Source organism: Rhizobium sp. P1_E6, assembly GCF_056405875.1.
On record NZ_JBFUBG010000020.1, the window covers coordinates 1 to 84,153 of the forward strand.

Below are 84,153 nucleotides of genomic sequence, written 5' to 3' on the forward strand. Positions count from 1 at the left end.
GTTCCGGACCGCCGATATGCACGATCCGACCACGGCCAAGTGACAGCAGATATTGTGTGGCTTCAATGGCTGCCTTTTTATTATCTATGCCGACGAAGGCGATCCCAGGGTTTTCTACCGGCCTGGAGATCGCAACGATTCTGCGATTGTAGTGCGACAGCTCTCCCAATTCTGTCGGCAGGTGGCCGTTAAGCAGGATGAGTCCGTCGGCTGTACCTGTGATCAATTGCCGGGCGAGGGCGATCTCCCTTTCTTTGCTTCCTTTGGTGCTGCCGACGATGACGCCAATATTGTGCTCTTCGAGAGCCTCCTCGATGCCTAATATGACATCGGGATGGGAGAAGGCGGCTATGTTGGGGACGATGACCAGGATCTGGCCGGCTTTGCGCGAGCGCAGCATGCGGGCATTATGATTTGCGACATAGCCGTTTTCCCTGGCAATGTCTGCGATCCGCGCGCGCGTCTGCGCCGTCACGGCCGATGACCCCGAAAGGGCTCGACTGACTGTCGACGGATTGACGCCTGCGAGCCTGGCAATATCGACGATCGTGACGTTCAAAGTCGATCGCGCTGCCTGTCCTGTCGACTTTTCTCTCGTCACGAGCAGCCAGCGCTGCCGTTTGAAAGAAAACGAGCGCTTTCCTGACGACCTCGCGAACTCATTCGGGCTCCTCCTGAACCACATCGACATAAGGTGCGATGATCAAGTCAGCCACGACAGCGGCGTATTTTGCCCTCTCGTCGGCATTCAGACCCTCATCGGTAATGATGCGATTGATCCTTTCGATCGGCGTCGTTCGGTAGATTGCCCGGCTGCCAAATCGACTGCTGTCGATCATGAGGGTTGTTTCGACTGACGCGTCGATCATGGCGCGCTGCAGTTGGACCAACTCCAGCGACGTGTCGCTGGCACATTCCGTATCCACTGCCTGCGAAGACAGGAACAGATGGTCGCAGCGCAACTCGCGAACGAAATTGATCGCGGTTTCCCCAAGCAGGGAATAGGCGCCCGGACGACAGATCCCGCCCGGCACTACAAGTTTGATATGGTCTTTATTGACGAGAACATCGGCCACATGCACGTCGTTCGTCACGACGGTCAGCGGCGTCGTCAGTTCTGCGATCACATAGGCGAATTGGTGAAGCGTCGAGCGGGAATCGATGAAGATGCTCTGCTCAGGTTGAAGTAGTTTTGCGGCCGCGACTGCGATCGCCCTTTTCTCCTCGACAGCCGTCTGGCGCGCTTCGTCGACCAGCTGTTCGAATGTCGTATTGCGACGAACGCGCACGGCACCGCCATGGGTCCTTCTCACGACACCCTGGGATGCGAGGAAATCGAGATCGCGACGGATCGTCGAGATGGAGGTGTTGAGACGCTTGGCGAGATCCTGGCTCGATGCGACCTGATTGGACGAAAACCATTCCATGATTTTCTCGCGCCGCTCGGCGGGCAAGAAGTCTTCTGATTGCGGTGTTTCCGTCTCAGCCAAGAGCAGACCCTCTTTCTTTCTCAATGGAGCGCGACCTTACAGAAACAGCAGCAAAACTGAAAGCAGAGGCAATGCCTCGCCGCGTGTGATCGGCCGCCCGGTCGTACCGGGCGGCCGGGATAGTTTCTAGAGGCTGACGTTGATATATTCCGAGCCAGCCGCGCCTACGCCCTTATACGCAGTCACCTCGATCTCGACACGGAAATCCGGGCCACCGAGCGGCGGGCACGTCACCGTGCTGCAGGGATCGACGCCGCGGAATTTTTCCCCGACATAGGCCATGACCGCCGGAGCGTCAGCAACGTTCGGTATGACGACGCGCGAACGCACGACATCTGCAAGCGTTGCGCCAACGGCTGCGAGAGCGCCTTCGATATTGTGAAAGCACTGCTTGGCCTGCTCGACTGGATCGGTCGACATTTCGCGGGTCTTGTAGTTGCGTCCGGCGGTATTTGACACGAACACCCAGTTGTCGACCGCGACCACGCGCGAATAGCTTTCCTTTTCCTCGTAGAGGCTGCCGGATTTGACTTTCGTTACCTTTACCACGGACAATATCCTTCCTTTGATGTGGGTTTGAGCGATCAGGCGGTTGCCGCCAGATTCGATTGTGTGGCGCCGAGGCCGTAGACTCGTTCGGCGAATTCGGCCGTGATACGCTCCTCCTTGACGTCTCGGCGGATGGCTTCCAGAGAGCGGCCGGAAGGCAAGCCGTAGCCGCCGCCGCCCGGTGTCACGAGCTCGACCACCTGCCCCGCCTTCAACTGCACGGTTCCCGGCAAGTTGTGCTCGCCGTTGCCGAAATCGAAATGTGACCCGCTCGCCTGCAGACCGCCCTCGAGCCCCCAGGGGTAGACCGACAGCCTTCCGCCCTCGACGCTGAAGCGGCAATCGGCCTCGATCCGATAGACGCGCCTCAAGCCCATGCCGCCGCGCCAGGTGCCGGCGCCGGCCGAGCCGTTGACGAGTTCATAGCGCAGGAKCGTCAGAGGATATTCGAGCTCGAGCGCTTCGACCGGAAGGTTGGACGTATTCGTCATGTGGACGTGCACGCCGCTGAGGCCGTCAGCCGTCGGGCGCGCACCGCCCCCGCCGCCAATGGTCTCGAGATAGACCCAGAGCGAACCGTCCTCGCGCGTGCCGGTAAACAGGGCACCGGTGCACGCACCGTTGCCAGCAGCCGTCACCCGGCCCGGTAGCGCCTTTGCGAGTGCGCCCTGGACAAGGTCGGCAACGCGCTGGCAGGCGGCGATGCGCCCGTCGACGGCGGCAGGATGCTTGCAATTGAGCAGCGATCCGTACGGTGCTTCGACGCTGATGGGGCGCGACAGGCCGGCGTTCGGTAGGATCGTCGGATCGATGACGGCCTTGACTGCGTAGTAGCAGGTCGCCAGAAGCGCGGTATAGATGACGTTCAGCCCGGCAGGCACCTGCGGCGGCGCATCGAAGGCGATGTGCATGGCATCGCCGTTGATGGTGATGTCGACGTTCAATTTCATCACATCGGCGAACTGGTTGCTGTCGAAATAGTCCGTAAAGCTGTAGACGCCATCCGGGATTGCGGCGATCCCAGCGCGCATCTTGCGCTCCGCATAGTCCTGCAGGGCATCGCCGGCGGCAAGGACGAGGTCTGCGCCGTATTTCGTGCACAAATCCTGCATGCGTTGGACGCAGAGCCGGTTTGCCGACATCTGGGCGCGAAGATCCGAAAGCCGCTCGTGCGGAACCTGGCAGTTCAGCAGGAACATGTCCTGCAGATCCTGTTGCAGCTGTCCCTGTCGATAGAGTCGTACCGGCGGGATGCGCAGGCCTTCCTGGTAAATATGGGCGTGGCCGCGATCGGCAAAGTCGGCGTGGTGGGCCGTATTGACGGCCCAGCCGACCATGATTTCGTCATGGTAAATAGGTTCGGCCAATACGATGTCCGGCAGATGCGTTGCACCTCCCTCATAGGCATCGTTGCCCATGAATACGTCGCCTGGTTTGATATCCTCAGCGGCGTAGCGCTTGTTAATGTGCGGGATGATACCGATGAAACTGCCGAGATGCATGGGAATATGCTCGGCCTGGCAAAGCGTGTTTCCGTGTCTGTCGAAGAGCGCAGTCGAGCAATCGCGTCGCTCCTTGATATTGGTGGAATAACTGGCACGCACCAGCGCTTCGCCCATCTCTTCGACGATCGACGTCAACGCGCTGCCGATAACTTCCACGGTGATCGGGTCGATCTTGCTCATGCCCGTGTCTCCAGAATGAGGTTGAGATAAGGGTCGACTGTCGCCTGCATGTCGGGGAGGATAACGGTGGTTGTGTCCATCTGCTCGACGATGGCCGGACCGGCGATGCGGTTGCCGGGCTTCAATTTTTCGCGGGCATAGACCGGGCAGGAGAGGAAGTCCTTTGCCTCATCCATATAGACCTGACGCGAGCCGATGACGGCCTCCTCACAGGTGGGGCCAGCATCCGGCAATGAGGCGAGTTCAGCCTTGTTGACGACGCCGGCCGCCTCAAGCCGCAGGGTCACGATCTGGATTGCCTCACCCTCGGCGACGAAGCCGAAGCGCTGCAGGTGAGCCTGTTCGAAGCCCTGCACCAAGGCAGCAAGGCTGTCCGGTCCCAGCGGACCCGCAGGCGCCTGGACCTGCAGTTCGTAATTCTGACCGACATAACGCATGTCAGCAGTACGATTGACGACACGCCGATCCGTCTCGATTGCCTCCTGATCGAACCACGCCACAGCTTGCGCTTCGAGCGTCTGGAAACCGTTGACCATTGGCTCGACGGCGCCTTCGTCGACCTTCATCAATCGGGATATGGCGAAGTCGGAGCGAAGGTCGGTCAAAAGCAGGCCGAGCGCGCAGAGCGTGCCGGGTGTGAGCGGCACGATGATGCGGCTCATATCAAGTTCCTTGGCGAGCCGGGCAGCGTGGAGGGGTCCTGCACCGCCGAATGCCATCAGCGCGTAGTCGCGCGGATCGTGTCCGCGTTGAACGCTGATCAGGCGGATGGCCTTTGCCATGTTTGCGGTTACGACCGAAATGATGCCCTGGGCCGTTTCCATCAGGCCGAGGCCGAGCTGATCGGCAAGGCGCTGGACGGCTTCGATTGCGAGGTCGCGGCGCACCTTCATGCGTCCGCCGAGGATTTCGACCGGGTTGAGTGTCTGCAGGACGATGTTGGCGTCGGTGACCGTCGCCTCCGTATTGCCACGCCCATAGCAGACCGGGCCGGGATCAGCGCCCGCCGAACGTGGACCGACCTTCAGGAGACCACCGCTGTCGACGAAGGCGATCGAGCCGCCGCCGGCGCCGACCGTATGAATGTCGAGCATCGGCGCCTTGATCGGATAACCGTGGACATTGGCTTCTCCGGTCAGCTTGCAGATGCCGCCCTGCAGCAGCGCCACGTCGCTCGAGGTGCCGCCGACATCGAAGGTGATGATATTGTCGAAGCCGGCCAGTCGTCCGACCGCCTGGGCCGCAACGACCCCGGTGCTCGGACCGGATAGCACGGTGCGAACCGGAAGCTGTGCGGCCATGTCAAAGCCAATCACGCCGCCATTCGACTGCGTCAGTTGCGGGGCGACCGGCACGCCGAGTTCGCTCAGGCGCAGCTTGAGCCGGTCGATATACCGCTGCATGACCGGACCGAGATAGGCATTGACGACGGTCGTCGACATGCGCTCATATTCGCGAAATTCCGGCGCCACCAGATGCGAGGCGCTGACGAAGACATCGGGCATTTCTTCACGAAGGATCTCGATCACGCGCTGTTCGTGGGCGCTGTTTAAAAACCCATAGAGGAAGCAAACGGCAATTGCCTTGACGTCTTCCTCTGCAAGCTTGCGCACGGCCTCTCGCAGCTTCTCCTCGTCGAGCCCGCGATCCGCCGACCCATCGCATTTGAGGCGTTCGGGAACTTCCTGGCGCCGGTCTCGGCTGACCAGCGTTTCCGGCTTTTCGGCATTCATGTCATAGAGGCTTGGGCGCTTCTGGCGGCCGATTTCCAGGAGGTCGCGGAAGCCGTCGGTTGTGATTAAGCCTGTCGCGACACCCTTCAGCTCGATGAGCGCATTGGTGGCGACCGTCGTTCCATGGCCAAGGAAGACGACATGGGCCGAGGTGCTGCCGACGGTGGCAAGTCCTTCGGAAACACCGTCCGAAATGCCACGCGAAGGGTCGTCGGGGGTCGACGGCACCTTCCAGATGTCGAGCTTGCCGGTTTCTTCGTCGAACAGGCAGACGTCGGTGAACGTGCCGCCGGAATCTACGCCAATTCTCAATGCCATGTCTTCACCCTCTTTGGCCAAGGTTTACGCGGGCGGATCAGGCCGCCTTGGTCTTCTTGAAACGATCGAAGCGGAATGGTGCCGGATCCACGCTCGGCTGCGCGCCGGTTACGAGATCGGCCATCAGCTTTCCAGCGCCGGGACCGATGCCGAAGCCATGGCCGGAAAAGCCGCTGGCAATGAAGAAACCGGGAATGCCGCCGGCCGCACCGATGACGGGAACTGCGTCCGGCGTCACGTCGATCAGGCCGGCCCAGCTTTGCGTGATGCGGCTTTCTGCAAAGGCAGGAAAGGCCTTGACGAGATGCGCAAGGCCCTCGCGGTTGAAGCGTTCAAAGGGGACGGGATCGAGAATGCGCACCTGCTCGAACGGAGAGATGGCATCTGCTGCCCAGGAGCTCGGCGTTCGCCATTCCTGGATGAAGCGGTTGCCGACCCGCAATTTCAGTTCGCGCCAGCTTTTGATGAAGGTCGGAACGAAATCGGCAAAGAGGCGGAAGCTGTCTGGCACGATGGGCGCAATATTGGCATTGCGCATGGCGATCGAGAAACTGCCGTCCAGCCGTCGCCGGAATGAGAAATTGTCCGCACCGACCGGTAGCTCGGGCACGCCGTTGACCGATGTCGCGCGCGCCACGGAACCGAGGATCTTCAGCTGKGGAAAATCAACGCCGATGTTTCCGCTGAAGAGACGCGACCAGGCGCCGCCGGCAAGCACGACGGAGGAGCAGGCAATGCGCCCGCGTTCGGTGATCACGCCGCTGACGGCACCTGCGGAGCGTTCAATAGACCGAACCGCACATCCCGTTATTACGTGGGCTCCGGCGCGGATGGCGCCACGGGCAATTGCCGGGGCGGCCTTGAACGGTTCGGCACGGCCGTCGGTGGACGTGTGCAGGGCGGCCGTAAACCCACCGGTCATGCCCGGAAGGTGCTGGCGCAATTCCTCGCTTCGCAGCAGCCGGGAATCGAGGCCGAATTCGCGGGCGTGCACCAGCCAGGCCTCATATTCGGCCTCCTGGCGTGCATTGCGGCACAGATAGGCGATACCGGTCTGTCGAAAACCGGTTTCCTCGCCAATACGCGTGTTCATGCCCTTCCAGAGTGACAGGCTTTCCATCGCGAGCGGCAGTTCCGAGGGGTCGCGGCCCATCTGCCGCACCCAGCCCCAGTTTCGGCCTGACTGCTCGCCAGCGATCAGTCCCTTTTCGCAAACCGCAACCGAGATGCCGCGTTCGGCAAGCTCCAGTGCTGTCGATATGCCGACGATTCCGCCGCCGATGACGACGACATCCACCTTTGCCGGCAGGGCCTGCGTGGAAGGGACGGCGTCGGGAATGATACGTGACATGGTTCTATCTCGCCGGCATTGATCAGAGCGTGTCTTCGAGCCGGCAATTTACCAGCATCTCGGCCATGGCCGCATTGTTGGGAAGTTCGATGGCGGTGCGCACGAGAGATGCAAGCGTCTCCGGCTGGATCATGTCCTCGGGCTTGACCTTGTTGGTGTAGGAGCTCATCTCCGTGCGCACGAAGCTCGGACATATGGCCGTTGCACGAACGCCCTTTTCCCAAGCGACATGACGGGTCGTGTGGGTCAGCCCCATCACCGCAAACTTGGTCATGTTGTAGCCGACGAAGGCGTTCCTGACCCGTTTTCCCGACAGCGAGGCTATGTTGACGATGCGCCCCGCGCCTGTCTGTTCGAGATGAGGCATGCAAAGGCGCGTGAGGCGCAAGGGAGCCTTCACATTGACGGCCCAGAGCCGGTCAAGGGCCTCGTCATTGTCGTCCATCAGCGAGACATGCTCGCCGAGGCCGGCATTGTTCACGAGAGCATCGATCCTCTGGAACTTTTCGGCAGCTGCAGCCACCCATCGCTCCGATGTGGCCGGTTCAAAAGCGTCGAAATGCGCATAATGTAACCTGCCGCTCTCAGGGCCGAGCTCGGCTTCGAGCGCCTGGATGTTGCGCGCGCCGAGGCTGAGACGGTAGCCGTGCCCGATGAGTTCGCGGGCGATCGCCAGACCAATGCCGCGGCTTGCGCCCGAAATCAGCACCACGCGTGAATGTTGTTGCGTTGTCATTGTCCATTCCCCTGTCGCGACTGCGTGGTCACGCATTCGTTTGCATGAACGGTATGCGCGCTTTCGGTTTCTGACAAGCCGGTATTTGATAGAAATTCCAAAAAAAGCTTCAAAAACTATCATCAATAGAAAGTTTCTACCAAAATACAAACGTGTGCTTGACGGAGTTTGGCGCTTTGTGCCTTAATACTCCAAAATATGCGCATAAGCGCTCAAAAACTACGGGAACGGGTCCGCCGATAACGGTGGGCAGAAATCGCAGATCGGATGTGCGGTATGCCGGGTAGGGAAATTCTGAAAATCGACAATCTTTCCGTCGCCTTCCAGACGGGCGAGGGCCTGCGCGCTGCGGTCAATGGCGTGTCGCTTTCGCTGGTCGCGGGTGAGATCCTGGGTCTTGTCGGCGAAAGCGGTAGCGGGAAAACCATTCTGTCGCTTGCGGCAATGGGGCTTCTGCCGCCCAATGCCGTCGTCACAGGCGGACGCGTCGAGTTCGACGGCGAAAACCTACTGACGGCTCGTCCGGACATCCTGCGAAAGCTGCGCGGCAAGCGCATCTCGATGATCTTTCAGGATCCGATGGCCTCGCTGGATCCGGTCTTTTCATGCGGAAGTCAGATCATCGAGGCGATCCTTTTGCATGAGCGGATGAGCCGTCGCCAGGCTGGCGAGTGCGCCGCCGATCTGCTCGCAAGGGTCGGGATCGTCGATCCAGCGCGCTGCATGCGCTCCTATCCACACGAGCTTTCCGGCGGTCAATGCCAGCGCGTCATGATCGCCATGGCGGTGGCCTGCAAACCGGACGTTATCATCGCTGACGAGCCGACGACAGCACTTGACGTTACTGTCCAAAAGCAGGTGCTCGGTCTGTTGCGCGACCTCAACAGGGAGATCGGCGCCGCTGTCCTGCTCATCACGCATGATCTAGGCGTCATCTACGAGGTCGCCGACCGCGTTGCCGTTATCTATCGCGGCGATCTCATGGAGGAAGCCGTCACCGGCAACCTCTTTGCAGCACCCGGCAGTCCTTATACCAAGGCGCTGATAGCCTCGATGCCGTCGGTTTCCGCGCCGAAGAGCCGGCTACCGGTCATCGGAAGAGACGCAAGCGGTGCGATCGCGAGCGTTGTGGCAGCGCGACCTGCCGAACGCAAGCTGCGGGCGCCGGGACCGGAAAACGGCATACTCCTCAATATCCGCAATCTGACGAAGACATTCTGGACACGCGAGAGCGCGCTGTCGCCGCCCCAACCCTTCCGGGCCGTCGATGCTGTCAGCCTTGTTATTCCGGCGCGCTCCACGCTCGGACTTGTCGGCGAATCCGGTTGCGGGAAATCGACGCTCTCCCGGCTGGTCATGCGCTTGATGCAGCCCGACAGCGGTGCGATCGAATTCGATGGACGCGATCTCGCCTCGCTCGACCGCGACCGGCTACGCGCTGCACGGCGCGACTTTGCGCTCGTCTTCCAGAACCCATATGGCTCGCTTAATCCGCGCCAGACTGTCATGGACCTTGTCGCCGCGCCGATCGACATCCACGAGAAGGGGCGCAATCGCCAGGCGACGGTCGCAAGGCTGCTGGATGCCGTGGGGCTGCCGCGCGATGCCATGCGTCGCTATCCGCACGAGTTTTCGGGGGGACAGCGCCAGCGTATCGTCATTGCCCGGGCTCTTGCCCTCAATCCGAAACTTCTCATCTGCGACGAGGCGGTCTCCGCGCTCGACGTGTCCGTTCAGGCACAGGTCCTCAACTTGCTTCAGGATCTTCAGGAAGAATTCGATCTGACCTATCTGTTCATTTCCCACGACATGTCGGTCGTGCGCCATGTCAGCGATACGATTGCCGTGATGCAGAAAGGCAGGATCGTCGAGACAGGCCCTGCCGCAGATGTCTTCGACAATCCCAGGGCCGACTATACCCGCACGCTTCTCAATGCCGTGCCCAAGATCGGCGCGACCCTACCAAATGCTCTGGAGGCGCGCTGATGGAAACCCTGTCGACATTCGTCATCACGCTCGGATCGAGGCTCGTCACGGCGCTGATCCAGCTCTGGGTCATCGCGACGCTCGTCTTCTCCATCATGTACATCATGCCGGGGGACCCGGTCTTGCTGCTGCTCGGGCCGGAGAGCAATCCTTCGCCTGAAACTGTTGCCGCCATGCGCCATCAGCTCGGTCTCGACCAGCCAGTCCTGTCCCAATATTTCAAATGGCTCGGCAATGCGGCAACCGGCGATCTCGGCAATTCTCTCGACGGCGTTTCCGTCATGGAATATGTGTCCTCCAGTCTTCCAAAGACTATGGAACTTGCGAGCGCTGCAATCGTCCTTGCCGCCATCATCGGAGTGCCCGTCGGCATCGCTGCCGCCCTGCGGCGCGGCCGATTCCTCGACGGTCTTCTGACATCGCTTTCGACTCTCGGCATTTCGGTGCCGGTCTATATTCTCGGGTCGCTTCTCATTTTGCTGCTGAGCCTCAAGCTCGGTTGGCTTCCCTCGAGCGGCTATACGGACATTTCGCGCAACGCCTTCCTGCATTTCCAGAAACTGATCCTACCGGCGCTCACACTCGGCCTCGGTCTCGCTGCCTCAATCGCCCGCATGACGCGCTCGTCCATGCTGGAAATCCTGGGGCGCGATTTCGTGCGGTCGCTTCGGGCGAGAGGCATGCGCGAACGGCGCGTCATCTGGCTCCATGTTCTGCGCAATGCAGCGATCCCGATCGTGACGATCATCGGCCTGCAGCTTGGCAATCTGATGGGCGGCACGGTGCTCGTCGAAGCTCTCTACAATTGGCCCGGGCTGAGTACCCTTCTCGTCACAGCCGTCTCCAACCGCAACTATCCCCTGGTGCAGGGCAGCATCCTGACCATCGCGGCCCTGTTCATCCTGATCAATCTGTGTGTCGACATCCTCTACAGCCTGCTCGATCCACGAATCCGCCGGAAGCGCGCCTGATGACGAACATCCTCTTTCGCCGACCGCTGGTCGCATCCAGTCTCATTGTCGTGGTGGCGGTGCTCGCGATAGCAGCGGCCGGTCCTCTGCTCGCCCCCCACGATCCCCTCGCCATCAACCAGAATGCGGTCAACCAGGCGAGTTCGACGCAATATCTGCTCGGCACCGACGAGTTCGGTCGCGATATCCTATCGCGTCTTCTGGTCGGCATCCGCCCGACCATCCTGGTAGCCGTCATTTCAACCATAATCGCCGCCATCGGCGGCACGGCTTGCGGCATCGTCGGCGCCTACAGTCGGCCGGTGTTGGCCTTTTTCGTCATGCGCGGCGTCGATATCATGCTGAGCTTTCCGGCAATCCTGCTGGCCTTGCTTGCCGTCGGTTTCTGGCGCAGCGGCGTCGTCAGCCTCAGTGTCGTCATCGGCATCATTTTCATCCCGCAATTTGCCCGCGTTGCGCAATCGGCCGCCCTTCAGGTGATCAGACAAGAGTTCGTCGAAGCCGAACACGCAATGGGAGCGCGCTATCTTCGGGTCGTCTTGCGGGCGATCCTGCCCAACATTCTCTCGCCATTGGTCGTTCAGGCCACATTGACGATCGCAGCGGCGATCCTGCTCGAATCCGGCCTGAGTTTTCTCGGTCTCGGCATCGTGCCACCCGAACCCTCATGGGGCCAGATGATCGGCACGGCGCGTGGTTATCTCAGCCAGAATCCGATGTATGTCGTCTGGCCCTCCCTCTGCCTTGCGGTCACCGTCCTCGCCATCAACGTCCTCGGCGACGCGCTTCGTGACCATCTCGATCCGAGACTTCGCGAAAACTGACAGTCATCAACAAAGAAAGGGAACATCATGAAGAGAATTCTCCAAATGGCTCTCGTTGCAGGCCTTCTGGGCTTGACCGCGACAAGTGCCCTCGCCGGCGGCACCCTCTATTTCGGGCTTTCGGGAGAGCCTTCGACCCTCGATACGGTCATTCAGCCCGGTACATCCGGCCGCACCGTCAAGCTCGCCATCCATCGCGGACTTGTTAATTATGGCGTCGATGGAAAGATCACGCCGGAGCTTGCCGAAAGCTACGACATCAGCCCCGACGCGAAGGAGTTCACTTTCCATCTCCGTCAGGCCAAGTTTCACGATGGTTCGCCGGTGACAGCTACAGATGTGAAGGCATCGCTGGAAAGAATTCTCGATCCAAAGGGAAAGGCGGCGTTCCGCAATGAGCTTTCGATCATATCGAAGATTGAAACCCCAGATGAAAAGACCGTAAAACTGACCCTGTCGAGCCCATCGGTTGCGCTTGTCGACTATCTGGCGCTGCCGGAATCCGTCATTGTGCCGGCGGCCTGGCTTGCCAAGAATGCCGACAATCCGACCGCCTCGCCGATCGGCGCCGGTCCCTTCAAATTCGCAGGTTGGACGCGCGGACGGGAGATCGTCGTCAAGAAATTCGACGACTACTACAAGCCAGGAAAGCCGGATCTCGACGAAGTCCACTACGTCTTCTACAGCGACGAAAATACCCGTGTGAACGCCCTGAAATCGGGTGACGTCGACATTATCGACTATGTTCCGGCTAAGGATGCAGCGGATCTCGAAAAAGGCCCCGATACTGAGCTTTTGAGAAACACGGGTCCCTTCATGGGGCTTCAGTTCAATACAAAATTTGAACCGTTTTCAAAACCAGAAGTTCGTCAGGCCATCGCCTATGCCGTGGACCGCAACGTGATCATCAATACTGCCTTCAACGGCCTCGGTAGCCCGATTTACGGCATCGCCATTCCAAAGGGCTATATGGGCTATTCCGAATCCAAGGCGAACTATTTTTCACACGATATCGAGAAAGCAAAAGCACTGCTCGCCAAGGCTGGATATCCGAATGGCTTCGAGGCGCGATTGCTCGCATCCTCTCAATATAGTTTCCACCAAAATACAGCGATCGCCATTCAGTCGGAGCTCGCCAAAATCGGCATCAAGGTCAAGCTCGATTTGCCGGACTGGGCTAGCCGCATGTCCAAGGCAACCTCTGCCGATTACGATTTTACGGTGCTCGGCAGCCTCGGCGAGATCACTGACGCCGATTGGCTGAGCAACTACTACTATGGTGGCGACAAGCTCGTTCGGACCAACAATTCTCCATATTTCAACGATCCGCAAATCAATGAGCTGCTCGACAAGGGCAGGGCGACCGTCGACAAGGACGAAAGAGCGAAGGTCTATGACGCCTTCGTCGACAGAGCGCTTGAACTGTCGCCGCTCGTCTATTTCATGTGGCGCGAACAGAACTACGCAGTGAAGAAAGGCGTGACCGGCTTTACGAATATGCCGGGCTTCCTGACGTTCCAGTCGGGCCTCAGCATCGAGAACACCAAAGTGGAATAAGACAACAGCTACCGGACGCTTTGGCGTCCGGTAGCATCAATCTTTGCCGTTCTTCATGGTCCATCATTTTAATCGGGGCTGGACGTTCGCCGCGGAGCAAGGACGAGCTTTCGCGGATGACGAGTGCGCCCGGAAGGAGCGTCAGGGTCGGAGGGGGCAAGGGACCGTGCGTCTCCATGAGTGTGATCAGCGTTCGACAGCCGCTTTGGCCAACGTTGCGCCGTTGTTGCGAACGCTGGTGAGAGTCGTATCAGAGAACTCTCCGAACTCGATGTTGTCACAGCCCACGATGGACAGCTCTTCGGGAACGGACACGCCATTGACCTTCGCCCAACGCGAGCTGCTGCACTCGGCCACGACACGGTATCGGCATTTTCCTAAGGTTTCTCGGCGCTTGCCATCGCGCTTGCGGTTACGATAGCCTGCATCGGCTAAGACCGAAGCATGTTCATCGATCCTTGCCCTGCACCGTACGCGGGACTTTCTTGTCCAACGGCGAACCCAGATCGGCAACGAGCTCGCGCTCAGGCTGCGACGACGCGTTCGAACATCTCATACAGATCCTCAGCAAAGCTGCGCAGCACCGTGAGCTCGAAGCGCATCGCCTGCGTGCGCGTCAGCTGGACGGAGACATGTCCGAAAAGTGTGACGGCCGATTGGCCGACGGGGAAGGCGGCGCGATCGAGATCGACTGCCGTTCCCCGAGCGAGCACGTCCGCAGCGCGGGGACCGGAAAGAGCGATGCGGATGCGGCCATGGCTCTGGTCGCAGACAAAGCCTCTGCCTCTCAAATGATCGGCAAGGAGCGTGATATGCGAGGGTGGCAGGCTTTCCTCGCCCGTTATGTACCATTGCTGATAACCGGCCTGCCGCACAGCGCTCGTTGCCAGTCCAGCGGCAGAGAGCGCGTTGATGAGGCTATCGCCATCGATTGCGCCCATGACATGCAGGAGGTGGCCCTCCGGCAGCGGCTCCAGCCGAATGCCGGAGCCTTCAACTGTCTCCTTGCCCGTGAGGGCCGGCTTGTGTTCGGGACGTTCAGGCATGGAGCTTCTCGTTATCGGGATCGATGAAAACGGGACTGCAGAGCACCGCCTCGGTGAATTCGTTTCTCAGGCCATTCCAGATTAAGACCTTTTCGCCTATTCGCTCCGGCCCGTGCTTGACGAGCGCAAGGCCGATCGTATGGCCAAGACTCGGCGAAAAAGCACTCGAGGTCACATAGCCCTGGTCGTTTTCAAGAGTGGCGGCGGCATGTTCGGCAAGGATGTGAGAACCGGTGCGGAAGCTCGTCGCGGGATCAAGCGGCTTGACGCCGACGAGGCGGGGGCGGTCCTCGGCCTGCAAACCTTCGCGGGCGAGCATCGCCCTGCCGATGAAGTCGGGCTTGGTGGCCGAAACCATGCGGGCGAAGCCGAGATCGCCTGGCGTCACCGTTCCGTTGATCTCGGCATGGGTGACATGGCCCTTCTCGATGCGCATGACCCCGAGCGCCTCGGTACCATACGGGCAGATGCTGTGCGTCTTACCTGCCCGCATGATCTGGTCGGCGACCCATTCGCCGTAGCCGGCGGGCACGGCAAGTTCATAGGCGAGTTCGCCGGAGAAGGAGATCCGGAAGAGTCGTCCTTCGAGCGAGCCGCCGAGGAGCGAGACCACGCGAGCACTCATGAAGGGGAAGGCGGCATCGGAAATATCCTCGTCGACGATCTTGGAAAGGATCGCGCGCGATTTCGGGCCGGCGACCGCCATCTGCGCCCATTGGTCGGTCGAGGAGGCAAAACGGACGTCGAGCTCCGGCCAGAGCGTCTGCGCGCAGAATTCGAGATGGGTCAGCACGCCGGCGGCAAGCGCCGTCGTCGTCGTCATGAAGAAATGGTCCTCGGCGAAGCGGCTCGTCGTGCCGTCGTCGTAGATCATGCCGTCCTCGCGCAGCATGATGCCGTAGCGCGCCCGGCCGACCGGCAGCTTGGCAAAGCCGTTGCAGTAGACGCGATCGAGGAAGGCAGCGGCATCCCTGCCGAAGACCTCGATCTTGCCGAGGGTGGAGACGTCGCAAATGCCGGCATTCTGCCGGATGTTCAGAACCTCGCGATCGACGCTCTCTCGCCAGCTCGTCTCTCCCGCACGTGGAAACCAGGAGGAGCGGTACCACAGCCCGGTCTCGACGAAGACGGCGCCATTCTTCTTGGCCCAGCCATGTAGTGGTGACCTGCGCACCGGCTGGAAATGACGACCGCGCGAGCCGCCCGTCAGCGCGCCGAAGGAGACCGGCGTATAGAAGGGACGGAATGTGGTGGTGCCGACTTCGGCAGGCGACATGCCGCGGGCCTCGGCCAGGATGCCGATGGCATTGATATTGGAAAGCTTGCCCTGGTCGGTTGCCATGCCGCTGGTCGTATAGCGTTTGGCGAGTTCGACATGCCCATATCCCTCGCGAACGGCAAGGCCAAGATCTTTGAGGTGTACGTCGTTCTGATAATCGACGAAGGCCTTGCCCTTTCCGCCCTTGACGGACCAGAGCGGCTTCGATGATGCCGCGGTTTCCTCGACAGGCGCGAAGGCGGCCACGACCTTTGCGAAGCCGATCGCCTGCAGTGCCTCGACGGCCTTGGCCGCACCATCGCCGAGGCAGGCCTCCGTCGAGCCGAGCCCGGCCGCGGAGCCGGCGATCGACAGGCCCTGCTGGCGTTCCGGCGCCAGGAAGGCTGCCCTTTCCTCCGACCAGACCGGCCTGGCGCGGCGATGGCAGGCAAGGTGGATGATCGGGCTCCAGCCGCCGGACATGGCAAGCGCGTCCGCCTCGATGCGCTGTGTTGCCGAAGCGGTCTCGATCGTGACATGGCGCAGGCGTTTGCCACCATGCGCGTCGCGCACCCGGCTGCCGTTCAGCACGCGGGCGCGTCCGGACCAGGTATTGTCGGCCGCATCACGGCTGTCGACGATGGCGGCGACATCGACACCGGCGGCTTCGAGCGCGCCCGCCGTGCGATAGCCGGACGCACTACTGGTGAAGATCACGGTGCGGGCGCCGGGCGTCACCGCCTGGCGGCCGAGATAGCTGTGCATAGCACCAGCCATCATCACGCCTGGAATATCGTTGCCGCCGAAGACGAGCGGCCGCTCTTCGGCGCCCGAGGCGAGGATCGCCTGTTTGGCGATGATGCGCCAGAGGCGCTCGATGGGCCGATGCGGATCGGGTAGTGCCACATGTTTTTGCACGCGCTCGACAGCGCCGAAGACATTGTCGTCGTACCAGCCGACGGCCGTGGTACGTGGCAGGAGACGGACGTTCGGCAGACCCTCGAGTTCATTGAGCATGTCCTGCAGCGCGGTGCCGCTTTCGAGGAGCAGGCTGCCGCCGAGCGCGAAACCTTCGTCGGCGACGATGACGCGGGCACCAGCGCGTCCAGCCGTCAGCGCCGCTGCAAGGCCGGCAGGCCCCGCGCCGATGACGAGCAGGTCGCAGTGAGCCCAGCATTTCTCGTAGGAATCCGGATCGGGCTCGTAGGACGCCTTGCCGAGACCGGCGGCTTTGCGGATCAGCGGCTCGTAGAGCTTTTCCCAGAGGGCGGCCGGCCACATGAAGGTCTTGTAGTAGAAGCCGGCGCTCAGGAAGGGCGACAGCAAGCCGTTGATGGCGCCAATGTCGAAGCCGAGCGAGGGCCAGCGGTTCTGGCTGCGGGCGATGAGCCCGTCATGGAGTTCGATCATCGTGGCACGTGTATTGGCCTCCGTGCGGCCGCCAGTGCCCGTCGTGACGAGCGCGTTGGGCTCAGCCGCGCCCGCCGTCAGGATGCCGCGCGGCCGGTGATACTTGAAGCTGCGGCCGACGAGCTGGATGCCGTTGGCAAGAAGGGCGGAAGCGAGCGTATCGCCGGGATGGCCGGCCAGTTGTCTGCCATCGAAGGTAAAGTTCAGCGTGCTCGATCGGTCGATCCGCCCACCGCCGGGAAGCCGCGAACTCGTCATGCCGCACCTCCGAGCTTGGCAATCGCGGCATCGCTGACGGTGTGAACGGCGTGGGTGACAGTGTCGCGTTCGACAACCAGCCAGCGCCGGCAGCCGGAGGAATGGTGCCAGTACTCCTTGTGCCGTCCCCTCGGATTGTCCCGCAGATAGACGTAGTCGTACCAGGCGTCAGCGCCGGCATCGGCTGCCGGCCGGGTGAGGCTTGCATCGCCACGGATGGTGAATTCCTCCTTGGGACGGATGCCGCAATGCGGGCAGGAAATCAGGCTTGCCATGGCGTCATGTCCTCAATGCAGGTTGGGCTGGGCGCCAACGCCCTTTTCGTCGATCTGGTAGCCGCGCCGGAAGCGGTCGAGGCGCAGTTCCCGCGCCGTCTCGTGCGGCTCGTTGCGGGCGATCAGATGGGCGTAGCAATAGCCGGAGGCAGGTGTGGCCTTGAAGCCGCCGTAACACCAGCCGGCATTCAGGTAGAGATTGTCGATATGGGTGCGGTCGATGATCGGCGAGCCGTCCATGCTCATGTCCATGACGCCGCCCCAGCTGCGCAGATATCTGACCCGCGTCAGCGATGGGATCATTGCCACGCCGGCTTCGGCGACGTGCTCGACAGTGGCGAGATTGCCGCGCTGGGCATAGGAATTGTAGCCGTCGATATCGCCGCCGAAAACGAGGCCGCCCTTGTCCGACTGTGAAACGTAGAAATGGCCGGCGCCAAATGTGACGACGGTGTCGATGAAAGGTTTCAGCCCCTCGGTGACGAAGGCCTGCAGCACATGGCTCTCGATCGGCAGACGCAGGCCCGCCATGTCGGCGACCACGGTGGAATTGCCGGCGGCAGCGAGCGCCAGCTTGCCGCAACCGATGAAGCCCCTGGTGGTCTCGACGCCTGTCACACTGCCATTCTCGCCGCGAATGCCGGTGACCTCGCAATTTGTGATGATGTCGATGCCGCGGCTGTCGGCGCCGCGGGCATAGCCCCAGGCGACCGCATCGTGGCGCACCGTGCCGCCGCGCGGCTGGCGGAGGCCGCCCATGACGGGGAAGCGGGCATTGTCGAAATCGAGGAAGGGCAGCATCTTGCGGACCGCGGCCCGGTCGAGGAGCTCTGCGTCGACGCCGTGCAGGCGCATGGCATTGCCGCGCCTTGTATAGGCATCGCGCTGCGCATCGGAATGAAAGAGGTTCAGCACGCCGCGCTGCGAAACCATGGCGTTGAAGTTGAAATCCTGTTCCAGCCCTTCCCAGAGCTTCATCGACAACTCGTAGAAGGGGTTGTTGCCGGGCAGCAGGTAGTTGGAGCGGATGATCGTCGTGTTTCGGCCGATATTGCCGGAGCCGAGATAGCCCTTCTCCAGCACGGCGACGTTGGTGATACCGAACGTCTTGGCGAGATAATAGGCCGTCGAAAGACCATGGCCGCCGCCACCCACGATGATGACGTCATAATGCGGCTTCGGCGAAGGCTGGCGCCAGGCAGGTGCCCAGCTGTTGTTGCCGCGAAGCCCGTTTAAGAAGATGGAGAGAGCGGAATAGCGCATGGATAGATCCGGTGGGAGCTGGTGCCATGATGCCAGAAAGGCGAGGTGTGACTTGCCTGTTTAGGACATTTATCGATAAGAAAGGGACATGGCGTCTATCGAAACAAAAAACCTGCATTCCATCGGCTTCATTCTTCTGCCGGGATTTGCCCTGATGTCCTATGCCTCGGCGAGCGAGCCGCTGCGCGCGGCCAACCTGCTTGCCGGGCGGGAAATCTACCGCATCTCATGCTTTTCGCCGGAAGGCGGGGCGGTGTTGTCTTCCGGCGGCGTACCCGTCCCGGCCGCGCCGCTTCCCGGTCGCGGTTTCGGGCTCGGCACTGTCTTCGTCTGCGCCGGCGGTTCTCCGCGCGACTGGCACTATCCGGCCGTGCTTTCCTGCATACGGCAGCTCGCGCGCGAAGGCGTACGCATCGGCGGCATTTCGGGCGGTCCCTATCTGCTGGCCGCGGCCGGGCTGCTGACAGGCCGTGACTTTACAATCCATTGGGAGCATGCGCCGGCGCTTCTCGAAGCCTTTCCCGACCTGTCGCCGCGCCAGGCGCGTTTCGTCGTCGACGGCAACCGCATTACCTGCGGCGGCGGCATTGCGCCGCTCGACATGATGCATGCGCTGATCGCCGAGCGTATGGGGCCGGATTTCGCCCGCCGGGTCAGCGACTGGTTCCTGCATGCCGAGGTCGCTCAGCCGACAGCGCCGCAGCGCGCTTCCCTTGCCGAGCGCTACGGCGTGCACCATCCGGGCTTGCTGAGCGTCGTAGAGAAGATGGAGGAAACCATCGAGATGCCGCTCAACCGTGCAGCCATGGCCCGCATTGCCGGGGTGACGCCGCGCCATCTCGACCGCCTGTTCGCCGCTCACCTCGATACGACCTTCCTCGAGCTATACAGACGCATCCGGCTGCAGCACGCCCGAAGGCTCCTTGAGCAGAGCCCGCTGTCGATCTCCGAGATCGCCATTGCGACAGGTTTTTCCGGCGCTGCGCATTTTTCGCGCCTCTTTCGCGGCCTCTACGGCACCAGTCCGAGTTCAGTCCGCAGGCTCTGACTTTCTTCAGGGTTGAGAAGATTTCACTCTGGCGATAGGGTGCTTGCAAAGAGCGAGTGCGCGAAGGACCGTGAATGAAGATCAAGCTGGATGAAACGTCGAGCCAGGAGCATGCCCATGCGGTTCGTCAGGCCCTGTCCCAGAATCCGCATGCGGTGCGCGAGCCGAAGGAAAACAATCTCGAAATGGCGATCGGCCATGAGGTTCGCGCCTATCGCAAGAAGCTCGGCATTACCGTAACCGACCTTGCTGCCGCGACCGGCATTTCGCTCGGCATGCTGTCGAAGATCGAGAACGGCAATATCTCGGCATCGCTGACGACATTGCAATCGCTCTCGCGCGCCCTCGGCGTGCCGTTGACGGCCTTCTTCCGCCGGTACGAGGAGCCGCGCAACGCCGTCTTCGTCAAGGCGGGGCAGGGCATCGAGCTTGAGCGCCGCGGCACACGCGCCGGCCATCAGTATAATTTGCTCGGCCATATCGACAACAACAGCAGCGGCGTGATCGTCGAGCCCTATCTCATCACGCTGACCACGGATTCGGATGTCTTTCCGACCTTCCAGCATGAGGGCATGGAGCTGATCTACATGCTGGACGGAGAGGTCGTCTATCGCCATGGCGACCAGCTTTTCCCGATGCAGCCGGGCGACAGCCTGTTCTTTGATGCTGATGCGCCGCACGGGCCGGAAAAACTTGTGAAATTGCCGAGCCGATATCTCTCCATCATCAGCTATCCGCAACGCGGCAAGAATGACTGACTTGCCTTAAAAGAAAAAAATATTCCTGCAGGTTGAAAACCCAAAACAGACCTGATAGTCATTTTGCAGACGCGAAATGGAGGTTCTGTCATGTGCGGAATTGTGGGTCTCTTCCTGAAGGATAAAAGCCTGGAGCCGGCGCTCGGCGCGATGCTGTCATCCATGCTGGTGACGATGACGGACCGCGGACCTGATAGCGCCGGCATTGCGATCTATGGCGCAAGCAGCGGCGACAGCGCCAAGATCACCGTCCAGTCCGCCAAGCCGAAGAAGGATTTCTCGGGCCTTGAGGCTGAGCTGGAGAAGGAACTCGGCACGGAGGTCTCAATCGACATCAAGAGCACCCATGCCGTCGTCACCCTGCCGAAGGACATGCTCGAAGAGGGCCGCGCCGCTATCGCCGAGCTGCGCCCCGACATCCGCATTATGAGCAGCGGCGACGCGATCGAGATCTACAAGGAAACCGGCCTGCCGAAGGACGTCGTTTCGCGTTTCGCCGTCAATTCCATGGCTGGAACACATGGCATCGGCCATACCCGCATGGCGACGGAATCGGCAGTCACCACGCTCGGTGCCCATCCCTTTTCCACCGGCTCCGACCAGTGCCTCGTCCACAACGGCTCGCTCTCCAATCACAACAACCTGCGCCGCGAACTCAAGCGCGAAGGCATGACCTTCGAGACTGAGAACGACACCGAGGTTGCAGCCGCCTACCTGACCGCAGAAATGGCCAAGGGCAAGAATCTCGGCGAGGCTCTGGAAGGCGCCGTCGACGATCTCGACGGCTTCTTCACCTTCGTCGTCGGCACCAAGTCCGGCTTCGGCGTCGTGCGCGATGCGATCGCCTGCAAGCCCGCCGTCATGGCCGAGACCGACCGGTACGTCGCCTTCGGCTCCGAATACCGCGCGCTCGTCAACCTGCCCGGCATCGAGGCCGCGCGCGTCTGGGAGCCGGAGCCTGCGACCGTCTATTTCTGGGAACGCTGAGGGCTGCTGCGGCCGCCCTCATCCCATCGGCTCGATTTCATTTCAGGACGATTTCATGCCCACATTCGATCTTGCGGTGACCCCGCTTCGTGACCTCAATCAAGCCCTGCATGACGTGGCGTCAGGCGATAACGACCTGCAGTTCGACGTCGTCAATCCGCGCGGCCACCATGCCGTCGCCGCCGGCGTGCATGCGCCCGTCAGCATCGATATCCACGGCAGCGTCGGCTATTACTGCGGTGGCATGAACGAGGAGGCGGTCATCACCGTGCACGGCTCGGCCGGTCCGGGTGTCGCCGAAAACATGATGTCCGGCCGCATCACCATCAAGGGTGACGCCAGCCAGTATGCGGGCGCCACCGGCTGCGGCGGCCTGCTCGTCATCGAGGGCAATGCCTCTTCGCGCTGCGGCATCTCGATGAAGGGCATCGATATCGTCGTGCGTGGCAATATCGGCCACATGTCCGCCTTCATGGCGCAGGCTGGCAACCTCGTTGTGCTCGGCGACGCCGGCGATGCGCTCGGAGATTCCCTATACGAGGCCCGCATCTTCGTGCGTGGCAAGGTCGAGAGCCTCGGCGCGGACTGTATCGAGAAGGAAATGCGGGCAGAACATATCGAGCTTCTCTCCGCTCTGCTCGCAAAGGCGGGCATTACCGATGCGCTGCCGGAGGAGTTCAGCCGCTATGGTTCTTCCCGCAAGCTCTACAATTTCAACGTCGACAATGCCGACGCCTATTGAGTTTATCGAGGTTTTCCATGAGCTATCAGAACCCGCCCACAAAGCCTCGCCTTTCGGCAACCTTCGATGAATACACGATGTCGGAAATCCGCCGCGCTGCGGCGACCGGCATCTATGATATCCGCGGTGGCGGCGCCAAGCGCAAGCTGCCGCATTTCGACGATCTCTTGTTCCTCGGCGCCTCGATCTCCCGCTATCCGCTCGAAGGTTACCGCGAGAAGTGCGGCACCAATGTCGTGCTCGGCTCGCGTTACGCCAAAAAGCCGATCGAACTCAAGATCCCGATCACGATCGCCGGCATGAGCTTCGGTTCGCTCTCCGGTCCGGCGAAGGAGGCGCTCGGCCGTGGTGCCACGATCGCCGGCACCTCGACGACAACGGGCGATGGTGGCATGACGGAGGAAGAGCGCGGCCATTCTGAGACGCTCGTCTACCAGTACCTGCCGTCGCGCTATGGCATGAACCCGCGAGATCTGCGCCGCTGCGACGCGATCGAGATCGTCGTTGGCCAGGGTGCCAAGCCCGGCGGCGGTGGCATGCTGCTCGGTCAGAAGATTTCCGACCGCGTCGCCGAAATGCGCACGCTGCCGAAGGGTATCGATCAGCGTTCGGCAAGCCGTCATCCCGACTGGACCGGGCCCGACGACCTTGAGATCAAGATCCTTGAACTGCGCGAGATCACCAACTGGGAAAAACCGATCTATGTGAAGGTCGGCGGTGCGCGCCCCTATTACGACACGGCCCTTGCGGTGAAGGCCGGTGCTGATGTCGTCGTGCTCGACGGCATGCAGGGCGGTACTGCGGCAACGCAGGAAGTCTTCATCGAGCATGTCGGCATGCCGACGCTCGCCTGCATCCGCCCGGCCGTGCAGGCGCTGCAGGATCTCGGCATGCACCGCAAGGTGCAGCTCATCGTTTCTGGTGGCATCAGGAATGGCGCCGATGTGGCGAAGGCTCTGGCGCTCGGCGCCGACGCCGTCTCCATCGGCACGGCCGCCCTCATCGCCATCGGTGAGAATGATCCGCGCTGGGCGGCCGAATACGAGGCGCTGCACACGACGGCGGCCGCCTATGACGACTGGCATGAAGGCAAGGACCCGGCCGGCATCACCACGCAGGATCCGGAACTGATGAAGCGCGTCGATCCGATCACCGCCGGTCGTCGCCTCGCCAATTACCTCAAGGTCATGGCGCTGGAGGCGCAGACGATCGCGCGCGCCTGCGGCAAGAATCATGTCCACAATCTGGAACCGGAAGACCTCTGCGCATTGACGATCGAGGCTTCCGCAATGGCGCAGGTGCCGCTCGCGGGAACGAGCTGGATACCGGGCAAGGGAGGCTACTGATTTCTACCGGCCGGGCAAAAAGTCCGGCCGCTTCGCATCCATAACCAAAGTGTCTCTGAGAAATCCAAAGGGGAACGAGAATGACACTGGACCTTGCTGCTTTTGCGAAAGACAAAGGCATCAAATATTTCATGATCAGCTATACTGACCTTTTCTCCGGCCAGCGCGCCAAGCTGGTGCCGGCGCAGGCGATTGCCGGCATGCAGGAAGAGGGTGCGGGTTTTGCCGGGTTCGCTACCTGGCTCGACATGACGCCCGCCCATCCCGATCTCTTTGCCGTTCCCGATGCCACCTCCGTCATCCAGCTTCCCTGGAAGAAGGACGTCGCCTGGGTAGCGGCCGATTGCATGATGGAGGGCACTCTCGTGGCGCAGGCGCCGCGCAATGTGCTGAAGAAGCTCGTCAATAAAGCCGAAGCGGCGGGCAAGCGGGTCAAGACCGGCGTCGAGGCCGAATTCTTCCTGATCACCGCGGACGGCGAACAGATTTCCGATGGCCGCGACACGGCTGAAAAGCCCTGCTACGACCAGCAGGCCGTCATGCGCCGCTACGACGTCATCGCCGAGATTTGCGACTATATGCTGGAGCTCGGCTGGGGCGCCTATCAGAACGACCACGAGGATGCCAACGGCCAGTTCGAGATGAACTGGGAATTCGACGATGCGCTGAAGACGGCCGACAAGCATTCCTTCTTCAAGTTCATGGTCAAGTCGATCGCCGAAAAGCACGGGCTTCGCGCCACCTTCATGCCGAAGCCCTTCAAGGGCCTGACCGGCAATGGCTGCCATTGCCATATCTCGGTCTGGGACAATGATGGCGAGGTCAACGTCTTCGCCGACAGGACAGCCGAATTCGGCTTGTCGGCGGAAGGCAGGCACTTCCTCGGCGGCATCATGAAACACGCTTCGGCGCTTGCCGCGATCACCAACCCGACCGTCRATTCCTATAAGCGCATCAACGCGCCACGCACGACCTCGGGCGCCACATGGTCGCCGAATACGGTAACCTGGACCGGCAACAACCGCACCCACATGGTGCGCGTGCCAGGCCCCGGCCGCTTCGAGCTGCGCCTGCCTGATGGTGCGGTCAACCCCTACCTGCTGCAGGCAATCATCATTGCGGCCGGTCTTGACGGGCTGAACAGCAAGGCAGATCCCGGTCCGCATCACAATATCGACATGTATGCGGAAGGGCATCTGGTGAAGGACGCGCCGCGTCTGCCGCTGAACCTGCTCGATGCGCTGCGTGCCTATGACGCCGACGAGGGTCTGAAGGCTGCGATCGGAACCGAGTTCTCCGCCGCCTATCTCAAGCTCAAGCACCAGGAATGGAATGCCTTCTGCTCGCATTTCACCCAGTGGGAACGCGATAGCACGCTCGATATCTGAGCCGACCGGTTGAGGTTTTGACATCAAGCGCCTGCGGGCCGGAGCATCAACGCGCCGGCCCGGCTGGTGGCCTATGCTTCAAGTGACGAAGGAAGAGATGGCATGAAGAGCTACGTACTGACGGTATCCTGCAAGTCGACGCGCGGCATCGTTGCAGCGATCTCGGGTTATCTCGCCGAACAGGGCTGCAACATCGTCGACAGCTCGCAATTCGACGATCTGGACACTGGCCAGTTCTTCATGCGCGTCTCCTTCATTTCCGAAGAAGGCCTCTCCGAGGCCGATATCCGCGCCGGCTTCACCAGCATCGCCACGCGCTTCGGCATGACTTACGATTTCCACGACAGCGAGAAGCGCATGAAGGTGCTGCTCATGGTGTCGCGCTTCGGCCATTGTCTCAACGACCTGCTCTACCGCTGGAAGATCGGCGCGCTGCCGATCGATATCGTCGGCGTCGTCTCCAACCATTTCGATTACCAGAAGGTCGTCGTCAACCATGACATTCCCTTCCACCATATTCCCGTTACCAAGGCCAACAAGGTGCAGGCGGAAGCCCATATCATGGAAGTGGCTGAGCAGACCGGCACGGAACTGATCGTGCTCGCTCGCTACATGCAGATCCTGTCAGACGAGATGTGCCAGAAAATGTCGGGCCAGATCATCAACATCCACCATTCCTTCCTGCCGAGCTTCAAGGGCGCCAATCCCTATAAACAAGCCTATGAGCGCGGCGTGAAGCTGATCGGCGCCACGGCGCATTATGTGACGGCCGATCTCGACGAAGGCCCGATCATCGAGCAGGATACGGCGCGCATCACCCATGCGCAGAGTGCCGAAGACTACGTTTCGATCGGCCGCGATGTCGAAAGCCAGGTGCTGGCGCGCGCCATCCACGCCCATATCCACCACCGTACCTTCATCAACGGCAATCGTACCGTCGTCTTCCCGGCAAGCCCGGGCAGCTACGCCTCCGAGCGCATGGGCTGAGCCATGGTCAAGGTCATCGACGGCAAAGAAGTCGCGGCATCGGTCATCGAAGCCGTGAAATCGGCAAATGCTGCGCTTGAAGCCGCCAAAGGCATCAAGGCCGGGCTTGCAGTCATCATCGTCGGCGACGATCCGGCGAGCCACACCTATGTCAGCTCGAARAGCCGMATGGCCAAGGAATGCGGGTTCAAATCCATCCAGCACACGTTGCCGGTGGAGACAAAGCAGGAAGAACTTGCAACGCTCGTCGCCTCGCTCAACGCCGATCCCTCGATCCATGGCATTCTCGTGCAACTGCCATTGCCGAAACATCTCGACAGCGAGCCGATCATCCAGTCGATCCTGCCGGAAAAGGATGTCGACGGCTTGAGCGTCGTCAATGCCGGCAAGCTCGCGACCGGCGACCTGAAGACGGGCCTCGTCTCCTGCACGCCGGCCGGCGCCATGGTTTTCGTTCGTCGCACCCACGGTGAGGATCTTTCGGGCCTTAACGCGGTCGTCATCGGCCGYTCCAACCTGTTCGGCAAGCCGATGGCACAGCTYCTGCTSAAYGCCAAYGCGACRGTYACCATCGSYCATTCGCGCACGAAGAACCTCGCCGAGATCTGCCGCAACGCCGATATTCTGGTGGCCGCCGTCGGCCGTCCGGAAATGGTCAAGGCCGACTGGGTGAAACCCGGCGCCACYGTCGTCGAYGTCGGCATCAATCGCATCGCGGCACCCGAGCGRGGCGAGGGCAAGACCCGCCTTGTCGGCGACGTCGCCTTTGCGGAGGTCGCGCCGGTTGCCGCAGTCATCACGCCGGTKCCGGGTGGCGTCGGCCCGATGACGATCGCCATGCTGATGGCCAATACGGTGATTGCCGCCCATCGCTCGGCAGGGCTGACGCCGCCGATATTCTAACGAAAGTGCCGTTGGGACAGCCGACAAAAATCACCGGGATCGGCTTGCCACAGCGTGAAAGACGAATATAGTCAGGAAATAAATATTCCGTAGAGGAAATAAGAGGGAACGGAAATGGCATTATCTTGGCGTTTCTCCGCCTTGGCGGATCGGCATCGCGCTCTGGGATCGAAGCTCGAGGACTGGAGCGGTATGGGAACCGCCTGGACCTACGACAAGAACATGTCAGACGAGCATGTCGCGGTCCGCACCAAGGCCGGCATCATGGATGTCTCGGGCCTGAAGAAGGTGCATCTGGTCGGCCCGCATGCGATCGCCGTGCTCGACTATATCACCACCCGCGATATGACGAAGATCTATCCCGGCCGCTCGGTCTACGCGACCATGCTGAACGACCGCGGCCACTTCACCGACGATTGCATCGCCTACCGCACCGGCCCGAATTCCTGGATGCTGGTACACGGCTCCGGCTCCGGCCATGAGGAACTCATCAAGCAGGCAGCGGGCCGAAACTGCGCCGTGCTCTTCGACGACGACCTGCACGACCTGTCGCTGCAGGGCCCGATCGCGGTCGATTACCTCGCCAAATATGTGCCCGGCATCCGCGACCTCAAATATTTCCATCACATGCAGACGACGCTGTTCGGCGCTCCTGTCATGATCTCGCGCACCGGCTATACCGGCGAGCGCGGCTACGAGATTTTCGTGCGCGGCCAGGACGCCGTCATGGTCTGGGACCGGATCGTCGAGGAAGGCAAGGAGATGGGCATTATTCCCTGCTGCTTCTCCGTGCTCGACATGCTGCGTGTCGAAAGCTACCTGCTGTTCTACCCCTACGACAATTCGCAGATGTATCCCTTTGCCGACCAGCCGCCCGGCGACAGCCTGTGGGAGCTCGGCCTCGATTTCACGGTCAGCCCCGGCAAGACCGGCTTCCGTGGCGYGGAGGAACATGCACGGCTGAAGGGCAAGGAACGCTTCAAGATCTTCGGCATGCTGATCGATGCCGACGGCCCGGCCGATCTCGGTGATGAAGTCTATGCCGACGGAAAGAAAGTTGGCGTCATCACCTGCCCGAGCTATTCTGCGTTGACGAAGAAGTCGATGGCAATCGCCCGCCTCGACGTCGACAAGGCTGTGCACGGCACGAAGCTTGAGGTGCGCGGCAAGACCCTGAAGACCAGCGCGACCGCCCATACACTGCCCTTCGACGATCCGGAAAAGAAGAAGAGGATTGCCGTAGGTTAAGGAGCTTGCGAATGCTCGTTGCAGGCATCAAGAGCCGACCAGTCTACAAGGGCTTGACCATCCAGCCGAACGCCCGGCGGCACATTTTCGCGCTCGAAGGGGAGGGTGCCAAGGCTCTCCTCGATCAACGGGCAGCACTTGACGACGCGGCCCTTTCCCGCAGCGAGGTCCTCTATGTCGCCCGCGGCTCTAAAGCGTCCGGCCTGGACGAGGCACTCCGCCATCTCGGCTCCGACATGTTCTTCACCGCGCCGACAATCGCAACGCTGCTCTTCCGATTAAAGGGTTCGCTCGCCACCGCCCATATGGGCACGCGGCTCTATATCGCGGGCACGGAAGGCTTCATCGGCCAGGCGATGCTCGTGGCGCTCGACTGCGGCATGGACCATGCCTCTGTCATTACTGAGCATCGCGGCTCGCTGGCCCGGCGCGTGCAATGCGTCCATTGCAAGGGCATCACCGACGACGTCACCAGCAGCCCGTTTGCCTGCAGCCATTGCGGGCTGACGCTTCTGGTGCGCGACCATTATTCGCGCCGGCTCGCCGCCTTCCAGGGCGTCAATATCGATGCGGAAGAGCCTGGCAGCGCGCCCGATCCGGAGGAGTTGTTCCTTTGAGCGGTGGTACAGAAATTCCCGTCCGCGTGGAGCGGATCACACCGATCGCCGAACGCGTCAAACGTTTCCGCTTTGAGCGCCTGGATGGCAAGCCGATGCCCTATTTTTCCGGCGGCGCCCATATCATCGTCTCGATGAACGATGGCGGCCATATGCGCCGCAACGCCTATTCGCTGATGTCACCGCCGCATGATTGCGCGGCCTACGAGATCAGCGTGCTGCATGTCGAGGATTCACGCGGCGGCTCCACCTTCATGCATGAGAAGGTCAGCGAAGGTGATGAGCTGAAGGTCAGCTATCCCGTCAACCTGTTCCAGCCGGACTGGCGCGGGCGCAAGCACCTTCTGATCGCCGGCGGCATCGGCATTACGCCCTTCATCGCGATGATGGAGCAGTTTTCCCGCGAAGGCGCCAATTTCGAACTGCATTATGCCATACGCACGCGCGACCGCGGCGCCTACTGGCGGGAACTCCAGGAGCGCTACGGCGGACATCGCATCAAGATCCATTGCGATGCCGAAGGCGGCGCCATCCCCCTGACGCGTCTGCTCGACAGCCAACCGCTCGGCACGCATCTCTATGTCTGCGGACCCTCGGGCATGATCGACGGTGTGCTGAAAACCGGGCTCAACGCCGGCTGGCCGGAGCAGAACCTGCATTCGGAACGGTTCCTGTCATCGCTGCCCGGCAAACCCTTCGCGATCGAGTTGCTGCGGTCCGGCAAGACCGTGAAGGTCGGCCATCACGAAAGCATGCTGGAGGCGATCGAGGCGGCGGGGGTCGATGCGCCCTTCCTCTGTCGCGGCGGGGCCTGCGGTCAATGCGAAACCGCAGTCGTCACCTGCGACGGCAAGCTGCTGCACAATGACATCTATCTGACGAGCGAAGAAAAAGCATCCGGCCGCAAGGTGATGATCTGCGTTTCCCGTTTCGAGGGAAACACGCTGCATCTTGATCTCTGACGGCATTGGGAAAGCGGAACAAGGAGACCGGACATGGCAATCGTCTTCAAGCAGGAAACCTTCCGGAACGATTTCAGCTATCGGAACAGCCCGGAAAACATCCGGCGTTTTCCGTTTCCCTTCGACCGCGACGAATACATGTATTCGGTCAATATGGAACCGCATGTGCACGGCCGGGCGGGAACCGTCTACGAAAGCCTGATCGACGTCGACGAGCATTACGTCGCCGAGATGCACGACCGGGCGCTGGTGTTGAAGGAAGATCCGCTGCGCTACCAGGCGCTGCCGCATATGATGAGCGCGCAGTGGGATACGCTCGAACTTTTGATGGAAGAGCAGGCGGCAGGTTATCCCGATCACTTCACGCTAATCCGCAACGGCGACCAGTGGCGCTGGATCAACCGCCCGCTCGGCATCGACGACAGCTTCACCTTCGGCGATGCTTCGACGCTGCCCTATGAGCCCTTCGAATATATCACCCGCCAGGCCCAGGGCGATTTCTGCATCGTCGACCAGCGCGACGGTAATCTCTGGATGGATGCCGGCATGGTGACGACGCAAGCCGACTGGTCGCTCGATTTCGATATCGGCATGAACTTCATGGAATGGCATGGGCCGGTGCCGCTCGCTCACCAGATCGGCGTCTTCGACCGGGCTTTGAAATTTCTCCTGAATCTGCAACAGGGCAAGCCGACGCGGCGCTTCAACTGGACGATGACGATCAATCCGCGGCTCGACACCAGCCCGGAGAATTATCACAAATGGGGTCCCGACCGCATGACGGTGACGCCTGACAATGTCGGCGAGAAGGTGCATCTGCGCGTCGAGTTGCAGAGCCTGTGGCGCCTGCCGCGCTCGAACGCCATCCTCTTCGTCATCCGCTGCTACCTGATGAATATGGAAGAGCTCGTTACCGTGCCGAAATGGGCGCGGCGCTTCCCGCGCGTGCTGAAGACGTTGCCGCCGGAGCTCATCGACTACAAGGGCCTCACCCGCTTCCGCGAGACGACGATCGACTGGCTTTCCAAATACGACGATGGGGCGCCAACCAGCCCCGGCATCTATCCGGACTGAGGCGCAGCGATGCGCACCAACGCCGTGCGTCTTCTCAGACGCGCAAAATAGGCAATGACATATAATCAAGAGGGGAATGCTTCATGACAAGAGTTGCCGTCATCGGCGCCGGTCCTTCCGGGCTCGCCCAGTTGCGGGCCTTCCAGTCGGCCGCGCAAAAGGGTGCGGAGATCCCGGAGATCGTCTGCTTCGAAAAGCAGTCCGACTGGGGCGGGCTCTGGAACTATACCTGGCGCACCGGCCTCGACGAATATGGCGAGCCGGTCCATGGCAGCATGTATCGCTACCTCTGGTCGAACGGGCCGAAGGAATGCCTGGAATTCGCCGATTATTCCTTTGAGGCGCATTTCGGCAAGCCGATCGCTTCCTATCCGCCGCGCGCCGTGCTCTGGGACTATATCAAGGGCCGCGTCGAGAAGGCGAATGTCCGCCATTGGGTGCGCTTCAATACGCCGGTGCGCATGGTGCGTTTCGATGAGGACACGAAGAAATTCGCGGTCACTGCGCACAACCGCCTCGAAGATCGCATGTACGACGAGGAATTCGACTATGTCGTGGTGGCGAGCGGCCACTTCTCGACACCGAACGTGCCTTATTTCGAGGGCGTGAAGACTTTCAACGGCCGTGTACTGCACGCCCACGACTTCCGCGATGCGCTGGAATTCAAAGGCAAAGATATCCTCATCGTCGGTCGCAGCTATTCGGCCGAGGACATCGGCTCGCAATGCTGGAAATACGGCGCGAAATCGGTGACGACGAGTTACCGCTCGAAGCCGATGGGCTTCAAATGGCCGGAGAATTTCGAGGAGCGGCCGCTGCTGACCAGGCTCGAAAACCGCACGGCGCATTTCCTCGACGGCTCGACCAAGGAGGTCGATGCGGTGATCCTCTGCACCGGATATCAGCACCATTTCCCCTTCCTGCCCGACGATCTCCGATTGAAAACCGCCAACCGCCTCTGGGCCGACCATCTCTACAAAGGCGTGGTCTTCGACAGGAACCCGCAGCTATTCTATATCGGCATGCAGGATCAGTTCTATACCTTCAACATGTTCGACGTGCAGGCCTGGTGGGCCCGCGATGTCATGATGGGCCGCATCACCCTGCCGCCGGAAGAGGAGCTTAAGGCCAATTTCGACGCATGGCGCGCCCGCGAGGAGACGCTTGAAGATGCCGAGCAGATGATCTGGTATCAGGGCGACTATGTGAAGGAACTGCTCGCCGAGACCGATTATCCCTCTTTCGACATCGAGGGGACGAACAAAACCTTCATGGAGTGGGAACACCACAAGGCCCACAACATCATGGGCTTCCGTGACCATGCCTACCGGTCGCTGATGACCGGCAACATGTCGCCGACGCATCACACACGCTGGGTCGAGGCGCTCGACGATTCCATGGAGGAATATCTGCGCAACTGATCTTTCCCAGGCTCCCGCGTAACCGAGAAAGGGTCGTCCGTCACGGCCCTGTCCGGCGTGTTTGAAATGAGACGAAGCAAACCCGATCTGCAACTCATTTTCTCAAGGCGTGGTCTTCATGGATTTTCAGAGCAGTGTTCTCGGCCGCATGAGCGGTTTTCTTTATCGCTGCCGTGCGGATGAAAACTACACGATGCTGGAGATGACCGATGGCATCGAACGCATCTTCGGCTATCCGGCCGAAGAGATCATCGGCAACAGCACACGCACCTTCACCTCGATCATGTGCGAGGAGGACGTGCCGCTAATGGATGAGGTCGTCGGCAGCGCGCTGGAAAGCCGCACCGACTGGACGATGGAATATCGTATCCGCCACCGCGAGGGACATCATGTCTGGGTGACGGAGACGGGCGGAGGCGTCTGGGACGAAAACAGCGAGCTGCTCTATCTCGAGGGCAGCATTATCAACATCGAGTCGCTCTACCAGCGCATTGACGAGCAGACTGCGGGTATGCGCATCACTGCCTCAAAGACCAACGAGATCCTGCACTCGCTGCGCTATCTGAAGCTGCTCGCCGTCAATGCCGGTATTGAGGCGGCAAGGGCAGGGACGGCGGGATCCGGCTTCGCCGTGCTCGCCGCTGAGATGCGTCAGCTCGCCAATTCCTCCGAAGAGGCCGCAAGGGCAATTACCAGTGCCCAGCGCAGGGCGGAATAAAGGTTTTTACGAACGCGGCCGGGTCTTCTGCGGGTCGTAGTGCGACAGCGGCACCACGGTCGCCGGCAGGCGTTTCTGCTGGCCATCGAGCTTGCCGATCTCAACCTCGGTGCCGATGGCGGCATGGGTGACGTTGATACGGGCAAGTGCGATCGTCTTGCCGAGGATCGGAGAGCGCGTGGCGCTGGTGATAACGCCGATTTGGGCGCGGCCAACATGAACGCAATCGCCATGGCCGACCGCATCGTTCGCCTGTATGTCGAGACCGACCATCAGGTGGCGCGGATGCTCCTTGCGGGCTATCAGCGCCTCGCGGCCGATGAAATCGTCCTGCTTGGACTTGAGCGGCACGGTGAAGCCGATGCCGGCCTCGAAGGGATCGGTCTGATCGTCGAATTCGTGATGGGCGAAGATGAGACCTGCCTCGATGCGGACCATGTCGAGCGCTTCCAGTCCCATCGGCTTCAGCCCGTAAGGCTCGCCGGCCTTCCAGACGGCATCGAAGACGGTCAGCGCATCCTTCGGATGACAGAAGATCTCGTAGCCGAGTTCGCCGGTATAGCCGGTACGCGAGACGACCACAGGGGCGCCTTCAAAGCCGCTGATCCGGCCGACCGTGAAGCGGAACCATTCGAGCTCGCCGATATCAGGCTGGCGTGGTGCCGTCCAGATGATCTCCTTGAGGATGTCGCGGCTCTTCGGTCCCTGCAGGGCGATATTGTGCATCTGGTCTGTCGAGGAGCGGACCCAGGCCTTGAAGCCCTTCTTCTCGGCCTGTTCGCGCAGCCATATGCCGCTGTAGTCGTCGCCGCCGATCCAGCGGAAATTCTTGTCGCCGAGGCGGAAGAGTGTGCCGTCGTCGATCATGCCGCCGTGCTCGTAGCACATGGCGGAATAGACGACCTGTCCGGTCGACAGCTTGCGCACGTCGCGCGTCAGGCAGTATTGCAGCAGTTCCTCGGCATCCGGGCCCGTGACTTCGAATTTGCGCAACGGCGACAGGTCGATGACGGCGGCCTTCTCACGGCAGGCCCAATATTCCTCGACGGGACCTGCGGAGGAAAACCGGTTTGGCAGCCAGTAGCCGCGATATTCGGAGTAATCCCGCGTCAGTGCCGAGAGGCGGGGGTGGAAGGCGGTTTCCCGCGTCAGTTCTGCGTCGGCGTCAGGGGTCATGCGATAGGCTACCGCTCTTGAGAATTTTTCTTTTCCGGAGAAGGTGCGCACGTGGATATCGGTCGGATCCCAGCCGTTGGCGGCGTCGATATCGTCGGGGCAGGAGGAGGAGACGCAGACGAGATCGGTCAGCGCCCGCATCAGCACATAATCGCCCGGCCGCGACCATGGCTCGTCGAGATAAAGCTGGTTGTTGTGGTCGATATTCGTATTGTAGAAATAATTGAGCGCCTCCCAGCCCTTCCGGCCGGGTATGCCGTAGGGCGCCAGCACCGCATTGAAATTGTCGGTGCAATTGACATGGCCGGGATAGCCCATGTCGTCATAGTAGCGCGAATTGCAGGCGGTCGCGAAGGCATCATGGCGGCCGACCGTATCCTGGACGATCTCCACCAGTGGCTCGAAATCGCGGTCGAAAGCCTTGGACGGCAGGCCGGGGGCGGGATAGCTGCGGCCAAGCAGGGTGCGGGTGACAGTGGAATCGAGCGCAAGATCAAGGCCCTTGTCGACTTTGCGGGCGGAAAAGGCCTGGAAATCGGTGCATTGCCGGCCGTAGACATCGATGATCTGGATGAACTCTCCGGCACGGACGAAATAGGCCGATGCTGTCGCCGCCCTGATGCGGATGTCCTCGATCGGATCGGCCATCGGCTCGGGGAGGGCCGCGGCATAGTCGCGGATCAGCGTGCTGCGCCTGATGCGGATCTCGATCGGCGTTGCCGTATCCTGCGCGTCAGGCGACATCGCTGCTGCCGGTGCGGCGGCAATCAGCAGACCCTTTATCGTGACCGCAAACTCCGCCTTGCTGCCAGGAGTGGAGGCTTCGCTGAAAATGCGGATCGCACCTGCCGTGGCGAGATCGGCACAGCGTCGCTCAAGCGCCGTGCGGGTCCGGGCGGCGCCCTCATGACCTGAAGAGAGAATGGCCTTTAGTCCTTCGGCCGAACCGGTGAAGGCTGCGCCGAGGCCGGCCGATTGAAACTGGCCATTTTCGTCGAGGAAGGAAAGCTCGCAGGCCTGTCCACCTTCGCTGTCGATCAGGGTGACGTGGTCGCCTGCCTCGACGCGAACAACAAGGGATCCACCGCCCTTGCAGCGGTAACGCTCGACACCTTCGGGGAGCGCGGGGATACCGGGATAGCGAATGATGCTTGCCGACACGGGTCGCACCCCTGATATCCCGGGATGGAGATCTCGCATGTGGTCCTCATGAGATTGATGTGCCCTCCGGCACGGAAATCATGCTGACAAAATGCCGCCCGAAAGTAAAGGGATGTTGACTAAAAAGAAAATATCTTCACTATGCATAAAGGGTCGAGACTCGGAAATCCGCTCGGGAGCGCGGATCGAGAAAATGCCGGGCAGCCCATGCATGCCACGGGAGGCACGTTCAGGGAGACGTACGCAAAGTTACGTCCCGAACAAATAGAATGGGGAATTTCATCGATGACGGATATCGTGGACGCCGGCGTTGCCGCCGGCACCGAAGGTAAACTTATACGCGCGCTTGACTGGAAGGGCGCGTTCTGGGTGGCAGCCGGCGTGCCACCACTTGTTCTCTTCTCCATCGGCGGTATTGCAGGCACGACCGGCAAGCTCGCCTTTGTGGTCTGGATCATCTCGATGATCATGGGCTTCCTGCAATCCTTCACCTATGCCGAAATCGCCGGCATGTTCGGCAACAAGTCGGGCGGCGCATCGGTCTATGGCGCCACGGCCTGGCTGCGCTATTCGAAATTCATCGCGCCGCTGTCCGTCTGGTGCAATTGGTTTGCATGGTCGCCGGTGCTTTCGCTCGGCTGCGCCATTGCGGCCGGATATATCCTCAATGCCTTCTTCCCGATCCCGGCAGCGGATTCGCAGGCGGTCCTCGCCTGGATCAGCGCGCATGCCGCTTCAATTACGGCCGATAGCCCCCGCGTTGCCGAATATATTGCTGCCCATGCCGGCACTTCGCCTGAGGATGCGGTCAAGGCGTTGCTGAGCGCTGACGGTATCGCCGCGCTGACGCCGGCAGTCCGCAGCTGGTCACTCGTCAGCTTCAGCATTCCCTTCCTCGCCACCGCCAATATCAACGCCACCTTCTTCATCGGCGGCATCCTGATGCTGATCATCTTTGCGATCCAGCATCGCGGCATCTCCGAGACGGCGAGCGTCCAGAAATGGCTGGCGATCATCGTGCTTGTGCCGCTGCTCATCATCGGTCTCTATCCGATCATCAGTGGCCAGATCGTCAGTGCCAACGTCACCGGGCTGGTTCCGCCGACGGCGGCCTATGCCGGCACCGACGGTACCTGGAGCAATGGCGGCTGGACGCTCTTCCTCGGCGGTCTCTATATCGCCGCCTGGTCGACCTACGGTTTTGAGACTGCGGTCTGCTATACACGCGAACTGAAGAACCCGAAAACGGATACCTTCAAGGCGATCTTCTATTCGGGCCTTGCCTGCTGCCTGTTCTTCTTCCTCGTACCTTTCGCCTTCCAGGGCGTGCTCGGTCATGCGGGCATGCTTGCGCCGGGGATCATTGACGGGACGGGTGTCGCCGAGGCGCTCGGTGGACTGATCGGCGCCGGCCGTGTCGTCACCCAGCTTCTCGTCGTGCTGATGATCATGGCGCTTTTCCTCGCCATCATGACGGCGATGGCGGGCTCCTCGCGCACGCTCTACCAGGGCTCGAAGGATGGCTGGCTGCCGAAATATCTCGACCATGTCAACGAACACGGCGCCCCGACCCGGGCGATGTGGACGGACTTTGCCTTCAACCTTTTCCTGCTGGCGATCGCGTCCGATGCTGGCGGCTATTTCTTCGTGCTCGCCGTCTCCAATGTCGGTTACATCATCTTCAACTTCCTGAACCTTAATTCCGGCTGGATCCATCGCATGGATTCCGGTCATGTCGAGCGCCCCTGGAAGGCCCCCACCTGGCTGATCGGCCTCAATACCGTGCTTGCCTTCGTCAACGCGCTCTTCCTCGGCGCCGGCGCCAAGGTCTGGGGCTATGCCAACGCGCTCTGGGTCGGCTTCATCTTCGCCGCGCTTATCCTGCCGGTTTTCGCCTATCGCCACTATGTGCGCGATGGAGGCAAATTCCCGCCCGGTGCCATGGACGACCTCGGGCTCGTGGGCCAGGATCTCGGCGTCAAGAAGGCCGGCATGTTGCCATACCTCGCTCTTGCCGCTGGGCTCGCCATCGTCCTGATCGCGAACTGGATCTTCCAATTGCCCGTCTAGGGACTGTCCGGCCGGTATTCTGAAGGATTTCTCTGATGCGTGGCCTCGCACCAGAGAAATCTACGACGTTCGATACCAGCAAGCGGTACTCTCTTCGTCGACGGGATGCAGCACATGTTGACACGAGAGCGAGAAGATCGAAGCTATACGGGTCCCTGATCAATTCCTGGGCGAATTCGGACTGCGGCGCAGGCAGCGTTCGAGAGAAATTTGACAGTGCCCTTCCCTGTCGTCGATGAAGTCCGCTTCGAGGCGAAAGCCCTTCCATTTCGCGCAATCGCGTCGCAGGTCCGCTGCCGGTCGATCGATCACGCGAGATCCCCATCCTTCACTGGCTGGTGGGCGAGGATGTCGCGGGTGCAGCATCTGGTCCATATACCGGTCCACATGCAATCCTGGCCGGGCTGGGACCGGCGTTCGCGCATCGTCTTCATCGTCGATGGCATTGCACCGGCGGCGATCGAGCGATCGTTCAACGCCTTCAACGGGCTCGGTGCGGCACAACGCGCGCCGGAGCGGGTCGAGGAGATGCAGCCATGAGAAAAATGCCGACGCCGAAGAGTTTCCCAATACAGGGGGCCGGATCAAGCTGCGCATCCTGGGCACGGCGATCTCGCTGCTGGAAGAACTTCGGCTCGGTGTCGAGCGCGATCTCGGCATGGATATTAAATTCGACAACCAGGACTTCATGACCGCCCAGCACAAGGCGGCGCTGGAGCCGATGGCCTGCGACATCTACGACCAGTGCTTCCACAACCTCGACATCGTCTGGCACTGGCGCGCCGTACAGCCGATCGACATCGAGCGGATTACTCTCTGGAACGAGATCACTGATCTGACCAAGACGGGCCGCATCGGGCCGAATGCCCGGATCGGGCAGGGCGATCTACGAATTTGCCTTCTTCGGTGCATGCATTAAGTTACGTGGCGCGACGGACACACCGATGCGACCAGTGGCGATGCCACTGACCTGAGCGCAGAGGCCGGATGGTGACATGCGGATGGAAGTGAAATTGATGATCGTGAGCCGGCAGTGGGAACCGTGATAACAGCACCACTGTTCAAATCCATTCAGGGCCACCAATTCGGTAAGGCAGCTTACCGTCCGAGGCAGGCAATGTGGCCGCCGGTCTGCTCGCGAGCGTCAGAGGCGGGTGTTTCCAACAGACGTGACCTCGCGATGTGAGGGTGGTGTTGTGATAACGCGGAGGCGGTGCGGTGCTATCGCCTAATGTTGTCTAATCGTGCCAAGCCGAACTAAAGCATAGCCCGCACCGCCAATTTGAATCAAAAGGTCTGCTCTCATTTCCCTCTCGGTGACGACCTTGATTTTGGTCCATTTGTCTATCTTGGTATCGAGCGGAACAGGCAAGCCCTCTCGTAACAAGAGGGTGAACTCGGGCGCTCTCTCCGACTTATAGATGCAAATCCTCATCGCACGGCACCCCAACTGCACAGATTTATGACAGTTATATTGCAGTGCGCTATCTACTATTGCAATGCCGCAGAATCTTCTTCGCAAACATGCCCAGCTAGATTGCCGTCCTACCGGCAACATGCCGCCGCATCTTTTGGCTCTGGGCCTGAGTCCGACTTGACGGTCGGCCGATCAGCTTTCGCAAAGCTAGCAAGAGCACACCTCGCGTGACGATATAGTCGAGATCGGGTGATCGCTCGTGCGGCCGAGCAGGTAAGGAATAGTACACCTCGATCCGCAGTGACGAATGGCTAGCGGTGGCTAACAAGTCACGTGTTCGACCGGTACAGACCGCTTCGACGATCGTCGGAGACACTGCCGCGGCTGCGACATGAAATCATGCAGCGATGCGATCCCCAAAGTCGGAATCGTCGAATTCATGTTGTCTCGTCTTCCAGTATTTTGACAGGCCGGTCCCACTGGATGAGCACGACACAGCCGGTATCGCTCCAGACCGAATGCTCAGTGCCCGGCGCATTGACGATGTAGCAGCCGCGGCCGTAATCGCCCGCTTCGTCGGATTGGACCCCATCCAGAACGAGAATTGTCTCCAGACCCTCGTGCCGATGACGGGGAACCGAGGCGCCAGCCCCGTATTTCAACAGTGCCACGCCGGGCTGATCGCCTTCGAAGGGGCGTATCCAGTGGATCGTCACCTCCTCGCGGAACGGACCGAATTCCAGCTCCTTCCAGCCACCGGCTGTGACCAGTTCGCGGGTCGTTTCAGGCATAAGCGATGCTCTCCAGGATGTCGTCGACATGGGCCGTCCAGCCGACGATCGCACCCTGGGCGCGGATCATGGCGATGGCGGCCGCCTTGAATTCGGGGAAATAGCTTTCCGTCGCTTCTTCGGCGAGCAGACATTCGTAGCCGCGGTCGTTTGCCTCTCGCATCGTCGTCTGCACGCAGACTTCGGTTGTCACGCCTGCGAACACTAACTGTTTGATACCCTTCTGCTGCAGGACGTCGCAGAGCTCAGTGGCGTAGAAGGCACCCTTACCGGGCTTTTCGATGACGATTTCGCTCTTGAGAGGGGCGAGCTCCGGCAGGATTTCGGTTCCAGGCTCGCCGGTTATCAGGATGCGGCCCATGGGACCCTCGTCACCGATGCGGAGCGCTGGGTTGCCGCGGTTGCGTTTTGCCGGCGGCAGGTCCGATAGGTCGGGTTTGTGGCATTCCATCGTATGGATGACCGGCAGGCCGGCATCGCGGAAGCCCTGGATGAGACGTTTGACATCGGGCACGATCCTGGTGATGCGGCTGACATCGTTGCCGAGACTTGCGCCGAAGCCGCCGGGCTCGGCAAAATCGCGCTGCATGTCGATGACGATGAGGGCAAGCCTGTCGTGTTTCACCGGAAAGGGGAAGGGTTCTGCCTTGATCTCCGCCATCAGTGATGTCCCGCCATGTGGGCGCCGATGACGCCGATATCGGCGGATAGGGCCGGCGTCTCGTAAACCAGCTTGCCGTCGGATATCACCATGATGCGGTCGGACATTTCGAGCAGTTCATCAAGGTCCTCGGAAAGCAGCAAGACAGCGGTGCCCGAATTGCGGGCTTTCATGATGCGGGCCCGGATTTCGGCGACAGCCGAAAAATCGAGGCCGAAACAGGGGTTCGAGACGATGAGCAGATCCACCTCGCCGGTCAGCTCGCGAGCAAGCACGGCGCGCTGCACATTGCCGCCCGAAAGGGCCGCGATCGGCGAGGAAGAGGAGGCCGTCTTCACTTTGAAATCCGAAATCAGGTCCGTGGCGCGCTTCTTCATCTTGCCCTTGTTCAGCCAGATCGCGTCCTTGCCGTCGGCTTTCAGGTCGAAGGTGCGGAAGGCGAGGTTTTCGCTGACCGTCATGCGCGGGGCACAGGCGTTCTGCAACGGTTCCTCGGGGATGAAGCGGACATTGTTCTTGCGGGTCTCGGGCCGGGTCGCTCCGTAGGTCTCGCCGTTGACGCTGACACGGCCGGTATCTGTCGGCCTTTGGCCGGCAAGGATTTCCGTCAGTTCCTTCTGGCCATTGCCGGATATGCCGGCAATGCCGACGATCTCGCCAGAGCGGACCGTGAGATTGTCGATCTCGATGGTCTTGAGTCCCGATCGGTCTGGCGCCTTGATCTGCTCGACCGTCAGCACGTATCTGGCACTTTCAGTAACGGGAATGCGGGTGTCCAGTTCGGCCAGCTTGWCGTCGCCAATCATCATCGCCGCCATGTCGGCGGTGGAAAGCTCACCTACCTCGCCAGTGCCGACGAGCTTGCCGCGCCGCAGGACCGAAACGGCGTCGGCAAATTTCGTGACCTCGTGGAACTTGTGGGAGATCATCAGCACGGTCAGCTCGCCGCGCTTCGTCATGGCGCGCACGAGGCCGAGCATCTCGTCGGCCTCGGCGGGTGTCAGCACCGAGGTCGGCTCGTCGAGCACCAGGAAGGATCGGCCGAGATAGAGCTGCTTGACGATTTCGAGCTTCTGCTTCTCGCCGGCGGCAAGCTCGCTCACCGGGCGCTCGAGCGGGATCTTGAAAGGCATACGCTCCATGAAGGCGGCAAGATCCTTGCGCTCCTTCGCCCAATTGATGATGGCGGGCACTTCGGCGCGACTGATGACGAGGTTTTCGGCACCCGTCAGTGACGGGACCAGTGTGAAGTGCTGGTAGACCATACCGAGGCCATAAGTTGCCGCATCCTTCGGCGAAGCGATCGCTACTTCGCGGCCATCGACGGAAAGTGAACCCGATGTTGCGTGGTAGAAGCCCATGATGCATTTGACGAGCGTCGATTTGCCAGCGCCATTTTCGCCGAGCAGCGCGTGGAAGCTGCCTGGGGGCACCTTGATCGACACGTGGTCGAGCGCGGTGAAACTGCCGAAGCGCATCGTCATGTCGATAGTGTCGATGCCGACTGCCTTGCCGGATTGCGGAAGGGGGGTGTCGCGGACTGTGCTCATGGCAGCTGGCTCACGAGCGTTTGCGAATTGGAGACGGAGCCGAAGACCCCGCCCTGCATTTTGACCATCTTGATTGCGGCCAGATGATTGCCGTAATCGGTCGCGCCGCAGCAGTCTTCCAGAAGCAGGCATTCGTAGCCGCGGTCGTTCGCCTCGCGCATGGTGGTGGAAACGCAGACATCTGTGGTGATGCCGGTCAGGATGATGTTCTCGATGCGCTTCTGGTTGAGGATCAGTTCCAGATCGGTAGCACAGAAGGAGCCTTTGCCCGGCTTGTCGATGATCGTCTCGCCCTCGATCGGATAGAGTTCCGGAATGATGTCCCAGCCGGGTTCGCCGCGTGTGAGGATGCGCCCGCACGGACCGGGGTCGCCGATGCCTGCACCGATGCGCTGCGAGCGCCAGCGCTTGTTGGCCGGCAGGTCGGCAAGATCGGGGCGATGGCCCTCTCGTGTGTGGATGATATGGTAGCCCTTCGCCCGCATCGCGGCCAGCGTCTTCTTGATGGGATCGATGGGCGCTTGGACCAGCGAGAGGTCATAGCCCATGTGATCGACATAACCGCCCTTACCGCAGAAATCCGTCTGCATGTCGATGATGATGAGTGCCGTATTATCAGGCCGCAGGGCGCCGTTATAGGGCCAGGCATAGGGATCGGCGTCGATATAATGTCCTTTGGTCCTGACCGTGGCGTCCATCGTCTCTTCTCCTATTCACCCGCGAGTTTGAATGTTTCGCCGTAGGCGCGCGCTGGCTTGCCGAAGCCGCAGGACGTGCCATCCGTGACCTTGACTTGGTCCTCCCAGGGGAGGCGGTATTTGCCGGCGATGAGGTCGTGCATGTAGGTGTAGGGCGCGTCGCCTGCGCCGCCGGCAACGGCGACATAGCCGCGATGGCCGAACTGGTAGATGTTGTTTTCAACGCCCCAGCCGAGGCGGGCTTCGCGCACGAGGTCGGGGCGCACTTCGGCGGTGATGATCTCGTTGACGCGTCCCGATATCCCGTGAGCGATGATCGAGCCATCGAAATTGCAGATCATGCCTTCGCCCATACTGTCGAAGGTGCCGTCGGAGCCGCACATGCAGACGTTCGCCGTGACCATGAGATTGCAGAAGGCGTTCGACTGGTTGGTAAAGCGCCAGCTGTCGCGGATGGGTGCCGTATAACCGGCAGTGCGAATCATGATTTCCGCACCCCTGTAAGCGCATTCGCGGGCCATTTCCGGGAACATGCCGTCATGGCAGATGATGAGCGCGAGCTTTGCGCCCTTTGGCCCGTCGATGACGGGAATGCCGAAATTGCCGGGCTCCCAAGGCTCGACCGGCACCCATGGGTGCATCTTGCGGTAATAGAGTTTCAGGTCACCCTTATCGTCGATGATGATACCGGAATTGTAAGGCATACCATCCGGGTTCAGCTCCATGATGGAGAAGCATCCCCAGATCGCATTCTCCCTGCAGGCCTTCTTGAAGGCTGCGACTTCCGGTCCGTCGAGCGTGCACATGATCTCGGGGTTGATATCCATCGACAGGCCGTGCAGCGCATATTCAGGGAAGACGACCAGATCCATGCCCGGCTGGTTGCGGCGCGCCTTGCCGACGAGATCGACGATCAGCTGTGTCTGGCGGGCAAGATCTTCCCTCGTCACGGTGAGGGGGAGCTGCAACTGCACGAGACCGATGCCGACGCCGTGTTCCGATTTGTTCAGTCCGCCGAGGCCGTTCATGGCTTGGTTCCTTTCATGCTTATTTCGTCAGGGAAAGCGCCCCGGGTGCACCGGCGAGCGAACGTGTCGGCGAGGAGGTGGCGATCATGATGACCAGGGTCAGCACGTAAGGAGCGGCGTAGAAGAGATAGTAGCCTTGGGTGACGCCGACCGATTGCAGCGCCGGGCCAAGCGCACCAGCGCCACCGAAAAGAAGGGCGGCGAGGAAGCAACCGATCGGGTTCCAGCGGGCGAAGATGACGAGCGCCACGGCCATCAGACCCTGACCCGATGAAATGCCCTCGTTCCAGGATCCCGGATAATAGAGCGAGAGGTAGGCGCCGCCGATGGCTGCCAGTGAACCGCCGACGGCGGTTGCGAGCAGACGTACACGATCAGGATTGATGCCCATGGCGCGTGCGGCATCGGTGCTATCGCCAACGACGCGCAGGATCAGGCCGATCCGGGTATTCTTGAAGGCCCACCAAAGGATGAAGGCGAGAGCTGCGCCAAGCAGGAAGAGCACGTTGATGTTCAACGCCGCCTGGATCTGCGGCATGGTCGACCAGAAGCCGAGTGGTATCGCCGGCAGATGCGGGGCGGCAGGCTGGATGAAGGACTTGCCGAGGAAGAAGGCAAGCCCAAGACCGAACTGCATCATGGCAATGCCGATGGCGATATCGTTGACCTTCGGCCATTTGCAGATCCAGCCATGCACGAGGCCGAACGCCGCGCCCGTCGCCATGGCCGAGAGCACTCCGAGCCAGGGCGAATTGGTCATCACGGCGACGGCGTAAGCCGTCATGGCGCCGAAGACCAGCGTACCTTCAAGTCCAAGATTGATGCGGCCGGAACGCTCGGTGACAGTTTCGCCGAGGCTGACGAAAATGAAGGGCGTGGACACGCGGATGGCGCCTGCAAGGATGGCAAGGGGCACGCCCCATAGGCCGATGCCTGTCTCTTCCATCAGAGGCTCCTTTTCCAGAGGTCGGGATTGAACATCTTGAAGCGGCCGTAGAAGGTCTCGCAGAACAGGATGACGATGAAGAGCGTGCCCTGCAGTACCAGCACGGTGGCGTCGGGCAGGCCCATGCGGCGCTGAATAAGACCGCCGGAGGCATCAATGCCGCCGAGCAGGATCGCAACGGGGATGATCGCCAGCGGATTGTGACGGGCGAGGAAGGCGACGAGGATGCCGGTATAGCCGTAACCGGCGGCAAGCGATGCATTGGCACTGCCCTGGACGGCTACGACCTCGATCATCCCGGCAAGTCCCGCGAAACTGCCAGCGATTGCGGTGAAGCCGGTAATCAGCCTGCCGACCGGCAGGCCCTGGATCTGAGCAGCGCGCACATTGCCGCCGGCGATGCGGGCGGCAAAGCCGAAACTCGTCACTTCTATCAAAATCCAGGAGAGGATGCAGGCGATGATGCCGATGACGAGGCCCCAATGCACGTCCATGCCGGGGATGTTGCCGAGCATATATTCCGGCGGCAACGGCTTGGTCGATGGCTTGTTGAGGCTGGCGGGATCGCGCAGTGGCCCCTCGACGAACTGGTTCATCAGGGCGATGGCGATATAGGACAGCAGCAGCGAGGAGATCGTCTCGTTGACGCCGCGATAATGGCGCAGGAAACCGGCAAGGCCGATCCAGATGCCGCCGACCACCATGGCGGCGATGCCCATCACGATGAGGGTCAGGAGGACAGGTGCCGAGCCGGCCAGCGGCATGGCCATGGCTGCAGCGGCAACGCCGCCCAGCACGACCGCTCCTTCCCCGCCGATGATGACGAGGCCGAGGCGGGCCGGCAGGGCGACGCAAAGTGCCGTCAGGAGAAGGGGTGCGGCACGACTTAAGGTGTTCTGCACCGAAAACCAGCTGCCGAAGCCGCCGGTATACATGAGCTGGAAGAGCATCGCCGGCGATTTGCCGATCGCCAGTATGAACAGGGAAAAGAGCGCAAGACCGATCAGGATGGCTGCAAGGCCGATCATAGCAGGTTCGGCGTGTCGCGCGATCCATTCGAGGACGGGGCGCAGCGACGCCGGCTTTTCGGAAGCGACTGATAGTGCGGGATCATTGGCCTGAACGGTCATGGCGCTTCTCCCCTGACGGTTTACGCTGTTGACCCGACGACGCCCTCGACCAGGTAGTTCATGCTTTCGAGCTCGATCGCATCTTCGGCGTAGCCCTTGTCGGCCGCGACGACGGTCTCGCCCTTATTGTCCYTCAGTGGCCCCTTAAACACCGAGAAGCTCCCCTTCATCATCTCCACCTGGGTCGCTTCGAATGCCTTGCGACCCGCCTCGGAAACGCCAGGACCGAGCGCGCTCATCTTCACGAAGCCGTCCTTCAGGCCGCCGCGCACGAAGTTGCCGAGCTTCTCGCCCGCCTGTGCCTTCTTGACGAAGTCACTATAGACATTGCCCCAGGCCCATTCGGCGCCCGTGAGGTATTTCTCGGGCGCAAGCGGGCTCTGATTGGCGTGATAGCCGCAGACGAAGGCGCCTCGGCCGGCGGCCGTTTCCACGACCACCTTCGGGCTGTCGACATGGCAGGTGATGACGTCGGCGCCTTGGTCGATCAACACATTGGTGGCTTCGGCTTCCTTGACAGCGAGCGACCATTCGCCGGTGAAGATCACCTGGCAGGTGATCGTCGGATCAACGGAGCGGGCGCCGAGCAGGAAGGCGTTGATGTTCTGAAGAACCTGCGGGATCGGCTTGGCGGCAACAAAACCGATCTTCTTGCTCTTCGTCGCATGACCGGCCGCGATGCCGTTCAGATACTGCCCCTGGAAAATATAGCCGAAATAGGAGCCGGTATTGGCCGGGTTCTTGCCCTCCTGCCACAGTCCGCCGCAATGGCGGAACTGGATATCAGGATATTTGGCGGCCATGGCCAGCATATGCGGGTCGAAATAGCCGAAGGAGGTTGGGAACAGCAGGGTGGCGCCGTCGAGATTGATCATCGATTCCATCGTCTTCTGAACGTCTACCGTCTCGGGAACGTTCTCTTCTTCAACGACGGTGACGCCGGCCAGCGCCTTGACGGCGGCAGCACCCTCGGCATGCGCCTGGTTGTAGCCATTGTCATCCTTGGGGCCGACATAGATGAACCCGACCGTGAGAGCCGTCTGGGCAAGTGCGCGCGAGGAGAGGAAACCAGGTGCTGCGCCGACGAAAGCGGCGGCAGCAGAAGCCTGAAGGAAATGGCGTCGTTTCATGGAAAGGAGTCTGGTCATCGGAATGCTCCCCTTACGGCGGTCTTTGCCGTTTCGATTGGTTACTCAAAAGTGTATGCAACGGATGTGCCAGATTCTAATACTATGATTTTACGAGGAAATTTTTCGGCGTCCGGTGGATGAAATTGAAAGTGCATGCAATTTGATCGCCGAATAAGATCGAAAATTATGCATCGCATAAAAAATCATCCATCGTCATCGTTGGCGACGGATACCCCGCCAGCCCGAGCGACAGTCTCAGAATATAATGCTGCATTATCAACATGATACATCTGCATTGACTTTAAACAACCGAGCGGGCATGTGTATGCAGCCACAACAAGGTAGAATCGTTTCTTGAAGCAAGTCAGGCGCAGAGAGATCATCCGGGCTGGAACGACCGTCGAGCAGATGGTCCGGGCGATTGCCGACTTGATCGTCACAGGGCAGATGCTGCCGGGCGAGAAGCTTGATGAAGTCTCACTCGCTGTTCGTTTCGAGGTGTCGCGGACCCCGGTACGGGAGGCGTTGCGCGAACTCGGAGCGATGGGGCTTGTCGGTCGGGAGCCGAACCGCAGCGCAGTCGTCACCAACGTGACCGAGGCCTATCTGCATTCGATGTTTGAGGCGATGGCGGAACTCGAAGCGATCTGCGCCAGGCTCTCGGCCGAGCGCATGACAGTTGACGAGCGGCGCACCCTGGAACTGGACCACAAGGCATCGATGAGGCTGGTGCATGCCGGCGCGGAGGAAGAATATTCCGCCCACAATACCGAATTTCACACCCGCCTCTACCGAGGCGCGCATAATGATCATATTTTCGAGACAGTGACACAGACACGTGCGCGGCTCGCACCCTTTCGGCGAGCTCAATTCCGGCTGCCCGGGCGCTTGGCAAGATCCTACGAGGAGCACGGCCGGATCGTAACTGCCATCATGCGAGCAGATGGCCCCGTTGCTGCGCAGGCGGCATATTCCCATGTGGAAATTGTCAGCGATGCCAGCGTGGTGTTTGCAACGGCCGGGGAGGCGTGAGCGCGCGACGCCTGACCAGGTGCGTCGCATTGGCGAGAGTGCAAAGGCCACGAAGCACATGATCGCCATGGCCGCTCGCGGGATCTACTCTGCGGCTTCGATAAAGCGGTGCCGTTCATGGAGGAACTTCAAAACCGCTTCGCGACATTTGAGATATGTCCGGTCGGAAGCGAGTTCGATGCGATTGCGAGGGCGGGAGATGACCACGTCGAGCACTTCGCCGATGCGAGCCGCCGGACCGTTGGTCATCATCACGATGCGGTCGGACAGCAGCACCGCTTCGTCCACATCGTGGGTGATCATCACCATCGTGTTGCCTAGGCGAGCGTGGATTTCCATCACCGCGTCCTGAAGATGGGCGCGGGTCAGTGCGTCGAGCGCGCCGAAGGGCTCGTCGAGCAGCAGGATCTTTGGCTCCATGGAAAGCGCACGCGCAATGCCGACGCGCTGTTTCATACCCCCTGATATTTCCGAGGGTCGCTTATCTTTGGCATGCGCCATCTGCACGAGATCGAGATTGGCCATGACCCATTCATGCCGCTCGCTCTTGGTCTTCGTTCTGCTGAAGACCTTGGAGACGGCGAGATTGACGTTGTCGTAGACTGTCAGCCACGGCAGGAGCGAGTGGTTCTGGAAGACGACGGCGCGTTCTGGACCTGGCTGGTTGACCTCGCGGTTTTCAAGCAGCACGGCGCCCGCAGAAACCGGCGTCAGACCGGCAATGAGATTGAGCAGGGTGGACTTGCCGCAGCCAGAATGGCCAATGATCGAGACGAACTCGCCCTCGCAAATCGTCAGGTTGATGTCTTTCAGGACCTCGGCGCGCACGCCGCCCCGATCGACTCCTATCGACATCATCGTCAGACATGGAAGCATTCTATGGCGAATGCGGTACCCCTCGGTCCCGCCTCGTCACCTGATCCTGCGGCGACCGAACCGCCTCGAGGCACTTCGTGCCTCGAGGCCGGCGAGCATCGCCAGCAAGAATCTTTTGAGATGATACTTCACGCTCATTTCATTTCGGTATCCGTTGATCTGTCACGTAGGCGCGCCAGCCCCCCAATTCGGTGATTTCGCGCGCGCCATCGATTGCATGAGCCTCGCAGAGAAAACCTGAAATCTGGGAACCGTCATCGAGCGTTACCTTGCCTATGCCGAGCGGGGCCGGGATATTCTGGACAAAAAGCCCGAAAGCTTCCGCGGTGACTTTCCAAACCTCAACTTCGAGGCCCTTGCCATCAAAGCCGGGTTCGCGGATGAGGCCCGGCTTCGGCGGGATGGTATCGGGCAGAACGAAGAGGCGGTAGTCCGGTGCAGTCCGGCAGGATTTGACGCGCCTGCCACCTGGTCGGGTCAATTCGTGGTTGAGAGGCATGCCGGTGAGATGCGCCCCGACGACGACGATCGGCACCAAGCCGTCATCGGCCTGCGGCAGGCGGCTTTGCTCGGGGATCACCGCAAGACGATCCTTTCCCATTCCCGCGTTCGAAGTCCGATGCATGGCGTCTGCGAAGGGGGCGAGGGCGTCATCGCTAAAGGCAGGCCCGATCAAAGTCACGCCAGCAGGGAGATGACCGTTGGCGTCGAAGCCGGCTGGGACGGCGATCGCTGCGCAATCGAGCAGATTGACGAAGTTGGTGTACCGGCCGAAATGGCCGTTTTTCACGATCGGATCCGCCATCATGTCTTCGACCGTATAGGTGGTCGGCGATGTTGGCAGCATCAGGATATCGGCCTTCTCCCATTGCCTTTCGGTCTTCTGGCGCAGCGCTTCCAGCTTGTACCGGCCTTCGAAAGCGGCGACCGCGTCATAGGCTTTCGCGCCCTCGATAATGCTGAGAACCGTCGGGTCGAAATCGGCGGCATTCGTGGCAAGAAAATCCTTCACCGCCGCAAGCCGCTCGGCGACCCAGGGACCGTTGTAGAGCAGTTCAGCTGCCTGCCGGAACGGCGCGTAGTCGAAGGGAACGATGGTGGCGCCGAGTGCGCGCGCTCTTTCGATTGCGGCATCATAGAGAGCCTCGACGTGGCTGTTGCCGAAGAATTCCCGTTCCGCTCCGTCGAGCACACCGATCCGCAAACCGGAAGCGGGCAGGCCGGACGGGACCGCTTTGCGCGAGAACGGATCGGCGGCATCATATCCCTCCATCACCTTGCGGATCGCGACGCCGTCGCCGACCGTTGCAGCAAAGACGGTGACGACGTCGACGCTGCGGCAGGCAGGCACGACGCCGACATTCGGTACCAGTCCCGGTGTCGGCTTTATGCCGACGAGATTGTTGAAGGCAGCCGGTACGCGCCCGGAGCCTGCCGTGTCGGTGCCGAGCGCGAAGCTCGCCAGGCCCGAGGCGACGGCAACAGCCGAGCCGGAGCTAGAGCCGCCCGACACATAGTTTCTGTCGAAGACTGAGCGCGGCGCGCCGTAAGGCGAACGCGTGCCGTTGAGGCCGGTCGCAAACTGATCGAGATTGGCCTTGCCGACGACGATCGCGCCCGCAGCCCTTAGCCTCGCGACGACGGTTGCGTCTCTCTCGGGATCGTAGGAAAATGCGGGGCACGCGGCCGTTGTCGGCAGACCTTCCACATCAATATTGTCCTTCACCACGAAAGGAATACCCCAGAGCGGCAGGCTGTTCGGCTGAGGCGCGCGCTCCATCAGGGCGCGTGCCTCAGCTCGCATCGTATCGTCTGGCGTCGGCGTGATGAAGATTGCCGGATCCATCGAAGCCGCGCGACGGACAATGACGGTCTCGATGACCTCCAGCGGCGTTGTGCCTGCCTCATAGGCTGTGCGAAGGCTGGTCAGATCAAGAATGGTCGGCAGCATGGTTCAGCATTCCTCCAGAACAACAATGATATCGCCCGCTTTGACATTGCGTCCGGGGCCGGCGCGCAGGTCGCGGACGCGGCCTGGCGCATGTGCGGTGACGTTGATTTCCATTTTCATGGATTCGATGATGGCAAGCGTATCGCCCGCCGCAACCGGTGCGCCCGGCGCGACCAGCAGTTTCCAGATATTGCCGGGCACGGCGCTAGCCACGCCGAAACAGCCTTCGGGAATATCGCCATCGGGGCTTTCGCCGACACCTTCGTCAGTGACGAAGGTGTCGAGGCCCGCCTCCTTCCAGCGCTGGCGCTCGGCTTCGAAGGCGGCCTGCTGGCTTGCCTTGAAGATTCCAATCGAGGAGGCATTCGCCTGCAGTTCTTTCTCGTATGCAGGGTAGGAGAATTCCGTCTCTTCGATGCGGACGGGATAGCCCCCGTGCGGGAAGGCGCTGCGCGCCTCCTTCAGCTCCTGGTGGCTGACAGGAAAGAAGCGGATCTGATCGAAGAAGTTTAGCAGCCAGGGCTTGCCCTCGGCAAAGACCGGTGTCTGCCGCCAGGTGTTCCACACCTGGATGGTGCGGCCGAAAAGCTGGTATCCGCCGGGCCCTTCCATGCCATAGATGCACATATAGGCACCGCCGATGCCGACGGCATTCTCCGGCGTCCAGGTGCGGGCCGGGTTGTATTTCGTGGTCACCAACCTGTGGCGCGGGTCGACCGGGGTGGCGACCGGTGCCCCAAGATAGACGTCGCCGAGGCCGAGCACGAGATAGCTGGCGTCGAAGACGACGTTGCGAACGGCCTGTTCATCCGCCAGCCCGTTGATGCGCCGGATGAACTCGATATTGGAGGGGCACCAGGGCGCATTCGGCCGCACGAGCTCCTGATATTTGCGCATGGCAAGTTCGGCATCCGGGTCATTCCAGGAGAGCGGCAGATGCACGATGCGGCTTGGCACCTTGACGTCCTCCGCCGTCGGCAGACTCGCTTCGATATCGGCCAGCAGGCCGAGCAGGCGTTTGCGGGTCAGCGTCGTGCCGTCATAATGGATCTGCAGCGAGCGGATTCCGGGCGTGAGATCGATAATGCCGGGCAGGCGGGCCTGCGATACGGCCTGCATCAGAAGATGCACTCTCAGCCGCAAGGCAATATCGAGCGTCATCGGCCCGTATTCGACCAGCAGATTGTCATCGCCCTGACGGCGGTAGACGACCGAGACCGGTCCGTCGTCGCGCTTGCCGATGATGGGCGAGCCGGCATCCTCCTTCGCCCGATGCACCGCTGGACCGGCGATGGGGTCTTCGGGACGAGAGACGGGGTGAAAGCAAATGCGATCACCAGGCTTGAACTGGCCCATTTTCCACTGTTCGTCGCGAGCGATCACCGCCGGGCAGACGAAGCCGCCAAGCGATGGCCCGTCCGGTCCGAGAATGATCGGCATGTCGCCGGTGAAATCGATCGCGCCGATCGCATAGGCATTGTCATGCAGGTTGGACGGATGAAGGCCGGCTTCGCCGCCATCGCTGCGCGCCCATTTCGGCGCGGGGCCGATCAGGCGCACGCCGGTGCGAGCGCTGTTGAAATGCACCTCGTAGCTCGTCGAAAACAGGGCCTCGATATCGCCATCCTCAAAGAAATCCGGTGCGCCATGCGGACCGTAGACAACACCGACATCCCATTCCCGCGTCAACTCTGCCGCCTCGGTCGCCGGCTTCGGTGCATCGGCGGCCGCCTGACGGGCAAGGTGCAGCACATGACCTGTCTTCAGTGTGCCGGTGGCGTTGCCGCCGAACTGGCCGAGCCCGAAGGTAGCGCGCGAGCCGAGCACGACAGGGGCGGCAAAACCGCCCGCCACGGCGAGGTAAGCCCGCTGCCCGGGGCCATCTATGGTGCCGATCGACAGGATCTGGCCGGCGCGGATGGTAACCGCTTCGTCATGCGGCAGTTTTTCGCCATCAGTGCTCATCGCCATCCTTGCGCCGGCAAGGGCGACCACCGTATCGGTGTGAAATTTGAGGACCGGGCCCGACACCGTCAGTTCCAGTGCCGCGACTGTATCGTCGTTGCCGACGAGACGGTTGGCGTGACGGAAGGAGCGCTCGTCCATCGGCCCGCTTGGGGGCACGCCGACATGCCAGAGGCCAAGCCGTCCCGGCAGTTCCTGGATGCTCGACTGCGCGCCGGGCGCAATCACCTCGATGACATCGGGCACGAAGGAAAAATCGCGCAGCGCCGTCGTCCCCACCTTGCCGCTCGCCAGAAGCTCGGAGCTGGCGATGGCCCTGAGATAGTCGAGATTGGTCTCGATGCCCGATATTGACATGTGGGCAAGGGCCGCCTTCAGTTTTTCGATCGCCGCCGGGCGGTCCTCGGCCGACACGATCACCTTGGCGAGCATCGGATCGTAAAAGGGTGTGACCTCCGTGCCGGTCTCGATCCAGCCGTCGATGCGCGCGTCTTTAGGAAAAACGACCTCCGTCAGCAGGCCGGCACTCGGGCGGAAATCCGCATGCGGCATCTCGGCATAGACGCGAACTTCGATCGCGGCCCCTTTCGGCTGCAGAGCCTCCGCACTGGACATTACATCCTCGCCTGCGGCCTGCCGGATCATCCATTCCACTAGGTCGATGCCGAACACGGCTTCGGTGACGGGATGTTCGACCTGTAGGCGGGTATTGACCTCAAGGAAGTAAAATTCCTCCCGCAGGGGATCGTAAATGAATTCGACGGTGCCGGCGGATTCGTATGAGACCGCCTCGCCGAGGTCGACGGCTGCCTTGTACAGGCGGGCGCGGGTTGCCGCCGAAAGGCCGGGGGCAGGGGTTTCTTCCACCACCTTCTGGTTCCGCCGCTGCAGCGAGCAATCACGCTCGCCGAGCGCGATCACCTGGCCTTTTCCATCGCCGAAGATCTGCACTTCGACATGGCGTGCCTCAGCCACAAAACGCTCGATATAAACGCGCGCATCGCCGAAGCTTGCCCGCGCGGTGCGCTGCACGCTTTCGAAGGACGCCTTCAGGCTTTCGGCATCGGCGCAGAGCTGCATGCCGATGCCGCCGCCGCCAGCCGTGCTTTTCAGCATGACGGGATAGCCTATCGTTTCTGCGGCGGAGAGTGCATCATCGACGTTCGACAGCAGACTGGTGCCGGGCAATAGCGGCACACCGCTCGCCTTAGCGAGTTCGCGCGCCGTATGCTTTAGACCAAAGGCTGAGAGGTGCTCAGGCCTGGGACCGACGAAGGCGATGCCTTCTGCGGCAAGCCGCTCGCCAAAGCCAATATTTTCCGACAGAAAGCCGTAGCCGGGATGCACCGCCTCGGCCCCTGTTGCCTTGCAGGCGGCAATGACCGCATCGACATTGAGATAGCTTTCGCTGGCCGGCGCCGGCCCGAGACGGATGGCCTCATCCGCCATCATCGCGGGCTTGGTGAAGCGGTCGGCATCGGAATAGACGGCGACGGAGGCAATGCCCATCCGTCGCAGCGTCTTGATGACCCGGATGGCGATTTCGCCCCGGTTGGCGATCAGGACTTTCTTGAACATGCTCAGTCCTCGCCATTCCAGATCAGCACCCGGATCGGCGTCGGATCGAAGCCGTTGCAGGGATTGTTGATCTGCGGGCAGTTGGAGATGACGCAGAGCACGTCCATTTCAGCGACGAGTTCGACATAGTCCCCAGGCGCGGAAATGCCGTCGACGATCGTCATTTCGCCATTCGGCTTAATGGGCACGTTCATGAAGAAGTTGATGTTGGGCACGATATCGCGCTTGCCCAAGCCGTGTTTGCTGACCTCAAGGACGAAGTTATCGCGGCAGGCATGCAGGTATTTCGTTCCATGGCCGAAACGCACCGTATTGCTTTCGCAAGAGCAGGCGCCGGCGGACGTGTCGTGGCGACCGCAACTGTCGGCCGTCATGGTCAGCATGACATTGCCTTCATTCGACATGATCTTCGTGCCGATGCCGATATAGGCAGCACCCTGCATGCGCATCGTATCCTGGTTGGAATAGCGCTCGGAGAAATCATCGGCACGATAGAAAAGCGTGTCGATCGCCTGTTGGCCGTAGCTGTCCTCGATGCGGATCGTCTGGCCCTTGTGTACGATGCCGGACCAAGGGGCCTCGGCCGAGATGACATGATCCTCGACGGCGGTTTGCGGGCTGCGGGCAGGCGAGGTCTGAATGAAATCGGTCATCGTCGTCTCCTCAGGCCTGCATAAGGGCGTTGTTTTCGAAGCCACGCACGGCTTCGGTCGTTGCCGTGCGGCAAAGATCATCCGCAGCCGGAGCCGCCGCCTTGTAGCGGGTGATGACAACAGGCTTCGGTTGGTAGGCCGGATCCGGATCGAGCGGATGCGGGCAATTGGAAAAGCCGACCAGCATGTCCATTTCGGCACGCAACTCGACGTAATCGCCGCTGTTGGAGCGTTTGCCCTGCCAGCCAAAGCCGCCGGCCTCGGCAATGCGCACTGGCGCGAAGAGATTGAGGATGCCTGGAATATCGCGACGGTCGAGGCCGAGCTTGACCGCGACGAGGACGAGGTTGTCGCGGGTGTTTCGGGTCTTCTGGCCGGCATATTTCGCTGCGTTCGAGGCAGCCGTCGAGCCGCCCATCAGGCAGTCATGGGCGCCGGAACTATCCTCGATCATCGAGAACATGACGCGGCCCATATCGGAGAAGATCACCCGCCCCTTGCCGAGCGCCGTCGTCCACTGAACCTTGGCGGTATCGACGAGATTGATCCGCTCGCTCGTATCCTCAGCATTCCAGGCGACGAGCGCTACCGTGGAATTGCCCTCGGCCTGATCGACGCGGATCGCCTCGCCACGCAAAAGCTTCGTCGACCAGTACCAACCACCGGGGATGGTCTCCTGGTGGATGACGGTGTTCGCATCGATGGTCGGCGCCGGCAGCAGGCTTGGGCCAGGCAGGGCCTTGGGCGCGAATTCCAGACCCTTTTTCTGGTGCTCCTCGTAGCGTGCGCGATTGGCGGCGATTTCTTCGGACGAGCGTCTTATATGCATCATAGCATCTCTCCTGACGGTGCCAGGTCGTCCCGGCTGTGCCCCAGGGAAGAGACCGGGCCGTCCCGGTCGGGGCTGAAGATCGTTGACTGGCCGGCAAGGCGCGGCGGCCAGATGGAAATGTCCTTGGTAATGGTGGCGCCGTAGCGTTCCTTCTCTTCCGGCCGGTCTCGACGGCGTTCGAAAGCGACGACGCGGCTGGCGAGTGTGAAGGCCTCGCGCATGTCATGGGTAACCATGACGACCGTCATCTGCGTTTCGTGCCAGAGCCGCTTCATCAGCGTGTGGATTTCGGCACGGATGCCGGGATCGAGCGCGCCGAAGGGTTCGTCGAGCAGCAGCACTTTCGGCTTCATGATGAGTGCTTGGGCGAGCGCAAGGCGCTGCTGCATGCCGCCGGAAAGCTGGGCCGGATATTTGCTCTCCGAACCGGCGATTCCGACTTCCGCAATCAGCTGGCGTGCTTCCGCGATGGCGTCGCGGCGTGCCGGGCCGAAGAGTTTGGCCCTGTAGCGCGCGGCGGTCAGTTCCTTGCCGAGCAGCACATTGCCGAGCACCGTCAGATGCGGAAAGACGGAATAGCGCTGGAAGACGACGCCGCGATCCGGTCCCGGCTCCGGCGGCAGGGGCTCGCCGTCGAGCAGGATCTTGCCCCTCGTCGGCTGTTCCTGGCCAAGCAGCATGCGCAGGAATGTGCTCTTGCCGCAGCCGGAAGGCCCGACAAGGGCGACGAAGGCGCGCGAGGCGACGGTCAGTGACACATCCTCGAGCACAATCTGGTCGCCGTATTCCTTCCAGACCCTTTCGATCTTCAGCTCGCTCATGCCTGCTTCTCCAGTTCCGACCAAGGGAAGACGGCGATGCGCAGACGGTCGAGCAAAGTGTTCATCACCACGGCAAGCAGGGTGATCCAGACGACATAGGGAAAGATGATGTCCATCGAGAGATAGCGGCGGACGAGGAAGATGCGGTAGCCGAGGCCTGAATCCGACGAGATTGCCTCGGCCGCAATCAAGAACAGCCAGGCCGGGCCGAGCTGCAGCCTCAGACAGGTGATCAGCCGCGGCAGGATCTGCGGTAGCACGACACGCAGGCCGATCTGCCAGGAGGAGCCGCCGAGCGTCTCGGCCTTGACGATCTGCTCACGCGGCAATTCCAGCGCCTTCAGCGCCAGGTCACGGATCATCGTCGGCGCAACACCGATGACGATGAGGGCGATCTTCGATGTTTCGCCGAGACCCATGAGGATGAAGAGAATCGGCAGAAGCGCCAACGGCGGAACCATGGAGATCACGGCGACAAAGGGGGAAAGCAGCGCCCTCAGATAGGGCAGCATGCCGATCAGCATGCCCACAATCAGCGCAATTGCCGTCGAGATACCGAGGCCGGACAGTAGGCGGATCAGGCTCGCGACCGTATCCGACCAGAGCAGAAATTCGCCGGTACGCTGGTCGGCGACGAAGGCCAGACGGTTGATCGCATCGCCAAAGCCGGCAAGGCTCGGCAGAAGCTTGTCATTGGCATTTTCCGCCAGTCGCGCGGCCGAGCCGAAGGCATAGGCAAGGGCGAGCAGCACGAAGGGCAGCAGCATCAAGGCGAACTGCGCGCCTCGGCTCGGCCTCGTGTTGATCCAACGCATGGGAATGCTCCGCTGATGAAGGGGAGAGGCGCGGGCAAGCCGCGCCTCCATTACGGTCAGAGCGAACCGTCGGCGGCTGCCTTCATGTAGGTTTCGGTGAAGCGCAGCTTCACGTTGCCGGCGTCGCCCAGTACCTTGCCATCAGGCATTTCGATGCCGATGACGTCGGCAGACGGCGCACCATTGCCGAGCAGGCCCTTTTCGAAGAGGAAGTTGCGCACCAGATCCATGGTCTTCGGCAGATTGGGTGAGGCGACGAAAGCAACGGCATCAGCCGGCTTGTCAAAGAGCTTGGTAGCTGCGAGCTGGGCTTCGAAGCCGGCGAGATCGGTGCCCGAAGCCGAGCCCATGGCCTCGCGGGCTGCCTTGCCTTCGGCGGTGTCTGCCCGCAGCAGGGCAGCGGTCTCATACCAGATGCCGGCGAGCGCCTTGCCGAAGTTCGGATTGTCTTTCAGCACGCCGCTATTGGCGACCATCAGGTCGATAATTTCGCCTGGCACCTGCGAGCTGTCGAAAACCTTCTTCGCCGAGGGATCCTCGATGATGGTGGAGACCAGCGGGTTCCAGGTGACGACGGCGGTGACATCGGGCGTCTTGTAGGCGGCAACCATGTCGGCATCAGATGTGTTGACGACCTTCACGTCCCGCTCCGTCAGCTTGATGCTTTCGAGCGCGCGGGCGAGCAGATAGTGCGAGACGGAGAATTCGACGAGATTGACGTTCTGGCCCTTGATATCGGCAAGGCTCGCCTTGTCCTTCAGGATAACGGCGTCATTGCCGTTCGAGAAGTCGCCGACGATCACGGCGGTCGTATCGACGCCGCCGGCGGCCGGGATCGACAGCCCGTCCATATTGGTCAGCGTCACGGCGTCGAAGGCGCCGGCCGTGTATTGGTTCATCGACTCCACATAGTCGTTGAACTGCGTGACATCGATCTTGAGGTCGTATTTGTCAGCCCATTTCTTGACGATGCCGTGATCGGCTGCATAACCCCAAGGCATCCAGCCCACATAGATGGACCAGGCCACCTTGAATTCGGTCTTCTGTTCCGCCTCTGCGACGGAAGCCAGCCCAAGCATCAGCGATACCGCCAGCACTGGGATGGAAACAATCTTTGAAAAAGTCTGCATTGAAATTCCCCTTCTGCTTTTCTTCAAAAGGGATCGGCAATGACCATCGTGCCACCAATCCCTTGGCTTACGAGGTCTCCCGGGCTTTTGTCCCGCCGTGCACCCAACGGGATTTCTCCCCCGCCGGTGGTGGCTCTCGGACCAGCCGCGCTCTATAAAGCGCCGGAACCCTAGCCACCAACTCAACTCATCTCACGCAAGAGGCGTGCCAGCTTATAACTATTTGATTTTTCTTGGCTCAGCCGCTTTGGCACTTTGATATTGTGCACACTTGCAGCATTTTGCTCAATATTTGAGCGCCGATGGAGGTAGACCTTGCAGGCGATCACGTTAAGGTCGTAGTTGCGCCGACACACTGGCTATTGCGCATCCTGTGTGCAAATGGCGGCAACAGGTTCAAGGTCGGACATTAATCACCCGTCATTGTATGACGCCCGCCTTGCGGAGCCCCTCCGTGACGAGCTCGAAATCGGCGGGATTCTTGAAGGGCAAGACTTTGCGACGGTATTCCAAGGAGTAGCCGGGATTGACGCGCAGCACCTCTTGCCACCTCGCGCGAGCCTCTTCGAAATGGCCGAGGTGTCCGTAACAGGCGGCCAGCAGCGCGCGCGAGACATCGGTGACGGGGTTGCGGCTCACGCGTTGCAGCAACAGTTCGACGGCCTCTTCGTACTTTCCCAATTGGAACAAGGCCCAGGCCTGAAAGTGGAGAACGACATCCGGAAAGTACGGGTTCAAAACCCTTGCCCGATCGAAATAGGCGAGTGCCTCCTCGGATCTGCCTGAATAGAGAAGTGCCTCGCCGAGGCTGACCTGCCCTTCGGCGAAGTTCGGATTGAGGACTATCGCACGCTCGGCCTCGCTGATGGCTCCATCGTGCTGTCGCGAGTAAAGGTTGACCAGACTCAGTGCCCAGTGCGCCACGGGATCGCTATCATCCAGCGCTACCGCCAGCGTCGCAGCGTCTTCGGCTTGCTCGATAGAGCGCTGCGGCGACGCGCTCCACTGGTTCAAGTAGTCGAGCCCGTGGGTAAGGGCGAGAAAGGCGTGGGCCGAGGCGAAGTTCGGGTCCAGTTCGACGGCATGTTGCAAAAGGTCGCGGGCGTCGCTGTTCGTCTGCTTCGTCAGCCGGTGCCACAGCTCCCGGCCACGCAAGAAGCAGTCATACGCCTCGGGGTGCCGGGTCTGCCCCGGGGCCAGTTTTTTCCGATCGCCGTCTGTCAGGTTGACCGCCAGCGCGCCGACGATCTGCTGCGTGACATCGTCCTGGACCGCGAATATGTCGGTCAGGTCACGATCGAACCGCTCCGCCCATAGATGCCCGCCGGTGCTCGCGTCGATGAGTTGCGCGGTGATGCGTACCTTGTTCCCCGATTTGCGTACGCTGCCCTCAAGTACATGCCGAACGCCGAGCTTCCTGCCCACCTCCTGCACATCGACGTTCTTGCCCTTAAAAGTGAACGACGAATTGCGGGCGATGACGAAGAGCTGCGACAGCTTCGATAGTGCCGTGATGATGTCTTCCGAGATGCCGTCGGCGAAGTAGTCCTGTTCGGCGTCACCGCTCATGTTGGCGAAGGGCAGGACCGCGATCGACAGCATCGGCGACGCTTCCGTCGCCGGTTGGCTTGTCGCGGTTTCCGAGGCCGCGGCTGCCTTGGACCCGGCGCTGCCGACTTGCAACGAATAGACCCGGATCGGCTCTGTGATGTTCTTGAGCTGCGTGGTGCCGAGATCGCTGACCGAGAGGTCGAGCCTCGCCTTGACCTGACGGTAGGCATCCTCGGACAGGCAGATCGCGCCCGCCGCGGCGACGCTCTCCAATCGCGAGGCGATGTTGACGCCGTCGCCCATCAGATCGCCGTCACTTTCCTCGACGACGTCGCCCAGATGGATACCGATCCGGAAGTCTATGCGACGGTCCTGAGGCACGCCGTCATTGCGCTCCACCATACCGTTCTGCACCTCAATGGCGCAGCGCACGGCGTCCACCACGCTGCGGAACTCGACCAGCGCACCATCGCCGGTGCGCTTCACCACCCGGCCATGGTGCACAGCGATCGTGGGATCGATGAGATCACTGCGCAGCGCCCGCAACCTCGCCAGGGTGCGGTCCTCGTCGGCGCCGGCAAGCCGGCTGTACCCGACCACGTCCGCAACGAGGATTGCAGCCAGCTTTCGGTTCTCGCTCATGGAGCCTCTCCTCACGTCCACGATAGCAGGGAGAAAGAGGGCAAAAAAGAACTTTTAGCCTCTGCTCAGAGCGATCTTGGTTGAGATCGAGTTGGCCGTTCGGCTCATGTGGCGCAGCCGGCGTTGTAGCCCACGCGCAATGACCGCTCTGCCAGCCTCCCCTCGTTCCGCGGTCGTTCCGAAAGCCCACTCCGGTCAGGTCACGAAGATGTATGCTCTTTGAAGAACCGCAGCCTGAAGGCCCGGTCAGCTTTCGGCCCCAAATTAGTCACTCCAGCCAGCCTGAGTTCAGCGGGTTCTGCTAGAAGCTCGCAAACCCGGCATTCAGGGACGCTAGCGAACCCGGCAGCAGCGACGTGCTTCGGAGGTTCAGAAGGCCTGATAGCGGAGGGGTCATCTGCATGCCAAGGCAGAAGAGGCTGCATGGTTTGCTGGCGGCAGTCGTATACTGGTCCCATCCGTCAGCCTAGTCCTGATTGGCAACCACCGGCAATGTGCGTTCGTTGGGAACACGAGCCTCGGTCTGCCTTGCTGCTGACACGAGGCGCCGCTTTGCGCGGATTGCGTGCCATTGTTGGTCAAGGAGGACGCCAATGAGAATTACACCACCCATGACGGCGAAATTCAGCGACGAGGGGATGCCAAGCAGATTAACGAGGTTCTGCAACTCCTGGAGAAGCACCGTCCCGAGCACGACGCCAACGATCGATCCCTCGCCGCCGCGGAGCGAAAAGCCGCCGAGTACGGCAGCGGCAATCGCGTAGAGTTCATAGAACTGGCCATGGCTCGCCGGCGAGATCGAGCGTGTATACATGGCGAAATAGATTGCTGAAAGCGCCGTAAGCAGTCCGCAGATGACATAGGCCGACATTACCATCCGGCCGGTACGGATACCGGAATAGCGGGCCGCCTCCTCGTTTTTGCCGATCGCGTAGAGATAACGTCCAAAGACAGAGCGATGCAGTACCACCCACATGACCACGGAAATGATGACGAGCGCAGTGAAGGTGTTGGGGACGCCATAGAACCGTCCCGCCGTCAGAAATTCAAGGTCCGGGAAATTTTGGCCGAACGCAAACCCCGCCGTCCCGTCGGCCGTATAGAAGCGCGCCGCCCCGCGGTAGATAAGGAGGCCACAGAGGGTGACGACGAAGGGTTGCAGGTTCAGCCGGGTGATCAGCAAGCCGTGAATGGCGCCTATGGCTCCACCGAGCACGAGAATGAGCGGTAACGCCAGCATCCATGACATGTCCTGGACCGCGACGAAATCCACAAACAATACGCCAAGAAGGGCTACGAGCGAACCAACGGAAAGTTCGATACCGCCTGTAATGATGACGTAGGCCTGGCCGATCGACAGGATGCCGAACAGGCCGATCAGGTTGGCCGTATTCGCCAGGTTGATTGGCAGCAGGAAGCGCGGGTTGATGATGGCGACGATGACGCCGACGACGACGATCAGAAGCAGCAGTCCAAGATCTTTTTTGACCATTCGAGATCCACCCCCGATACCCAATTATATTGACGCAGCTGCTATTTTACGCGTTTGCCGACAGCAAGCAAAAGGACGCTTTCCTGACTGACCTCGTCCTCATCGAGAATGCCGGCAATCTGGCCTTCGTGCATGACGGCAATGCGGTCTGAAACGCCGATCACCTCCTCCATGTCGCTGGAGATCATCAGGATCGCAACTCCGGCATCTGCAAGCGCCCGCATAAGGCCGTAGATCTCGTTCTTCGCGCCGATATCGATACCGCGCGTCGGCTCGTCGAAGATCATCACCTTCGGGCTCATCGATAACCATTTGGCAAGAACTACTTTTTGCTGGTTGCCGCCCGACAGAGTGCCGGTTCGGGTCGAAACGGAAGGGGCCTTGATGCCGAGGCGAACGCGCTGCTTTTCGGCCGCCGCCATCTCCCGCTCGTCGGAAAGCATGAAGCGGCTGGCGAGCGTGGGGAGGTCGGCAAGCGTTATGTTCTGCGCGATTGGAAAGTCAAGAAGTATGCCGTTGCGCTTTCGATCCTCCGGGACCAGGAAAATACCGCGAGCAACGGCGTCCCGCGCGGAACGGACAGCAATTCGCTGCCCATCCTGCAGGATGACTCCGCCGTAGCTGCGATCAATGCCAAAGAGCACCCTGGCAAGCTCGGTACGGCCGGACCCGACGAGGCCCGCAAGTCCCAGGATTTCTCCATATCTGATTTCCAGATCAACGGGACGGCTGGGGTAGGCCTCGGTGCGCGCGGCACTTACCTTCAGCGCAACTGAGCCGGGTGAGCGCTGCGGCTTTGCGGTACGGGCTGCAAGCATCCGGCCGATCATCAACTTGACCATTTGGTCGTGGCCGATGTCCTCCTTGGAGAGCGTGCCGACAAGGGCGCCGTCGCGCAGGACTACGACCCGATCGGCGACGCGCTCAACCTCGTGGAGGCGATGCGAGATGAAAATAACACTGATGCCATCCGCCTTTAGCAATTTGATGATGCTGAGCAGCCGCTCGGTTTCCGCCATCGGAAGGCTGGAAGTTGGTTCGTCGAAGATGACGAGCCTCGCGTTGATAGACAGCGCCTTGGCGATTTCCACCATCTGCTGCTCGGCCAGCGAAAGCGACGCCACGGGCGTGTCGGCGGAAAAATGCGCGCCCACGCGCATCAAGAGCGGCTTCACCATGTCCCTTAGTCGATCGCGATCGACGAGCTTAAGAGGACCCGCCTTCAGTGGTTCGCGCCCCAGAAAGATATTGGCAGCGACGTCGAGATTCTCAAAGAGATTGAGTTCCTGATGCACGAAGGCAATGCCAGATGAGATGCTCGATTCGACGGTGAGGAAACGAAGCTCTGTCCCGTCAAGCAGGATCGTGCCCCGATCGGGTGCGATCACACCGCCGAGGATCTTCATCAACGTCGATTTGCCGGCCCCGTTTTCGCCGACAAGGCCAATGACCTCTCCCGGCACGATGTCCATCGAAAGATCCTCGAGTGCAATGACGCCTGGATAGGTCTTGCCGACTCCGGAAAGCGAAAGGAACGGCATTGAGGGCACGCCCGGTGAGGGGATGTCGCTGCTATGATTCATCGCCTGCCCATGACTGCTGGTAATGTCGACGTGATCCGCGGCGGCGGCGAGGGCCGCCGCCGCGAAGGCGGATTATTTTCCAGCCATGGCCTTCAGGTTGGCGGCATACTTATCAACGTCATCCTTGCCGATGATCACCGTCGGGATGATGATTAAGCCATCGGCGGGAACGCCGGACTTGTCGCCCTTGAGGTAGGCGGCCATCAATTTCATACCCTGATAGGCCCATTCGAACGGCTGCTGTACGACGGTCGCCGCGATCGTGCCTTCCTTGACGCCGCCGAGCGTGATCGGATCGTCATCAAAGCCGACGACGGTGATCTGGCCGAGTTTGCCTGCGTCGCGCAACGCCTCATAGATGCGCGGCGTGTTGTAGGAGTAGAAGCCGACCATGCAGGTCAGGTCGGGGCTGGCCACCAACGCATCCTCGACGTTCTTCTTGGCGCGCGTCTGGTCGATGTCGTCCCCGCGAACATCGACAAGCTCGATCTTGGTACCCTTGAGCCCTTCCTTCATTCCTTCGATGCGTTCGCGGGCGTTGTCGGCGCCCAGCAGGCCGACGAAGCCCATGCACTTGCCGCCGTCCGGCATTGCCTTCTTGGCGATTTCGGCGGCCTGCTTGCCGGCATCGACGTTCGAAGAACCGATGTAGGCGACACGGTTGGTCTTCGGCGCGTCGCTGTCGGTGGTGAAGAGAGCCGTCTGCGAGCCGATCTTGTTGAGGCCGTCCGTCTGGGTCTTGGGATCGACGGCGGAAACCATAATCCCCTTGACGCCGGCACTGACGAGATCTTCCATGAGACGCTGCTGAATGGCGACGGCTGCCTGCTCAGGATATTTCAACTCCATGGTGTAATCTGGCATTTCGCTCTGCGCCTTCTTCACCCCCGCCTCGGCAGCTTTCCAGAAGTCGGACGCTCCGTTGACGACGAAGGCGAGCGTCGGCTTGTCGGCAGCGTGGGATGTAGCCATAGGTGCAGCACTCAGCATTAACCCGGTGAAAAACAAGGCTGCATGTTTGCGTTTAATTTGTTTCATAATACACCTCCCGAAGGCCGCAATTGCGAGGGCCCGTTCGCGACTTACGGCCGGCCGAATGCGCGCCCTTCAAAGGCTCGTCGCAAGGCGACGTCTGGCATGGTGCCGATCGCCCTGCGACGGTATACAAGAATCTTAATTAGTAAATAGTAATATTAGTGAGGAGCGGGAGGAGCTTCGGCATAGCCGTTCGATCGAGAGGCCGTACCTATTGCCCGCGACTGCGTGTTACAATTCCAGCGGAACTCGAGGTCAGGCGATATCCTCGCTACCGTCGGCCCGTATTTTACGCCACTAATCGTGCCTCGATATCTTCAAATGGACAAGCCGACGCAGGTGTCGATCAAGCAGTTCTTTCCAGAGGGCGGAACGAGAGGAGTGCAAAATCGTATGCAAAGGGCGAACGGAGCGGGAAATTATGCGACGCGCCGTAGCCCTGGTGGAAGGCGAAACGGTCGGAATTCGTTCAGCATCTGGTGTTCCGCATCCAGGTGTAGATGCCGGTAAAGTTGATATGTTCGCAAATCAATGGCGAGAGCTGCTTCAGCCCTTGCTGACACGAGAAGGCGCTTCAGGTATGTCGCCCGTTATCTGCCGGTGTCCATGCTGGATAGGGATGGCGAGGTCGATAGGAGCGTGTAGCCCCAGACTGTCAGTTCAATATCTGCAGGATAGAGCGTTGGTCGGCCTGAAGCCTTGGCTGCACGCCGGGTTTCTCGAATTCCAGGGCTGATACTGGAAATCGGCGCTGTTTGCTCTTTGGTGCGTCGTGCACGATGACGCTAACGTGGCCAATCCGATAACCAATCCAGCTACTATAAGCGTCCGAATTCTGGTCATCACGGTCACCTTCAAGGTAGCGACTCGAAAAATAGAATTCATGGCATGACCCGCCGTGTCAACGGAGAGAGAACGCGAGCGATTTTCCGGGGGATTGACGCATGTGGTCATGGCTTCAGTTCCTTCCGATCAGCGTGCAGTTGCTCGACGCAATTTGCCGCCGCCATGCGTCTGTTTGACCACGGCTCTAGGCACCAACAATTGCTGCAGTATTACCCGCCGATTTGCCCACGGATATGGCTGCAGACTGTTGACTGAGCGAACGGCGAGCCTGCGTTGTGCCACCTTCACTGCCCAGACGTCGTTTGTCGATCACAAGCAGTTCGGCCATTAGGAGGTAATCTAATTCGGCTCCGCAAAATGTTCGGGATTGGGGTCCTCCTTGCAACGTAAAGCTGGTCGCCACGCCCAGTTTAAGGATCGATCTAAACCGGTGAAATCTTTCGCGGAGCGTCTCGGCCTCGCGCTGGCGTTTCCACGCCTCGGCAGCGCCGTGCGATGGATTTTAAGCTCCGTAATACTGCTGCAACCAAAGAAGTGAAAACCAAGACAGATCAAAAGAGGATCCGTGATGAGGAATTCGCTGAGTTGGGTCACAAACGCAGAGACGAACGTGCTGAATAAAATGCATCGGCCCGCGCTCACTATTGGCACGCGAAAAGCGTCAGCAGCCCAGATCGTCTAGCTGGCCCCGAAACGCGTCGCCGTACACCGATGAAATCGGTGCGCAGGAAAGCCAGAAGCGCATCAGATATTATCAAAAACCGCAGCAGGTGAAAATGTCGAATAAAGCCGTGAAGATCGCGCTGCACACCGAGCAGAGAGATGAATATTTCCGCGAGCAGAACCAGGTATTCGGGGATTTTGCATTTACAGCGAAGGTCGCTAATGTCTTCGACGACATGGTTTCCCGATCTGTGCCGTTCTACATGGAAATGCAGCGCATGGTCTCCGAACTCGCGCTCGATTTTTCCAAGCCCGACACCAGCCTCTATGACATAGGCTGCTCAACCGCGACAACGCTTCTGACGCTCGATCCGCTTCTTGATCCGAGTATGAAATTCATTGGCCTCGATAATGCACCCGAAATGCTGGAGAAGGCGCGGCAGAAACTCCAGACCACGGAGACGCGCCGAATAATTGATTTGCAGGTCGTCGATCTCCACCAGGGGATACCGGTGGAAAATGCAAGCATCGTTACGATGCTGCTGACCCTGCAATTCGTCCGCCCGCTATATCGCGAACGCACGATGAAGGCCATTCATGCGGGGTTGAACGATCAGGGATGTCTGCTTCTGATCGAGAAGCTCACCAGCGAAGACACAATATTCAATCGGCTTTTCATTCAGCATTATTACGATTTCAAGCGCTTTAACGGCTATTCCGAAATTGAGATCGCCAACAAGCGCGAGTCTCTGGAGAATGTCCTTATACCTTACCGGCTGGAAGAAAATTTCCAGCTGCTCAAGGAAGCGGGCTTCCGCAGCGTTGAAGTTTTCTTTCGGTGGTACAATTTCTGCGGGATCATCGCCGTCAAGTGACGCACGGGCATGATAAAACTCATGAAGACAATAATGATATCGATCGGAGAGTTTCTCTTCCGATACAGAAACCAGGTGTTCCCTCTCATTATCGTGGCGCTGTTCGTGCTGGCCGCGCCCCCACTGGCGCTGTTTGACAGTAAAGCGCTTGAGCAGGTCAAGGACTGGGTGGCTCTGCTGATTGCGCTATCGGGCCTCGTACTGCGTGCGACCGTCATCGGTTACGTCTACATCCGGCGCGGCGGGCACAACAAAAAGGTCTATGCGAGTGACCTTATAACGGAAGGAATGTTCGCCGTTTGCCGCAATCCTCTTTATGTCGGCAATATGCTTATTTACGCCAGCATCTTCCTGATGCACGGTCACCCAATTGTCGTGATCGCAGGCATCGGCCTTTTTGCCTTCATGTACAAATGTATCGTCCTGGCGGAAGAGGCTTATCTCGAGGAGAAATTCAGGGATGGCTATCGCGATTATTGCGCGGCTGTACCCCGCTGGCTTCCTCGGTTCAGCAGGTTTGCCGAAGCGACAGAAGGGATGACGTTCAAGTTCAGACGTGTCCTCCTGAAAGATTACTCAACTGTGGGCGCGACCTTGATCGCTCTCTCGCTTGTCAAGATCTACGAACGTATCGTCCTGCCGGATCCGTTGCAGTATACCGGTGACTTCGTGCAGTTTGGCTTCCTGATCGTCGTGCTTTCGACGCTTACAGGTTTGGTCAGCTACTGCAAGAAACGTGGGTATTTGGCCGAGAACAAACCTTAAACCGGGATGTCTGCAGCGACAGCCCCAAGGCGGGCTTTTCGTCGCTCCGAACTGCACCGCTGCCAGATAAGGACCAGGCTCCACTGTTTTCAGCATGGACCGCATCTAAGCCTGAAGACAACACGGCCGTCGCGCCCATAGGTTCGTTCGTTTAGGAACTTCTCCAGGTGCAACGCCTGATCCAGCTTTCATCGCGATGTTTCGAAAGTCTTGATCGCCTGCGGATCGCTGATGAGAAGCTGCAACAGATCGTCGACGGGGCGTGACGGCAGGATGACCGTGTGGAGGAAATCCTGTGAGAGGAGGTGCTCCATCAGCGCCTCCAAGCATGTTAGCATCCGCAACCAGATCACCGATGATGACCGTTCGCTGTGCCGAGGTGGACCAGTTTTCGGACGGTTGGACGTGGAACCTCAGATAGCCGCGTTCGGTACCCTCAGCTCCGATGAAGACCGCATGATGTGGCGGCGATCCCTGTGTCGCTCGAAACTTCTGGATCTGCAACCAAACATCCCAGGGAAGAAGGGTGGTGGCGCGGTGCCGGCGCGGAGTTGGCTATGCCGTACGAGGGAACCGCGCGCACCTTATCCAGGTTCAGGGCGGCCCGATCGCAGCTGCACCGCTGTCGCAAATCATCACATCGACGATCCTCGGCGACGAGCCGTTCGATCCCTATCCGACCGAAGGCAACATGCGAGAAGACAGCCAAGCCTTCTCGCTGGATCCGGCTGTTCGGATCTTGAAGATGGGCATCACGCCTTACCCTTGCGGACAACGCCCGCAATCGTCACTTCCTTCGGAATGAGCTTGAGCTTGAAAAAGGTATCGGCGATGCTCTGCTGTTGCGCTACGACGGAGTCATCCAGGCTCTTGACTCCATAGGACTGACGTTCGAGCGCCTTGACGAGGACGGGTTCGGGGATGCCGACCGACGGTGATAGCTCCGCAGCCGCAGCCGCGATGTCGGACTTGGTCCATTCGTCAATCTCGGCAATGGCGTCGATTAAGACATCGATCGCCTCCGCGTGGTCGTTGACCAGCGCCTCGGTGCCGAGATAGAACTGGTGATTGGGAACCAGGCCTTCGCCGTTCTTGAGTTCTCGCGCTTCGATTGCGACTTCCGCCGCTGCCTGGAAGGGATCCCAGATGACCCATGCATCCACCGCGCCCTTTTCGAAGGCTGCGCGGCCGTCGGCCGGGGCGAGAAAGGATGATTCCACGTCCTCATAGGTCAAGCCGGCTTCTTCGAGCGCCTTGACGAGCAGGTAATGCACGTTCGAGCCCTTGTTGAAGGCGACCTTCTTGCCTTTCAGTTCCGCGACGGACTTGATGGGACTGTCCTTCGGGACAAGTATGGCTTCGCCGCGCGGGGCGGGCGGCTCGTGTGCGATGTAGACAAGCGGCGCATTGGCCGCCTGGGCGAAGATCGGCGGCGTTTCGCCGGTCGATCCGAAATCGACGGCGCCAGCGTTCAGGGCCTCGAGCAGCTGCGGACCGCCTGGAAACTCGGTCCATTCAACCTTGTAGCCGATGGATTCAAGTTTCTTCTCCAGCGTGCCTTTGCCCTTGAGAAGTACCAGCGTTCCATATTTCTGATAGCCGATACGTACGACCTTTTCGGCCGCACCAGCCAGTCGAACATGCGTCAACGGTGTCGCGATGGCACCTGCCACCACCGCAGTGAAAGCGCGTCTTGTGATCTTCATCATAGCCTCCGGAACAGACGAGGCTAAATTAAAGCGTCTCTATATTTTTCATAGAATATACGTGCTCCAGCATCCGCTTCTGCGGGATTGGCTTTTTGTTCTGTTTCGACAACGAGCAAAAAGAACCGCACTGCGAAATAGATACGCCAAGGCGATGTATCAGGGTGCCACGCGCGCGATCAGCTTTCTGAGGTTCTTTCCTTCCAGAAGACCACGAAAAGCCTCCGGAGCACTTTCAAGTCCGTCAACGATAAGCGTCGGATGGTAAGGCTTTGCCGTAGGATGGTTGTGCCTCGCGCCCGGCAACACGATCTCGGGGGACAAGATGCTTTCGTCGCGAACCCGTCGATCATCCAGTCGAGCGGCTGCATTGTTGCGATTGGCGACAACCACATCGGCCGAAGCGATACTGCGCTAGGTCCATTCTATCGGCGTCTGGCTGGAAGGATCGGCACGCAGAAGGCCGTGACGGCGACCGCGCGCAAGATTGCCGTTCTGTTTACGACGCTCTCCGATTTGGAATGGTCTACCGGGATCCGGGCGCTGCGGTATTTGATGAGCGACATCGTTGCCCTGCATCGCTTGCATTTCTCGGTGTGGGATGTGCCGCCTTGCCCCTGGCCAAGCGGTTAGGAGCCAGTGGCCGTTGGTTCATCCGCTCAAGAGCTCAGATGCTCTGATCGCGCGGGCTTGGCTGCACCGTCGATCATTGAATTCGTATCATCCCTCGGCCTCTGCGAGAGCGTTGATTTGGATCGATTGCGTCCGGAAAGTTTGGCGTCATAAAGTAGCTTGTCTGCTTGTTTATAAAGCTCCGTGAACCTTACATCTGCATTAGGCGGCGCATCCGAAATGCCCATGCTGGCAGTAACGGGATGGCCGAGGCCTGGAACTGCGTTTGCAACAGCGGAGGGGATCGCCTGCCGGCGGCGTTCGGCCCGCAATTGGGCATCCTCGCCGCGCACGAGCAGCACGAATTCCTCGCCGCCGAGGCGAAACGCATGAATTTGCGGGTCCGTTTGGAGGGCCTCACCCACGGCCTTCAGTACCGCGTCGCCGGTCCCGTGGCCGTGAGCATCATTGATTGCCTTGAAGTGGTCGAGGTCGAGCACGGCAAGCGCGCTGTAGCCCTCATTACGGTACTTTTCGAAATTCTGTTCGATCGCCCGGCGATTGAGCAGTCCGGTCAGAGCGTCACGTTCGGAAATACTCTTCAGAGCATCAGCTTCAAAGCGTGCCTTGTCTCGTTGGCGCCGGATCGTCATGAAACGATCGGCAACGCCAAGTGTGGTGAACAGGACTTCGCATGCACAACCCAGATAAAACAGGAGCATCGCATCATTGCTCTCCAGCCATGGAACTACGCCTGTGATCAGGCGCACCAGGCCGGACGCAATCATTGGTATATAACCGATTGCCTGAAACTTTGCGGCTCGACTGCCGCGCCGAAGTGCGTCGGCAACCGACAGGAAGAAAATGACCAGCACCGGCGCGAAAGCTGCGGTGTAGGCAGTTGACTGAATGGGGCGTGCAACAAAGGGGAAAGCTGCGTGAAATGCACTTAGGAGCATCGCCCAAACGGCGCAATAAATGAGTGCCCGCCGAAGCAAGGGATGCATATGGTTTGGTTCGATGAAGCTGTGGGTAAACAACGCCCCGGACGCAACGGTGAGGCCGAAGATCATGGTCGTCATCCAACTCAGCGTCATCGCCGGCGGATCGAAGAGCACGACTGCAAGTTCCGATGAGGTCAGGATCGTCGCTAGCAACGAGAGCGTGAGCGCGGAATGCCAAAGCACGAAGGGCTCGCGCAGGACTCGATAAAAGGCAGCGTTGAAAATGAGCGGCATGGACAGCATGCCGGCAAGGACGGCAAGAAACACCAGTGAGCGCAAAAAATCGGGGCTGACGGCCACATCAGACGGTGACAGATAAGCTCTTTCCAGCGTCATCCGGTGGCTTGGCAAATCGAAAGCAACGACGACTTGTTGCGTGTCGCGGGTTACGCCCGGTAGAGGAGCTTTGAAATATCCGCCACGCAGAGAGCTGGGCAGGTCGCCCGCAGGGAAGGAGGCTTGGTGCACTTCGCCGTTCCGGTCGATCGCCAGCAGATGCACTTTCGCGAGTGCGCTTCTTCTGGAAAAGACATATTGTGGAGGGGCATCATCGGGACCGATTTCAAAACGTAGAAACGCCCGCTCGCCTTCAAGCGAGTAGGCCCGATCCCGGCAATTCCAGCGTGCGGGCGAGTGAACAATGGTGACAAGGTCCTCCGACAAACTGCCGGACGCCCAGCAAGAACTTTGAATCTCAATAGATTCAGCAGCCCCAACCTGTGTCGCATGCAATGATGCCAACAGCACGAGGCTCAGCACAATTTTCGAAAGCGCTTTTCGGACGACGTGCCAGAACATTGCCCTACGCTACACATCAAACATTGCGATGCAGTTACACAAAGTGGGCGTTGTCTGGGCCACAGCAGGTGTCCACAGCGAAATTCGACTTCGTGCTTTTTGTGTAAACGCCGGCGCTACCCCAGAAAGTTCGCCACCCGTTTAGAGTGTTCCATTGACTAAGTCGTTCCCAAGCGGTTTGTTTTGCGCCACTCTTCGTACTCTCCGCGAGCATCGTCATGGAGCGGATAGTAGCGCTGCAACGACCCGCCCCCCATAAGCTTCGCGCGCGAGAATTCCTCCCAATCGTGATGCTTTTGCGATTCTTCGATAACCTTCGAGGCCATTGCGACCGGAAGCATCACCACGCCATCATCGTCGGCGACGATGATGTCTCCGGGGATGACCGTGACACCGCCGCAGGCAATCGGGACGTTGACGGCGTTGGGATAGATGCCGGTCTGCACATGATAGTTGGGTGTCCAGCCGCGCAGCCATAAAGGCAGATCCAGCTTCTCGACATTGGGCCGATCGCGCATGCAGCCATCGATCACGATGCCAGCGCCGCCTCTGCCTTTGAAATAGGTCGACATCATATCGCCGAAGACGCCAGAACTCATGTCGCCGCGCGCGTCGACGACGACCACATCGCCCTCCTGCACGTGATAAAGCACATGGCGGTGCAGCTGCGTCTCCGGATCTGCATATTCTCCCTCGTTAAAAAGGTCCGGCCGCTGCGGCAGGAATTGAAGCGTCAGGGCAGGCCCGACGATCGACTTCCCGCGATTCTGCGCTACGGGACCGACCATGTGCGGATTGCGGAAGCCCATATGGCCAAGCGTGCCGGCAACGGTCGCGGCGCCGATCTCCTTCAGCGCGTCGATCAGTTCCTTGGGCGGTCGCGTAATGTCGGGCGTATGTGTCATTTTGTACTCCGGTGGATGAAACTACCAGTTGGTGACAGAACCGTCGCGGCGCTTCAGGTGAGGCGCTTCCCAGAAACGAAAGCTCTCCGCCTTGACCGCCTCTTCGTTGACCTCGACGCCGAGCCCCGGCAGATCGCTGACCGGATAGTCGGGGCCGTCGAGCCGGGGTTGAACGGGGAAGAACTCGGAATTATCGAAGCCCAGTTTTGCTTCGGGCGCCCTAGTCTCGAGCCAGGCGAAATTCGGCACCGCGGCGGCGAGATGGATGGTGGCCGCCGTGCAGACCGGGCCCAAGGGATTGTGCGGCATCAGGTCCACATAGTGCGCCTCGCTCCAACCAGCGACTTTCATCGCTTCGGTGAGCCCGCCAACATTGCAAACATCGAGCCGGTTGAACTGATGGATGCCACGCTCGATATAGGGCAGGAATTGCCACTTGCTGGCAAATTCCTCGCCGATGGCGAACGGGATGTCGGTCATCCTGCGCAGGGATTCGTAGGCCTCGGGCGTTTCGTCTCGTATCGGCTCCTCGAGAAAATCAAGCACCCCGCGGCCGAGCTTGTTGCAGAAGCTCGCCGCCTCTGCCACCGACAGCCGATGATGATAGTCGATCCCCAGGACGACCTCGTCGCCCAGCGCCTCGCGCGCCTTCTTCAGCATGGTTGCGGTAGCGCCGATCGACTCCCGCGGCTCAAAGATATCCCTGCTGCTTTGCCCGATGGGGAAAAAGCGGATCGCCTGCCAACCCTGGGCGCGTAGTTCGCGAGCTCGTTCGATAGCAACATCGCCCTCGGCCTCGTCACCGGTCGAGGCGAAGGTTGGAATGCGGTCGCGCTGCTTACCGCCCAGGAGTTCATAGGCCGGCACGCCAAGCGCCTTGCCCTTGATGTCGTGAAGAGCAATGTCGATGGCGGATATCGCTGCCTGCAGAACGCGCCCGCCTTCAAAATATTGGCTGCGATAGGCTTCCTGCCAGATCCGACCAATCTGCATCGGGTCGCGGCCGATGAGAAATTCGCGATAGTGCTCGATCGCGCCGGCCACGGCCTTCTCGCGACCGCTCAGGCCGCTCTCGCCCCAGCCGAAGATGCCGTTGTCGGTCTCGACCTTGACCAGCATCTGGTTGCGCGTTCCTACCCATACTGGATAGGGCTTGATCGCCGTGATTTTAAGCTTCGCAGTCATCCACGCTCTCGTTTCACACGCATCCGCCTGATCTCAGTTGGCCTTGAGAGCCATTTCTGTTTCGCCGTCGAACAGATGCATCCGCTCCTGATCGAACTCGAGCCAAATTTGTTCATCAGGCGCCACGGCAATGGTCGGCGGCACGCTGACGTTGACGATGGCGCCAGACAGGAAGGCTTGCACGAAAGTGACGTCTCCGGTGGGCTCTACCGTGTAGGCCTTGGCAGGGACGCTTCCCGGCATCGCACTTTTATGCAGCCTGATCGTCGAGTGACGCGCGCCGAGCACGATCTTCTTTGTTGTTGCCCTAGCGACCTTCTGGACGTTTTCCGGTGAGAGTTCGAGGCGCCAACCCTCCGCGCTGGTCAACACGGTGTTGCCGCTCGCCGTCGATGCCTCCAGCGGAACAAGGCTCATCGCCGGGCTGCCGACGAAGCTGGCGACGAACATGTTCACCGGATGGGCAAAGACCTGCGCCGGAGTATCGTATTGCTGCAGGTAGCCGCCATTCATCACCGCCATCCTGTCGGCCATGGTTACTGCTTCGAGCTGATCGTGTGTCACGTAGATGATCGTCGCGTTGAGGTCCTGGTGGAAACGCTTGATCTCTGAGCGCATCTGCACGCGCAGCTTTGCGTCGAGGTTGGAGAGTGGTTCATCCATCAGGAAGACCGCCGGATCGCGAACGAGGGCACGGCCCAGCGCCACGCGCTGCTGTTGCCCGCCCGAAAGTTCGCGCGGCTTGCGCTCGAGCAGCTGCGTCAYGTCGAGCACGCGCGCTGCTTCTCTGACCTTTTTGTCGATCTCGTCCCTTGGCAGTTTGCGCATCTGCAGCGGGAACGCCAGATTCTTGTAGACCGATTTCTGCGGATAGAGCGCGTAGTTCTGGAACACCATTGCGATGTCCCGGTCCTTGGGGTCGAGGTCGTTGACCACCCTGTCGCCGATGACGATGTCGCCCGATGTGATGGGGATGAGCCCCGCCACAAGATTGAGTGTGGTTGTCTTGCCGCAGCCTGAGGGGCCGACGAGTGCGACGAATTCGCCGTCGTTGACCGTCAGCGAAACGTCGTTGACAGCTTTGAAGCTGCCATAGGTCTTGACCAGATCTTTGAGGACCACGTGGGCCACCGGCAACTCCCTTAGTGCTTGACTGCGCCTTCTGTAAGGGCGCGTACGAAGTATCGTTGCAGAACGAGGAACAGGACCACGACGGGCACGCTCATCATGAAGCTGGCCGCCATCAGGCCCGGAAAGTCCGTTGTATTTTCCGAGAAGAAGCGCTGGATACCGACCGGCAGTGTCAACTGCTCGTTCTTGGACAGAAAGGTGTAGGCGTAGATGTACTCGTTCCACGCGCCAATGAAGGAATAGATCGCCGTGGCGATGATCCCCGGCGCCGAGAGCGGCATCACGATCAGGACAAAGGCCTGGAACCGCGTTGCCCCGTCGATGCGCGCCGCCTGCTCGAGTTGCACCGGAATGTTGTCGTAGAAGCCCTTGAGGAGCCAGATTGCCAGCGGCAGCCCGAATGTGAGGTAGGTGAGAACAAGCGACCCATGGGTGTTCACAAGCCCGATCGCGCGCATCAGGATGAAGAGCGGCACGAGAAAGATCACTGCCGGGAACATGTTGCGCAGCAGGACGGCAAAGAACAGAAAGTTCCGGCCCGGGAAGGTGAAGCGCGAAAACGCGTAGGCGGCAGGAACTGCCACGATCACCGAAAGGATGGTCGTTGTGGTGGAGACGAAAAGGCTGTTCCAGAAAAAGCGCAGGAAGTCCTGGCCGACGCTGTTTTGCGGATCGAGCAGCTTCTCGTAGCTGGCAAGGGTAGGCTGGTCCGGCCACCATTGGGGCGGGAATTGCATGGCCGCGAAGCCGGACTTGATCGAGGTGATCAGCATCCAGATCATCGGTAATGCGGTGTAAAGCAGCATGAACACGAGAAAGATTCGTCCGCCCCACCGCCATCCATCGATGCGCGTACGGCGACGCCCCTGGCCTCGACGAGCAGTCCCGGCAATGGCGCTCATTCGCTTCCATCCTTGCGTTCGTTGCCGCTCAGCGCGCGGACGTAAAAATAGCCGAACGACATCAGGATCAGGAACAGCAGCACCGAATAGGCCGATGCCACGCCCCAGCGCTGGCGGCCGAAGGCGAGCTCATAAATGTGGGTGATCCAGATATGCGATGCGTTCGACGGCCCGCCGCCGGTCATGATCCAGGGGATGATGAAAGAATTGAAATTGGCGACTGCCAAGAGCAGGATCGTCACCGTCGAGACGTTTCTCAAGTGCGGAAAGGTGACGTGCCAGAACCGCTGCCATGCATTGGCGCCGTCGACTTTTGCGGCGCGCAGCAGCTGGTCGGGAACCGTCTGCAGGCCAGCCATCATCATGATCATGGCAAACGGAAACTCTCGCCAGATATTGACGACGATCAGCGAGGGCAGCACTGTGCTGACGCTGTCGATGAAATTCGGCGGCCGGTCGGCCAGTCCGAGGCCAACAAGCACCGCGCCGATGATCCCAAAGTCCGAATGGTAGATCCACTTCCAGATATAGGACGCGGCGACCGCGCTGATGACCCAGGGAATGATCAGGATGGCCCGCAGGATGCCGCGGCCGAGAAAGTCGCGATGGAGCGCCAGGGCGCAGGCAAACCCTAGGACGAATGAGATAAATGTGGATCCCAGTGTCCAGATAAGAGTGTTCCAGGTGACCGTCCAGAACACCGGACTTGTGAGGATGGCGGAGTAGTTGTCGAAGCCAACGAAAATCTTGTCCCGGAGCTGCAGGCCAGGCGGTGTATTAAAGAACGACAGCTCGATCGTGTAGTAGATCGGATAGGCAATAACGATGAGCATCACGGCGATCGCGGGAAGCACATACGCGTAGTCAGCGCGGTGCTCCCAGATCTTTCGCAGCACGCCGGACCTGTCGGGTTGCAGTCTTCGGCGCGCCTCGGCCTTGCCAGTCAAGATCGTCACTGTGCCCTGCCCTTATTCTTCGGAAGAAACCGGCTGCAATCGCGATGCAGCCGGTCAGATCGTGGTCAGGCTTGGACTAGAGTCCGCCGTCCGTCAGGTTTTTTACCTTCTTGGCCGCGTCGTCCGCTGCCTGGTCGACAGTCATCGCTCCGGTGAGGGCATTCTGCAGCATGTCAGGGACGATGATGTTCATGATCTCGGGCGACTGTGGCAGCGCCGGGAACGGGATGCCGTATGGCAGCATTGAGGTCGTGACATCAAGGAACTTGATACTATCAAGGCGTTCCTTCATCCACTTGGTCTTGAAGCCGTTAAGATTCCCCGGGTTCGAGCCGGCATAGGCCATCTTCAACGACCATTCGGGGCTCGCCCACATGCAGCCGAGAGCCTTTKCCGCCGGCTCGTCCACCTTGCCGCCCTCGACATATTCGGGCTTCAGGATGTGAATGTTCGAGCCACCAAACACGACGGCACGCTTGCCGTCAGGGCCCGTCGGTATCAGACCGTAGCGCATATTGTCGATGACGGTCTGCGCCTTGTCCTTGTCGCTGCCCGTCGTCTTCTTCTGCAGGTCGAGCATGACGTTATAGTCGGAAGGATGGGAGACCATCATGCCGAGCTGGCCAGCGAGGAAGAGGGGCTGGTTGTCCGCCTGTTGATTGGTGAGTGCCGAAACCGGAACCGACTTGTCGCGAACATACATATCGTAGGAGGCTTGCAATGCCGCCTTGCTCTGCGGGCTATCGAGCTCAACCTGCTTATAGGTCGGGCTCGCAGTGGCTTCGTCGAAGACGCCGCCGCCATAGGCCCACAGCTGCGGCATGAAGCGATACGGCGTATTGCCGGCATTCTTGCGCGCCACGAGACCGTAACCGGCAATGCCGAGCCTGTCGTGGATCTGCTTGGAATATTTGACGACGTCGTCCCAGGTTGCCGGAGCCTTGTCTGGATCGAGGCCTGCGCGCTTGAAGATGTCGGCGTTCCAGATGAAGGCCATCGTCTCGTTGTTGGTTGGGACGCCGTAGGTCACCCCTTCCCAGGTTACAGCCTTCATTGCACCGGGCCAGAAGTCCTCGGTCGAATACCCTACATCCTCGGGTTTGAGCGGTTCCAGATAGCCCTTTGCGGCGAACTCGGTGCCACCAAGGATTTGCAGACGCACCGCCATGGGCGCTGCATTGCCCAGAAGTGCAGTCCGGAACTTGTCCAGAAGGTCATTATAGGTGAGGGCTTGTTCCTCAAGCTGGATGTTTGGATAGGTTTTGCGGAACGTCTCGAAGAAGTCCTTGTAATACTGGCGCAGCAGGTCGGGGTCGCCCTCGAACACACCCTGATACCAGAAAGTCAGCCGCCCCTTATAGTCGAGTGGGGTGACCTTGGCGCAATCGCCCGCCGTGTCAAAATCCTGTGTGCCGGCGATGGAGCGCACATATTCCGGCGACCACTTGCTCAAGTCGACCGGCGCAGCCAGCGCAGACGCGGACATCAATGATAGCATCAAAGCAGTGGATACAGTTGCGCGCACGGCGATACCGCCGAGTGAAATCCTCGTCATAGGAATCCTCCAGATTCTCTCCCAAGCCGCTCTGCATCGAGGCAAGCGGTCTTTGCTCCCCGGTCGCGGGACTTTCCACCCAATGTATCCCTTCGACCTCATTGCACGTTTCCAGATTAAAGATTGCCTGTCAATTGAAGAAATCGTACATTGTTTGCAGATGCCTCGCATGATATCCGAGCAATATGTGTATTGATTGGGGACAGTCTTGGCCGAAACAAGTGATTTTAAAGCGAAACCACCGGAAGGGATCGACGCTATCGGGGCCTCCAGCGAGGGCGCCTCGGTTTATCAATTGATCAGGGACGACATCATCGAAGGGCGGCTCGCAGCCAATGATCGGCTTGTGGTCACCGACCTCGCCCGGCGCCACGGCACCTCAACGAACCCCGTGCGCGAGGCTTTGCAACTGTTGCGCGGCGAGGGCTTTGTCACCTTGGTTCCCAACCGCGGAGCACGCGTCCGGCCGATAGATCAGGATTTTGTTAGGGACATCTACGAGATAGGGGTCTTGATCGAGCCGGCACTGACGCGATGGTTCGTGAATATGGCTACAGTCGAGGACATTGCTGATCTCGAACGCATCCAAGGCCTGATTGAAGAGAACAACTTCGCCGACACGGTCAGGCACAGCGAGCTGGACACCGCCTTTCACACAGTCATGTACCAAAAGCACTACAACCGCCACGCCGCTGAACTTTGGTGGAAGCATCGCGAAGTGCTTCGAGCCGTGAGCCGGCGCTTCAACTTTACGCTTGCCCGGCGTGCCTCGATCCTGAGCGAGCATCGCGAGCTCATCGCGCATGTAAAAACAGGAATGGCAAACGAGGCAGCTGAACTCATTGCACGCCATGTCGAGGGCTCAGGCCGACACATCCTCGAACACATGCGGGCGCGGAACGCCGCCCGGGCAGGATAGAATACATAGCCTCAAATATCGTTATCCCAACCATTTCAGATAAAGGCAGTTGAGATGAAAATCACTAGCGTCCGGCCGTGGCTCATCAGATCCGATGCTTCTTATTGGGGAGAGTTTCTGTTCGTCGAAGTGACGACCGACGAGGGGGTGAGCGGCTGGGGTGAGATCACCACCACGACAAGGCTCGCCAATCGCGCCCTCTGCACGATCCTGCGGCAGATCGGTGCCGCTGTGACAGGCGAGGACCCGGCCCGCATCGAGTATCTGTGGCACAAGATATTCCGTAGCTTCACCTATATGGGAAGTCGCGGCGCCGCAGTAGAATGCGTCAGCGCCATCGACATAGCCCTCTGGGACATCCGCGGCAAAGTTCTTGGCAAGCCGATTTACGAGCTGCTGGGCGGACCGGTCCGCGATGAAATCTCGCTCTATACCCATCCCAACCAGGCCAAGTTCACCAGCAAGGAGGCTGTGGTCCGCGAAATCAGAGACATCGTCGAATCCGGCCATACCGCGCTCAAGTTCGATCCGTTCCCCCATCAGGGCAGCACCGCCGATGGACAGTCTCGCGAACAACGTGACGGCTACCTGGATGGCAGCATGACCCGCAAGGATGAGCGCGAAGCCGCCGAACTCACGGCTCTGATCCGCGAAACGGCGGGCTCCGATGTCGACATCCTCATCGATGCGCATGGCCGGTTCGACGTTCCCACCGCCATTCGCCTTTGTCGCAGCCTCGAGGAGGCTGGTCAGATCGACTGGTTCGAGGAGCCCTGTCCACCGGAGAGCCTCAATGCGCTCAAACAGGTCCGTGAGAAGGTCAGCGCCGCTATCTCGTGGGGCGAGCGCGGCCACACGAAGTGGGATTTCGTGCCGGTGCTCGAAAATAAGCTCGCCGACTACATCATGCCTGATGTCACCTGGACCGGCGGCATTACCGAACTCAAGAAGATTTCCGCCCTATGCGAAGCCTACTACATCCCGGTTTCGCCGCATGACGCCGCAGGGCCGATCAACGTGGTTGCGGGAGCGCAGGTGATGATGACCGTTCCCAATTTCTACAAGCTTGAAACGTCGGAGTGGAACCTGGGCAAATACGATCACCTCATCGACAGACCACTCGATGTTTCGAACGGCAGCCTCAGGCTTACGCACAAGCCCGGTCTCGGCGTCGAAATGAACCGCGAATACCTTCAAGATCACGAGATAGAGCTGGACTAGCTATCACCGCTCTACGCCGCTCAAGCTTGCACGACGACGAGCCCTGCTGACCAGAACGAGGATAAATCATGCCAGAGGCACATGGAGCCGACGAGGCGCTCAATCGAGTGAACACGCATTCCAAGCCGTCCGACCTTCGCATCACCGACATGCGGGTGGCCGAAATTGTCGGTGCGCCGTTCACCTCGGTGCTGCTCAAGATCTACACCAATCAGGGCATCGTCGGGCTTGGTGAGGTGCGCGACGGCGCCAGCGCCACCTACGCGCTGATGCTGAAGAGCCGATTGCTTGGCGAGAACCCTTGCGATATCGACCGCCTGTTTCGCCGGATCAAGCAATTCGGCGGGCACGGCCGGCAAGGCGGCGGCGTATCGGCGGTTGAAATCGCGTTGTGGGATCTTGCCGGCAAGGCCTATGGCGTCCCTATCTACCAGATGCTCGGCGGCCGGTTTCGGGAGAAAGTGCGCGTCTACTGCGATACTGACGCCACAGTGCCGAGCGGTACCGAGACCGGTAAGCGTCTCAAGCAGCGCATGGAGCTCGGATTCACCTTCCTCAAGATGGATCTGGGTTTGATGCAGATCGCGGATGTGCCCGGTGCGGTTGTGTTTCCTGCTGGTTCACTCGAAGGGTACCGCGACAGTCCCAGTCGCGGGCCGCTGAAGAGCGTTGAAGAGCGGCGTCTCCGCAACGCTGCGTACGATTTGCATAACGTCCCGCACCCGTTTACCGGCCTGCACTTTTCCGACAAGGGCCTCGACCTGCTTGAGCAATACATCGCCGAGGTTCGTGAGGTTATCGGCATGGATGTGCCGCTTGCGATCGACCATATCGGCCATATCTCCATGCAGAACGGCATTCGCCTTGCCAGGCGCATTGAAAAATACGTGCCAGCCTGGCTCGAGGATGTGATCCCCTGGCAATATACCGAACAATACCGACAACTGCAGGACGCCACGACGATACCGATCTGCACCGGCGAGGACATATACCTCAAGGAGGGCTTCGAGCCCCTGCTCAACAGCGGTGGCGTCTCCGTTATCCACCCGGACCTGCTGACCAGTGGGGGCATCCTCGAGACCAAGAAGATCGGCGATATGGCGCAGGACAAGGGTGTCGCCATGGCCATCCACATGGCAGAAAGTCCAATCGCCGCCATGGCCGCGGCCCATGTCGCGACCGCGACCGAAAATTTCATGGCGCTCGAATACCATTCTGCCGATGTTGACTGGTGGGACGATATCGTCACAGGCCTTCCCAAGCCCCTGGTGAAGGACGGCTTCATCACTGTTACGGACAAGCCGGGCCTCGGGATTGACGACGTCGTCGACGAGCTGATCTCGCAGCATCTGCAGCCAGGTGTCACCGGCATTTGGCAGCCTACGGATCGATGGGACGATGAGTATTCCTGGGATCGCACCTGGAGCTGAAGCGAAAAGGAACGAAGATGAAGATCACCGATCTGCGCTGCGCCGTAATCGGCAAACACCCGATCGTCCGCATCGTTACGGACGAGGGCCTCTATGGCTTGGGTGAAGTCGAATTCACCAAGTCCTACCTCAAGCCTTTTGTGCTGCATTTCCGCGAGGCACTGATCGGCGAGGATCCGACCGACGTCGAGAGAGTGATGTTGAAGATCCGCCAGCGCGGCTCTTTCAAGCCGTACGGCGCGGCGGTGAGCGCTATCGAGCATGCCCTGTGGGATATTGCCGGCAAGGCCGCGGGCGTGCCCGTCTACAAACTGCTCGGCGGCAAGGTGCGGGACAAGGTGCGCGTCTACAACGGCTCTATTCGCCAGAAACGCACGGGCGACCGGCCGGAGGATTACGCGGCTGACGTCAAATGGATGATGGAACAGCCGCAGAACTTCTTCATGGTCAAGCAAGGAATCTCGTTCCACTCCAACATGAAGGACACGATCGAGGACTTCCACTACGGCGTGACGCAGAAGAAGGCCGGCTATCACGGTGCCATGGATCAGGGCGTGATCAGCGAGCGCGGGTTCAATCACATGCTCGACTGTGTGATCGCGATGAAGGAAGTGCTGGGCGACAAGGTCAGCCTGGCACTCGACTGCGGCCCAGGCTGGATGCTGCCCGATGCGATCAAGTTCGCGCGCGCAGTCGAGAAGTACAATTTGATGTGGCTCGAGGACATGCTGACTGGCGACTACGTGCCGTGGGTCAATCCGCAGGCCTATCGGGAGCTGACGACCTCCACCTCGACGCCGATCCACACTGGTGAGCAGATCTATCTGCGGCACAATTTCAAGGAACTGATCGAGACGCAGGCGGTGCGCGTCATCGGCCCCGATCCAGCCGATATTGGCGGCATTGCCGAGCTCAAATGGGTCGCCGAGCACGCCTATATGCACTCGATCCTGATGGCACCGCACGGCACCGCTAACGGCCTGCTGGGACTTGGTGCGTTGATCAATGTCTGCGCCACCTTGCCGGCAAATTACGTCGCGTTCGAATATCCGAGCGCCTCCGACCCCTGGTGGGAGGATCTGGTAATCGGCTTGCCGACGCAGATCGTGAAGGACAGCATGGTCGACCTGCTGGAAGCGCCGGGGCTCGGCCTCGATATCGACGCTGAAGGGGCCAGGAGATATCTCATGGAAGAGGATGCGGGCTTTTTCGACTGATCCTCACCCACCTGCCGTGCCGGTCTTGTCGGGGAACAGGTGATAGGGCCTATCGAAATAGTTGGTATCGATCTGCAACCACGGAATGAAGGCCGATATTCATAGTCTTGTCGCAATCGGGTACGGCGGCGGCTCGCTACAGACTGTAGTCGGGAATGAAGAACCCGCTACCGGGTCGGCTGTCCAGGTTTCGGCATGCCAAGACCTGGCAGGCGCGATCATCGCGGGTCGGGATACCCCTCCACTCAGCATATTCATTGGCGTCACAGAAGCGGCTATTTCGAATGAACCGATCGTACAGCGGCAAACCCCTTGGCGATGTCCATCTGAAGATGACCGCACCCTGATTATGGACGGCCGCACGGGCGCCTGCACAGCTCATCGAAAGCGGATTGAGCCGTGAGATCGCAAAAGACTGGGTCGCAATGAGGGCGACAACAGCGGTCAGCAGTAACGTCTTCATGGTTTTGATCCACTTCTCTGCGAAGGGGCGGTCGCGGCATCGCGATCTATCCCGATAACGAAGTTGGCCGTCGGAAGTTCAACAATGACACAAGATTGAGAACTTTTCCGGGATGATCCGTCTCCTCAGGTCGCACCTGCCGCACTTCTGGTGCGTTTCAAAGCTCAGCGGGAGCGGAGCCGGAGGTCAACTGGTTCTGCCGCTCAGCGTGATGCTTTACGACGCTGATCGCCGTTTCGAACATGGCTTTGATGCTGCGAATCTTCGCGAGAATGTCTTCAACTTCCGTCGCGTTTAGTAGGGATGGGCGAGGCGGACGGTTGCCCTTGGCGGCATTGCTGCTCCAGTGCGCGTTCGATCCGCCGACACCTGGGGGC

At 60.3% G+C, this 84,153-nt stretch carries 72 protein-coding genes, 2 pseudogenes and 1 riboswitch; of the genes and pseudogenes, 29 read left to right on the forward strand and 45 right to left on the reverse strand.

Annotated features, from left to right (window positions below; genetic code table 11):
* The 7 genes from AC1D35_RS12690 to AC1D35_RS12720 all read right to left on the reverse strand — a co-directional run.
* A partial coding sequence (locus AC1D35_RS12690; protein WP_477938650.1) for a LacI family DNA-binding transcriptional regulator occupies positions 1 to 691 on the reverse strand: 691 nt, incomplete at its 3' end.
* Positions 660 to 1,514 carry a DeoR/GlpR family DNA-binding transcription regulator gene (locus AC1D35_RS12695; RefSeq protein ID WP_477834957.1) on the reverse strand — a complete coding sequence of 285 codons (855 nt, stop codon included), beginning with the start codon at positions 1,512 to 1,514 and terminating at the stop codon, positions 660 to 662. The genes AC1D35_RS12695 and AC1D35_RS12690, both read right to left, overlap by 32 nt.
* 102 nt (positions 1,515 to 1,616) lie before the next feature.
* On the reverse strand, positions 1,617 to 2,039 hold the full coding sequence (locus tag AC1D35_RS12700; protein ID WP_113295909.1) for a RidA family protein: 423 nt from the start codon (positions 2,037 to 2,039) through the stop codon (positions 1,617 to 1,619).
* A 35-nt stretch (positions 2,040 to 2,074) separates the two neighbouring features.
* Positions 2,075 to 3,724, reverse strand: a complete 1,650-nt coding sequence (locus AC1D35_RS12705) for a hydantoinase B/oxoprolinase family protein (protein ID WP_477938651.1) — start codon at positions 3,722 to 3,724, stop codon at positions 2,075 to 2,077.
* Positions 3,721 to 5,775, reverse strand: a complete 2,055-nt coding sequence (locus AC1D35_RS12710) for a hydantoinase/oxoprolinase family protein (RefSeq protein ID WP_477854900.1) — start codon at positions 5,773 to 5,775, stop codon at positions 3,721 to 3,723. Before AC1D35_RS12710 ends, AC1D35_RS12705 begins: the two co-directional genes overlap by 4 nt.
* A gap of 37 nt (positions 5,776 to 5,812) precedes the next feature.
* Positions 5,813 to 7,126 carry an NAD(P)/FAD-dependent oxidoreductase gene (locus AC1D35_RS12715; RefSeq protein WP_113309941.1) on the reverse strand — a complete coding sequence of 438 codons (1,314 nt, stop codon included), beginning with the start codon at positions 7,124 to 7,126 and terminating at the stop codon, positions 5,813 to 5,815.
* A gap of 22 nt (positions 7,127 to 7,148) precedes the next feature.
* Positions 7,149 to 7,862 carry an SDR family NAD(P)-dependent oxidoreductase gene (locus AC1D35_RS12720; RefSeq protein WP_113309942.1) on the reverse strand — a complete coding sequence of 238 codons (714 nt, stop codon included), beginning with the start codon at positions 7,860 to 7,862 and terminating at the stop codon, positions 7,149 to 7,151.
* A 276-nt stretch (positions 7,863 to 8,138) separates the two neighbouring features.
* On the opposite strand from AC1D35_RS12720, the gene AC1D35_RS12725 reads away from it, so the two are divergent.
* From AC1D35_RS12725 to AC1D35_RS12740, 4 genes are read left to right on the forward strand one after another with little or no spacing between them, the layout of a single operon-like run.
* Positions 8,139 to 9,848, forward strand: a complete 1,710-nt coding sequence (locus AC1D35_RS12725) for an ABC transporter ATP-binding protein (RefSeq protein WP_477854902.1) — start codon at positions 8,139 to 8,141, stop codon at positions 9,846 to 9,848.
* The gene (locus tag AC1D35_RS12730; RefSeq protein WP_113295904.1) at positions 9,848 to 10,819 is read left to right on the forward strand and encodes an ABC transporter permease; all 972 of its coding nucleotides are present in this window, start codon (positions 9,848 to 9,850) and stop codon (positions 10,817 to 10,819) included. The genes AC1D35_RS12725 and AC1D35_RS12730 overlap by 1 nt, the downstream gene beginning before the upstream one ends.
* Positions 10,819 to 11,643, forward strand: a complete 825-nt coding sequence (locus tag AC1D35_RS12735; protein WP_113295903.1) for an ABC transporter permease — start codon at positions 10,819 to 10,821, stop codon at positions 11,641 to 11,643. The genes AC1D35_RS12730 and AC1D35_RS12735 overlap by 1 nt, the downstream gene beginning before the upstream one ends.
* A gap of 27 nt (positions 11,644 to 11,670) precedes the next feature.
* Positions 11,671 to 13,200, forward strand: a complete 1,530-nt coding sequence (locus AC1D35_RS12740) for an ABC transporter substrate-binding protein (protein ID WP_113509918.1) — start codon at positions 11,671 to 11,673, stop codon at positions 13,198 to 13,200.
* A gap of 186 nt (positions 13,201 to 13,386) precedes the next feature.
* On the opposite strand, the gene AC1D35_RS12745 is transcribed toward AC1D35_RS12740, so the two are convergent.
* The 5 genes from AC1D35_RS12745 to AC1D35_RS12765 all read right to left on the reverse strand — a co-directional run bounded on the left by AC1D35_RS12745 (position 13,387) and on the right by AC1D35_RS12765 (position 18,710).
* On the reverse strand, positions 13,387 to 13,557 hold the full coding sequence (locus tag AC1D35_RS12745; RefSeq protein WP_477854904.1) for a substrate-binding domain-containing protein: 171 nt from the start codon (positions 13,555 to 13,557) through the stop codon (positions 13,387 to 13,389).
* A gap of 167 nt (positions 13,558 to 13,724) precedes the next feature.
* Complete coding sequence (locus AC1D35_RS12750) at positions 13,725 to 14,246, reverse strand: sarcosine oxidase subunit gamma (protein WP_477854905.1); 522 nt, start codon at positions 14,244 to 14,246, stop codon at positions 13,725 to 13,727.
* Positions 14,239 to 17,172 carry a sarcosine oxidase subunit alpha family protein gene (locus AC1D35_RS12755; protein ID WP_477854906.1) on the reverse strand — a complete coding sequence of 978 codons (2,934 nt, stop codon included), beginning with the start codon at positions 17,170 to 17,172 and terminating at the stop codon, positions 14,239 to 14,241. The genes AC1D35_RS12750 and AC1D35_RS12755 overlap by 8 nt, the downstream gene beginning before the upstream one ends.
* The gene (locus AC1D35_RS12760; RefSeq protein ID WP_477854907.1) at positions 17,169 to 17,447 is read right to left on the reverse strand and encodes a sarcosine oxidase subunit delta; all 279 of its coding nucleotides are present in this window, start codon (positions 17,445 to 17,447) and stop codon (positions 17,169 to 17,171) included. Before AC1D35_RS12760 ends, AC1D35_RS12755 begins: the two co-directional genes overlap by 4 nt.
* Positions 17,448 to 17,459: 12 nt before the next feature.
* The gene (locus AC1D35_RS12765; protein WP_477854908.1) at positions 17,460 to 18,710 is read right to left on the reverse strand and encodes a sarcosine oxidase subunit beta family protein; all 1,251 of its coding nucleotides are present in this window, start codon (positions 18,708 to 18,710) and stop codon (positions 17,460 to 17,462) included.
* 88 nt (positions 18,711 to 18,798) lie between these two features.
* On the opposite strand from AC1D35_RS12765, the gene AC1D35_RS12770 reads away from it, so the two are divergent.
* The 14 genes from AC1D35_RS12770 (at position 18,799) to AC1D35_RS12835 (ending at position 32,909) form a co-directional block, all read left to right on the forward strand.
* Positions 18,799 to 19,758, forward strand: coding sequence for a GlxA family transcriptional regulator (locus tag AC1D35_RS12770; RefSeq protein WP_477854909.1), 960 nt, complete (start codon positions 18,799 to 18,801; stop codon positions 19,756 to 19,758).
* 74 nt (positions 19,759 to 19,832) lie between these two features.
* The gene (locus AC1D35_RS12775) at positions 19,833 to 20,516 is read left to right on the forward strand and encodes a helix-turn-helix domain-containing protein (RefSeq protein WP_037098373.1); all 684 of its coding nucleotides are present in this window, start codon (positions 19,833 to 19,835) and stop codon (positions 20,514 to 20,516) included.
* Positions 20,517 to 20,606: 90 nt separating this feature from the next.
* Positions 20,607 to 21,503: a class II glutamine amidotransferase gene (locus AC1D35_RS12780; RefSeq protein ID WP_113309949.1), complete on the forward strand. Its 897-nt coding sequence runs from the start codon at positions 20,607 to 20,609 to the stop codon at positions 21,501 to 21,503.
* Positions 21,504 to 21,558: 55 nt separating this feature from the next.
* A complete protein-coding gene (locus tag AC1D35_RS12785; RefSeq protein WP_113309950.1) occupies positions 21,559 to 22,245 on the forward strand; it encodes a GltB/FmdC/FwdC-like GXGXG domain-containing protein in 687 nt (228 codons plus the stop codon).
* Between the two features lie 17 nt (positions 22,246 to 22,262).
* The gene (locus AC1D35_RS12790) at positions 22,263 to 23,591 is read left to right on the forward strand and encodes an FMN-binding glutamate synthase family protein (RefSeq protein ID WP_477854910.1); all 1,329 of its coding nucleotides are present in this window, start codon (positions 22,263 to 22,265) and stop codon (positions 23,589 to 23,591) included.
* A gap of 80 nt (positions 23,592 to 23,671) precedes the next feature.
* Positions 23,672 to 24,979: a type III glutamate--ammonia ligase gene (gene glnT / locus AC1D35_RS12795; RefSeq protein WP_477938652.1), complete on the forward strand. Its 1,308-nt coding sequence runs from the start codon at positions 23,672 to 23,674 to the stop codon at positions 24,977 to 24,979.
* Positions 24,980 to 25,081: 102 nt separating this feature from the next.
* Entirely contained in the window at positions 25,082 to 25,966 is an 885-nt protein-coding gene (gene purU, locus AC1D35_RS12800; RefSeq protein WP_477938653.1) for a formyltetrahydrofolate deformylase, read from the forward strand.
* Between the two features lie 3 nt (positions 25,967 to 25,969).
* On the forward strand, positions 25,970 to 26,869 hold the full coding sequence (gene folD / locus AC1D35_RS12805) for a bifunctional methylenetetrahydrofolate dehydrogenase/methenyltetrahydrofolate cyclohydrolase FolD (RefSeq protein WP_477938654.1): 900 nt from the start codon (positions 25,970 to 25,972) through the stop codon (positions 26,867 to 26,869).
* A 114-nt stretch (positions 26,870 to 26,983) separates the two neighbouring features.
* Positions 26,984 to 28,117, forward strand: a complete 1,134-nt coding sequence (locus AC1D35_RS12810; RefSeq protein WP_477938655.1) for an aminomethyl transferase family protein — start codon at positions 26,984 to 26,986, stop codon at positions 28,115 to 28,117.
* 11 nt (positions 28,118 to 28,128) lie between these two features.
* Complete coding sequence (locus tag AC1D35_RS12815) at positions 28,129 to 28,734, forward strand: dimethylamine monooxygenase subunit DmmA family protein (protein WP_477854525.1); 606 nt, start codon at positions 28,129 to 28,131, stop codon at positions 28,732 to 28,734.
* On the forward strand, positions 28,731 to 29,696 hold the full coding sequence (locus AC1D35_RS12820; RefSeq protein WP_477854526.1) for a PDR/VanB family oxidoreductase: 966 nt from the start codon (positions 28,731 to 28,733) through the stop codon (positions 29,694 to 29,696). The genes AC1D35_RS12815 and AC1D35_RS12820 overlap by 4 nt, the downstream gene beginning before the upstream one ends.
* Positions 29,697 to 29,729: 33 nt before the next feature.
* The gene (locus tag AC1D35_RS12825; RefSeq protein ID WP_477938656.1) at positions 29,730 to 30,770 is read left to right on the forward strand and encodes a heme-dependent oxidative N-demethylase family protein; all 1,041 of its coding nucleotides are present in this window, start codon (positions 29,730 to 29,732) and stop codon (positions 30,768 to 30,770) included.
* A gap of 83 nt (positions 30,771 to 30,853) precedes the next feature.
* Entirely contained in the window at positions 30,854 to 32,191 is a 1,338-nt protein-coding gene (locus AC1D35_RS12830) for an NAD(P)-binding domain-containing protein (RefSeq protein WP_477938657.1), read from the forward strand.
* Between the two features lie 118 nt (positions 32,192 to 32,309).
* On the forward strand, positions 32,310 to 32,909 hold the full coding sequence (locus AC1D35_RS12835) for a PAS domain-containing protein (RefSeq protein WP_477834999.1): 600 nt from the start codon (positions 32,310 to 32,312) through the stop codon (positions 32,907 to 32,909).
* Positions 32,910 to 32,915: 6 nt separating this feature from the next.
* Here the strand turns inward: AC1D35_RS12835 and AC1D35_RS12840 are convergent, their stop codons facing one another.
* Positions 32,916 to 35,285, reverse strand: a complete 2,370-nt coding sequence (locus tag AC1D35_RS12840) for a DUF1989 domain-containing protein (protein WP_477938658.1) — start codon at positions 35,283 to 35,285, stop codon at positions 32,916 to 32,918.
* A gap of 246 nt (positions 35,286 to 35,531) precedes the next feature.
* Here AC1D35_RS12840 and AC1D35_RS12845 point away from each other — a divergent pair, with 246 nt between their 5' ends.
* From AC1D35_RS12845 to AC1D35_RS12855, 3 genes are all read left to right on the forward strand, one after another.
* Positions 35,532 to 37,316, forward strand: coding sequence for an APC family permease (locus tag AC1D35_RS12845; RefSeq protein ID WP_477938659.1), 1,785 nt, complete (start codon positions 35,532 to 35,534; stop codon positions 37,314 to 37,316).
* 216 nt (positions 37,317 to 37,532) lie between these two features.
* Positions 37,533 to 37,856 (forward strand): CobW C-terminal domain-containing protein, encoded by a 324-nt coding sequence (locus AC1D35_RS12850; RefSeq protein ID WP_477938675.1) that lies wholly within the window; start codon positions 37,533 to 37,535, stop codon positions 37,854 to 37,856.
* Entirely contained in the window at positions 37,810 to 38,235 is a 426-nt protein-coding gene (locus AC1D35_RS12855) for a hypothetical protein (protein WP_477938660.1), read from the forward strand. The genes AC1D35_RS12850 and AC1D35_RS12855 overlap by 47 nt, the downstream gene beginning before the upstream one ends.
* A 935-nt stretch (positions 38,236 to 39,170) precedes the next feature.
* Here the strand turns inward: AC1D35_RS12855 and AC1D35_RS12860 are convergent.
* The 8 genes from AC1D35_RS12860 to AC1D35_RS12895 are packed head-to-tail and all read right to left on the reverse strand — an operon-like array spanning position 39,171 to position 46,685.
* Complete coding sequence (locus AC1D35_RS12860) at positions 39,171 to 39,524, reverse strand: cupin domain-containing protein (RefSeq protein ID WP_113295900.1); 354 nt, start codon at positions 39,522 to 39,524, stop codon at positions 39,171 to 39,173.
* Positions 39,517 to 40,185, reverse strand: a complete 669-nt coding sequence (locus tag AC1D35_RS12865; protein WP_113295899.1) for a cysteine hydrolase family protein — start codon at positions 40,183 to 40,185, stop codon at positions 39,517 to 39,519. The genes AC1D35_RS12860 and AC1D35_RS12865 overlap by 8 nt, the downstream gene beginning before the upstream one ends.
* Positions 40,185 to 41,735, reverse strand: a complete 1,551-nt coding sequence (locus tag AC1D35_RS12870) for an ABC transporter ATP-binding protein (RefSeq protein WP_477938661.1) — start codon at positions 41,733 to 41,735, stop codon at positions 40,185 to 40,187. Before AC1D35_RS12870 ends, AC1D35_RS12865 begins: the two co-directional genes overlap by 1 nt.
* A complete protein-coding gene (biuH, locus tag AC1D35_RS12875; protein ID WP_113295897.1) occupies positions 41,732 to 42,433 on the reverse strand; it encodes a biuret amidohydrolase in 702 nt (233 codons plus the stop codon). The genes AC1D35_RS12870 and biuH overlap by 4 nt, the downstream gene beginning before the upstream one ends.
* Positions 42,434 to 42,444: 11 nt before the next feature.
* A complete protein-coding gene (locus tag AC1D35_RS12880; protein WP_477938662.1) occupies positions 42,445 to 43,461 on the reverse strand; it encodes a formamidase in 1,017 nt (338 codons plus the stop codon).
* A 19-nt stretch (positions 43,462 to 43,480) separates the two neighbouring features.
* Positions 43,481 to 44,407: an ABC transporter permease gene (locus AC1D35_RS12885; protein ID WP_113309967.1), complete on the reverse strand. Its 927-nt coding sequence runs from the start codon at positions 44,405 to 44,407 to the stop codon at positions 43,481 to 43,483.
* Complete coding sequence (locus AC1D35_RS12890; RefSeq protein ID WP_113295894.1) at positions 44,407 to 45,537, reverse strand: ABC transporter permease; 1,131 nt, start codon at positions 45,535 to 45,537, stop codon at positions 44,407 to 44,409. The genes AC1D35_RS12885 and AC1D35_RS12890 overlap by 1 nt, the downstream gene beginning before the upstream one ends.
* A gap of 20 nt (positions 45,538 to 45,557) precedes the next feature.
* The gene (locus AC1D35_RS12895; protein WP_477938663.1) at positions 45,558 to 46,685 is read right to left on the reverse strand and encodes a BMP family ABC transporter substrate-binding protein; all 1,128 of its coding nucleotides are present in this window, start codon (positions 46,683 to 46,685) and stop codon (positions 45,558 to 45,560) included.
* Between the two features lie 336 nt (positions 46,686 to 47,021).
* Here AC1D35_RS12895 and AC1D35_RS12900 point away from each other — a divergent pair, with 336 nt between their 5' ends.
* A complete protein-coding gene (locus AC1D35_RS12900) occupies positions 47,022 to 47,699 on the forward strand; it encodes a GntR family transcriptional regulator (RefSeq protein ID WP_477854536.1) in 678 nt (225 codons plus the stop codon).
* Between the two features lie 84 nt (positions 47,700 to 47,783).
* On the opposite strand, the gene AC1D35_RS12905 is transcribed toward AC1D35_RS12900, so the two are convergent.
* The 12 genes from AC1D35_RS12905 to AC1D35_RS12960 form a co-directional block, all read right to left on the reverse strand.
* A complete protein-coding gene (locus AC1D35_RS12905; RefSeq protein WP_477938664.1) occupies positions 47,784 to 48,554 on the reverse strand; it encodes an ABC transporter ATP-binding protein in 771 nt (256 codons plus the stop codon).
* A gap of 160 nt (positions 48,555 to 48,714) precedes the next feature.
* Positions 48,715 to 50,526: an allophanate hydrolase gene (atzF, locus tag AC1D35_RS12910; RefSeq protein ID WP_477938665.1), complete on the reverse strand. Its 1,812-nt coding sequence runs from the start codon at positions 50,524 to 50,526 to the stop codon at positions 48,715 to 48,717.
* 3 nt (positions 50,527 to 50,529) lie between these two features.
* Entirely contained in the window at positions 50,530 to 54,069 is a 3,540-nt protein-coding gene (uca, locus tag AC1D35_RS12915; RefSeq protein ID WP_477938666.1) for an urea carboxylase, read from the reverse strand.
* Between the two features lie 2 nt (positions 54,070 to 54,071).
* Positions 54,072 to 54,722, reverse strand: coding sequence for an urea amidolyase associated protein UAAP2 (locus tag AC1D35_RS12920; RefSeq protein WP_477854538.1), 651 nt, complete (start codon positions 54,720 to 54,722; stop codon positions 54,072 to 54,074).
* Between the two features lie 10 nt (positions 54,723 to 54,732).
* Positions 54,733 to 55,554, reverse strand: coding sequence for an urea amidolyase associated protein UAAP1 (locus AC1D35_RS12925; protein WP_477854539.1), 822 nt, complete (start codon positions 55,552 to 55,554; stop codon positions 54,733 to 54,735).
* Positions 55,551 to 56,375 (reverse strand): ABC transporter ATP-binding protein, encoded by an 825-nt coding sequence (locus tag AC1D35_RS12930; RefSeq protein WP_477854540.1) that lies wholly within the window; start codon positions 56,373 to 56,375, stop codon positions 55,551 to 55,553. The genes AC1D35_RS12925 and AC1D35_RS12930 overlap by 4 nt, the downstream gene beginning before the upstream one ends.
* Positions 56,372 to 57,190 (reverse strand): ABC transporter permease, encoded by an 819-nt coding sequence (locus tag AC1D35_RS12935; protein WP_477854541.1) that lies wholly within the window; start codon positions 57,188 to 57,190, stop codon positions 56,372 to 56,374. The genes AC1D35_RS12930 and AC1D35_RS12935 overlap by 4 nt, the downstream gene beginning before the upstream one ends.
* 56 nt (positions 57,191 to 57,246) lie before the next feature.
* Positions 57,247 to 58,320: a putative urea ABC transporter substrate-binding protein gene (locus AC1D35_RS12940; protein ID WP_477854542.1), complete on the reverse strand. Its 1,074-nt coding sequence runs from the start codon at positions 58,318 to 58,320 to the stop codon at positions 57,247 to 57,249.
* Positions 58,321 to 58,394: 74 nt separating this feature from the next.
* Positions 58,395 to 58,505, reverse strand: a riboswitch (guanidine-I (ykkC/yxkD leader).
* 235 nt (positions 58,506 to 58,740) lie between these two features.
* Positions 58,741 to 60,513, reverse strand: coding sequence for an adenylate/guanylate cyclase domain-containing protein (locus AC1D35_RS12945; protein WP_477938667.1), 1,773 nt, complete (start codon positions 60,511 to 60,513; stop codon positions 58,741 to 58,743).
* A gap of 466 nt (positions 60,514 to 60,979) precedes the next feature.
* Positions 60,980 to 62,005, reverse strand: coding sequence for an ABC transporter permease (locus AC1D35_RS12950; protein WP_477854544.1), 1,026 nt, complete (start codon positions 62,003 to 62,005; stop codon positions 60,980 to 60,982).
* 41 nt (positions 62,006 to 62,046) lie between these two features.
* Positions 62,047 to 63,588: a sugar ABC transporter ATP-binding protein gene (locus tag AC1D35_RS12955; RefSeq protein WP_477938668.1), complete on the reverse strand. Its 1,542-nt coding sequence runs from the start codon at positions 63,586 to 63,588 to the stop codon at positions 62,047 to 62,049.
* 72 nt (positions 63,589 to 63,660) lie between these two features.
* The gene (locus AC1D35_RS12960; RefSeq protein ID WP_113295880.1) at positions 63,661 to 64,626 is read right to left on the reverse strand and encodes a sugar-binding protein; all 966 of its coding nucleotides are present in this window, start codon (positions 64,624 to 64,626) and stop codon (positions 63,661 to 63,663) included.
* 1,487 nt (positions 64,627 to 66,113) lie between these two features.
* Here AC1D35_RS12960 and cmoA point away from each other — a divergent pair.
* On the forward strand, positions 66,114 to 67,007 hold the full coding sequence (gene cmoA / locus AC1D35_RS12965) for a carboxy-S-adenosyl-L-methionine synthase CmoA (protein ID WP_477938669.1): 894 nt from the start codon (positions 66,114 to 66,116) through the stop codon (positions 67,005 to 67,007).
* Between the two features lie 33 nt (positions 67,008 to 67,040).
* Complete coding sequence (locus tag AC1D35_RS12970; RefSeq protein ID WP_477938670.1) at positions 67,041 to 67,772, forward strand: methyltransferase family protein; 732 nt, start codon at positions 67,041 to 67,043, stop codon at positions 67,770 to 67,772.
* Positions 67,773 to 67,960: 188 nt separating this feature from the next.
* On the opposite strand, the gene AC1D35_RS12975 is transcribed toward AC1D35_RS12970, so the two are convergent.
* The 3 genes and pseudogenes from AC1D35_RS12975 to AC1D35_RS12985 form a co-directional block, all read right to left on the reverse strand.
* The gene (locus AC1D35_RS12975) at positions 67,961 to 68,086 is read right to left on the reverse strand and encodes a hypothetical protein (RefSeq protein WP_477854548.1); all 126 of its coding nucleotides are present in this window, start codon (positions 68,084 to 68,086) and stop codon (positions 67,961 to 67,963) included.
* 438 nt (positions 68,087 to 68,524) lie between these two features.
* Positions 68,525 to 69,478, reverse strand: a complete 954-nt coding sequence (locus tag AC1D35_RS12980) for a sulfonate ABC transporter substrate-binding protein (RefSeq protein WP_477854591.1) — start codon at positions 69,476 to 69,478, stop codon at positions 68,525 to 68,527.
* A 159-nt stretch (positions 69,479 to 69,637) separates the two neighbouring features.
* A pseudogene (locus AC1D35_RS12985) lies at positions 69,638 to 69,730 on the reverse strand (zinc-binding dehydrogenase); the annotation flags it as partial.
* 31 nt (positions 69,731 to 69,761) lie between these two features.
* Here AC1D35_RS12985 and AC1D35_RS12990 point away from each other — a divergent pair.
* Positions 69,762 to 70,047: pseudogene (locus AC1D35_RS12990) on the forward strand (IS110 family transposase); the annotation flags it as partial.
* A 90-nt stretch (positions 70,048 to 70,137) separates the two neighbouring features.
* Here the strand turns inward: AC1D35_RS12990 and AC1D35_RS12995 are convergent.
* The 7 genes from AC1D35_RS12995 to AC1D35_RS13025 all read right to left on the reverse strand — a co-directional run bounded on the left by AC1D35_RS12995 (position 70,138) and on the right by AC1D35_RS13025 (position 78,526).
* Positions 70,138 to 71,892 (reverse strand): GGDEF domain-containing protein, encoded by a 1,755-nt coding sequence (locus tag AC1D35_RS12995; protein WP_477938671.1) that lies wholly within the window; start codon positions 71,890 to 71,892, stop codon positions 70,138 to 70,140.
* Positions 71,893 to 72,050: 158 nt separating this feature from the next.
* Entirely contained in the window at positions 72,051 to 72,797 is a 747-nt protein-coding gene (locus AC1D35_RS13000) for a ribonuclease activity regulator RraA (protein WP_113295874.1), read from the reverse strand.
* Between the two features lie 21 nt (positions 72,798 to 72,818).
* The gene (locus AC1D35_RS13005) at positions 72,819 to 73,982 is read right to left on the reverse strand and encodes a mandelate racemase/muconate lactonizing enzyme family protein (protein ID WP_477938672.1); all 1,164 of its coding nucleotides are present in this window, start codon (positions 73,980 to 73,982) and stop codon (positions 72,819 to 72,821) included.
* Between the two features lie 33 nt (positions 73,983 to 74,015).
* The gene (locus tag AC1D35_RS13010; protein WP_477938676.1) at positions 74,016 to 75,113 is read right to left on the reverse strand and encodes an ABC transporter ATP-binding protein; all 1,098 of its coding nucleotides are present in this window, start codon (positions 75,111 to 75,113) and stop codon (positions 74,016 to 74,018) included.
* A gap of 11 nt (positions 75,114 to 75,124) precedes the next feature.
* Entirely contained in the window at positions 75,125 to 76,015 is an 891-nt protein-coding gene (locus AC1D35_RS13015) for a carbohydrate ABC transporter permease (protein WP_113295871.1), read from the reverse strand.
* Entirely contained in the window at positions 76,012 to 76,971 is a 960-nt protein-coding gene (locus tag AC1D35_RS13020) for a carbohydrate ABC transporter permease (protein WP_113509898.1), read from the reverse strand. The genes AC1D35_RS13015 and AC1D35_RS13020 overlap by 4 nt, the downstream gene beginning before the upstream one ends.
* 76 nt (positions 76,972 to 77,047) lie before the next feature.
* Positions 77,048 to 78,526: an ABC transporter substrate-binding protein gene (locus AC1D35_RS13025; protein WP_477938673.1), complete on the reverse strand. Its 1,479-nt coding sequence runs from the start codon at positions 78,524 to 78,526 to the stop codon at positions 77,048 to 77,050.
* Between the two features lie 208 nt (positions 78,527 to 78,734).
* Here AC1D35_RS13025 and AC1D35_RS13030 point away from each other — a divergent pair, with 208 nt between their 5' ends.
* The 4 genes from AC1D35_RS13030 (at position 78,735) to AC1D35_RS13045 (ending at position 83,313) form a co-directional block, all read left to right on the forward strand.
* Entirely contained in the window at positions 78,735 to 79,445 is a 711-nt protein-coding gene (locus tag AC1D35_RS13030; RefSeq protein ID WP_477854554.1) for a GntR family transcriptional regulator, read from the forward strand.
* A 54-nt stretch (positions 79,446 to 79,499) separates the two neighbouring features.
* Positions 79,500 to 80,666: a mandelate racemase/muconate lactonizing enzyme family protein gene (locus AC1D35_RS13035; protein WP_477854555.1), complete on the forward strand. Its 1,167-nt coding sequence runs from the start codon at positions 79,500 to 79,502 to the stop codon at positions 80,664 to 80,666.
* Between the two features lie 68 nt (positions 80,667 to 80,734).
* Positions 80,735 to 82,096 (forward strand): mandelate racemase/muconate lactonizing enzyme family protein, encoded by a 1,362-nt coding sequence (locus tag AC1D35_RS13040; RefSeq protein WP_477854556.1) that lies wholly within the window; start codon positions 80,735 to 80,737, stop codon positions 82,094 to 82,096.
* Between the two features lie 17 nt (positions 82,097 to 82,113).
* Entirely contained in the window at positions 82,114 to 83,313 is a 1,200-nt protein-coding gene (locus AC1D35_RS13045; protein ID WP_477835048.1) for a mandelate racemase/muconate lactonizing enzyme family protein, read from the forward strand.
* 136 nt (positions 83,314 to 83,449) lie between these two features.
* On the opposite strand, the gene AC1D35_RS13050 is transcribed toward AC1D35_RS13045, so the two are convergent.
* Positions 83,450 to 83,776 carry a hypothetical protein gene (locus tag AC1D35_RS13050; RefSeq protein ID WP_477854558.1) on the reverse strand — a complete coding sequence of 109 codons (327 nt, stop codon included), beginning with the start codon at positions 83,774 to 83,776 and terminating at the stop codon, positions 83,450 to 83,452.
* Positions 83,777 to 83,933: 157 nt separating this feature from the next.
* A partial coding sequence (locus tag AC1D35_RS13055; RefSeq protein ID WP_477938674.1) for a hypothetical protein occupies positions 83,934 to 84,153 on the reverse strand: 220 nt, incomplete at its 5' end.

What these genes read in the sequence shown, in the direction of transcription:
- AC1D35_RS12940 (WP_477854542.1), bottom strand. Translation starts at nt 58,320, where the DNA reads ATGCAGACTTTTTCAAAGATTGTTTCCATCCCAGTGCTGGCGGTATCG.
- AC1D35_RS12720 (WP_113309942.1), bottom strand. Translation starts at nt 7,862, where the DNA reads ATGACAACGCAACAACATTCACGCGTGGTGCTGATTTCGGGCGCAAGC.
- AC1D35_RS12740 (WP_113509918.1), top strand. Translation starts at nt 11,671, where the DNA reads ATGAAGAGAATTCTCCAAATGGCTCTCGTTGCAGGCCTTCTGGGCTTG.
- AC1D35_RS12980 (WP_477854591.1), bottom strand. Translation starts at nt 69,478, where the DNA reads ATGAAGATCACAAGACGCGCTTTCACTGCGGTGGTGGCAGGTGCCATC.
- AC1D35_RS12890 (WP_113295894.1), bottom strand. Translation starts at nt 45,537, where the DNA reads ATGACCGTTCAGGCCAATGATCCCGCACTATCAGTCGCTTCCGAAAAG.
- AC1D35_RS12880 (WP_477938662.1), bottom strand. Translation starts at nt 43,461, where the DNA reads ATGAACGGCCTCGGCGGACTGAACAAATCGGAACACGGCGTCGGCATC.
- AC1D35_RS12825 (WP_477938656.1), top strand. Translation starts at nt 29,730, where the DNA reads ATGGCAATCGTCTTCAAGCAGGAAACCTTCCGGAACGATTTCAGCTAT.
- AC1D35_RS12835 (WP_477834999.1), top strand. Translation starts at nt 32,310, where the DNA reads ATGGATTTTCAGAGCAGTGTTCTCGGCCGCATGAGCGGTTTTCTTTAT.
- AC1D35_RS12970 (WP_477938670.1), top strand. Translation starts at nt 67,041, where the DNA reads ATGATATCGATCGGAGAGTTTCTCTTCCGATACAGAAACCAGGTGTTC.
- AC1D35_RS12975 (WP_477854548.1), bottom strand. Translation starts at nt 68,086, where the DNA reads ATGGAGCACCTCCTCTCACAGGATTTCCTCCACACGGTCATCCTGCCG.
- AC1D35_RS12960 (WP_113295880.1), bottom strand. Translation starts at nt 64,626, where the DNA reads ATGAAACAAATTAAACGCAAACATGCAGCCTTGTTTTTCACCGGGTTA.
- AC1D35_RS12830 (WP_477938657.1), top strand. Translation starts at nt 30,854, where the DNA reads ATGACAAGAGTTGCCGTCATCGGCGCCGGTCCTTCCGGGCTCGCCCAG.
- AC1D35_RS12905 (WP_477938664.1), bottom strand. Translation starts at nt 48,554, where the DNA reads ATGTCGATAGGAGTCGATCGGGGCGGCGTGCGCGCCGAGGTCCTGAAA.
- AC1D35_RS12950 (WP_477854544.1), bottom strand. Translation starts at nt 62,005, where the DNA reads ATGGTCAAAAAAGATCTTGGACTGCTGCTTCTGATCGTCGTCGTCGGC.
- purU (WP_477938653.1), top strand. Translation starts at nt 25,082, where the DNA reads ATGAAGAGCTACGTACTGACGGTATCCTGCAAGTCGACGCGCGGCATC.
- AC1D35_RS12925 (WP_477854539.1), bottom strand. Translation starts at nt 55,554, where the DNA reads ATGATGCATATAAGACGCTCGTCCGAAGAAATCGCCGCCAATCGCGCA.
- AC1D35_RS12815 (WP_477854525.1), top strand. Translation starts at nt 28,129, where the DNA reads ATGCTCGTTGCAGGCATCAAGAGCCGACCAGTCTACAAGGGCTTGACC.
- AC1D35_RS13000 (WP_113295874.1), bottom strand. Translation starts at nt 72,797, where the DNA reads ATGACACATACGCCCGACATTACGCGACCGCCCAAGGAACTGATCGAC.
- AC1D35_RS12710 (WP_477854900.1), bottom strand. Translation starts at nt 5,775, where the DNA reads ATGGCATTGAGAATTGGCGTAGATTCCGGCGGCACGTTCACCGACGTC.
- AC1D35_RS13050 (WP_477854558.1), bottom strand. Translation starts at nt 83,776, where the DNA reads ATGAAGACGTTACTGCTGACCGCTGTTGTCGCCCTCATTGCGACCCAG.
- uca (WP_477938666.1), bottom strand. Translation starts at nt 54,069, where the DNA reads ATGTTCAAGAAAGTCCTGATCGCCAACCGGGGCGAAATCGCCATCCGG.
- AC1D35_RS13035 (WP_477854555.1), top strand. Translation starts at nt 79,500, where the DNA reads ATGAAAATCACTAGCGTCCGGCCGTGGCTCATCAGATCCGATGCTTCT.
- AC1D35_RS12840 (WP_477938658.1), bottom strand. Translation starts at nt 35,285, where the DNA reads ATGCGAGATCTCCATCCCGGGATATCAGGGGTGCGACCCGTGTCGGCA.
- AC1D35_RS12775 (WP_037098373.1), top strand. Translation starts at nt 19,833, where the DNA reads ATGAAGATCAAGCTGGATGAAACGTCGAGCCAGGAGCATGCCCATGCG.
- AC1D35_RS13045 (WP_477835048.1), top strand. Translation starts at nt 82,114, where the DNA reads ATGAAGATCACCGATCTGCGCTGCGCCGTAATCGGCAAACACCCGATC.
- atzF (WP_477938665.1), bottom strand. Translation starts at nt 50,526, where the DNA reads ATGCTGCCGACCATTCTTGATCTGACCAGCCTTCGCACAGCCTATGAG.
- AC1D35_RS12780 (WP_113309949.1), top strand. Translation starts at nt 20,607, where the DNA reads ATGTGCGGAATTGTGGGTCTCTTCCTGAAGGATAAAAGCCTGGAGCCG.
- AC1D35_RS12785 (WP_113309950.1), top strand. Translation starts at nt 21,559, where the DNA reads ATGCCCACATTCGATCTTGCGGTGACCCCGCTTCGTGACCTCAATCAA.
- AC1D35_RS12730 (WP_113295904.1), top strand. Translation starts at nt 9,848, where the DNA reads ATGGAAACCCTGTCGACATTCGTCATCACGCTCGGATCGAGGCTCGTC.
- AC1D35_RS12865 (WP_113295899.1), bottom strand. Translation starts at nt 40,185, where the DNA reads ATGGCGGAGATCAAGGCAGAACCCTTCCCCTTTCCGGTGAAACACGAC.
- AC1D35_RS12790 (WP_477854910.1), top strand. Translation starts at nt 22,263, where the DNA reads ATGAGCTATCAGAACCCGCCCACAAAGCCTCGCCTTTCGGCAACCTTC.
- AC1D35_RS12995 (WP_477938671.1), bottom strand. Translation starts at nt 71,892, where the DNA reads ATGTTCTGGCACGTCGTCCGAAAAGCGCTTTCGAAAATTGTGCTGAGC.
- AC1D35_RS12955 (WP_477938668.1), bottom strand. Translation starts at nt 63,588, where the DNA reads ATGAATCATAGCAGCGACATCCCCTCACCGGGCGTGCCCTCAATGCCG.
- AC1D35_RS12735 (WP_113295903.1), top strand. Translation starts at nt 10,819, where the DNA reads ATGACGAACATCCTCTTTCGCCGACCGCTGGTCGCATCCAGTCTCATT.
- AC1D35_RS12725 (WP_477854902.1), top strand. Translation starts at nt 8,139, where the DNA reads ATGCCGGGTAGGGAAATTCTGAAAATCGACAATCTTTCCGTCGCCTTC.
- AC1D35_RS13015 (WP_113295871.1), bottom strand. Translation starts at nt 76,015, where the DNA reads ATGAGCGCCATTGCCGGGACTGCTCGTCGAGGCCAGGGGCGTCGCCGT.
- AC1D35_RS12930 (WP_477854540.1), bottom strand. Translation starts at nt 56,375, where the DNA reads ATGAGCGAGCTGAAGATCGAAAGGGTCTGGAAGGAATACGGCGACCAG.
- AC1D35_RS12935 (WP_477854541.1), bottom strand. Translation starts at nt 57,190, where the DNA reads ATGCGTTGGATCAACACGAGGCCGAGCCGAGGCGCGCAGTTCGCCTTG.
- AC1D35_RS12860 (WP_113295900.1), bottom strand. Translation starts at nt 39,524, where the DNA reads ATGCCTGAAACGACCCGCGAACTGGTCACAGCCGGTGGCTGGAAGGAG.
- AC1D35_RS12755 (WP_477854906.1), bottom strand. Translation starts at nt 17,172, where the DNA reads ATGACGAGTTCGCGGCTTCCCGGCGGTGGGCGGATCGACCGATCGAGC.
- AC1D35_RS12945 (WP_477938667.1), bottom strand. Translation starts at nt 60,513, where the DNA reads ATGAGCGAGAACCGAAAGCTGGCTGCAATCCTCGTTGCGGACGTGGTC.
- AC1D35_RS13040 (WP_477854556.1), top strand. Translation starts at nt 80,735, where the DNA reads ATGCCAGAGGCACATGGAGCCGACGAGGCGCTCAATCGAGTGAACACG.
- AC1D35_RS13005 (WP_477938672.1), bottom strand. Translation starts at nt 73,982, where the DNA reads ATGACTGCGAAGCTTAAAATCACGGCGATCAAGCCCTATCCAGTATGG.
- AC1D35_RS12750 (WP_477854905.1), bottom strand. Translation starts at nt 14,246, where the DNA reads ATGCCTGAACGTCCCGAACACAAGCCGGCCCTCACGGGCAAGGAGACA.
- AC1D35_RS12845 (WP_477938659.1), top strand. Translation starts at nt 35,532, where the DNA reads ATGACGGATATCGTGGACGCCGGCGTTGCCGCCGGCACCGAAGGTAAA.
- AC1D35_RS12770 (WP_477854909.1), top strand. Translation starts at nt 18,799, where the DNA reads ATGGCGTCTATCGAAACAAAAAACCTGCATTCCATCGGCTTCATTCTT.
- AC1D35_RS12765 (WP_477854908.1), bottom strand. Translation starts at nt 18,710, where the DNA reads ATGCGCTATTCCGCTCTCTCCATCTTCTTAAACGGGCTTCGCGGCAAC.
- AC1D35_RS12760 (WP_477854907.1), bottom strand. Translation starts at nt 17,447, where the DNA reads ATGGCAAGCCTGATTTCCTGCCCGCATTGCGGCATCCGTCCCAAGGAG.
- AC1D35_RS12920 (WP_477854538.1), bottom strand. Translation starts at nt 54,722, where the DNA reads ATGACCGATTTCATTCAGACCTCGCCTGCCCGCAGCCCGCAAACCGCC.
- AC1D35_RS12885 (WP_113309967.1), bottom strand. Translation starts at nt 44,407, where the DNA reads ATGGAAGAGACAGGCATCGGCCTATGGGGCGTGCCCCTTGCCATCCTT.
- biuH (WP_113295897.1), bottom strand. Translation starts at nt 42,433, where the DNA reads ATGGACGCCACGGTCAGGACCAAAGGACATTATATCGACGCCGATCCC.